The sequence below is a fragment of the Nocardia barduliensis genome (assembly GCF_013315795.1).
In the GTDB taxonomy this organism is placed as follows: domain Bacteria; phylum Actinomycetota; class Actinomycetes; order Mycobacteriales; family Mycobacteriaceae; genus Nocardia; species Nocardia barduliensis.
On record NZ_JABLTE010000007.1, the window covers coordinates 1 to 115343 of the forward strand.

A 115343-nucleotide genomic window follows, 5' to 3' on the forward strand; every position below is an offset into this window, starting at 1 on the left:
CCCTCAGAGGGTGGGCACCCAGCACCCACCTCGGAAGGTAGCGGCTCATCGGCCCACCAGGGCCCGATTCGACTGCGGCGCGGCGTCGCACCCGGACAATCGGTGCTCTGCCGCGCCCCCTCGGAGCTGCGGCACCTGCGCGAGTAGTGGAACCGGAGTCACAGCTGAGCCCCGAGCCCCGCCAAGATGATGCGCAGGCCGGCCCGGAACTCGACCTCGGGATCACTGCCAGCTGCCGCGTGCGCGATCTCGATCAGCTTCGGGAACCGGTTGGGCGGAAGGGCCGCGACCCGATCGGTGATCGCCGCGAGGTCCTCGCCGCGCCCTGCGGACAGTGGACCTGCGAGTTCGGCCTGCGCGAAGCCGGTGACGAAACCGGATACGGTGCGGAACGCCACGAGCAATTCGGTCCCCGACCTGTCCCCACGGGCGAGTGCCTGCAATAGCGCCTCGGCCGGAGCGAGCGTAGTCAGGTCGAGGCTGCGCCTGGTGAGGATCAGGGGGATGGCGTGCGGATGAGATCGCACGGCGCGCCACATGCCTTCCGCGATCGCGATGACCTCGTCGGCCCAGCTGCCGGGCGGGTCGGTGGGCCAGTGCGCTTGTGCCATCACCGCTTCGGTGACCAGTTGCTCGAGTCCGTCCCGTCCATCGACGTAGTTGTAGATCGTCATCGGGCCGGTATCGATCGCCGCCGCGAGGCTGCGCATGGTCAGTCCCGCCAGTCCGTGTTCGTCGACCAGGGCCAATGCGGCGGTCTGTAGTTGTTCCCGCGTGAACTTTCTGGGTGCGGGCATGCTCCTCCTTGATTAAGTACATAGTACGTGTTTAGCTGTAGGCGTTCACGTACAACGTACCTAAAGGACTGTGTCATGACGATCCGCACCAGCTTTCCCTCCGGCCGCGACCGGTGCGCGGCCTGGTTGACCCTGCCCTCCGGGCCCGGCCCGCATCCGGTCGTCGTGCTGGTGCACGGCGGCGGCGCCACCCACGAGATGATGCTCGGCCAGTACGAGAAGTGGTTCTCCGACGCGGGCCTGGCGGTGGTGGCCTTCGACTTCCGTCATCTCGGTGAATCGGAGGGCGAGCCACGCCAATTGGTCAGCCAGCGCCGATATGCCGATGATGTCGACTCGGCGTTGCGGTTCGTCCGCTCGCGCGCCGATCTCGATTCCAGCCGGGTGGCGCTGTGGGGGACGTCGTTCGGCGCGAGCCACGTCCTCGCGGCGGCAGCTCGACACCCCGAACTCACCGCCGCTGTAGTGCAGTGCCCGGTCTTCAGTGGGCGCGCCGTCGTGGCCCGAGCCGGAGTGCGGCATCTGGCCCGATTCACCGTGCCGATCGTCTCCGACCTGCTACGTGCCGTGCTGCGCTTGCCGCGGCGCTACGTACCGCTCGTGGGCAGGCCGGGGGAGCTGGCCTTCGTCAATCAACCCGGAGCCCTTGAAGGCTGGCAGTCGGTCACTCCTCCCGGCTATCGGTTCGACAACCGGATAACGGCCGGCTCCGGACTGGGCATGCTGTTCTACAACGCGGCGGCTCGAGCCGCCCGCGTGCGATGCCCACTGCTGATCTGCGCATGCGACCGCGAGAACCTCATCGATCCAGCGATCGTGACGAAGGTCGCCGCCGCGGTACCCCATGCCGTCGTCGAGCACTACGACGCGGACCACTTCACCGTCTACCACCCGCCGGTGGTCGAGCGGATCGTCGCCGATCAGATCGCTTTCCTCACCGCGCACCTCGCGCCGAATGCGTAAGGGCGACAGCATCCTGGCGCGCCCACGCCATCTCGCCGAATGCGGCCGCGCCTGATCGCAGACTACGAGCGAGTATTGGGGCCAGGCCATCCGATTGTGCGTGACGATCTACTCCGGCTCACCGATCGCTAGCACGCGCCGGGAGGTCGACCCGCCGATCGAGCCACCATTGCGCGGTGAGCAGCGACAGCGTCCATCCGAGCCAGGTGCCGAGGCCTGCGATGGTGTGGGTGAGAAGTGTCTCGTCACCGCGAAAGGTCGTGTCGAGACGGGGGCTCAGCACGAGGTACAGGATCGCTCCCAGTACGCGGTTGACCACGATCGACAGGGTCAGCGCGAAGCTGCGGATCATCCACCGTCGGTGGTCGCCGAATCGGCGGCGCCGGGCCATGCGCCAGCCCGCGATCGTGCAGAGCAGCCACAAGGCGGACAGCATGACATTGCTGACCCGGGCGACCGGCCCGAACGGGCTCGTCGCACCGATCACCAGACCGGTCAGGCCGGCGGGCAGCACCCCCGCGAGGACGTAGACGCGGCCCAAGCGGCGGTGTAGTGCCGGATGGCTCCGGCGAAACCAGGGCCACACCTGGAAGCCGCAGATCAGGATCGCCACCGAGCCGCAGACGACGTGGGCCACCAGCAGCGGATAGTGCAGTGCGAAGCCCGGGTCGGGGACTCGTGACAGCGACCGGTCGAAGGTCAGGTAGGGAGGTAGGGAGAACGCGACGAAGGCGAAGACCAGTACCAGTAGCGGCCCGGTCCACGGGCGCTGCCACCAGGATCTGCGGGGTTCCGTGGGGACGGGGGGAGGCGATTGCCGGGTCGAAACAGTCATGGTGGAACCATCCGGGAAGCCGGGAGAATAACTATTGCGTATAAGCTACGCGTTGCGTATGGCATACGCAATACTGCCTGCGAGGAGAGACTGTGACCGAGGAACTGCCACCGGTGGCTCGGCTGCTGTGGTCGGGACAGCGGCCCACAGGCCGTGGCCCGAGACCGGCCCTGACCCTCGACCGCATCGTCGGCGCGGCCGTGGAGGTGGCCGACGCCGACGGGATCGGGGCGCTGTCGATGCAGCGAGTCGCCAAACACCTGGGCGCGGCGACCATGTCGCTGTACCGGCACGTGCCCAGCAAGGACGATCTGATCTCGCTGATGTTCGACTCGGTGATGGGCGACCCGCCCCCGTTGCGGTCCGACGACTGGCGCGCTGCGCTGGAACGTTGGGCCCGCGCGATCCGGGAGCTGTATCTGCGCCATCCGTGGGTGCTGGCGATCGGCACCGGCAACCGCTTCATGGGACCGAACGAAGCGGGCTGGGGTGAGGCTGCCAGTCGCGCTCTACTGGACGGCGGGTTGCCCGCGGCAGTCGTCACCGAGGCCCTGCTGTCGGTCAGCGCGTTCACCAGTGGAGTGACCCGGCTCGAGATCGATCCCGGTCTCGGCCGTGGCGCCGCCGGTCACGCCGGGCCGACGCTGGATCCCGCCGTGTTCGCCGAATTCGATGGGCCGGAACGCTTTCCGGCGCTGGCTGCGGTAGCGGGCGCGGGCGACAACCGCGGCGCGCCCGGCGGGGTCGGCACGGTGTTCGAGTTCGGACTCGCCGCCCTGCTCGATGGAATCGCCGAGCGATTGGTCGGCGGGCTCGACAAAGGCCGGTGACCCGCATATGCCCGCGGCGTCGCCGAGGCCGTCGCCACCGGAGCTCTTGTCTGCAAACAGCACATCTGGGCCCGCGTGCGGTGCGGTTATGCGGGCAGGTGGCCGTAGCCGAAGATGTTGACGAAGTAGTTGCCCGGGATCAGTTGGTTCATCGCGTGCCACTGTCCGGCCGGATCGCGCTGGTAGTAACTCCGCGGCAGCGAACCGACGTCGTAGCAGACGATATCGGCGGTGCCGAAGGGGCTCCAATAGGTGCTCGCGTCTGGGCGGCCGAGTTCGAGCGGGGTTTTGAACAGGTGGCTGCACGGGGTGACGTTCGGTTCGTAGATCGATGGCGCGGCCGCGGTGGTCGGCGCGAGGCCGACCATGCAGATACCGCCCCACGCCGCACATACCGCTGCGGTCAACGCGCGAGGGACAAGTCGTCCCATTTCGGTTCCCCTCTCCGATCGGCAACAGTGAGCACACGATAGCGGCAGGAATCGAGCGGCGGGGCGTCATGGGCGGGGCCGGGGTGAACGTCGAACCTCAACGCGGTCAAGCCATTCCGCTCGCCCGGCCCAGGGGATAGGGCGGTCGGATACAACCCGGCACAGCTCTGCTTCCGGATCTACAGGATTTCGCCGAGCTAACCGGAGCGCTGAGCGCGTTTGTGTCCGCAGGGACGTAGTCACGTGGTCGAGCGGAGCTCCACGCAACATTCCCCGGGCTTCGGCGCGAGCACCGCCTCGAGGGTTTCTGCCTCGAGTCCGGCGAGTACGCCGGTCAGGTAGGCGTGGTTGAGCCCGCACACGAGTTCGGGTTGGGCGGCGGCGAGCGGATGAAACGGGCAGTTGCGCATGCGCAGGCAATCCGGTGCTGGGCGCGTGGGTTCGAAGCCCTGTTCGGCCAGTAGCGATCGAAGGAGCGTGAGGGCGCGTTCGGCCCCGAGCCGCCCGGGCCGTACCTCCTCCCGCGTGGCGCGGCCGAGGGCCGTGCCACGGTCGGTCGCCACCCGGCGCGCGGCGTCGCGAGCGGTCTCACCAGCGTCGTGGGCCAGCACCGCGTCCATCAGAATCTCGGCCAGGATTTCGTGGCGGCGTTCCGGGATGCTCACCCGCACCTCGGTGTCGGAGGGCTGATAGACCTTCGGCGCGCGGCCGACTTTCCGGAGGCCGCCGACCTGCTGGTAACTCGCCCGCAGCAGTCCGGCGGCGACAAGCTTGTCCAAATGGAACGCCGCGAGTTTCCGGGAGATCCCGACCTGCTCGGCGGCCTCGTCGCGCGTGACCGGACGACCCGCGCGGCGGATGAACCAGTACATCCCCCGCCGCAACTCGTCATCGAGCGCGGCCACGGCACCGATCGCCGATTCGCTGGTCACCCGCTCATGATAACGCCTACAACTTCCGGCACAACTGTGCGCCGATCGGTATGAGGTGCAAGTCTTGACGCACCTCAGCAATAACGCCAATAATTATTAGTGTAATTGGCCACCCCGGGACACCGGCTACCACCTCTGAAACCACTATCCGATTCCCTTCCCGTCAGGAGACACCATGGGCATCGCGGCCTTGATTCTCTGGCTGCTCACCGCTGTGGGCGGCTTCGTTCTGCTCGGCACCTGGATCGCCGAAGGCGGCGCTCGGCAACCGAGCAGCAGTCACTTGCCCGCACCCGTTGTCTTCGGGCACTTCCCGCTCGCCGTGGACGGGAGCTAGTCGTGCTACAGCCCGCGCTCCGAGTCGTCCACGAGCCCGCCGCTCAAGTGGACCTGGCCGCCGCCGAGCACGCCGCCCGGCAATTCCTGACCGCGCTCGGCGTCGGCCTCGCCGACGAACACCTGCATGCCACCCCACGGCGCATGGCCCGCGCCTACGCCGAACTGTTCACCCCCCGCCCGTTCGATCTCACCACTTTCCCCAACGACGAGGGCTACGACGAACTCGTACTGGCTCGCCGCATCCCGGTGCGATCGGTGTGCGAACACCATCTGCTGCCGTTCGTCGGCGTCGCCCACGTCGGGTACCTTCCGGGCGAGCGCATCCTCGGGCTGTCCAAACTCGCCCGCATCGTCGAGCATTTCTCCCACCGCCCCCAAGTGCAGGAACGACTCACCAAGCAAATCGCGGATTGGCTCGCCGAGAACCTGCAACCGATCGGCGTCGGCGTTGTCATCGAAGCCGAACACACGTGCATGACCCTGCGCGGCGTCCAAGCCGCAGGCACGACCACCGTCACGTCGACCTTGCTCGGCACACTGCGCGAAGACGCCCGCTCTCGCCAGGAATTCTTCTCGCTCACCGGCGTCCTGCCATGAGCGATCAGCCGGAGCCGCCGAGTTTCCGCTCTGGCTGACCGGGTGCGGCCGGGCCCGCGGAGGTCTAGACGATCTTGGCGGCGATCAGCAGCTTCCAGATCTCGCCTTGGTCGATGACTTCCACGCCGAGTTTCTCCGCCTTGGTCAGCTTGCTGTCACCGACCCCAGCGCCGGTGATGAGCAGGTCGGTGTTCGCCGAGACCGAGGACGCCGCCGTCGCGCCCGCCTTCTCACACAGGCGTTGGAACGTCGGGCGGGCGACCTTCTCGCCGGAGCGCGGGTCGTTGATCGCGCCGGTGATCACCACCGTCTTGCCTGCCAAGGGCGCGCCGGCCGCGACGACCGGGGGAAGGTCCTCCTCACGCACATCCAGGCTGACGCCCGCGGCGCGCAGTCGCTCCAGTTCCGGACGCAGGCGCGTGAGATGTGCGACGAGGGAGGCGGCGACCTTCGGTCCGATATCTTCCACCGCCACGAGCCGTTCCTCGCCCGCCTCGGCGACCTCCTCCAGGGAGCGGAATCCCGCGCGGGCCAGGCGAGCGGCGGTGCCGTCGGAGGCCATCGGGATCGCCAGGCCGATCAGCGCGCGGCGCAGGCCGACTCGGCGGCTGGCATCGATCGAGTCGATCATCCGGGCGGCCGACACCTCGCCGATGCGGTCGAACTCGAGCAGGCGCTGTTTGGTCAGCGTGTAGAAGTCCGACGGTTGCTCCAAGATGCCCGCCTCGGCCAGGCGTTCGATCCATACCGGTCCGATCGCGTCGATATCCGCTGCCGCGCGCGACGCCCAGTGGATCAGCCTGCGCACCGTCTGTGCGGGGCACGAGACGTTGGTGCAGAACAGCTCTCGGCTGTTGCCCTGCTCGGTCACCGGCTGCTCGCACGAGGGGCACGTGGTGGGCGGCACGATCTCGCGTTCCTCGCCGGTGCGCTTGGAGGCGTCGAGCACGCCCGCCACGAACGGGATCACGTCACCCGCGCGACGCACCAGCACGGTGTCACCGACCTTGATGTCGCGGGCACGGATCACCTCTTGGTTGGCCAGCGTCGCCTTCGTGACCGTCGTACCGCCCACGAACACCGGCTCCAGCCAGGCGACCGGAACGATCTTGCCCGTCTTGCCCACATCCCAGACCACGTCGGTCAGCAACGTGGTCTTCTCCTCGGCGGCGAACTTGAACGCCAGCGCGCCGCGGGGGCAGTTCGACCGAGTCCCGGCCGCGGCGTAGGCATCCCGGTCGGCCAGCCGCAGCACCGCGCCGTCGAGGTCGTAGTCCAGCTCGTTACGGCCCGCCTCGATCGCGGTGATCGCCGCCTGCGCCTGCTCGGCGTCGGCACACAGCCGCATCTCCGCGCCCGCGATCCCCACCGCCCGTAGCCCCTCGGCGAGGTCGGCCGCGGCGCCGCCTGCGGAGGTGTCCAGGTCGAAGCCGAAGAACTGCAGGCGGCGCTCGGAGACCGTGGCCGGGTCCTTCGCCCGCAGCGTCCCCGCCGCGGCATTGCGCGGGTTGATCAGCGGCTTGTCCGGATGGGCGGTGTTGTAGGCGAGGAAAGTCGAACGCAGCATCACCGCCTCGCCACGCACCTCCACCCGCCCCGGGAGGTCGATCCGCTCGGGGACTCCGTCGACCAACGCGCGGACCAGCATGGTCACGTCGTCACCGGTGGTGCCGTCACCCCGGGTCACGGCACGCAACAGCCGCCCGTCCTCGAAGACCAGGGCCAGCGACAGCCCGTCGAGCTTCGGCATCACCACGACCGACTGGCCGGGGAAGCGTTCGAAGAACGCCGCGACCTGCTCCGGCTTGGTCGCCTTCTCCAGCGACAGCATCGGACGCGAGTGCCGAACCGGGGCGTGCAGCACTGCGGGCGCACCGACCTGCTCCAGCGGATTCGGGTCGGGCGCGAGGTCGGGGTGCGCCTCGATCAGCCCACGCAGCTCGTCCTCGATCGCGTCGTACTCGGCGTCCGCGACCAGCGGCGAGCCCTGGTAATAGGCATCGCGCAGCACCACAATGCGGTCCGCGAGCTCTCGGATGTGTTCCCCAGTGTCCACAGCACCCGACGCTACCGACACCCACCGACACCCCCCGCGGGTGGTGTTCGGGTCGAGACACCTTCGCCCCACGGGCGGCAGACCACATGAACGCCAACCGCTGACAACCCCGCCATCGCCCCGACCACCCACCCGACCGACACACCCCGAACCGACCCTGACTAGGCGATTAGCCCCGCCCCACCATCGTGCGGTAATCTCTTCGAGCGCCCGCACAGCGGACGCAACGGGCTGTGGCGCAGTTTGGTAGCGCACTTGACTGGGGGTCAAGTGGTCGCAGGTTCAAATCCTGTCAGCCCGACAGTGAGAACCCCTTCCGACCAGCGTCGGAAGGGGTTCTCTTGTTTATGTGGCCGGGTTGGATTCGAGCGGTTCTCACAGAAATCTCGCGTTTTCAGGCTGTGGAGCCTCGCGCCCACCGCTCGAGCACGTCTCGATTGTCCGGAACGGTCTCCGGGACGTCGATGTAGTGCGCCTTGGCCACCGCGCGGGTGTTGCCGAGCTGGCGGGCGGCGTGTTCGGGGTCGCCGTAGGCGTGGTCGACCGCGGTGGCCGCGCCTTTGCGGAACGTACGCGGGGTCACCCAGGCGAAGTTCTCCCCGCGCGCCGCACGCCAGATGCGGCCGAAGTTGTTGGGGTCGCGCAGCGACCCGTTTCGGGCGGGAAACAGCAGTCCCGTCGGGTTGGGACGGTCGCCGACTTCCAGGTCCTTGATCGCCTCCCGAACCGCCTCGACGGTGTGGGCGGGCAGCAGGATGCGCCGCAACCCGGACTTCGGGGCGGGTTTGCGCACCCATTTGCCCTTCACCTCGACCAGAGTGCCGGTGACGTCGAGGTAGGGCTCGGGCGCGTCGAGATCGATGTCCTCGAGCAGCAGCGCGAAGACAGCTGCGCTATTCGTCACGGTTCTCTTGAAGCGCTGGGGAAGCCGATCAGCGGTGGGTGGCGATGAGGCGACGCAGTGCGGCCTGGGCGGGTGGACCCCATGTCGGTTTGCCGCCAGGGCGGCCGTGGACCCCGGCGTCTGCGATGAAGATGCCGGCGAAGGCGCGCAGCACCGCCCATCCGCGGGCGCGCCGCACAGTCGCCGCGTCCAGGGCCCACTGGTAGGCGTCATGGAAGCGGTCGGTGGCGCCGTCGGGCAGCAGAATCCACGCGGCAGCCAGATCGAAAGCCGGATCGCCGGCGAAGAGGTCGCCGAAGTCGATAACGCCGCAGATCGCGCCATCGGCGGTGAGAACGTTGGCTGGATGCAGATCGCCGTGCAGCCACAGCGCCGGGCCGGTCCAATCGGGCGCGGCGACGGCGTCTTCCCAGACCGCGCGAACGGCATCGGGATCGGCGATCAGTCCCAATCCGGTTGCCGCTGCAAGCTGTTCGGCGAACCTGTCGGAACAGCGGGCCAGCGGGCCTCCGCGGTCACGGCTTTTGGGCGCATGCTCGGGGGCGGGTTGGTGAAGCGCCGTCAGGAAGGCGGCCAGAGTGGGGGCAGCTTGGGCTGCATGGGTGACGGGAGCTCGGTCGGCAGGCTCGCCCGGGACCCAGGTGGTGACGATCCACGGCCGCGGAAACCGTTGGGAGGGCTCGCCGAAGCGCTGCGGAACGGGAACCGGCAGTGGAAGACGCGGGGCGAGGGCGGGCAGCCAGGTGTATTCCTTGCGCAGCAACGCGTCCGCGGATTCCGTCGCCCAGGGCAATCGGACGGCGAGGTCGTCGCCGAGCCGCCACAGCTGGTTGTCCCAGCCACGTGCGCCGAGCCGCACAGGCTGATCGGCCAGGTCGGGATGCTGGTCACGCAGCAGATCCCGCACCAACTCCGCGGTGAGCTCGATCTCGGTGTGCGTCATGCGGCTTTACGCTAGCCGGATAACAGCCGACTGTTCCAACTTGTCGAAGTCGGGCTGCCGCAGATGGAGGGCATGTATTCGACCGCAGCGCTATTCGTCGGTGATTCGCACGGTTGTATCAACAATGCGCTACGCAAGTCGCGTGAAGTCGGTGCCGATCCGGCGGTACTCGGTGGCTGCGCTATTCGTCGGGCTTTGACGTGCCGGAGTCCGGCGTGGTGATCGGCCCGCGGCGATTGGGTTGGGGCGGGCAGTCTGGATCAGCGGTGGATATTGTGTTGTCGAGGGTGATGGTCGAGGTCGAGGATGACGTGGTGGGTGACGTTGCCTTCGATGGTCGCGCTGGGATCGACGCCGTGCTCGTCGAGTGCCTGATCAAGACGCAGTTCCCGCAGTGGGATGGTCTGCCGGTGTCGCCGGTGCCGGTGGACGGCTGGGACAACCGCACCTACCGATTGGGCTCGGAGATGTCGGTGCGGCTGCCGACCGCGGCAGCCTATGCTCCGGCGGTAGAGAAAGAGAGTGTCTGGTTGCCTCGACTGGCGCCGACGCTGCCGATCGCGATACCCACGGTGCTTGCCGTCGGGACTCCCGGGTGTGGGTATGCGTTCTCGTGGTCGGTGCGTGACTGGCTGCCCGGCCACACCGCCGACAGGGCCGCCATCGCAGACATGACCGGATTCGCGACCGATGTCGCTGAGTTCATTCGCGCGCTGCAGCGATGCGATGTCAGCGGTGCCCCGGCGGCAGGCGCGCACAGCTTCTACCGCGGTAGCCACCCAGCGCATTACGACGAGCAGACTCGACGCTGCCTGTGGGCGTTGACTGGACGCGTTGATGTTCGACGGGCCACCGAGATCTGGGACTCCGCTCTAGCGACGAAGTGGAACGAGACCCCGGTGTGGTTCCACGGCGACATCGCTGCTGGCAACCTCCTGACCTCCGGTGGGAAATTGACGGCGGTCATCGACTTCGGGACATGCGGTGTCGGCGACCCCGCATGCGATCTGGTTCTGGCCTGGACGATGCTGTCCGCGGATAGTCGCGCGACGTTCCGTCGGGTCCTCGGCCACGACGAGGACACATGGGCGCGGGCGCGAGGCTGGGCACTGTGGAAGGCATTGCTCACTCTGACCGAGGCCGCCGACGACTCCGAGCGGGAGAAATCCAGTCTGCGGATCCTCGATGAGGTCCTGGCCGACGATCAGTAGCGGGCACCTGTAGTTGCTGCGTCACTGTCTTGCGGTTGGATGGTTCCCTGGTGGAAGTACAGCTTCCATCCGTCGTCACGAATGCGGCTCTACGGTAGCCGGATGGCAGCCGACCGTTCCAACTGGTCGAAGTCGGGCTGCCGTAGATGGAGGGCATGCATTCAACCGCAGCGCTATTCGTCGGTGATTCGCACGGTTGGATCACCAATGAGACCAACTGTCGTGCTAATACGCCGCAGTTCGTGTAACTGGCAGCGTACGGATCATAAGATCACCGTGCATATCCATTGACGCGCCGTGAGCGGAGGAACGATGGGTGCCGAACCACAGCAACAACCGCGGGAGGGGGCGCAGCCTGCTCCATCTCAGGACCTGGACACATCGGCGAGGCCGCCCTCTGACCACGGGCCCGTTTTGAAGCCAATGCAAGGTCAGCGCCGGAGATTGGGTCCCGTAGTGGACGATATGCGCTGATTACAGCACTGATCACTGCCGTGATCCCGACCAAGCCTGGGACGTTGCCGAGCCCGGACGGGTCGCCGCCGCAGCATATCCGTGCATTCGCAGGCGGTGCCTACGGCTACTCGACCTGTCGATGTGAACCGGTGAGATCCTCGTCAGCCGTTCCCGCTCAGGGTTGTGGTCGACGGAGCGGGCGCGGTCCCTGCGGCGGCGAACAAGGCCTCCACCTCCCTGCCCCACTCCGGGTACATCTCGACCTTGCGCTTGTAGATCGCATAAATCTTCTCGGGCAGTTCAGGATTCGATTCGTCGGAGAATCGCACCGCGTACTGCTTGGCCAAACGCGGCAGGATGTACTTGTCGCCCTCTATATGCACCGGATCGTGCATATAACGTTCCAGCGCGTCCAAATCGGGAATCGCCGTCAGATACGCATGGGTGAAGCCCTCCGCCGGGTCTCCGAGGTCCGGCCCGATGGTCGAGAACACCGTCGACTCGACCGACGCGGTGCGTCGCATGGCGGCGAGCGCACGTTCCTGCTCTTGCTCGGAGACGCCGGGCTTGAAGCTGAACCGCAGCAGATTGATGATCATCGCCCCTCCACTATTGCACTGGTTAGTGCATATTAGAACACTCCCCAGTGTATTCGCTAGAGTTGCCTCGTGCCCCCACCGAAGCCGGAGCGCCCGACCGGGCGGATCGACAAGCGGCAGGCGATCCTGGACGCTGCATTCACTGTCTTCTCCAGGGACGGCTATCACCAGGCAGGCGTCGATACCATCGCCGCGCAGGCCCGGGTCGCCAAGCACACGATCTACAACCACTTCGGCGATAAGGAGACCCTTTTCCGCGAGGTGATCGCCAATCTGTCCTCGCAGGCGCTGACCCGCAATCTCTCCGCGATCGAAGTTCTGGACCGGGATGGTGACCTCACCACGCTGCTGACCGAGACCGGGCTCAGGCTCGCCGAGTGCTACTGCGACGAACGCTCCGTGGCGCTGCGACGACTGCTACACGCGACCATGCCGAACATGCCGGACCTGCTCGATATCGTCAAAAACAACGCCTCCGACCGAGTCGATGACGCATTATCCGCGCGACTGGCCAAACTCGCTCTGGCCGGCAAGCTCACTCTCGTCGCAGATCCCGCCATCGCTGCCGAACACCTCGCCGCCCTGCTCACCGCACCACTCGAAGCCCGTACCCGCATGGGGGCACGAAGAGTGTCCGAATCCGAGATGCGCGAGGTCACCCAGAACGCGATCGCGACGTTCCTCCGAGCTTTCGGCTGCAAGACGTAATACAAGGATCGCAGACTCCTCCGATGCCACGTGATCGGCATTTCAGGGCGTTCACGCACGGGTGGCCAGCTTCAGATGATTTCTGCCCGTTGATCTTCTAGTGTCAGCGCGTTGGCAGGTTTCAGTCACTGCGCGGCTGATCCTGCAACGGCAATCAGCTCGGGTAGTGTGCCTGTGTTGGTGTGAATGTTGTTGCAGCGAAGTCGGATTCGCTGCACTCCAGGGTCCGGCGGTCGCTTCACGCGGTCGGAGCCGCGGAACCGGGCTCGGGACTATGTGACCGGGTTGGTGGCGGGGCTGGAGCGCTAGAACGGGGTGGACGCTGGCCGAGCGGCCGGTGAGTTGAGCCCGGACGGTATGCAGCGGTTGTTGCGGTGGGCGGACTGGGACATCGACGTCCGGGGGAAGACGGGCGCGTCGTCAACATCCAGCCTCAATGTCCAGTATCCGAAGAGCGAACGATTCTTGCTGAGCGCTTGCAGCGTTGAGGTCGCGGCCCGAACACGGCACTGGTCGTACGACCTGTCCTGAGTTGGGTACAGATCAGGGGGCGATTCGCCAGAAATCCGGCGGTAGCGCGCTATGGCAGATAGCAGTTGACTGTCTGCCATCGACCGCAAAGCCGCCCTAGCGCGACGGCATCTCCGCGACGGGGCAACGGGAAACTATCTGCAATTGTGCGGGAAGCAGGTCTGAGTGGGCGCGGTGCGGGCACTTCCCTCGGCGGGGTCCGGGGGCTGGCTGGCGGATGCAGGGGCGATGTTCCTGGCGGCGATTCAGAGGGTACGAAAGGTAACGCAGTGCGGGCAACGTTGCCACCAGTTCGGAATCGGGTCCGACCATGGGTATCCGTAGGGGAGCACCCGGTTATCGGTGCCGCATTCGGGGCGACTGCTTCCTGCGGCGACTGCGTGTGCGATGGGCGGCCCGTCATCGACGAACTTCAGATTCGTGTAGTTCCTGAAATCCATGGGCAGCGTCGGGTCCGCGGCTATCAGTCGGATGTTCCCGTCGAACCAGGTTTCGTACTCCACTACCGGATCGTAGTGGTGGGCGCGTCGATATTCGATTGTGCCCTGCGGGCTACTGCTCGCCGGTGCCGGAGCCGAGGTGATCCTGGCGGTGCGCACCCCGGCCAAGGGGGAACAGGCCGAAGCAGAGATTCTGGCCGCGCACCCCGAAGCCCGAGTGGAGGTCCAGCGACTGGACCTGGCGGATCTGTCGTCGGTGCGCGCGTTTGCCGCCGCGTTGGTCGCCGGGGACCGCCCGCTGGATCTACTGGTGAACAACGCCGGAGTGATGAACGTGCCCCAGCGGATGGAGACCGCCGACGGCTTCGAGTTGCAGTTCGGTAGCAACTTCTTGGGCCCGTTCGCTCTCATTGCCGACTTCACGACCGCTCATCAAATGGCCGTGCCGCCTCCGCTCGACAGGCTGCTGATCGCGCAGACCAGCGCAACGAACGGCTCGGTGATACCACCACAGCTCCCTGCGACCGACACGGCCGGTGCGGGCGCCTGCGGTTCGAGCGGCAACGGCGCCGCGGCGGCCGCGCCAGCGCCGGTCAGGGTCGCGGCACCGGCCAGGGCGGCGGCAAATCCACGTACTGCGAACATTCGAACTCCTCGGGTATCGGGTAGACGGCCCGAACCTAATCGGCAAGCCCTCACCACGCATGACCCGAATTGTGTTGTCCTAGAGTCGGAGGGGGCGATCAGAATCGCCGGAAGCGGCCGAGCGCTCCAGCGCTGCTGGAGCGCTCGGTCCGGCCTTCCCAGGTCCCTGCGGTCTCAAGGGAGCGGAAGGGGTGGGGACGGGGGAAAGGTCACCGGGACGGTCGCGGGTGCGCGGTGGAAGGGGTCCGGTAACCAGGTCACTTCGTCAGCGGGAATCGCCAGGCGAATTTCCGGTAGGGCGTCGAGTAGTTGGTCGAGCGCTTCCTGGACGATGACCATGGTCAGCGACTGGGCGGGGCACGCGTGGGGGCCGGCGCCCCAGGCGAGATGCGAACGGTTGCCCTGGCGCTCGCCGGCCGCCGCCGCGGGATCGTTGTTGCACGCCGCCAGACCGATCAGCACCGGCTGGTGCTGCGGCAGCCACACATCGCCGACGACTTGCGGCTGACTCGGATACCGGAAGCAGGAATTCGCTTTCGGTGGGTCGGTGAAAAGCACTTCGTCGATCGCGTCCCGGGTGGACAGCGCTCCGCCGAGCAGTTCGCCGCCGAACCGGTCATCGGTCGCCAGCGACAGCACGCTGACCGCGATCAGATTCCAGGTCGGTTCGGCGCCGGTCGTGTACAACATGGCCATCTGATGGACGAGTTCGGTTTCGCTGAGCCGGGCCGGATGCTGGACCAGCCAAGACGCCGCATCGGTCGCCGGGGCAGCCCGTTTGGCCGATATCACCGCGAGCATGCTCGCTTCGAGCGTTCGCCTGCTCGCTTCCGCCGCGTCCGCGTCGGTGGCGTCGCGCAGGTTCATCATCGCCGCGTACGCGTCTTCGCGGACCTCGTGCGGGAAGCCGAGCACCTCCTCGAGCACACCGACGGTGAGCGGGATCGCGTACTCGGTGAGCAGATCCGCCGAACCGGCCGCGCAGAAACCGTTGATCAACGACACCGCGGTGCGTTCCACCGTGTCGCGCAGTGTGTGCAGATCGATCCGGTCGAGAGTGCCGGTGACGGCGGTCCGGTAGCGGGAATGCTCGTCTCCCGTGGTCCGCGACGCGTCCGGTCGCCAGCGCATCGCCAACGGCACCGGGCACTCCGTCGGCACACTCTGCTCCCACTGGCTCGGATCAGCCGAGAATCGCGCGGGATCGGTGAGAATGTCCAGTGCGGTGCGGTAATCGATGACGAGCGTCGCAGGTACTCCCGGCGCGACCTCCACCGGAACCAGCGGACCGTGCTCGCTGCGCAGTCGCTGGTAGGTGGTGTGCGGGTCGGCCGCGAACTCGTCCGAATACAGCTTCACCGCCGGGCACCGTGGGGATGCTGCGGCGCGGACGGGCGAGACGGTTGTCTCGATTCGTGCGAAAGAGACGAAATCATGAACAGGCTCCTGAACGAAGGCAAGGGGCGACGACAGGATCCGTACGGCTTCGCTGGCGCAGGCGGATCCGGCCGTGCGAGGGATAGCTGGTCCGGCTACCGCGGGAAGGTGCGGAGGGAAGGCCGCTGACGCGCGGAGGGTGCGAATAGTCGGCCTGCTGCGCGGGTCGTGAATCCTGCCGATCCATGTGCCCGGTGCGACCTCGACACGCTGAACTCCCCTGTTACGCCGCCGGCAATTGGCGCCACGGCCGAATCAGGCCCGTCGTACCGACCGGTATGCCAAATCTATTCGACCACAGCATAATTCGACTAACCGTGGGGGAGCATACGCATCGCGGCCGTCGTTCGCAGCGCGAAGATTTGGGCACGCGTCGCCCTCGACGCAACCGACACGTCGGCGCAGACCGGACCGGCCGCGTTCAATAGGAACCGGCACACCTCGGACCCGGGTCGTGGTCCGGTGATCCGCGGCGGGGCCATTCGGTGCCGTGAACTGTGTTGCCACTGATAACCGGTCGACATGTTCGCGGGATTCGGACGCCTAAAGAGTGGCCTTTCGAACTCGGCGCAGCGACTGCCGACCGGCGCCGCCCTTGTTCGGCAGTGGTTTCGGTCGGGCGATCAGGTGGGCGATGTCACATTCGCCGCGGCGAATCGCTGGACGACGTGGCGCCCGACGCCCCGGCTGCCGCCGGTCACCACTACGGTGCGCGTCATCGGAAGTCGCTCGCGGATGCGGACGGCGCCTGCACGATCGTCAACTTCGAACGCTTTCGCAGTGTGAATCCCAGCGACTCGTACAGGCTGATGGCTGTCGTGTTGTGGGCGAGCGCATGCAAAAACGGTATCTCGCCTCGCGCGCGGATGCCCGCGCCGATCGCGCGGACCAGGCGCGTCGCGAAGCCGCGGCCACGGAACTCCCCGTCGGTGCACACGGCGCTGATCTCGGTCCAGCCGGGCGGGTGCAGGCGCTCCCCGGCCATCGCCACCAGACGGCCGTGGACCCGAAGCCCGAGATAGGTGCCCAGTTCGATGGTCCGCGGCGCGTACGGCCCCGGTTCGGTGCGTGCGATCAGATCCAGGATCTCAGGCACGTCCGCCGCGGTGAGAATATTCAGCTCCGGGTCGTCGGCGACGCGCAGCGCGCTGCCGTCCATCTGCACCGAATCCAATTCGTGGAGGATCGTCCAACCGGCCGGTGGCACATGGCCGTCGCCGCGGAGTCCGGTGCTGCCGCCCGGTCCGAGCAGGGTGGCCAGATCGGACCAGTCCCGTTGGCCGAGGACCGGCGGATGTCCGACGAACCCGGCGACCTCCGGGTCGTAGCGGCAGATCCGTCCCACCCAACCGGCGAACCGGCGATGCTCGCCATGCAGCGACGCGCGCACCGGATCATCGAGCGGGTGCGGCGAGGTACCGATGTCGATGGTCGACTCGAGGGTCAACGCCCACTCCTTCACAACAGCGTCCGACGAGAGAACGTTAGCGGAGCACACGACCGGTCGGCATCGGTTGCGCTCACAGCGATCTCGAGACGCGGATCGCCGCACAACGCCATCGACATCGATCGCGTTCGGTAGCGTAGGTCCGTCCGGTGGCGGACCGGACGGGGCGGATAGGAGCGGGCTGGTGCGTGTCCATCATCTGGATGCCGGGGGAACTCGTCCTTTCGGAGGTCGTCTGTTCGATGGCAGGCCGGGCGTATGGCGCAAGGCCGCCGGAGCCTGTCATTGCCTGTTGATCGAGCACTCGACCGGGTTGACCCTGGTCGACACCGGTTACGGCGAGCAGGCCGTGATCCGGCCGGAGGTTTGGGTCGGGCGGCAGCTCATCCGGCAATCGGACCCGGTTCTCGACCAGCCGATCGTCCGGCAGATCGAGGCGCTCGGTTTCTCCCGCGCCGATGTCCGGGACATCGTCGTGACACACCTCGATCTCGATCACGCCGGCGGTCTCGCCGACTTCCCCGAGGCCACGGTGCACGTGTACCGGGCGGAGCTGGATACGGTCGAAGGGCCGTACGGCCGTCGCGAGAAGTTCCGGTATCGATCCGTGCACTTCGAGCACGGACCCAAGTGGTCGGTCTACGACGAGTCCGACAGCCGCGCGGAGCGCTGGTACGGATTCCGGGCGGTCCGTGAATTGCGCGGCCTGCCACCGGAGATCCTCATGGTTCCGCTGATCGGGCACACGCGCGGTCACGTCGGCGTCGCCGTGGACACCGGTGACGGCTGGTTGTTGCACGCCGGTGACGCTTACACCCACCACGGCCAGATGCGCGAGAAGCCCTTGATTCCGCTGGGAGTGCGCGCCTTCCAGCGATACGTGGACACTCACCGGCAGTCGCGGATGGAGAATCAGCAGCGGCTGCGGGAACTCGTCCGCGACAACGGTGACGAGGTGACGGTGTTCTCCGCACACTGCGCCACGGAGTTCGAGCGACTGCGCCGGTGATGGCCGGCCGGTCCTGGTGCGCTACCCGAACCGGCCGGCTGTCGACTACTCGGCGATGCGCGCGGTCAGCGGTCCACCCCGGTCGAGAATCGCTCCTCGTCGGCGCCCTCGGATCGTGCCTGCTGCTCATCGTTTTCCGTATGCCGAATCGGCAGGATGAGCTGGCGTTTGCTCGGCATGGTGTTGATGAGGGTGGTGTCACCGTTGTAGTGGGCGAGGACGCGGTGGTCCATGACCGCGCGCCACAGCGGGGGAATCGCGGCCAGCACGACCATGGTGGCGTAGCCCGCGGGAAGCTGGGGAGCCTGCGCGGAGCTGCGGAGGGTCTGGTAGCGGCGGCCGGGGTTGGCGTGGTGGTCGCTGTGGCGCTGGAGGTGGAACAGGAAGATGTTGGTGACCAGTCGGTCGCTGTTCCAGCTGTCGCGCGGCGAGCAGCGGGCGTAGCGGCCGTCGGGGCGGCGGGCGCGCAGGAGTCCGTAGTGTTCGACGTAATTGACGGTTTCCAGCAGGCCGGCGCCGATGATCGCCTGGATGGCGAGGTAGGGGATGACGACGGGGCCGAAGGCCACGATCATCGTGGTGAACAGCGCCACGCTCATCGCCCAGGCTTGCAGGAGATGGTTGGCCGGGCTGAGCCAGCGTTTGCCGTTGCGGGCCAGCCGCTGGCGTTCCAGGGCGAGGGCGGAGCGGAAGCCGCCCACCACGGTGCGCGGCAGGAACTTCCACAGCGATTCGCCGTAGCGGGCGCTGGCGGGGTCTTCCGGGGTGGCGACGCGGACATGGTGGCCGCGATTGTGCTCGACGTAGAAGTGCCCGTACCCGGACTGCGCGAGCGCGATCTTGGCCAGCCAGCGTTCGAGGCGTTCGGCGCGGTGGCCGAGCTCGTGCGCGGCGTTGATGCCGATGCCGGAGACGAAGCCGAGGGTCACGGCCAAGCCGAGCTTGTCGGCCAGGGTCAGCTCGTGGCTGGCCCACAGATATCCGGCGATGAGCAGGCCGATGAATTGAATCGGCAGGAAGAGAAAGGTGCACCACCGGTAGTAGCGGTCATTGGACAGTGCCTCGTAGTCCTCGTCGCGCGGGTTGCTGCCGTCGTCGCCGATGGCCCAATCCAGCAGCGGGATCACCCCGAGCACGATGATGGGGCCGATCCACCAGAAGACTTCCATGCCGGTGTGCGCCACCAGCTGGGAGGGCAATACCGCGCACCCCGGGGCGATCAAGCCCAGAATCCACAAGTAGCGCTTGGGGTCTCGGGCTCTCGTGTGCTCGAAGATCGTCATAGCCGTCCCGCCGATCCATCAGGGAAACATCCAACCGACAGTTCTGACTGCGGACAACGCATCCACTGTGCACGCCGTTCCAGAATAGCTGGAAGTTCGCTGAAGGGTAGAAAACGGTCCGAATCGGTGGCTGAGCGGGGGGTGTGGGCACTGTGCTCAGGTTCCCGTGGCCGGTCGGCGCCCGGCTTCTCGGGGGAGTTCTCGCGCGCGACGGAGGTCCAGTGCGGCGCTCGGTGACGGGATTCGGCATCGTCCGGGGGCGTCCTCGTGTCGCTGCCGGCGAAGCGCTCGTTTCGGCAACCTGGGATCGGCGTGCGCCATACCGCCGGTCGACGCCGCCGTGCCGGGCGCGGACGGATCCACGCGAGAACTCCGAGCGTCATCGGTGTGCGCACCTGAGCGGCTCAGGCCGGTGGGGATGAGCCAACTCCGACATTCGAACCTTTCTGTACCGAATTCGACGTAGCTGTCCAACGGCGGAACAGGTATGGGGCAAATGTGGTGCAAATCAGCCGCGCGGCGCTGCAGCAGGGAGCATTCGGCTGATCGTGGGGTGGAGCTCGCCTGCCGCGCGGGGGACCCGAAGGTGCCGGGCAGGCCGGTCGGCCGCGGCTCGGTCGTGTGAACCGAGCAGCGGCCGACCGTGGTGCGGGGAAATCACGGCGCTACGGGCCGATGCCGCGCGGCTGCCCAGGGCAGTGCGCCGAGGCTCCGATCGAGATACCGACGGTATCGGAGTTGGTCGCCGTTTCGCAAATCAGGGCAGCGCCGCACAGTTGGACGGAGCGGGCTGGCCCGCGAGCCGCTCGGTCATCCAGTGCTGGGAGGTCGCCAGCGAGGGGAAGAACGCCAGCACGTGGGTGACGCGCAGACCGGTGATGACACTGGGCAACTCGGTATTCGCGTTGAGTTGCACCGGCGCGCCACCGGCACACCAACGGGCGGCCATGTCCCGCACGGGCACGTACGGCGCGCCCTCGTCGTTCTGGCTGGAGGAGACGAGAACGGGCATCCCCGGGGTGAGCGTCCCGACGCGCTGCTCGTCGAACGCGGCCTTCAATGCCGGGGACTGGTCGATCACCGCGGTGAGCGGCTGCCCGCTGACGGTCCACTGGGAGGTGTTCGGGAACTGCTGAGCCAGACCGATCGGCACGGCGCACTTTTCCAAGGATTCCCGCAGAATCGCCTTGCCGGTGTCGTTGAGCTCGGCGTCGAGCACCGCGCGGGTTTCGGGATAGTTGGCGGCGATGCCGTTGAGAATCCACGCGAAGGCCGGGCCCAGTGCGGCCCGTCCGTCGTTGAACCCGATGAAGTATTCGTCGTCCACGACCGGTCCGCCGACATAGGCGCCCTGCACGTTCAACTCAGGGGCGTAGCTCTGTTTCAGTTCGGCCGCGGCCGCCGAGGCCATGCCGCCCTGGGAGTATCCGTACAGGATGACCGGCGAGCCGGGATGCAGGCTGGTGCCCGGCAATTGCAACGCCGCACGCGCGGCGTCCAGCAGCGAGTACGCCTGAGCTTTCCGGTTGAGATAGTCGTGAACCGCGGGTGTTCCCAGACCGTGGTAATCGGTCACCATCACCGCCATGCCGCGGGCCAGGAGCGTATACAGCGCCAGCACGTCGTATTCGACGATCACGTCGAAGGGGGGCTGGTATTGCACGAATTGCGCCAGCAGTTTCGAAGGCGCGCATTGATCGCCTTGTCCCTTGGTTCCGACCGCGTATGCGATCAACGGACGCTCACCGGGGCCGGTCCACGGTTGGGCCGGCTCCAGATATGTTCCCACCACCGCCGCCGGGGCGCCGTGGGTGTCACTGCTGGAGTACATGATGCGCGTCGACGTCGCCGGGATCTGTCCGGGCTGTCCGGGGACCGAAATCGCCAGCCGCGACGCTTCGGTGCGGATGATGGAGCCCGGCGCGCCCGGTGACGCGGGCGGGATGTAGAAATCGTCGCCGGCCACGGCCTCCGCGGTCGGTTCCGTCCACGCGTGTGGGGCGGAGATCGCCCCGCCCCCGACGACGATGAGGGTTCCCGTCAAAGCTGTGGCCAATCTGAGTATTCGGCTCCTCACGATGCGATCCTTCCTGCGATTTGGGATACCCATGGCATCTAGAATCGGATACTGAGAGTATCTGTAAGGGGTAGAGATTGTCCGGGAATAGCGATGAGTGTCGGCGGCTTCGGGGAGCGGGCAGTTCGCGGCCGACCAGAGCGCAGAGTCAGGCGCGCACGCGCACGGTGTTGATCCAGACCGCGAAGCGGCTTTTTCTGGCGGACGGCTATCAGGCGACGACTCTGGACAAGGTCGCGAAAGCCGCCGGTTTCACCAAAGGGGCGGTGTATTCGAACTTCCGCACCAAAGACGACCTGTGTCTGGCCGTGCTCGACGAAATTCACGGTGAGCGAGCGGCCGAGATCGCCGAGATCATCGCCGCGCCGACGGCCGCGCAGCGGCTGAAGCGGATGACGGAATGGGCGCAGCGGGTGGTCGGCGATCCGGACTGGACGCAGTTGGAATTGGAGTTCAGCGTCCATGCTCGGCGCGACGATCACCTGCGCGCCGAACTCGCGACCCGGCTCGACGATATCGTCGGGATGGTCGGCGCCGCCCTGAAGACGACCGACGACCGCGAGGCCCGGATGCCGCAGGCCGAAGCCGCGGTCGCCGTGCTGGCACTCGGCGTGGGGCTGGGCCTGTTCCGGTCGATCGATCCCGGCATCCCGGTCACGGGGATGATCTCGGCGCTGCGCGCGATCGCGGGGTTGTCCCGGGACGGCTGAGCCGGTGGGCGAAGGCCGAATCTCGCGAGATCGGATCACACAGCTGGGGTTGCGGTCGCCGCGTCGGCGGTTAATATAAGACAAAACTTATTCAAGGAGGAAGTCATGCCGCTGCTCACCGATCCGGCCGCGATCGCCGGGCTCGTCACGCGTGAAGTTCGCACCGGTTCCCGCGACGGCACGCCGACCAGGATCGCTGTCGCCCGGCGCAGGTACCCGACCGATCGGGCGGATCTGTGGGACGCGCTCACCGACATCGAGCGGATCCCGCGCTGGTTTCTGCCCATCAGCGGCGATCTGCGGGTGGGCGGCCGCTATCAGACCGAGGGCAACGCAGGCGGTGTCGTGGAACAGTGCGACGCGCCGGAGCTGTTCGCCGTGACGTGGGAGATGGGCCCGCAGGTCTCCTGGCTGACGGTGCGTCTCACGCCCGCCGGAGACGGCACCGAGCTGGAGTTGGCACACGAGGCGCCGGTCGATCCGGAGTTCTGGTCGCAGTACGGACCGGGCGCGGTGGGCGTCGGCTGGGATCTCGCCCTGATGGGCCTGGGGCTGCATTTGTCCAGCGGCGCTCCGGTGGACGCGGCGGAGGCGCTGGCCTTTCCACTCACGCCCGAGGGAGTGGCGTTCATCCGCGCGGCGGCGCTCGACTGGGCCGAGGCCGCAGTCGGTGACGGTGACGACCCGGCGGACGCGAACGCCGCGGCGCTGCGAACCGTCGATTTCTACACGACCGTTCCCGAGGACGGCTCCGAGGGTTGATGGACCGGTCCCCGGCGAAGATCTTCGAGGCACTCGGCGACCCGGTTCGCCGATTCATCCTCGAATTGGTGGCGGTCGACGAGCAGCCCGCGGGTGCGGTGGTCGCCGCCGTGCGACAGCGGACGCCGATCTCGCAGCCCGGCGTCTCCCAGCACCTCAAGGTGCTGCGCGACGCCGGGCTGGTACGTGTGCGTGCCGAGGGCACTCGACGGCTGTACGCCCTCGACCCGGCGGGCGTCGATGCCGCCCGGGCCTGGCTGACCGAATTGGCCGACCGGCTGCACCAGTTCGCTCAACCGCTGGACGCTCTGGCGACGGAGATCGCCCGCGGGAAACGAGCCCGCCGCGGCGCTGCCTCCGGTGGGACCGGCGAGGAGGATTCCGGGCGACGAGCCCAGCACGCGTGACCGCGCGCCGGGTACTCGCTCAGCAGCGGCCGAACACGACGGCCGCGTTGTGTCCGCCGAAACCGTAGGAGTTGTTCAGCGCGTAGGTGATGTTCTGGGTTCGAGCGCTGCCGTGAACGATGTCGAGCTCGATTTCCGGGTCCTGGTTGTCGAGGTTCAGCGTCGGCGGCACCACGCCGTCCCGGACGCTGAGCACGGTGAGCGCGGCTTCTACCGCGCCGACCGCGCCGACCGAGTGCCCCAACGCGGATTTCGGCGCGTAGACCGACGCGTGGTCGCCCACCGCCGCCCGGATGCCCTTGGCTTCCGCGAGGTCGCCGAAGGGGGTTGCCGTCGCGTGGGCATTGACGTGGTCGATCTCGGTGGGGCTCACCCCGGCCGTCTCGATCGCCCGGCGCATGGCTCGAATGTTTCCCGCGCCCTCGGGGTGCGGGAGCACCATGTGGTAACCGTCGGCGGTCAGGCCCGCGCCCATCAAGCGAGCAAGGGGCTTGGCTCCCCGCGCCCGTGCGTGGTCCTCCGACTCCAGGACGAACAGCGCGGCGGCTTCGCCGAAGACGAATCCGTCACGGTCCCGGTCGAACGGACGTGACGCGCGTTCGGGTTCATCGATCCGGGTGCTCAACGCGCGCATCATCGAGAACCCGGCCACCGCGAGCGGATTGATGCGGCCCTCCACACCGCCCGCCACGATGATGTCGGCCTCGCCGAGGATGATCGAACGCCACGCGTGCACCAGCGCCTCGCATCCCGACGCACAGGCCGAGACGGGCGTGATCACGCTGGCTCGCGCGCCGAGTTCCAGCCCGACCACCGCGGCGGCGCCGTTCGGCATGGCCATGGGCACCGCGAAGGGCGACACCTTGCGGTAGCCCGCTTCCCGCATGAGGTCGTTGGACTCGATGATCGTGTCGGCGCCACCGAGGCCGGTGCCGATGCACACGCCGAGGCGATCGAGATCCACTTCCGGCCGTCCCGCCGTATCCCAGATCCGGTTGCCCATGACATAGGCGACCTGCTGGACATAGGACATGCGACGCTTCTGGACGCGGCTGAGTTCGTCGGTGGGATCGAGCTTGAACTGGCCGCCGATGTCGACGGGAACCTGGAAGCGCTCGAAGTCCGGGTCTTGCACCTTGGCGATACCGGTTTCCCCGGCGAGCAGCCCCTTCCAGGTGGCTTCGGTGTCGGCGCCGACAGCTGTCGACATCTCGACCGCCGTCACGACCACGCTCCGGAACCCTCCGTTGCTGGTGGAGAAGTCCGCCAAATCGGACATCAAACCCCTTCTTTCGGCTTGTCGGCTCAGGTGCTCAAGCGAGGCTATGTGCGTGCCGGAAGACCGGGGTAGTAGCCCGAGTGCCTTTCACCGCTACGATCGGGCCATGCAACCGGATGGGGGAGCGCGCCGGGTCGCCGTCGTCATTCCCGATGAAGTAGTCGTTCTGGACGCGGCGATTCCGATCGACGTGTTCGGCTCCGATCTCCACTATCAGCTCGAGGTCTGCGCGGTATCCCCCGCGGTGCCGACCGCGGTTCCGGGGCTGTCCTGTGTGGCGGGGGCCGGGCTGGAAGCTTTGCGGCACGCCGACACGGTGGTGGTACCCGGTTACGCGTCCTACGAGACGCCGCCACCGGAACGGGTGCTGCGAGCACTGCGCGACGCCCACGGGCGAGGCGCGCGAATGCTGTCGATCTGTACCGGCGCGTTCGCTCTCGCCGCCGCGGGACTGCTGTCCAACCGGCCCGCGACGACGCATTGGCGGGCCACCTCGTTGTTGCAGAGCCGCTACCCCGACGTCGAGGTTCATCCCGACCGCCTGTTCGTGGACGACGGTGACGTGATGACCTCCGCGGGCGTCACCAGCGGGATCGACCTGTGCCTGCACGTGGTGCGCAAGGACATCGGCGCGGCGGCCGCGAACGAGCGCGCCCGCGACCTGGTGGCGCCACCGGTTCGCGAAGGCGGTCAGGCTCAGTACACCCGGCAGTTCCCGCCGCAGACCTCCTCCGGTGTGCTGGCCGAGACCCGGGCGTGGATTCTCGAGAACCTCGAACACCGGCATTCGCTCGAAGACCTCGCCAAACGGTCGAATCTCTCGCGGCGCAGCTTTGTGCGGCGATTCCGGGAGGAGACCGGAACCTCCCCGCACGTGTGGATCACCAGTGCGCGCTTGAATCAGGCGCGGGAACTGCTGGAGACGACCGAACTACCGATCGATCAGATCGGCTACCGGGTGGGTCTGGGGAACCCCGCCAACACCCGGGCGGTGTTCAAGCGGCATCTGGGTGTCAGCCCCGGTCAGTACCGGCGCATGTTCGCCGTAGGGAACTGAAGCGACGGACTCAGCCGGGAAGCCGTTGCGCGGGATAGTCGCGCAGTCGCGGATCGGCGTCCCCGACGACCACCGGGTGGCCGACCAGATCGAACATCGCGATGTCGGAATGGTGATCGCCGAATGCCGCGCAGGACGCCAGATCGATGGCAGTGCGCTCGGCATACCGCAGCAAGGCCGCGGACTTGTCGCTCCCGACCATCGTCGCGAGCACGTTCCCGGTGTATTTCCCGGCCGCCGTCTCCATGGTCGTGCACAAGACCGCGGCGGCGCCGACCGCGTCGGCGATCGGCCGCAGCGCCGGGGTGAACGAGCCCGACACCAGGACGATGCGCGTCCCGGTCAGGGACAGCTCGTCCAGCCGCCGCCGCACGGCGGTATTGAAGAAAGCCGGATCCGCGGCGCACGAGGTGAACCAGTCGTGCCCGATGCGTCGCACATCGGCGACGTCGCGGCCGGCCCATTGCCGGTAGAACCACCGATGGGATTCGCCACGGCTCATCCCCGCGGCACGAAGTGCGCGGAATTCTCCGACCACGGTGTCGGCTTCGGGGCCGCGCCCACGTCGTCGCGCGTCGAAGACGAACAGCGACAAGAAGCTCACGCAGCGGACCAACGTTTCGTCGACGTCGACGAATGCCGCTGGGACATCAGGTCGGTCGACCGGGAGCGTCACCGGCGGCGCACCGGCGCGGGCGGAAGCGGGAGTCTGCGCGGCTTACTCATGCGGCGGTGACCCCGGTCTGCACGGTGGGATCGGTGTGCCGTCCGGCCTCTTTCTCCGGTGGCGGGTCGTCGCGGTACGCGTCCGGGGTGGCGCCACAGAGTTTCAGCAAGGGCGCTGTCATCGCGGTGGTGACCAACGCCATCATGACCAGCAGCGAGTACAGCCGCTGTTCGAGGACGCCGATCGTCAGCCCGATGTTCAAGATCACCAGCTCGGTCAGCCCGCGGGTGTTCATCAGCGCCGCGAGGGCCGCGGACTCCGCGCGGTCGGTCCGGCCGAGGCGGGCCGCCAGGTAGGTGCCGCCGAGCTTGCCTGCCAGCGCGGCGAACATGATCGCGGCGAATTCGCCGATCGCGGCGCGATCGAGGGCGCCGAGGTCGACCTGGAGACCGGCCACCACGAAGAACGCGGGCAGGAAGATGCTGCTCAGCAGCTGGGCGCCGCTGTCGACGGCCGCGCGCAGCCGCCGGGGGAACACGACACCGAACAGGAACGCGCCGAAGATCAGGTGCAGTCCCAGCCATTCGGTGGTGGCTCCCAGCAGCAGCGCGCCGGCTACGCCGAGGAAGACCATGTTGCTCGAATTCCGCTCCGATCCGGTGCGGGAGAGGCGGTCGAGGGCTGGACGCACCGCCCACCACAGCAACAGGACCAGCGGAACGCACAGCAGCAGCCGCCAGTGGTGATCCGTGCCGGGCCGGGCGATGGCGACGACCACCGCCAGTCCGCACCAGGCCAGGACGTCGTCCACCGCGGCGCAGGTCATGGCGGTTTGACCGAGCCGGGTGCCCAAGAGTTTGCGGTCGTGCAGGATCCGGGCCAGCACCGGGAACGCCGTGACGGCCAGCGCGCAACCGATGAAGAGCGCGAAGGTCAGCCGGTTGCCGCCGTCGTGCCGGGCCAGCGCCCAGATCGCGATGGCGGAACCGAGCGCGAAGGGGGCGAGATAGGCCGACAGCGCGATCGTGGTGACCGACCGCCTGCGTCCGGCGATCGACCGCAGATCCATCTCGAGACCGGCGGAGAACATGAAGATCATCACGCCGACGTTCGCGAAGGCCGTGAGATACGAACGGATGTCGTGCGGAAAGACCGCCTCGGACAACTGCGCCCCGAGGATCGTCGGACCCGCGAGGATGCCCGCCAGGATCTCGCCGATCACCGCGGGCTGGCCGAGCCGCTCGGCCAGCCACCCCAGCAGACGCGCCGCGCCCACGATCAAAACGAGGTCCAGCAACAGAAAGATCATTTGATGGCTCGGCAACGCCTCGACTCCGTTCGCATTGAGACATCGCGGGATCGGCTTCGATGCTCGCACGGGGTGTCTCCGTAGCGCATCGACCGCGGCGCGGAACCCCCCGAAACATGGACTGCCTGCACCGAGACGATAGCGCACCGGCCCCGCGGATGAGAGTGCAGAGTGATCTACGCCACGCCCGTCCGGGCGGGGGCGTGGGGCTGGCGCAAAGAGGTGCATCTCTGTCGCGAATCGGACTGGCTGGTCGCTCTTTTCGTTGTGAATACTTCGTTCTATGGCTTGTGCCGGTCGGAGGGCCCAGCCGAGGGGAGTCGACGTTGTTCGAAGGTAAGACGGTACTCGTAACCGGAGCGGCAACCATCATCGGAGCCGAAGTAGCCGGTGTCTTCGCCGAATACGGCGCGAATGTCGTACTGGGAGACATAGATACGGACGGGGGGAAGCAGACGGCCGCCGCGATCGGCGACCGAGCCGTCTTCGTGCCCCTCGATGTGCGCAGCGACGCGTCGGTCGGGTCGTTCGTCGCCGCCGCGGCCGACCGGCACGGACGGATCGACGTGCTGGTCAACATCGCCTGCGTCTACGGCGACGACGGGCCCGGCGGGGATGCTCGGGCGCAGTGGCTCGACGTGCTGAACACCAATGTCGTCGGTGCGGCGATGTTGTGCGAGGAGGCGCGCGCCCGGCTACGGGAGACGGCAGGGTCCATTGTCAACTTCGCGTCGCCCAGTGGACGCATCGCTCAGGCCGGGCGAATTCGATATCCGGTCAGCAAGGCGGGAATGCTCCAGCTGACCCGCAGTCTCGCGCTGGAGTACGCCGGTGACGGTATCCGGGTGAACAGTGTCTCGCCGGGCTGGACCTGGTCCCGCGTGATGAACGAGATCACCGAAGGGGACCGGGCCCGCACCGATGCGGTGGCCGCCCGGTTCCACATGCTGGGCAGGGCGGCCGATGCCCGCGAGATCGGCGAGGTGGTCGCCTTCCTCACCTCGCCCAAGGCGAGCTTCGTGACCGGCGCCGAGTGGACCGTGGACGGCGGTTACTCGGCGCTGGGACCCGAGCAGACCACATCGGCGATCGAGTTGCTCATGCGCGAGCGACCGGAACCGCACGCAACTTCTCTTGCTTAGGAATTGGGAAAATGACTGCAGCAACAATTTCGGCGACCTCCTTACTGGCGGCGGTCCGATCGCTGGCACCCGATCTCGCGGCGCGGCGCAGTGAGATCGATGCCGAGCGCAGGCTTCCGGTCGACATCGTCGAGCGGCTCCGCGAAATCGGTGTCTACCGAATGTGTTTCAGCGCCGAGATCGGCGGTCCCGGCTTGACCTCGCTGGAGCAGCTGGAGATCGTCGAGGCGCTGTCCTACGGCGATACGGCGACCGGCTGGTGCGCCATGATCGGCGCCGCCACCGGCATCTACGCCGGCTATCTCGACGAACAGGCCATCGCGGAACTGATGCCGACACAGGACCTGATCACGGCGGGACTGATCTTCCCGGCCGGTCGCGCCGAGCGGGTCACCGATGGTTACCGGTTGACGGGACGATGGAAGTTCGGCAGCGCGATCACTCACGCGGACCTGGTCATCGGCGGCGCTTTCGTGACGGCGAACGGCCGGATGGAGGAGACCGCGGACGGCAAGCCGGTCGTGCGGCTGTTCTACATGCGCCGCGATCAGGTCGCCGTGTTCGACACCTGGGACACCACGGGTCTGCGCGGCAGCGGGAGCAACGATTACGCGGTCGAGGACCTGTTCGTTCCCGAGCACCATTCCTTCGCGTTCGCGGAGCCGAAGAGCTGCACCGGGAAGCTGGCCGAGCCGGAGGCGCTGGCCCGGATCATGCCGGGCGTACCCCTGGGAACGGCCCGCGCGGCGCTGGACTACGTGCGCGGCCTCGCGGACGGAAAAGTCGTGACCGCGACGGGGCAGAAGTGGGCCGACAATTACCGCGCCCAGTATCTGCTCGGTGAGTGCGAGATGGAGTACATCGTCGCGCGGGGAGCTGTCGTCAACACGGTCGAGGAACTGTGGAACGCGTTGGACGGCAACCGTTTCGTCGATCTGCCTGCGGATCTGCGGATCGCGACCGCGCTGGCGAGGACGAATGCCTTCCGCGCCGCGCAGCGAATCCTCTCTCGCCTGTGCGAGCTGGTGGGCACCGATTCGATCTACCGCCCGAATCCGCTCGACATCTGGCTGCGCGACACGAACACGATGGTTCGCCACATCATCGCGCACGACCAGGTGATCCAGTCGACGGGCGCGTTCGTGCTCGGCGGCCGACCGGAGTTCCCGTTCGTCGTAGGGCTGGGCTGATCCGCGATGGAAGTAGACAATCGCAAACGGCTGCCGTCCTTGACCGGCCTGCGCTTCTTCGCCGCCTTCTCGGTCTTCATCTTCCATGTGATGCTGCCCAACTCGCCGATACCTCCCTACAAGCCGGTCAACCTGTTCGCCGACCCGGATATCGCGTACAACGCGGCGGTGGTGGTCGGCAAGGCCGGGTTCCTCGGCGTGTCGTTCTTCTTCATCCTGAGCGGCTTCGTGCTCACCTGGTCGTGGAAGCCGGGGCAGAGCAAATTGCAGTTCATCCGGCGGCGTATGGTCAAGATATTCCCCAATCACCTGACGCTCTGGGTGGCGTCGATGGTGCTCTTCGCGGCGGCGATAACGTCGTGGAAGGCGTGGCTGCCGAATATCTTCCTGATTCATGCCTGGTTCCCGCAAAACTTCATCAACGCGGGCGTCAACACGCCGTCGTGGACATTGTCCTGTGAGCTCCTGTTCTATGTTCTGTTCCCATTCCTGATACCGGCGGTGCTGCGCATCGACGTGAAATATCTGTGGTACGGCGCCGCCGCCATGGTGGCCGGCATGTGCCTGATCGTCCTGCTGACGGTATTCGTCGTTCCGAGCTCCGAGAAATCGGAACTCACGCCCATACCCGTGCTGCAATTGTGGTTCGGTTATCTCTTTCCCCCGTCGCGCCTGTTCGAATTCTTCCTCGGCGTGTTCGTGGCGCGCATCGTGATGGAAGGGCGATGGATACGGATTCCGCTCTGGGCCGCTGTGGCCGGGGTGGGCGTGGGATACCTGGTAGCCATGTACACGCCGTTCTACATCGGTTTCGTGCTGGCGACGGCTGTTCCGTTGGCGTTGCTGATCGGTGCCGCGGCCAAGTCCGACCTGGACGAGAGCTCGCGGTTCCTGTCCAGCAGGCTCGCGGTGTGGCTCGGTGAGATCTCCTTCGCCTTCTACATCTGTCAGGGCGTGACGGTGTTCTACGTGCGCCGCGCGATGGGGGCCGCCACGTTCAGCGCTCCGGTCGCCGTGCTGCTGATCGTCCTCTTGTTCTGCCTCAATATTCTCGCCGCATGGCTTTTGTTCACCTTCGTGGAATCTCCTGCGATGCGTCGTTTCGCTCGGCCGAAACGTCGGCCGGCCGTCGCGGAGCGGGTGGTCAATTAGAGGTCGAACGACGCTCGACGACAGCGTCGATACCTGTTCGGAGGCTCATGGCTGTGCCATGGGCCTCCGAATTCATTTCCTGCCGGTGGGAAATATACTTGGTTGCCTACCGGTCCGGGCGGCGGTATCCTGAGAGGTGTTCTAACCACGGAACCGGGTTATAGACGTGGGGGGTGTTCGATCAATGAACTGCGCGACTCGGATCTGGCTCTGAGCATCGGGGCTCGCCGATCCTGGGTTTCCGCTGGATTCCGGTTCCTACTTTCGTATTTACTCTGACGTTTCTGATCGCAGGCAGCTCACCGACGGCTCGATCCGCGAATGGCGGAAATACGCCGTGCGGTCCAGTTGTGTGCGCTCATTTTGTCGGGTGTCAGGAAGGTAGTAATGAATACGACTGTCGACAATGGGTCCGAGCGCGTCGGCGAGCTCGGCGGAACAGACGCCCAGGCCAGACCCGATGATGACGTCGGGTCGATCGCCACCCGAATCCTCGCCATGGTCTTCGCGCGCCGGCGAAGTGCCGAACCGGGGGCGGTGTGCGACCTCGCTCCCTGCGCGGAGTGCTTCGCACCGCACCTGACCAAGGTGATCCGCTACATCGAGCTCGGCTTGCCGGTGCACTTCATCATCCCGGCCTTCCCGGCGAAGTCGCGCAACCGCCGCAAGACGCTCGGGCATCTGCCGGACATGGCCGAGGTGCTGGCGATCGAGTCCCTGCAAGGGTTCTGCGACCAGATCTCGGCGGTGTACCGTCCGGGCGCCATCGTGACGATCTGTTCCGACGGCCATGTCTTCAGTGACACGCTGGGAATTCCGGATATTCACGTCGACCACTACGGTGACGACCTCCGCCGCGTGATCCGGTCGACCGGCGGCGGCTCCATCGGCCTGTACGGATTGCGTGACGCCATGCCGGAAATGGGGTGGGACGAACGCAGACGGCGCCTGCTCGCCGACTACTCCGACGGCATCGACGTGCTGCGCGAGGCGGTCCGGACCGACCCCGCCGCCCGGCGGATGTTCAACGGGATCCATCGCTTCATGGTCGAGGACAACGCGGTGCTGATGCCCGAGCTGTCCGCCACGCAGCGGCGGAACCGGTCGAAGGAGACGGCCTACGAAGTGGTACAGCGCAGTCAGGCGTGGAGCAGGCTGATGGGGGAGACCTTCCCCGACGCGGTGCGGCTGTCGATCCATCCGCAGACGAATCACTCCGAGAAGATCGGGTTCCACCTCCTGCGCACGCAGGACAGCTGGCTGACCCCGTGGCACGGCGTGGTGCTCGACGACGGATCGACCTACACGCTGGTCAAGCGGATGCAGGCCGAGGAACGGGGCGCTCGCCTGGTCTGGCGCAACAGTCGTCCCAGTCATTTCGTCCTCGGCGGGGCGCCGAGGACCGAATTCCAGCGAGTGTGAGGAAGCGCATGACGAAAAGTTTGAACGAAGCGCTGTTGGAAGGAGAGCAGCTCCGTCCGTTCGGCCGCGTGGTGACCGCCCCGTCGGAGGGCCGGACGCTCGCGGAGGTGCCGATCGAGGAACTGCTCGCGCTGGCCCTCGGCGCGAAGGTGGTGGTACTGCGTGGATTCGGCCTGCTCGGCAAGCCGGAACTGGAGAACTACTGCCGCGCGGCCGGGGAGATCCTGCAGTGGAACTTCGGCTCGATCCTCGATCTGGTGGTGCGGGATACCGCCGAGAACTACCTGTTCGACAGAGGCGATGTCCCCTTCCACTGGGACGGCGCGTTCGCCGAGCAAGTGCCGCGATTCTTCCTGTTCCAGTGCGTCCAGGGCGAGGGCGCAGGCGGGGAGACCGTGTTCTGCGACAGCGTCCAGGTCTATCGGGAAGCGCCCGAAGACCTGAAGCAGCTGTGGGCGCGCACCACGATCACCTACCGGACCGACAAGCTCGCGCATTACGGCGGCCTCGCCGAATGGCCGCTGCTGGGCACCCATCCGACCACCGGCGAGACGACGATCAGATACGCCGAGCCATTGGATCCCGCGCGCTATGCCAATCCGCTGTTCTTGACCGTCGACGGCATTTCGGCCGAGGACGGCGTGCGCGTGCTGGAGGACTTGCGCGAGCGGCTGCACGACGCGCGCTACTGCTACGCCCACGAATGGCGAACCGGCGACATCGTCGTGGCCGAGAACCACTCGCTACTGCACGGCAGGAACGCGTTCACCGAATCGGTGTCCCGGCATCTGCAGCGTATCCAGATCATCTGAGCTACCAGCCATTAGAGAGGAATATCAATGGCTACACCGAACACGAGACCAGCGAGCGAGTACGACGTCGTCATCATGGGCGGTGGTCCCGCGGGGTCCACTCTCGCCGCCATGCTCTGCCGGGAGACCGATCTGCGGGTGGCGGTCTTCGACCGCGAGGTGTTCCCGCGCGAACACATCGGCGAATCCGGCGCGCACCCGCTGGTTCCCGTCCTGCAAGCCAGCGGCGCCCTGGAGAAGGTGCTCGCCAGCGAATGCTGGATCCAGAAATTCGGCGGAATCTATCAGTGGGACACGGATCGGCCGTTCGTGGGCTTCTTCGAGCATTCGGACTACCTGGTCGACGGCGTGTACCGCTGGTCGGTGCACGTGAATCGCGCCGAATTCGACACCGTGCTGCTGGAGCACGCCGAATCCTCTGGGGCGCAGGTCTTCCAGGGCGTCCGGATCGTGGGGTTCCACCCTGGCGAAGCGGATGCCACGATCGTGCTGGAAGACGGAACCGAGATCAAGGCAGGCTATTTCGTCGACGCGTCCGGCCGGGCGAATCAGGTGGCGGCCCGCGGTTCGCAGCGTGACAAGCAATGGCTGTCGGAGTACCGCAATGTGGCCGTCTGGTCGCACTACCGCAACTGCGTGCCCGCGCAGCGGGCGGACGGTGACTGGAACGTGTTTCGCGCCGACGACCTGTCGCCGATCTACGCCGTGGCCTTCGAACACGGGTGGGTGTGGTACATCCCGACGCCTCGCCTGGTCGACGGCGTGCGGGAGAACGTGTGGTCGATCGGTATCGTGACCAATCCGGAGTCGATCGCCCGGGTGGACCTGCGTGATCCGGACATCTTCCTCAAGACGATCAAATCGATTCCGGTGCTGCGGGACCTGGTCGCGGACGCCGAACCGATTCGTGCCGAGATGCTGACGGCCACCAACTACTCTCGCGTCAGCGAATGCTTCGGTTCGTACGCGGATCGGTGGATGGCGGTCGGGGACGCGTCGTACTTCGTGGATCCGCTGTTCTCCTCCGGGATGTCGTTCGCCGTCACCCAGGCCTGGGCGGCCGCGCTGGTCCTGCGCAAGACCTTCGACAAGGACCTGGACGAGCAGGCCAAGCAAGACCTCTGGCGTGACTACGACGTCGAGTGGCGCGGGATGGCCGAGACGTGGGCACTGAGCATCGACCAGTGGTATCACGAGATCTCGCGTTCGCATCCCGAGAGTCCGTACTGGAGCGCTCAGGGGCGGCGAGTCGGGGTCGACAACGCCACCGAGGGGACATTCCAGGCGCTGCTGAACACCGCACTGGTGCCCGACCTGCTGAATATCATGACCAAGGGCACCCGCGACCCGCACGACCTCGCCACGGAAGGGCCGTATCTGCGGGCCTTCACCGCGGCCGACGCGGTCGAGCTGGCAGCGGGCGACGTGGTGGCGCTGTCGCCGGACGCCCGGATTCGCGCGGGTCTGGCCGCGGACATCCCGGGTTTCAAGGGCATGTCGCCGCCGTTCGAGATTCCGCAGGCGGCACGCGAAGGGCTGGCCAGGTACTGGCGCGACCCCATCGCCAACAGCGACGCCGCGCCGTCGCCGCTGGCCGATCCGGTGCCCTGCCACCGGATCTATTCCGCGACCGACCCCGGCATCGAGGTGCGGTGCCTGGAGCGGGACGGGGGCGAAGAACTGTGGGAGACGTTGAACCGCGGTCCCGCGCCCTGGTCGGAGCTGGCGCCACAGCTGTCGGTGCTGCAGGGGCGGGCCTTGAAGCGCTTGATCCGCGCCGGGTTGGTGGTCGTCGGGCCGGAAGCGGATCAGCAGGTCGACTAGGTCGACGACATGAGGTCATTAGCTGTATTGGCCGTCGACGACGTGATCCCGTTCGATCTCTCGGTTCCCATCGAGATCTTCGGCCGGGCCGAGCAGGAGGACGGAACTCCGGCCTACGAAGTCGAGGTTTGCGGCGTGAGCTCCGACGTTCCGTCGAAGTTCTTCGGGATCTCGTGTCTGCGCGACATCGACTATCTCGAGGAGGCGGGAACGATCATCGTGCCGGGATCGATGAGTTATCGGTCCCGGCCATCGGATCGCTTGCGAAGGGCATTGGTGCGTGCCCACGAACGTGGGGCGAGAGTGGCATCGATCTGTCTGGGCGCGTTCACGCTCGCCTCGGTCGGGCTGCTCGACGGGAAACGGGCGACGACACACTGGATGGCCGCCGCCGAGTTGTCGCAGAGCTATCCGCGGGTGCGAGTGGATCCCACCGTGCTGTATGTGGACAGCGGGTGCATCCTGACTTCGGCCGGCGCCGCGGCCGGGCTGGATCTGTGCCTGCACATGGTGCGGCGGGATTACGGGGCCGCGGTGGCGGCGGCTACCGCCCGGCTCTCGGTGATGCCGCTGACTCGCGACGGAGGGCAGGCGCAGTTCATCGCGGAACGCCCGCGCTCCGAAGCGGACAGCAAGTCCATCAATCCCATTCTGGAATGGGCGGACACGATGCTCGGTGAGAAGATCACCGTGCTGGATCTCGCGGAGCGAGCCGGAGTCAGCAAACGCACGCTGATCCGGCGCTTCCACGAGCAGGTCCGGATGACGCCGAACGAGTGGCTCCAGACCGCCCGAGTGCGCAAGGCACAGGAGTTGCTGGAGACGACCATCCTCACGATGGAGTGCATCACCGATCGAACGGGGTTCGCTTCGGTGGCCGCGTTTCGGAAGGTCTTTCGCAAGACCGTGGGGGTAACGCCGCAGGCGTACCGGCGGGCCTTCCGCTGACCGTTCGCGCGGCCGGTCCGCGCTCGGTCGTTCGCATCCGGCGGCCGGGTCTCGCCGTGGATCCGGAATGGGATTCGCGGCGAGAATCCCCGGTCGGCCGGTGACTTCGTGGGGCCCGTTCACAACCGGGCCCCTTCGTCGTCCGGTGGGGTAGGGGGCGACCCGGAGCGGGTGCGCGAGCGCCGCGCTACCCGGGATTTTCGTGATGGCAGTCGTTGGCTCATAGTTGTGCTCGGGTCCCCACGGCGAAGGAGATCATGATGCCCACCGCGAATTTCGGTACGAAGGAAGACCCCGGCTTCGAGCTCGAGCAGAGTCCCGATCTGATCGTGGTGCGCACGCACAGTGGTCGCGGGATCCGGCGGCAGTCGGGGTCGGTGCGCACACCGCTCAGCGGTGAACTCGAGGACGCGGCACTGGTACAGGCGTATCCGGAGGTAGGGGTCGAGGTCTATCGGCTGCCCCCGGGCTCGCGGTCGGTGCAGGAGCGCAAGCCGGTGCTCGACGCCGCGCCGGAGGTGCGGTTCGCCGGACATGTCCTGGTGGACCCGGCCACCGGGGAACCGGTGCTCTATACGGAGAACATCTTCGTGAAGTTCGTCGACAGCGTCGGCCACGAGCATTGCCGCGCCGTCCTGGACGCGGCCGGCCTGACTGTGAAGCAGGCCGTTTCGTACGCGACCAATGCCTACTTCACGGCCGCGCCCGAAGGGACCGGCCAGGCGGTCTTCGACATCGCCGCCTCGCTGCTGGGCCGCGCCGACGTCGAGTATTGCCACCCGGAGTTGATCCGGCGCCGGGCCGGGAAAACGATCTTCCCGCAGCAGTGGCATCTGCGGAAGACCACTATCGGCGGTGTCACCATCGACGCGCACGCGGACGTGGAAGCCGCCCACGCGGTCACCCGCGGCGCCGGTGTGACGATCGCCGTCATCGATGACGGCGTCGACATCGATCATCCCGAGTTCGCCGGTGCGGGAAAGATCGTCGCGCCTCGGGATGTCACGGCGAAGACCAGCGATCCGCGCCCCAAGGACACCTTCGGCACCGGCCCCGACAACGGCGACAACCACGGCACCGCGTGCGCGGGCGTGGCCTGCGCCAACGGCGTCGCCGGAGCATCCGGAGTGGCGCCGGAGGCGGCGTTGATGCCGATCCGGCTCGTCTCCGGGCTCGGCTCGCAGGCCGAGGCGGACGCTTTCCAGTGGGCCGCCGATCACGGCGCCGACGTGATCTCGTGCAGTTGGGGACCCGTCGACGGCAGGTGGTTCCAGCCCGAGGACCCGGTGCACGACCGGGTGGTGGCGCTGCCCGCGAGCACCAGGTTGGCGATCGAGTACGCCGTCACCCGCGGACGCGACGGCAAGGGCTGCGTGGTGCTGTTCGCGGCGGGCAACGGCAACGAATCCGTCGACAACGACGGCTACGCGAGCTTCGGGAAGGTGATCGCGGTCGCGGCCTGCAACGACACCGGCAAGCGCAGTGTCTACAGCGATTTCGGCAAAGCGGTGTGGTGCGCGTTCCCCAGCAGCGATTTCGGGCACCGCCCCTTCGATCATCCCGACCCGCTGACGCCCGGGATCTGGACCGTGGACCGGCGTGGAGCGGCCGGCTACAACCCCGGCACGGCGGCGTCGGGGGACGCGGCGGGCGACTACACCGACGACTTCGGCGGCACCTCCAGCGCGTGCCCCGGCGCCGCCGGGGTGGTGGCGCTGATGCTGTCGGTGCATCCGGAACTCGGCTCGAATGCGGTGAAGGAGCTGCTGAAAGGCGCCTGCGACAAGATCGACCCGCAGGGCGGCGGCTACGGCGCGGACGGGCGCAGCGACAAGTACGGGTACGGCAGGCTGAACGCGCTCGCGGCGGTGCGGGCGGCTCGGCCCGCGGCGGACGAGGCCACAGCCGGTGCGGTGCTCACCGTGGGAGGGGAGTGACGGGGTGACAGCGCACGGCGTTCCGCTGATCGTGGTGGACGCGGCGAACGTCGTCGGTTCACGGCCCGACGGGTGGTGGCGTGATCGCGCCGGCGCTGCTCGGCGCTTGCTCGCCCAGCTGCCGGGACTGCGGGAGCAGCTGGCCGAACCCGCCGAGGTGGTCGTGGTGCTCGAGGGAGCGGCGAGGGCTGCGGTCGACGCGGCGGATCAGCAAGCCGGCGGCGTGCGCGTGGTGCGGGCGGACGGATCGGGCGACGATGCGATCGTCGCTGTGGTGTCCGCGGCTCGCGCGGAGGACGGCAGCCGTCCGATCACCGTGGTGACGGCGGACCGGGGACTCCGCGATCGGGTGGCGACGCTCGGCGCGGGGGTGGTCGGTCCCGGCTGGCTGCTGGACCGCCTGCGCTCCTGAGACTCGGTCAGCGGCGGGAGGTAGGTATCGCCTTGGTTACTCCCGGCGTTTCAACCATCCGTCCAGTCCGTTTTGGGGCAGTCTGAGCGGTATGACCGCCTCCGACGACGTGGGGATGCCGTTGCTCTACCTGGTCGAGATCTCCGAGCCAGGTTACTTCAATCGGCCCTGGTGGAAGATCGCCAGCACCGGCGCGCCGAGTCAGGTCCGCGCCGCGCTCACCGAACTGGCCGTCCGGGTCGAGCGCGACATCCAGCGTGCCGGCGGCGCGGGCCGGTGCTGGTACCGCTACGACGTGCGGTGGTCCGACGGCGCGGTGCTGGAGTGCTTCCAGGGCGCGATCCGATCGGTGTTGATTCCCGGCGAGTTGCGCTGCCTGGCCGTCGCCCTGACCTCGGCGACGACCGTGGAACTGCACTCCGCCGAGCGGCCGCCGTACTGATCGCGCCCGGCGCGCGCCCTGGACGCCCCCGTGCCGCGGACGCTCCCGCGCACCAGACGCCGCAGAGCCCCGATGGCTCCGGGGCCCTGCGGGTGGATCGGCGGCTCAGTCGAGTAGGGCCGGTTCTTTGACAGCGTCCTGCCGCATCGGGTCGACGGCGGGATCGATGTCGATCGTGCGGCGCAGCGGTCGGTTCGGCAGCAGCGCCGCGGCGACCAGAGCGACAACCGTCGCGCCCGCGGCGATGAGGAAGATCCGCCCGGTCGCGTCACCGTAGGAGGCGCGGACGATGGTCGCGATGGGCCCGGGCAGGGCGTTCAGGTCCAGATTGCTGCCGCCCGCGGACTCGGTCCGGATGCCGAGTCTCGCGAATCCCGCCGCGGACAGCTCGCTGACCCGCGTGGCCAGCACCGACCCCAGCACCGAGACCCCGATGGCGCCGCCGAAGGTGCGGAAGAAGGCGACACTGCTCGACGCGGCGCCGATGTTGTGCACGCTCACCGTGTTCTGCACGGCCAGAACGAGGTTCTGCATCATCATGCCGACGCCGAGGCCGACCACGGTGATGTAGGCGCCGACCAGCCACAGGCTCGTCGCGTGGTCGATCGTCGAGAGCATCGCGAAACCGGCCACCAGCAGCCCGGCTCCGGAGACCACGAAACCCTTCCACTTGCCGCGCCGGGTGATCAGCTGCCCGGAGCCCACCGAGGCGATCAGCATGCCCGCGACGAGCGGGATGGTCAGCACGCCCGCCGCGGTCGGCGAGTAGCCGCGCGCGGTCTGGAAGTACTGGCCCAGGAAGGTGGTCGCGCCGAACATGCCGACGCCGACCGCGATGGAGGCGATGATCGCCAGGCCCGTGGTGCGTTCGGTGACGATCGGCAGCGGGATGATCGGCGACTCGGCGCGGGATTCGACCCACACCGTCGCGATCAGCAGCAGTACGCCGGAAGCGACGTAGATCGCCGATTCCCGCGAGATCCAGTCGTAGTAACCGGCTTTCCCGGCGAACGACACCCAGATGAGCAGTACCGACACACCGCCGGTCAGCAGTGCGGCACCGAGCCAGTCGATCGACACCCCGTCCTTGCGGTCGGTGGGCAGCCGCAGCGTCCGCTGCAACAGCGCCAACGCGATCACCGCAAGCGGCACGCACACGAAGAAGCACCAGCGCCAGCCCAGCGGGCTGTCCACGATGACACCGCCGAGGACCGGTCCGCCGGACATGGAGACCGCCATCACGGCGCCCATGTAGCCGGAGTAGCGCCCGCGTTCGCGCGGCGCGACGATGGAGCCGATGATCGCGACGACGAGCGCGGTCAGCCCGCCCATGCCGATGCCCTGCACGACGCGCGCGACCAGCAGCACGGGGACGTTGCCCGCGAATCCGGCGATCACCGAGCCGACGACGAAGATGACGATGGCCGACTGCACCAGCGCCTTCTTGTTGAACAGGTCGGCGAATTTGCCCCAGATCGGCGTGGAGGCCGCGTTGGCCAGCAGCGCCGAGGTGATGACCCAGGCGTAGGCGGTCTGCGATCCCTGGAGATCGCCGATGATGGTGGGCAGCGCGGTGGCGACGATCGTGGTGCTCAGCAGCGCCGTGAACAACGCCGCGAGCAACCCGGTCATCGCTTCCAGGACTTCACGGTGGGTCATCGCGTGCGGGTCGCGTCGCGTCACCGACTCGACTGAACTAGACATCTACTTCCTGACTCTCTGTCGAAACCGGCTGGTGCGCGCCGACCGCGACGCTCTGCGCGTGCGCGGTCAGCGCGTTGCGGAGTTTCTGCACGGCGACGCAGGCCTGCTCGGCGTCGGCTTCACTCCAGTCCGCGAGGACGTTCTGCAGACCCCGCGCTCGCGTCCCCCGCACGCGGTGCAGCAGATCGCGGCCTTCGCCGGTCACCCGGATGAGGGTGGCCCGGCCGTCGCTCGGATCGGCGTGCCTGCTGAGGTAGCCCGCCGCGACGAGCTCGGTGACGTGCCTGCTCAGTGCGCTCGGGCTGATGCACAGATCCACGGCCAGGTCCACCTGCCTGCACGGGCCCTTGGATTCGAGCGTGCCCAGCACCCCGATGCCACCCGGGAGCAGTTGCCCTTCCTCCGGGTGCGCGAGCACGGTGCGGATCGCCCGGCCCATCAGATAGAGCTCTTTGATCAGGCTCTGAGCCGTATCGGGGGAGACTGCCATGCCACTCCAGACGAAATAAGTTGCTTGAGCTACGCAACTATAAAGTAATTGCTTGTGCTAAGCAACTAGTGGCTCCGCACCCGCTCGACGGACGGAAGCTTGTTGACGGCGTGGCAGATCGACAGCTATCGGATCGCGGTGGACGGGCGGCGACCCACCCCAGGGTGGGGACGGACCCACCCCTGGGTTTGCTGGACGCTCCCTGAGGTCCCTGGTCCTGCGGATACGGACGCCGGAGAGTAGTAGCCGACACCGATGCCGAGCCCTACAGAGGAACTACGAGATGCAGCCGAGCTACGTTCACCACGTCAGGCAGCAAATTTTCGAATACGGCGCGACCAGGTCGTTCACCTACCTGCACGAGACCGGACGAGAACTCACCGAAGAGGTCGCCACCTACCTCGACCTCGACCGCGACGCCAGGGCCGTCGCCGCCTGGCTGGCCGATCGTACGGAGTCGACGCGGCCGGTCGTGCTGCTCTACCACGACGGACTGGCCTTCCTGCGAGCGTTCCTCGGTTGCCTGTACGCGGGGGTGATCGCCGTGCCCGCGCCCCTGCCGCACGACGAGCGCAGCGCCCGCCGGGTGGCGGGCATCGTCAAGGATTCCGGCGCCCAGTTGGTGCTCACCACCAGCGACGTCGAGCCGCTCATCGCACACGCGACCGGCGCGGCCGTCGCCGCCACCGACGGTCGGCTGGGTGACCCGGACCAGTGGCGGATGCCCCGCATCGATTCCTCGACGGTCGCCTTCCTCCAGTACACGTCGGGATCGACCGGCGAACCCAAAGGCGTCGTCGTCACGCACGGCAACCTCATGCACAACGAAGCCGCCATCGCCTCGATCGGATTGGACGGCGCGGCCATCGGCGTCAGCTGGATTCCGCACTTCCACGACATGGGCCTGATCGGCATGCTGCTCGGGTCGCTGTACTTCGGGGCGAGCCTGGTGTTCATGGCTCCGACGACCTTTCTCAAACATCCGGTGCGCTGGCTGCGGGCCATCAGCGAGTACGGCGCCACCTTCACCGCCGCCCCGAATTTCGCCTACGATCTGATCGCCCGCCGGGTGACCGACGAACAGCTGGCCGAACTCGATCTGTCCACGCTCGAGATCGCTTTGAGCGGCGCCGAGCCGGTGCGCGAACGGACCATCGCGGCCGTGACGGAGCGTTTCGCGCCGGCGGGCCTGCGGCCTGCGGCCATCCTTCCCGCCTACGGCCTGGCCGAGACGACGCTGCTGGCGAGCGTCGGATCCCGCGCAGCGGTGCCGGTCTACCTCGACGTGGGCGGTACGGCCCGGCTCGTCGGCTGCGGACAGGCGGCCCTCGGTCTACAGGTCCGCATCGTCGACCCGGACACCGGCGAGGAAGCGGCGCCGGGCGTGGTCGGCGAGATCTGGATCGGCGGTGCGAGCGTCGCCGCGGGTTACTGGAACCGCCCCGACGAGTCGCGGGAGACGTTCGGCGCCTACCTCGGCACGGAGGGACCATTCCTGCGGACCGGTGACCTCGGTCTGCTGCACGAGGCCGAGCTGTACGTCACCGGGCGCCGCAAGGATCTCCTGATCGTCAACGGCCGCAACCTCTACCCGCAGGACATCGAGGAACTGGTGCGCGGGCTGCATCCGGCGCTCTCGGCCGCCGGTGCCGCCGTCTCCGTCGACGCGGGCGGCCGGGAACGTCTCGTCGTGCTGCAGGGTGTCAAGACGGCCCGGCAGGGCGCCACCACCCTTGCCGAGCTGACCTCGGCGATCAAGATCGCCGTCGCCCGCGGCTTCGACGTCGCGGCGCCGAATGTCGTCCTCGTGGAGCCCCGCTCCGTGCAGCGCACCACCAGCGGAAAGGTCCAGCGTGCCGCGATGCGGGACGCGCTGCTGGCCCATCGCGTCGAGGGTGTCCTGCACGAGGATCTCGAACCGGCGCTGAGCCGATCCCTGACCGCCTGATCGATCCGCCTACCCGCCCAGGAGCCGAAACATGTTCAGCACCACCGTCGTTCGCCCGACCACGATCCAGGAGTGGCTCATCGAGCGCGTCGCGGACTACACCGAACGCGCGCCTCGGGACGTGGATCCGGTCGTCCCGCTCGCCGAGCTGGGCTTGGACTCCGTCTCCGCGGTGAACCTGTGCGGCGAGATCGAGGACCGCTGGTCGCTCCAGGTCGACCCGGTCCTGGTGTTCGACTACCCCACCATCGCCGACATCGCCGTCTACATCGCCGCCGAGTTCACCCTCGCCGCATGACCGACATCGCCATCGTCGGCCTCGACTGCCGATTCCCGCAAGCACCCGATCCGGCCGCGCTGTGGCGGCTGCTGATCGACGGACGAGACGCGATCTCCGAAGTTCCGGCCAGCCGCTGGAACGCCGCCGATTTCCACGACCCGGCCGGTGCGCCCGGCACGATCAACACCCGCAGCGGAGGCTTCCTCGACGACGCCGACGCGTTCGACGCCGAATTCTTCGGCATCGCCCCACGCGAAGCCGAAACGATGGATCCGCAGCAGCGGTTGCTCCTGCAAGCCACCTGGCGGGCCTTCGAGGACGCCACGCTGGACCCGCGTGCGCAAGCCGGCTCGCGCACCGGCGTCTACGTCGGCGTGATGGCCAACGAATGGGCCAACCTGCAGATGAGCGACTATGCCGCGATCACACCGCAGCACGGCTCCGGCAATGGATACTTCATGACCGCCAACCGGCTGTCCTACCAATTCGACCTGAAAGGACCGAGTGTCGCGGTCGACACGGCTTGCTCGTCGTCACTGGTCGCCGTCCACCTCGCCTGCGGGGCATTGGCTTCCGGGGAATGCGATCAGGCGATCGCCGGTGGCGTCAACCTCGTGCTCACGCCCGCCGTCGGCGTCTTCTACACCCAAGCCGGTCTTTCCGCGCCGGACGCCCGGTGCAAGCCGTTCAGCGGCAACGCCGACGGGATAGTGCGCGGCGAGGGCGTCGCGATGCTCGTGTTGCGGCGGCTGGCCGACGCGGAGGCGGCTGGTCTGCCGATCTACGCGGTGATCAAGGGCAGCGCGGTCAATTCGGACGGGCGCAGCAACGGCATCACGGCGCCGAACCGGTGGGCGCAGCAGCAGGTGATCGGCCAGGCGTGCGAGCGCGCCGGGGTACGGCCCGACGAGGTGGACTTTCTCGAGGCGCACGGCACCGGAACCGTGCTCGGCGACATGATCGAGGTCAACGCGCTCGGGCAGCTGCACGCCCGAAATCGGCGGCAGCCCTGCGGAATCGGTTCGATCAAGAGCAATCTCGGCCACACCGAGGGCGCCGCGGGCGTCGCGGGCCTGATCAAGGTCGCCCTGAGCCTGCGGCACGGCGTCGTCCCGCCGTCGCGCTTCGCCGAGCAGGAGAACCCGCGACTGCGGATGTCCCAGCAGGGTTTGCGCCTGCTCACCGAACCGATGCCGCTGGCGGGCCCCGGCTACGGCGGAGTCAGCAGCTTCGGCATCGGCGGCACGAACGCCCACGTCGTGCTGGGCAGCGCGCCCGTCGCCGAGCCGCCCGCCGCGTCCGGTGGCGGAGTGCTCACGCTGTCGGCGAACGACGCGGAAGGGTTGCGGCGCAACGCCCACCGCCTCGCCGATGCCCTCGCCGCCGCCCCGGGGGACCGATTCGCGCAGCTGTGCTGGACGAGCAACCAGGTCAAGTCGTCCGGTCGTGCCCGGCTCGCCGTCGTGGCGGACGATCGGGACGCCGCGATCGCGCGGCTGCGCGACGGCGCGGAAACCGGGGTCGCGGGACCGATCGGCGTCGGCTGGATGTTCACCGGACAGGGCGCGCAGTTCGCCGGAATGGCCCGCGCGCTGGACGCGGCGAGCCCGTTGTTCCGGGACGCGCTGGCAGTGGTCGACCAGGCCATGACGGCCCAGCTCGGTCGCTCGGTGCGCGCGCTGATGCTCGACGAGCACACCGCGATCGACCGCACCGGATTCGCGCAACCGTCGATCTTCGCGATGGAGTACGCGCTGGCCAAGTCGCTCGCCGACGCCGGGGTCCGCCCCGCCTGGGTGATCGGGCACAGCATCGGCGAATTCGCGGCCGCCGCTGTGGCCGGGGTGTTCGATCTGGACGACGCGTGCCGTCTCGTCGTCGCGCGCGGACGTCTGATGCAGCGGTTGCCGGAGGGCGGAGCGATGCTCGCCGTGCAGGCGGACCCGGCCGATGTCGCCGGGCTGCTCGACCGGCCGGAAGTCGCGCTCGCCGCCGTCAACGGCCCCGGCGAGATCGTGCTGTCCGGCGCGGCGCCGTCGATCGGCCGCATCCGGGATGCGCTGGCGAGTCGTGGGGTGCGGACCAAGGCGCTGAACGTTTCGCACGCATTCCACAGCCCGCTGATGGAACCGATGCTCGAGCAGTTCCGGGCCGTCGCCCGCGAATGCGCCTACCGCCGACCCGCTGTACCGCTCTACTCCACTGTGCACGGGCGGCTGCTCGACGAAGACGAGGCGACGGACGCGGAGTACTGGACCGAACACGTTCGGGCCACCGTGCGTTTCGGCGACGCTGTCCGGTCCGCGCTCGCCACCGAGCCCAGCCACGTTGTCGAGATCGGGCCACGCCGTGTGCTGACCGCGCTCGTCGGCCGGGTCCGCCCCGATCTGGCCGCGCGCTGCCTGACACCGAGCCCGGGCCCCGGCGCGACGGGCGGCGAACTCACCGACACCATCGCCGCGCTGTACCGCGACGGACTCGACCCCGACTGGGACCGGCTCTACGAACCCGCGCAGCGCGTCCGCCGCAGGCTGCCCGGATACGAGTTCTCCACCGACCACCGGTTCTGGGTCGAACCGTGCACCACCCGAACGCCTTCCGCGCGAACCGAGGAAACCACCATGGACCAGTTGATCGCACTCTTCCGTGAGCAGAACGCCGTGCTTGCCGGTCTCGTCGGCGCCTCGCCCAGCGGCCACGTCCCGCAGACCGCGGGCGGCACATCGGTCGCACCGCAGGATCTCCTCGCGCGGCGCGAAGTGGGGCGGGCGGCCGAACCGATGGCCCCCGCGGCGGTCGCCGGTGTGATCCGCGCGGAAGCGGCGCGAGTGAGCGGATTCCCGGTCGATCGACTCCGCGACGCCCAAACCTTGGGCGACGGACTGGGTTTCGACTCGCTCATGCTGACCGACCTGATCGCCGCGCTCATTCGCAAGCTGCCGGGACTCACCGTCGACCCGGGCCGGATCATGCCCGCGACGACGCTCGGCGACGTCATCGCGTACGTCACCACCCAGCTCGGCGGGTCCGTGCCCGACGAGATCGCCCCCCACTCGGCGATCGGATCCGGCGCGCTCGGCCGCGAAATGGTCGAGCCGGAATATCGCATCTCCGAGTTCGCGGAGGTGAAGGCGATCGCCGACCGGCTCTCCGGCGTCGAGACGCTCGGGGTGTCCAATCCCTACTTCTTGATCAACGACGGCATCACGCGCGACACCTCCCTCATCGAGGGCGCCTCGGTGGTGAACTTCTCCAGCTTCAACTACCTGGGCCTGTCCGGCCATCCCGCCGTCATCGCCGCGGTGCAGGACGCGGTGGCGCGCTACGGCAGCTCGTGCTCGGCCAGCCGGATCCTCTCCGGCGAGAAGCCGGTGCATCGCGAACTCGAGACCGAACTCGCGGCCCTGCTCGGCACCGAGGACGCCATCGCACTCGTCGGCGGCCACTCCACGAACGTCACGATCATCGGGCACCTGGTCGGGCCGGAGGACCTCGTGATCCACGACAGCCTCGCGCACGACAGCATCATGCAGGGCTGCAAATTGTCCGGCGCGACCCGCCGCCCGTTCCCGCACAATGACCACGCCGCCCTCGATGAACTGCTCACCGAGATCCGTCATCAGTACCGGCGGGTGCTGATCCTGATCGAGGGCGTGTACAGCCAGGACGGCGACATCCCCGATCTGCCCGCCATCATCGCGGTGAAGAAGAAGCACAAGGCGCTGTTGATGATCGATGAGGCGCACAGCGTCGGCGTGCTCGGCGCGGGCGGCGGCGGCATCGGCGAACACTTCGGCGTCGATCGCGGCGACGTCGAGTTGTGGTCGGGCACGGTGTCGAAGGCGCTCGCCGGTTGCGGCGGGTACGTCGCGGGCAGCGCGGAGCTGATCCGATTCCTGAAGTACACGACTCCCGGATTCGTCTACAGCGTCGGCATGACGCCGATGAACGCGGCCGCGTCGGCGGCGGCGATCCGGCAGTTGCGGTCCGACGGCGAACTGCTCGAGCGCCTGCGCCACAACTCCCGGCTGTTCTTGCGGTTGGCCGGGGAGGCGGGCATCGACACCGGCGACAGCCACGACACGCCGATCATCCCGTGCATCGTGGGCGACTCGCTGAAGGCGTTGAAACTATCGAACGCGCTGCTGCGCCGCGGCATCAACGTCAACCCGATCCTCTACCCGGCGGTGCCGGAAGACCTCGCGCGCCTGCGGTTCTTCGTCACCGCCTGCCATACCGAAGACCAGATCCGCGACACCGTGAAGATCCTCGCGGAGGAACTCGCCCAGCTCGCCGAGAGTTGAGCCGGTCGGTCGGCTGCCGACGCCTGCGTATTCCATTGGGATGCGCAGGCGTCCGGCGTATGCGGTGACGTCCATCGATCGGGATATGGCGGATCGTCGCCGAACGGCCCCGTCCACCGCTGTGCGCGAGCGGAGTGCGCGCTGAGTGCCTTGGGCTCGGACGCGCCGGGGTCGCTGTAGCATCGGTCCGGGACGCCATCGCTCCGGTTCGGGCCGTTTGCGGTACCGCTGGGCGGGTCGGGCGATGAGGGCGGGTCACGGCGGGCCATTGGTGGGTCAGTGCCCTGCACGGGGCGTGTTCGACCGGAGTTTCCGACAGGCGCGTGGGTGCTGCGCCGGGTGAGGGTTCGAGCGGTGATCGGGCTCGTTTCGCGTGCGACTTTCGGCGATTTGCTCGAAAGCGCACCACGCCCGAGCCGATCGATGCCGGCTACCGCGGCGGACAAGGCCGGAAGCCTTCTCGCCGTCGACCGCAGCGACCGCATCGGAGGTGTGGGCAGCCATGATTCGCTCGATCGTGCGAACCGCGATAGCTCTGACGGCCGCCTCCGGCTTGTGGTTCGCGGGTACCGCGGCGCCCGCGGGCGCGTCGGCGCCGTTGGACGTGGCGGTGACCGGCGGGCAGATCTCCGGCCGCGCCGTCGACGGAATCGTCGAATACCTGGGCATCCCGTTCGCCGCACCCACCGGTGGCGACGCGCGATTCGGGCCGCCGCGTCCCGTGCCGCCGTGGCCCGGCGTGCGGCCCGCCCGTGACCACGGGCCGCAATGTCCGCAGAACGGGTATCTGCCTGGTCTGCCGACGACCGGACCCACCAGCGAGGACTGCCTGACCATCGACGTGTACGCGCCCGGCCGCGCCCGCGACCGCCCGCTGCCAGTGATGGTGTTCTTCCACGGCGGTGGCTACGTCACCGGATCCAACAGTCAATACGCCGCGCCCACCCGGATGGTCGCCGACGGTGACGTCATCGTGGCCGTGCCCAATTACCGGCTGGGACCGTTCGGCTTCCTGTCGCTGCCCGAGCTGGCGGCCGAGTCCGGCGGCGCCACCGGAACGGTCGGCATCCAGGATCAGCAAGCCGCGCTGCGGTGGGTCCGGGACAACGCGCACGTCTTCGGCGGCGATCCGGGCAACGTCACGATCTTCGGGGAGTCGGCAGGCGGTGGCAGCGTCTGCACACATTTCGCCGCGCCCGGCTCCGACGGCCTGTATGCCAAAGCGATCATCGAAAGCGGCTCCTGCGCACAATCACCCCTGGTTCCCGGCACTCGGGACAATGCTTTCGCGCGCTCGCAGCGCTATGCCGAGAGCCTCGGATGCGCCGATCCCGCAACACGATTGAGCTGCCTTCGGGTGCTGCCGGTCGCGAAGCTCCTGGATTCGCCGTCCGTCCAATTCGACGGGCCGATGCCGGTCTGGGTGCCGAGTATCGACGGCGTCGTCGTCACCCGGACGCTCGACGCCGCACTGGCGGGCGACACCCGCAGGACACCGATCATCGTCGGAAGCAACAGCGCGGAGGGGGCGCTGTTCGTCGCCGAATCCGACTACGCGCGCGGCCATCCCCCCGACGCGGCGAGCTATGAGCGTTACGTCCGCCAATCGTTCGGCGGCTTCGCCGATCGAGTACTCGCCGCATACCCGCTCGATCGGTATCCGTCCCCGGCCGCCGCCCAGACGGCGGTGATCACCGACGGTCTGTTCGCCTGTCCGGCGCTGTTCACCGGTCGCGCCGCGCGTGACACCGGGCACCCCCTGTGGCAGTACGAGTTCGACCAAGCGCCGTTCGGGGCGGACAATCCGGTCCTGCCGGGCGCCTTCCACTCCGCCGAGCTTCCCTATCTGTTCACCAGCCTCATGCGCGTCCCGATTCCGTGGACCGGCGCATCCGCGACATTCGCCGCGCAAATGCAGCGGTGGTGGACCACTTTCGCGCACACCGGCGATCCGAACGCCCCCGGCTCGCCGCAATGGTGGGCCTGGCCGGAATCGACCGGGCATAACTCCGACGGCCCCGCACTGGTCATGCGGGCGACCGGGAGCTTCATGACCGACGACTTCGCCGTCCGGCACCACTGCGCGTTCTGGTCCGAGCGCGAGCGCTGAACCCGCCACGGAAGGCCGGGCGAACACATTCCGTGCGGAACCCGGCTGGCGACAGTCGAATTCGGGCAGATCGCGATCGCCGGTGCGTGCGGAGCGGTGTTGCTGGGCTCGACGCTCTGGGCTAAGGTCTTCGTCATGACTGCCGGGTCGGCGACGCGCCGCACACAGAACGGTTACCCGGCCGCGCGGTGATCATCCGGCGGGCCAGGGGCCCGCCCACCTTCTCCACGAAATCCCAGATTCTCGGGACATCGGAAGGAGGTGATTATATGTCCCACGCGGAAACGCCCCACGCGAGTGGATGGCCGGGCTTCGTGGCCGCACACGCTCAGGGTGCGGTGCTCGAGGCCACCGTCGTAGAGATCGTGCCATTCGGCGCGTTCCTGGAGGTCGCTCCCGGCGTGCACGGGTTGCTGCACAAGACCGAATGGTCCGCCGAGCCGCAGGTCGGCGCCACGCTGACGGTGCGCATCCTCGATATCGACACCGAGAAGCAGCGAGTGGCTTTGGCGCACGCTGAATAACGCTCTGTGCGGGTGTGCCGGGGCAGACTCCACCTGCCCCGGCACATCGTCAAGCCTATCCGTCCCCGCGCCGGCGCTCACCTCTGCGCTGAGCCAGCGGCGAAAGGCGCAGTAGCGCGTCAACGCTCGGTTATCCGGGGAAAGTCGGCGCGCGATCACCCGGGGACGGGTGGACGCCGAACTGGTCAACTGACCGGTCTCGGACGGAGTTCCAGAATGATTGCTGAACGTTTGCTGTGCGATAACCCGGGTAGCACTGCCACGTCGCCCCCTCAGTCCTGGAAGGTCCGATGCCGTGGTTGTCGAACCTGTCGATATCCGAACCGCCGCTCGCGAACGCGGCGGGCTGGTCCCTGTCGCGGCGGGATGCCGGAACCGGTGCACCACTCGCGAGCCGGAGCCGACCGCGGTGAGAACTCATCCGGGGGCCGCGTGATCGGCTACTACATCCACCACCGCGGCTCCGGGCATCTGCTTCGAGCGCAATGCGTTCGCGCGCACATCGCCGCGCCCGTCGTCGCATTGTCGTCGCTGTCGCTGGCCGAGCACGGGGCTTTCGACGACACGGTGCACCTGCGTGCCGATGACCGCGCCGCGATCATCGACGATCCCACCGCGAACGGGACTTTGCACTGGGCCCCACGTCATGATCGCGGCCTCGCGGATCGGATGGCGGCGGTCGCCGCCTGGATCGCCCGCGCGCGACCGGACGCCATGGTGGTCGACGTGTCCGTGGAGATCGCACTGCTGGCCCGGTTGCACGGCGTGCCCGTCGTGACGATGGTGCTGCCGGGCACCCGTACGGATCCGGCGCACCAACTGGTCCACCGGGTCGCCGACCGGTTGATCGCGGCGTGGCCGCGTGGACTCTACGACCCGTTGTGGCTGCACCCGTACGCGGACAAGACCCACTTCGTCGGCGGTATCACCCGCTTCGCCGGGCGCGCGCCCATCCGGACGGAACGGCGGGACGAGCGCCCGGTGGTCCTGGTACTCGGCGGAGCGGGCGGCGCCGGGTCCACCGCGGCGATGGTCCGTGCCTGCGCCGCGCGCCACGGCCGATACCGGTGGCGCACTCTCGGTTCGGGTGACTGGGTGGACGACCCGTGGCCGCAGCTGTGCGAAGCCGACGTGATCGTCTCGCATGCCGGTCAGGGCGCGGTCGCCGACATCGCCGCCGCGGGCAAACCGGCCATCCTGATCCCGGCGGACCGCCCTTTCGGCGAACAGCGGGCGACCGCGCGCGCACTGGCCGCCGCGGGCATGGCGCTCACGCTCGATCGCAGGCCGGACCTCGAGGACTGGCCCGGCCTGCTCGCGCGAGCCCGTGAGCTGGATACGGATCGCTGGCAGTGGTGGCACACCCGGGGTGCGGCGGCCCGTGCCGCAGCGGCCATCAGCGAGATGGACGCGGACGACCTCTGCCCGGCGTCGTGACAACCGTTCCCGCGGCGTGGCCGGTTCGCGCGATTCGCGGCAGCGGAAAAGCGCCCGCCGCCGTCGTTCGCGACGCTCGGCGAGGGGGCCGAGCATCCTTCGGCGCCGGCCGGGAACCCGCTGCGGCGGTAATAGGATGAGGGAGACGGCCAGCGGTCGGATGTCGCTGCGATCCGCCGGATCCACGGTGAAGAACTGCAGGTAGGAGCATACTGACGCGATGGACGAATCGGGCGACCGAATCGTGGACACGGCCGAGGGAGCGGTAGCCCGAGTGGTCGGCGCGGGGACACCCCAGACCACGGGAAGCTTCCGTTTCTGGTTCGCCGATCAGCGGTGGGAGTGGTCGGACGAAGTCGCCGCCATGCACGGCTACGCGCCCGACACGGTGCGGCCGACGACGGAGTTGCTGCTCGCGCACAAGCACCCCGAGGACCGGGATCATGTCGCCGAGGCGATCGAGAAGTCGGTCCGCAACGCCGAACCGTTCTGCAGTCGTCATCGCATCATCGACACCGCCGGAGTCCCGCACCACGTCATCGTGCTGGGCGACACGATGACCGACAACAGCGGCACGGTCGTCGGCACCGCGGGCTACTACATCGACCTGACGGCCACCATCGCCGAGGAACGCCAGGACCTGCTCGACGGCACGCTGCCCAAACTCTTCGAGGCGCGCGCGGTGATCGAGCAGGCCAAAGGCGTGCTGATGCGGATCTACCGGATCAACGCCGACCAGGCATTCCATGTCCTGCAATGGCGTTCGCAGGAGACCAATGTGAAGCTGCGCGACCTGGCCGCCCAGCTCATCGCCGAAATCGACCGTTTGCCACCGGCTCCGCCCGCGGTGCAGACCGCGTTCGACCACATGCTGCTGACGCTGCACGAGCGCGCCGCGAAGTCGTGCGGGGAGCGCGTCCCCGGCCCGGGTTCGAGCTAGCGGTGCAGCAGCGCGCCGACCCCGTCGTGCAGGGCCGCGACGGCGTCGGCCAGGGTGATCTGAACTCCGAGCGCCAAGGCGGCCACCGGCAGCGCTTCGTCGGCGCGGCGCATCTCACCGGCCGAGCTGTGCGCGGCCGGTCCGAGCAGCGGGTTCGGGGCGGTCCCTGCCAAGACCAAGCGGTCGCCGAGGGCGGCGCGGTCGAGCAGTAGACGTTCCACGGTGGCGGCGCGCAACGCGGTCGTTGTCGCGGCCAGTCCGGCCACCGCCAGCCCGTCCGGCCGCCCGATCTCGGCGGCGAAGCGGTCCAGTACCGCGCGGCGGCGCCGCGCGACCACGCGGTGCAGGATTTCGCGAACCTCCGCGTCCAGCGCCTTCGGATCCGAACCCGGCGTCAGCGTGCCGGACTCTGCCTCGACGACATCCCGGCCTCGGGCGTCGAATTCCGCCCGCAGCTCCGCACGAGCCCTGGCCTCTCCGGCGAGCACGACGACTTCCGCGTGCACGGTGTCGGCGAGCCGGTCGAGTTCCTGCGCGAATTCGCGGACGTTCCGTCGCGTGGTGTCCGCGGTCCGCTGCCGGATCGTCCGATGCGACCAGTCGTCGCGCTGGGTATCGGGCATCAGGGGGCCCGCGCTGCGGAGGGACTCCTCCGCTTCGTCACCGTGCCTGTCGAGCGAATAGAGCTCCGAGCCCACCCGGTCAACCAGCGCCACGACATGCGGAATCTGCTCGCCCTGTAGCTCGATCAGCGGCAGCAGGTACGGCAGCGGCGAGACCCGGACGGTCTCGGTCTCCGGCGGCCTCGGCAGGCGTTCGTCGGCGAGCACCTCGGTCTCATCGGCGATCAGCATCCGGCCGCACCGCCCGTGCGGCGGTGGGTGCAATTCGATCGCCTGGGCCAGCAGTCGCCGGATACGTGGCCTGGCCCCGCTGCGCTCGAGTTCGGCGTCGATCGAGCGCCAGTGCAACTCGCATTGTCGTGCCGCGTCCTCGGTGTCGTACGAACTGTCGAAGCAGACCGATGCGAAGGGGCCGTGCTTGCGGATGATCCGCCGGAGGTCTGGCATCGCGATCACCCGGTATCCCCGGCCGCGGCTGCCCGCGCCGACGATCCGCGGCGAACATCGGGCGCCGACCCGGTGGTGGGCTTCGGCGCCCGGGTGACTTCGTCGTGCGTGCCGACAGCTTCGGTTCGGCGAACCATGGTGAGCGGGTACCCGAGTGTCTCGAGCCGAATCATTCCGAGCGGATCTGTCGGCGCGGCCCTCGCGTCGCGCGTCGCTCATGCGCAACCGCAGCACCGTACCGGTTGCGTGCGAGGGATTTTCGAAAGTTTCCGAGAGGCTGCTGATCGGCTGGGACCGCACCCAGGCGTACCCGCGGCCGGCGCAGGCCGAGTCGCGATCACCTCGGCGGCGGTACGGCCGACAGGTCGCGACTTCGCCGCCACGAGCCGCCCGGCACGCCGGAGCCGTCCTTTTTCGGTTTCATGTAATAAAGTCGGGTGATCCGGGATTACCACAGCTCAGTGGCCGCGAATATGACCAAGCGACCGCTTGGTGACCACATTGTGAACCGAAAAGATCGGTTTGTTACAGGTGAGCTGTGGTAAGTGTTGGATGTATCGGATCGACAGCGCGGTCATCCGATCAAAATGGGGCGAGGAACCCGCGCTGCTCGATGTTCAGCCGATTCGAAGCGCTCTGTCGTGAACTACCGGCGCCGCTCGAACACGAGGGCTCTCCGCAAGCATGTGCACGACTACGTGCACCAGCGCAGAGGAATGTCATCGTGATCGAGAAGCCCGAAGCGCCCGTCGTGGACGACGAAGAAAGAGATCGGATCGTCTGGCCCGACCCCAGCCCGTTGAGTGGCTGGTGGGCCGAAGTCATGGCCCATCGCCGGACTACCCGGCAGCCCACCACCACCGCGAATCCGCGGCACAACTGACCGGCCGTCCGCGGTCCCACCGACTTACCGCGACGTGCGGAACGCGGGCGTCGGACGTCGTCCTGCGATCGACGTCCGACGCTCACATTCCGCGCGTAATTCGCGCCTCCTGCTGTTCACAGGCGGTTGTCCGAATGTTCTCTTCGCGGCATGAAAGTTCGCCGTGCCGCGCGCGAATGTGCCGTCCGGACAGCAACTTCATTCGAGTTCCGCCCACAAGTCCAAATGTGACGCGACCCCGAACTGCCGTGCTGCCGGTGAATTCGCGGGGCCGCTCCGCATGCCGACTCTACGATGCGCCTGCGCGTTCGCGGCGCGACCGGTTGTCGGTCCGCGACCAACGGCCTTGGTGCCGTGCGAGTTCGGAGTCTGCTTCAATGGGTGGTCATATTCGGCGGAGGACACGGGGGCGTCATGTCCGGCACCAGCGCTGTCTCCTTTCGGGGAGTCGATGTGCTCGAAGAACTGCTGCGCTGGCTGGTACTGCGGCCGCGGCGGGGGGAGCAGATGCTCCCGATGGTGGGTCTGTGCGGTGATCCGACCAATGCCCGGGCCTGCCTGGACATGTTCGACGCGGCGCTCGGCGGGGTGGTGCACGTGTCCGTGGACGTGGACGCTCTGGATCCCTTGCCCGATGGCAGCTCGCTGGTCGAGGACAATACGCCGGGCCTGACCGCACTGCGCCAACTGCTCTACAACCTGTGCAAAGGATTGTCGGCCGACCGCTACGGGCGATTGCGCCCGTTGCCTTTCCGGCGCTACCGGCTGGCCGAATGGTTGATGGCGCGCAAGCTCACCTCGGACAACGAACTCGACGAACTGGCGTCGCTGTTGCGCAAGGATTTCGGCCGGTGGGGCGAGGAGCTGCTCGGGGAAGCGCAGGCCACGGTGGGCCTGCTCCAGCGAATCCTGCTGGGGCTGTTGCGTATCGCGCTGCCCCCTGCGGTGTTCCGGGCGCGCACCGGCGGCCGGATTCCCGGCGTGGGCCGCGAGTTCCGGTGGTTCATGCGCCAGCAGTACCTGGCACCGGAACAGTCCAGCCAGTTCGTCGGATTCGCACACCGCCTGACCGAGGGCGCGCGCCGCCACGAGCACGCCGAGCATCTGGCCAAGCTGCTGGTACACGCCTTCCTCGAAGATCTCCGGGTGGCCTACCGGCGTCGCTGGTGGCGCATCGACGCGGCACGGCGCACCACCTATCCGGTCGTGATCCTGCGCGCGCTCGACGGCGACGCCGGTCCCCGGCTGCTGGATCTGATCAACGACGTCCGCAACGAGACCGGCAAGGACGATCCGCTGCTGGTGGTGACCGGCACCCGCATGCCGCCGGACGACGTCACCGCACGACCGGCGTACCGGGTGCGGCGGCTCTACGACACGTGGGTGGAAGACTTGCCCGTCGCGCGGCAGCGTCAGCGGCCCCGCGCCTGGCAGCTGTGGTTCTCGGTACCCGCGACGGGTCCGCACGACGATGATCCGGACCCGTTCCGCCGCATCCTGCCGCCCACGCCGCCGTGGTGGGCCCGGCGGGCGGTGTCGGCCGGTGCGGTGTTCCTCGTGGTCGCGCTGGGGGTGGCCGCGACCGGCTTCGCGGTATGGCGACCATGGGTTGCGGGCGATCCCGCATGCGCCGCGGGCGCGGAGGTCGCGTGGGTGCGCGTCATCCCCGGTCCGGACGGCAACTGCATCGGGTTCAGCGCCTATGACCCGGAAGATCCCGCTACCGGCGGCAACGGCTTCCTCTTCGCGAGCGACGAGCCGGGCAGTCGCCGCCTGGTGGAGGTGCAGCGGCGGGTGTACAAGCAGAATCTGCTCGCCGAACAGCTGGCCCGCGAGCAACCGGCGCGGCCGCTGTTCACCCTGGTCTATTTCGGCCAGCTCACCGGCGTTCCCGGCGACTACCCGGCGCAGAGCGAGGACATCGAGGGCTTGGCGCTGGCGCAGTACAACGCGCTCGAATCGGTGGCGCTGTCCGATGCCGTCACACCCGACACGGTCCCGCTGATCCGGTTGCTGCTCGCCAACACCGGTCCGGCCAACTTGCAGGGCCCGGAGGTCATCGATCTGCTGCGGCCGCTCATCCACGCCGAACCGGGCATCGTCGGGGCGATCGGACTCGACCAGAGCCGCACCGCGACGCTGAGCATGATCGACTCGCTGACCGGGCTGGGCATCCCGATGGTGGCGCCCAGCCTGTCGGCCGACGAGATGGTGCGCTCGTCCCCGCTGTACTTCCAGATCGCCCCGTCGAACTACGCCATCGCCGAGATGGTCAAGCAGTACTTGAACTCCCTCCCCGGGCTGGCCGGGCGGGGCGTACGGATCTATTACCGCCACGACCCGACTGATCTCTACACCGAGAACATGGCCGCGGACCTGCACGACGTCCTCGGCCGAGACGGACGGGGGATCTGGAAGGGCTCCTGGGACGAGCGCGCTGCCTTCACCGGGCCGGACAACACCGACGCCTGCGACGAGGTGCTGTTCTTCGCCGGCCGGGACTCGGAGTTCCCCGACTTCCTGCAAAGCCTCAACAAAGCGTGCGGCGACCAGCGGGTGACGCTGATCGCGGACGATTCGGTCAACCGGTTCATGGCCAGCGTGGACCGGCGCAGGGCGGCCAACAGCGCGCGCCCGCTGGTCTACGTGGCCAAAGCGAGCCTGGTGACCTGCCGCAACAAAGGGCAGGGCTTCCGCAGCCGGGTCGAGTTCTACAACCTCGCCACCACCGTCGATCCGGACATCCCCAGCTGGAACGCTTGTGCCGAAGCGGACAAACCGCTGGGCGAGCGCGTCCAGTTGCATCCGCTGGGGGAGCGGGTCGCGCTGACCTACGACGCGGTCGGATTGTTCGTGCGCGCAGTGCAGGCGCTGGCCCCGGCCGTCTCCGGCGTCTGGACCGAGCCGATCCCGATCAGCGCCGCGGCGGTGTGGGCGGCACTGCGTGATCTGCCCCGCCAGCCGGTGATCGAGTCCAGCAGCGGCGTGCTGGACTTCTCGGTCAGTCAGGGCGCCCACGCGGGCCGGGTGGCGCACGACAAATGGGTGGGCATGCTCAGTGTCGAGCAGATCTGGGATCCCTCGACCAACGCCGAACCCGTGATGGTCTACGGCTGCGGCCGCGCCACCGCCGCCGACACGGCGCAGTGCCGTCCCTACCCGCTGGGCCGTTGAGCGGAGTCGACGGCGCCGGTCTCGCGCGTCGTGCTCAGCGGCTCGGCCAGTTCTTCCAGTGACCGGCCTTCGGCCCGTACGCCGTAGGCCAGTTCGATCAAACCGGCCGCGAACATGGCGATCGCGCCGATGGTGAACGCCAAGGCGGTCTTTCCGAGGTCGCCGTCGGAGGACAGTTCGGCGAACACCAGCGGTCCCGCGACACCGCCCGCGACGGTCCCGATCGCATAGAAGAAGGCGATGGCCATGGCGCGGGTCTCCATCGGGAAGATCTCGCTGACGGTCAAGTAGGCCGCGCTGGCGCCGCACGAGGCCACGAACAGCACGGCGGTCCAGCAGGCGGTGAGGGTCGTCGCGGTCAGGTGGCCGCCCGCGAAAAGCCATGCCGTGGCGAGCAACAGCACCGCCGAACCGAGGTAGCTGCCCGCGATCATCGGCTTGCGCCCGATCGTGTCGAACAGCTTGCCGAGCAGGAGCGGGCCGAGGAAGTTGCCGAAACACAGCACCGCGAAGTAGTAGCCGACCCGATCGTCGGCGATGCCGAAGGATTTGGACAGGATGAGCGCGTAGTTGAACGTGATGGCGTTGTAGAGGAATGCCTGTCCGATGAACAGCGACAACCCGAGCACGCCGCGCCGTGGATAGCGCCGCACCATCACTGCCGCGATCTCGCGGAAGGAGATGCTGCGCCGCTGCCGAATCCGGATCCGCTGATCGGAGACGTCCGCGAGCGGGGCGCCCGTGTCGGCCCGGACGCGCGCTTCGATCGCGGTGACGCTGCGCTCCGCGTCGTCCTCGTGTCCGTGGATGAACTGCCAGCGCGGACTCTCCGGGACGTTCTTGCGCACCAGCAGGATGACCAGGCCGAAGACGGCGCCGAGCGCGAAGGTCAAGCGCCAGCCCACGTTCGGCGCGAACAGGTCGGTGTCGAGCGCGACGATCGACAGCAGCGCGCCGCCGACGGCGCCGAGCCAGTAGGTGCCGTTGATGACGATGTCGATGCGGCCGCGGTACTTCTTCGGAATCAGTTCGTCGATGGCGGAATTGATCGCCGCGTACTCGCCGCCGATACCGAAACCGGTGAGGAACCGGAACAGGACGAACCACCACATCGAGAACGACAGCGCCGTCATCGCGGTCGCGAAGAGGTACACCGCGAGGGTGATCAAGAACAGTTTCTTCCGGCCGAATCTGTCGGTCAGCCAACCGAAGAAGAGCGCGCCGGAGCCCGCGCCCGCGACGTACATGGCCGCGGCGACGCCGGAAACCTGTGCCGCCGTGATGTCCAGGCCGCTGCCCGGTTCCGACAGCCGGGCGGCCACGCTGCCGACCACGGTGACTTCGAGGCCGTCGAGGATCCAGACGGATCCGAGTCCGATCACGATCATCCAATGCCATCGCGACCAGGGCAGACGGTCCAGCCTGGCCGGGATGTCGGTCGATATGGTCCGCACGGATCACCCCTTCGGAAGACTGCCGGTCGGATACCCCGAGCCGCCGCGGCCAACCGGGCCGGTGGGCTAGGCTCGGACGCGAATGAAACGTGTTCTAGAAAGTGGCCCGCCGATGAAGACGATCTATGCGCTGTGGGGCGTGCGCGAGTTGCGCACCGCGGATCTCGCATCGCGACTGACGGGAACCGCCGCGGTGCAGGCGAACATATCGGACACGGCGGTCGAGACGGCGATGTTGCGCATCACGACGTTCGACGCGCCGGTGCAGGCCGTCGTCAGCGTCTGGTGGGACAGGACGCCGCGGCCGGACGTGGCCGAGCGGGCGCTGAGCGCCGTGGCCGAGCGGGTGGCCGGCTGGCACGTCGAGGAGGCGACTCCCATTCCGCCGCCGGTCACCGCCGTGCTCGAGCGTGCCCCGGGCCTGTCGAACATCGCTTTCCTGCGCAAACCCGACGAGCTGTCGCACGCCGAGTGGCTGGACCGCTGGCGCACCCACCACACCGCGATCGCCATCGAGACCCAGGCGACGTTCGGCTATGTGCAGAATCTGGTGACCGGGCCCGCCACGGCCGGTGCGCCGGACATCGCGGGCATCGTCGAGGAGCTGTTCCCGATCGAAGCGCTCAGCGACCCGCACGCCTTCTACGGCAGCGCCGGCGACGGCGCGGAACTGGCGCGCCGGGTCGAGCGACTGATGACCAGCGTCGCCACTTTCGGTGGCGACCGGAACCTGGATGTGGTGCCCACCAGCAGATATCGGCTGCGCTGAAAATGCTGAGGATTCAGCGGGAGGGGGAGCGTCCCGCCGACTCGCGCAGCGCGGAGCGTGCCGCGCGCACCACGGGGTGGTTCCCGGTGCCGCGCCGATAGGCGAGGTGGGTTCGCCGACGCATCGGCAGCGGACCGAGTGTGACGCCGGCGGGGCATTCCCGGGTCCCGAATTCGGGAACCAAGGCGACGCCCTGCTCCGCGGCGACGAGCGCGAGAACCGTGCCGAAGTCGTCGGCGTGGTGGCGGATCCGGGGCGTGAATCCGGCGGCCTCGCAGGCGCGTACCGTCATCGTGTGGCACAGCGTGCCGGGAGTGCTTGCGATCCAGGGGCTTTCACGGTGTGCCGCGAGCGGGTCGGCGGCGCGGGCGGCGAGATAGACGATCTCCTCGAACAGCGGCTCGCTGTGCAACGCGGGATCGGCGGGGACCGGCACGTAGTCGTACTCCTGGATCAGCGCGACATCCAGCGCCTCGGCGCGCAGCGCGTCGGGCGCCAGCGCCGGATCGAGTTCGGTCACCCGCAATTCCAGCCGGGGATGCGCGCTGCTCAGCGCGACGAGCGCGGGGGAGAGGATGGTCCGCACCGCGGTGGGAAAGGCCCCGATCCGCAGCGTGCCGGTCAACTCGGCGCGGGTGGTGGCCAGCTCCGCGGTGGCCTGCTCGAGCACCGCGAGTATGCGCTCGGTGTGCTGCACCAGGGCCATGGCCGCCGGGGTGAGCGTGACCCGGCGGCCGGTTCGAGTCAGCAGCGGCACGCCCGCCTCGCGTTCCAGGGCGGCGAGCTGCTGCGAGACCGCCGAGGGCGTGTACGCGAGGGCCTGCGCGACCGCGGCGATGGTTTCGCGATACGACAGTTCCCGCAGCAGCCGCAGTTTGCGGACATCGAGCATAAGTTGATCTTAAGGTCAGCGATAGAAACATGAACTGGATCTGATGATTCGGAGCGGTCAGGCTGGTCGTCATGACGCTCGCAGGTCTCTTCGTCCCCCTGGTCACCCCGTTCGCGGCCGACGGCGCACTCGCCGCCGACGCGCTCGAGCGGCTCGCCCGCGAGGTACTCGACGACGGCGCGACCGGCCTCGTCGCACTGGGCACCACCGGGGAGCCCGCGACCCTGACGGACGCGGAGCGGGCGCGGGTCGTCGCGGTCTGCGCGCGCGTCTGCCGGGAACGCGAAGCGCCGTTGATCGTCGGCGTGGGATCGAACGCCACGGCGGCTTCCGTGGCGGCCCTGGCCGATCTCGACCCGAGCTGCACCGCGGCGCTCACCGTGGTCCCGTACTACACACGCCCCTCCGAGGCGGGTGTGCTCGCGCACTTCCGCGAACTCGCCGCAGCGGCACCGGTGCCGCTGATCGTGTATCACGTCCCCTATCGGACCGGCCGCTCCCTCGGCGCCGACACGCTGCTCGCGCTGGCGGACCTGCCCAACGTCATCGGGTTGAAGCACGCGGTCGGCGCCATAGATGACGCCACCATCGAACTGATGAGCGCGCGGCCGGCCGACTTCGCCGTGCTGGCCGGTGACGACCGGTTCGCCGCGCCGCTGCTGGCCCTCGGCGCGTCCGGCGCGATCGCGGCCTCGGCTGCGGTGCGCACCTCGTCATACGCGGCGCTGGTCGCCGCATGGCGTGACGGTCCGATCGGTGCGGCGCGGTCACTCGCACATCGGCTCGCGCCGCTGTCGGCGGCACTGTTCGCCGAACCCAATCCCACGGTGATCAAAGCGGTCCTCGCCGTGCAGGGCCGCATACCGAGCGCCGCGGTGCGGTTGCCCTTGCTACCGGCGAGTGATGCCGCGACCCGGGCCGCGCTCACGGCGCTCGCGCAATTCCCGGCACCAGGAACCGCCGACCACTGGTGCTCCGGCCAGGAAGGTGCCACGCTTAAGCGGTGACACAACCTCCGGATACCCAGGCGGCTGGGCCCGACCCGACGGCCGACAAACTGGACGCGGCAGTCTTCAAGGTCGCGGGCGTGGTCGTGCTCGGCGCGATCATGTCGATTCTCGACATCACCGTCGTCAGCGTCGCGATCCCGACCTTCCAGCACGAATTCGGCACGAGCTACGCCATCGCGGCGTGGACGATGACCGGGTACACCCTCGCGCTGGCCACCGTGATCCCGCTGACCGGGTGGGCGGCCGACCGCTTCGGCACCAAGCGGTTGTACATCATGGCCCTCATCTTCTTCGTGCTCGGCTCGCTGCTGTGCAGCACGGCGTGGAACATCGAGTCGCTGATCGCGTTCCGCGTGATCCAGGGCCTCGGCGGCGGCATGCTGATGCCGCTGGGTATGACGATCATGACCCACGCCGCCGGTCCGCAGCGGGTGGGCCGGGTGATGGCGGTGCTCGGCGTGCCGATGCTGCTCGGTCCGATCGGCGGCCCGATCCTGGGTGGCTGGCTGATCGAGAACTTCAGCTGGCACTGGATCTTCCTGATCAATCTGCCGATCGGCGTGATCGCCTTGGCGCTCGCGGTGGTCGTGCTGCCCGGCGACAAGCCGGAGCCGTCGGAGTCGTTCGACTTCATCGGCATGCTGCTGGCCTCGCCCGGCCTGGCACTGTTCCTGTTCGGCGTCTCGTCCATCCCGGAGGAGGAGACGGTGATCGCGGGGAAGGTGCTGATCCCGGCCGCCGTCGGCACGGTACTGATGGTGGCGTTCGTGTTCCACGCGCTGCGCACCGAGCACCCGCTGATCGACCTGCACCTGTTCCGCAACCGCGCGCTCACCTTCGCGGTGCTCACCATGGTGCTGTTCGCCGTCGCGTTCTTCGGAGCGGGTCTGCTGCTGCCGACCTACCTGCAACAGGTGCGGGGCGAGTCGGCGCTGCAAGCCGGTCTGCTGATCGCGCCGCAGGGTATCGGCGCGATGCTGAGCATGCCGATCGCGGGCCGTTTCGTGGACAAGATCGGCCCCGGCAAGATCGTGCTCATCGGTATCGCGCTGATCTCGATCGGCACGGCCTACTTCGTCCAGCTCGACGCGGACAGCTCCTACCTCCCCATGATCGGCGCCCTGGTCGTGATGGGCCTTGGCATGGGCTGCACCATGATGCCGATCATGACCGCCGCGATCCAGACCCTGACCCACCAGCAGGTGGCTCGCGGGTCGACGCTCATGAACATCGTCAACCAGACCGCGGGCTCGATCGGCACGGCGACGATGTCGGTGGTGCTGACCAACCTGCTGAACAACGAGCCGCTGGCCCGCCCCGCGATCGCGGCCAACTTCGATCCCCGCATCGCCGAGCAGCTTCCGCCGGGAGCCGTCGAAACCGGTCTGCAGCAGGCCGCGCAAGCCTTCAGCCACACCTACGTGGTAGCGCTGGTGCTGATCGTGCTGACCTTGGTCCCGGCGTTCTTCCTGCCGCGCACGAAGCCGAAGAACCCGGAGGTCGCCGACGCGGCCACGGTGCTACACGCGTAGCCGCCATGTCCCGAGATCACCTGTCCACCAGGTGATCTCGGGGACACTGCCGGACGGGTGGGCCGGTCGGCTCCTGATCGCCCTGACCCGCCGCGAACCGCACGACGCCCGGCAAGCGGCCGGTAGCGGCCCGCGTTTCGGCTAGCTGGGCGTGGGCGGATTCGGCCCCGCCCGGTTTCGGAGGCCGTCGAACACGATCCGGGAGGCGCGCCGCCACGACGGCGAGCCGGTGGTCTCCCCGAGCAGCGACAGCGCCCACACCAAAGCGACGACGTCCTCGTCGGTCGCGTCGGCGCGCAGCGCGCCTGCTTCCCTGGCGCGCGCGAGCACCGCGGACAGGTGCGACATGCCGCGGTGGCATGCCCGCGCCAGCTGCTCCGCGGCGGGATGGTCCCCGGTGAACGCCTCGAGCAGCCCGCGATCGGCGGTCAGCCTGCCGAGCAGGTCTTCCACGAAGCCGGTGAACGCGGTCCAGGCGTCCGGCTCCGCGGCCGCGCGGGTGGCGATCTCGTCCACCGCCGCCAGCCGCGACGGGAGGAGAGCGTCGATGAGCGTGTCCCGGGTCGGGAAATGGTTGTACAGCGTCCCGATGCTGACACCCGCGCGCCGCGCGATCTCCTCCAAGGAACCCTCGAGCCCCTGCTCGGTGAACACCTCGGCCGCCGACCGCAACAACTTCTCGCGGTTACGGGCGGCGTCCCGGCGCAGGGGTTTGGTCACCAGGCCATTCTACAAAACCTGAGGTGCGCCTCGAATTAGTGCTACGGTGGAAATCGAGGGGGGCCTCATATTGAAGGAGAGCGCATGTCACCTCGTGGAACAGCCCTGATCGTCGGCGTCGGCCCCGGTCTCGGGATGTCGATGGCCCGGAGATTCGGCCGGGAAGGGTTTCGCGTCGCGCTGATCTCGCGCAGCACGGCGCGGCACGCCGCGTACCTGGCGGACCTGGCGCGGCACGGCATCGAGGCCACCGCCCATGTCGCCGACGTGGCCGACCGGCCGCGGCTCACCGCGGTTCTCGGCGACATCCGCGAGCAGGGCCCGATCGGCATGGTCTACTACGGGCCGGGTCCGACCGTGCAGCCGGTGCCGATCACCGACATCGATTCCGCGATGGCGCGATCCGCGTTCGACTGGGTGTGGCCCGCGGTCGACGTGGTGGGTGAGGTCCTGCCCGGCATGCTCGAGCGCGGAGACGGCGCATTGCTTTTCGCGGGTGGCCTGTCCAGCGTCCGGCCCATGCCGATGCTCGGCCATCTCGCTCTCGCGGCCGCCGCGCTGCGCAACTACGCGCTCACCCTCAACGCGGCGCTGGGCGGGCGCGACCTCTACGCGGGCACCCTCACCATCGGCGGCCTCGTCGAGCGCGGCGACATCCACGCCATGGTCACCGCCGACCCCGCGCGCTTCGGCAGCGCGGAAGGCCACACGCTGGACCCGGATGACCTCGCCGAGACCGCTTGGGACATGTACCGCACCCGCGACCGGGCCGAAGAGATCTTCGACGCCCTCGGCGGGTGATCGCCGGAATCAGCCGTAGAGAGCGATGAAGCGGTCGAGGGAGCGTTCGATATCGCCCTTGACCGCACGGGCGACACCGGAGCCGATCGGGCCGAACAGCGGCGCGCCGCCGAGTTCGATATCGACGGTGACCTCCGAGCCCGAGCCCTTCGGGGCGACCAGCAGCTGCAAACCCAGCTTGGTGCCGCCCTTGCCCGCGCCGGTCAGTTGCAGGCGACGCGGCGGTTCGGCGGCGCGCACCGTCCAGGTGACCCGGTTGCGCAGGCCCTTCACCGAGGCGATGCCGACCAGTCGGGTGCCGACGGTCAGTTCGGCGGGCACCTCACCGCGCCACGCCTCGTGCATGGTCAGCCACTTGTCGAGTTCGGCGAGGTTGGAGGTGTGCGTCCAGGCCTCCTCGGGCGAGATCGGGACATCGACCGAGACCTTCAGCTTTGCCATGGGCGCATGGTATCCGGTACCGGTGGTCCGCCCCGTGGTGAGGGCGACGAGCGCTCGACGCCGAGGGGCGGAACTCCACGTCGTCGAATCCGAGCCTCGGTCAATACTTTTGTCGCCGCGTCGGTGAGCGGTCATTCCGCTGGGCGGCCCCGGCCGTGGCGGGTGCGGCGCCGTCAACGGCCGTAACCTGTCCCTGTCGGCGCCTGGCCCGGCGTGCGGGCTTGTATACAGGGCAAATGGTGTGCGGGTTGCATAGCAGCCCAACATTATTGCGTAGCTATGTCGCGATCCCCGGCGCACATCATCCCAGTTCCGGGAAACCGGAAAGTGTCGGTGGGATCGGCAGAGACTTCGTTGAAATGCTGCTAATGTGCGTTTGGTCGGGTTCTGGTTACCGTTCGGACACGATCCGAGCGGTCGGCGATTGACATGTAATCGCCTGTCCTGCGGGCACTGTGCGGTAGGCACTCTTGGAGTGCCGGTGTCGTCGCGGGGTTTCCGGTACTCCGACGCGGACCCCACCGACCGGTCCGTTCATGGTCGGCAGGCGAGGGAAGGCGAGCGAAGCAGGATGGCAGTGGGCCGATTCCTCGAGACCAGTCAACGACGAAAGAACTGATGAATCAAGATATCGCCGTGGTGCTTTCATGGATCCTCGCCGCCGCTTTGGTGATCGCCGTAGCGGGGGCGTTGTACGCAGTGCAGTATGCCAGGGCTCAGCGGGCCAAGCTCGAAGCTCTGACCAGGGAACAGCGCGCGACAGAGGACACGCTCGAGCGGTTCGCCGCCACCACGTTACCCGCGGTGGCCGAATCGATCCGCCGGTTCGAGTCGCAGGTTCCCCCGGTCGAGGTACAGGCCGGCATGGAGAATTCACGGCTCGCGCAGATCCTGCGGTGGATCTCCGAGCGGTACGCCGACGATCTGAGCCTGATGCGCTCGGAGACCAGGGACCTGACCAACAACGAGGCCCAGCAGGCGATCAAGGCCGCCGAGGAGGCCGCGCGCAACGAGGTGTCCTCCGCCTCGCGCCAGGCGACCAGCGCCGCGGTCCGCTCGTTCGGCACCTCCGTGGTCAGCCTCGGCGCGGACGTCAGCCAGGTGGTGAGCGCCGCGCTGCGCGAGCATCGTGACGACGCGGTGTACGAAACCCTCACCCGCATCGACCACACCGTCCAGCAGATGATCCGTCAGGCGCAGTCCTACGTGATCGTCTGCGGTGGCCTGCCCGGCCGTCGCTGGCCCGCGCAGACCCTGACCGACGTGGTCGGCGGCGCCATCGGCCGCGTCCGGGAATACCTGCGGGTGCGGCCCAACCAGCTCGACCGCGTCGTGATCAGCCGCGCGGTGGAACCGCTCGTGCACACGCTGGCGACCCTGCTGGACAACGCGTTGCGGTACTCCCCGCCGACTTCCTATGTGGACGTCAACTTCCAAGAGGGTCATCACGGCGTCACCGTCATCATCGATGACGCGGGCGTGCGGATGAACGCCGAGCAGATGGAGGAGGCCCGGCAGGTGCTCGCGCACGAGCGGCCGGTCGACATCCACCAGCTCGGTCCCTCGCCGAAGGTCGGCTTCCCGGGTATCGCCGCGCTGGCCCGCCGCTACGGTTTCACCGTTTACATCGACGGCCCGAACGTCTACGGCGGCATGCGCGCGATGGTCTACATCCCGGAGTCGCTGCTGGTCACCCCGCAGAACGTCCAGGAGGTCGCGCCCGTGGCCGAGGCAAAACCGGAGCCGGTCGCGGTTCCCGCGCAGGACGCGCCGAGCGAGCAGCCCGGCGAGGACGAGCTGTCGCTGACGGTGAGCGAGATCACCAGCGGCGGGTTACCCAAGCGGCGACGCCGAACGGTCGCGCTCGCGCCGGTCGGGCCGCGCACCGAACCGGGCCTCGCTCGCCCCGAGGTCGCCGCAGCTTGGCATACCGGTTCCAAGAGCGGCCGCGCTGCCGCATCCGATGACACGGAAGGGATGACATCCTGATGGCCACACCCGTGACCGACAGCAGCAACAAACTGGGCTGGCTACTCGAAGATCTCAGCATCACGGGTGTGCGGTTCGCGGTGTTGCTGTCCGACGACGGCCTGCGGATCGCGCACTCCGCGGGGATCGCCCGCGACGAGGCGGAACGCTTCTCCGCGGCGGCCTCCGGCCTGCGCTCGCTCGGCAAGGCGCTGGGCGAATTCTGTGGCGACTCCGCCAATGGCGTGCGGCAGAACATCACCGAGTACGACCAGGGGATGATCCTGATCACCGCGGCGGGGGAGGGCGCGTTACTCGGTGTGGCGACCACCAACGACATCGACGTGGGGTTGGTCGCGCACCGGATGAACGAGCTGGCCGGCCGGGTCGGTCGTGAGCTGGGCAGCCAGCCGCGCAGGCGCGTAGACGGCAGCGAAATGCCATGATCGAACGCGGCGAGCGAGTCAAAGGTACCGCGCCGCTGGGCATTACGGAGCCGAGCTGGCGCGAGGTGCCGTCATGAGCAAGCCGCGGCGCGACCCGGACCTGGTCCGGGCCTACGTGCGCACCGGGGGGCGTACGCGTCCCACTCGTGAGCTGGACCTGGTCACTTTGGTCCTGACCGCCAAAGATCCACTTCCCGGCGCGTCGCCCGATGCGCGCCGGGTCATGGCCCTGTGCAGCCGTCGAGGTGCGCTGTCGATCGCCGAGATCGCGGCGTACCTCGACCTGCCGCCGTCCGTCGTCAAGATCGTCACGTCCGATCTGATGGACGGCGGGCACCTGGTCACTCCCACCCCGGCCGAGTCCCTGCCGGAGATCGCTCTGCTGGAGGAGGTACTCAATGGGCTCCGTGCTCTCGCCGTCTGATCGCGCTGTCGACTACGTGCCGGAGACCGTGACCCGCTCGGTGAAACTGCTGGTGGCCGGCAACTTCGGTGTCGGCAAGACCACTTTCGTGAGCAGCGTCTCGGAGATCAAGCCGCTGCGCACCGAGGAGACCATCACCGAAGCCAGCGTCGGCGTCGACGACATGGCCGGGTTGCCCGGCAAGTCGCAGACCACGGTCGCGATGGACTTCGGCCGCATCACGCTCAGTCCCAAACTGGCGCTCTACCTGTTCGGCACGCCGGGCCAGCAGCGTTTCGTCCCCCTGTGGGAAGAGCTGGCCCGGGGTGCGCTCGGCGCGCTGGTGCTGGTCGACACCCGCCGCATCGAGAAGTCCGACGAGGTCCTGTCGGTGCTCGAGGAACGCGGCGTGCCGTATTCGGTGGCGGTCAACCAGTTCGAAGGCGCGCGGCCCTATCCGCTCGAGGAGGTGCGCGATGCCCTCGATCTGGAACCCGGCACACCACTGACGTCACTGGACGCGCGCGACCGAGGCACCTGCCTGCGTTCGCTGATCACGCTAGTCGAATTCTTGTTCCACCGTTTGGAGTCTCGCATTTGACCACGCCCCAGAGCTCGACCTACCCCGAGAACCTATCCAGCGGCGCCTGCCCGGTCGCACACGGATCGCCGATCGATACCGACGGTCCCCGGATTCCGCTCTACACAGAGGAATTCGCGGCCGATCCACACGGGATCTATCGGAATATGCGCAGGCGCCACGGTTCACTGGTCCCGATCGAACTGTCGCCTGGAGTCCCGGCCACGCTGGTGATCGGTTACCAGGAGGCCGTGCGGATCCTCAACGATCCGGAGCATTTCCCGGCCGATCCGCGCATCTGGCAGAAGAACATCCCCGCCGACTCGCCCATCCGCCCGATGATGGAGTGGTACCCGAACGCGCTGCGCAACAGCGGCGCCGCGCATGCCCGCTATCGGGGCGCCTATACCGCGAGCATCGACGCCATCGACCTGCACGAGGTGCACTCGATGGTCGAGCGCATCGCCATCCCGCTGATCAACGGCTTCTGCGCGGAGGGATCCGCCGATCTGGTGACGCAGTACGCGTTCCCGCTCGTCTTCGAGGTGCTCAACCGGATCGTCGGCTGTTCCACCGAACTCGGTCAGCGGGTCGCCACCGGCATGGCCATGCTCTTCGACACCGTCGAGGCGGCCAGGGGCATGGAGATGCTCTCCGCTGCCCTGATGGAGCTGATCGAGCAGCGCCGCGCGGAGCCGGGCGAGGACGTCACGTCCCGATTGGCGCATCACAAGGCCGGTCTCAACGACGAGGAGATGCTGTCCAACCTGATCAGCCTCTACGGCGCCGGGATCGAGCCGCAGCAGAACCTGATCACCAACACGCTGCTGCTGATGCTCACCGACGACCGTTTCGGCGGTGAGGTTCTCGGCGGCAGCCTGTCGACGCGCGACGCGCTGGACGAGGTGTTGTTCAACGACCCCCCGATGGCGAACTTCTGCATCACCTACCCGCGCCAGCCCATCCTGATCGACAACACCTGGTTGCCCGCGCACCAGCCGGTGCTGGTCAGCCTCGCCGCCTGCAACAACGACCCGGCGATCCGCGGAGGTGACCGCACGGGCAACCGCTCGCATCTGGCGTGGGCCGTCGGGCCGCACGCCTGTCCGGCGAAGTCCGTGGCGTCGGTGGTCGTCCAAGAAGCCATCGATCAGCTCCTCGACGCGCTCCCCGAGATGCGACTGGCTATCCCCGCGGACGAAGTGGTCTGGCGGCCCGGCCCATTCCACCGGGCGTTGGCGGCCTTGCCGGTCGTCTTCCCCAAGTCCCCTCCGTTGAACATGGTGTAAGGAGAAGCGTTCGATGTCGCAAGAGCCGTTAGTCTTGGATCTGACCGGTTCCGATATCCAAGGCGAGGCCGCGCGGCTGCGCGAGCGTGGGCCGGTGGCCCTGGTGGAGCTGCCCGGCGGGGTGCCCGCGTGGTCGATCACCGATGCCGTCGTGCTCAAGAGCCTGCTGGCCGATCCCCGGGTGTCCAAGGACCCCCGGCAGCACTGGGCGGCGTTCATGAACGGCGAGATCACCCAGGAGTGGCCGCTGCACCCTTGGGTGGCGGTCGACAATATGTTCACCGCCTACGGCGCCGAGCATCGGCGGCTGCGCAAGCTGGTCGCTCCCGCGTTCACCCATCGCCGCACGGTGGCGCTTCGACCGCGCATCGAAGCGATCACCGCCGACCTGCTCGACCGGCTCGCGGCGACCCCGCGGGGCACCGCCGTCGACCTGCGGGAGGGCTACGCCTATCCGGTGCCGATCCAGGTCATCACCGAGCTGATGGGTGTGCCCGAGCACTTGGGCCCCGGCGTGCGGAAATGTGTCGACGGATTCTTCGACACCTCGTTCGGGCCGCAGGAGGCGCAGGCCAACTACCTGGAAATGTACCGGCTCATCAGCGAACTCGTGGCCTACCGGCGGGACACGCCCGGCGACGACATCACGAGCGTGCTGATCGCCAGCCGGGACGAGGAGGACGGCTCGCAGCTGACCGAGAAGGAACTCGTCGACACCCTGATGCTGGTGATCAACGCCGGGCACGAGACGACGGTGAACCTGCTCGATCAGGCCATCTTCGCGTTGCTCACCCGCCAGGACCAGCGTGCCGACGTGCTGGAGGGCCGGCTGGCCTGGTCGGACGTGGTGGAGGAGTCGTTGCGCTTCGAGGCGCCGGTGGCGCACCTGCCGCTGCGCTACGCCGTCGAAGACATCGACATCGCCGGAGTCCGCATCCCCAAGGGGGAGGCGATCCTCGCCTCCTACGTGGCGGCCAACCGTGATCCGAAAGTGCACGGCCCGACCGCGGACGAGTTCGACGTGCGCCGGTCGGTCAAGGATCACCTGGCCTTCGGTTACGGAGCGCATCACTGCCTGGGCGCGCCGCTGGCCCGGTTGGAGGCCGAGATCGCCCTTCCGGCCATCTTCCGTCGCTTCCCCGGCATGCGTCTCGCGGTCGACCCGTCCGAGCTGAGCCCCGTGCTCAGCTTCATCTCCAACGGCCACTCCGAGCTGCCGGTGTTCCTGGAGGCGGCGGAGTAACCCCGCTCGACATCCTGATCACACCGTCGGCACCGAGGCTCGGTCCTCTCCGTATCCGTACTCGGCAACCCGCGTATCCCTCGGGGTACGCGGGCAGAGGTGTTTCGCCAGGCGGGAAGACGCGGACCCCACCCCATCGCGCTCACTTCGCGCACGAGATATGCTCTGCCCCAGCGAAATTCGGCGTAAGGTCGAATTCGCTACGCCCGCACGGCAATTCGGCTTCCGAGATTCGGGGCGCTGTCGTGTGCCCGCCCCTGCTCGTCGAACGTTCCGACTTTGGAGTCACGTTTTGACCCACCCACAGTCCTCGGCATCGTCCTCCTTCAGCGGCTGCCCGGTCCAGCACGGTTCACCGGTCGGCGCCGACGGCCCACGGGTCGCGCTGTCCTCGGAGGATTTCGCGGCGGATCCACATCGTGTCTATCGGGAGATGCGCCGCCGATACGGTTCCCTCGTTCCGGTGGAACTGTCCCCCGGTGTGCCCGCGACGCTCGTGATCGGATATCACACCGCGCTGCGCATCCTGAACGATCCCGACCACTTCCCGGCGGATTCGCGGACGTGGCAGCAGACCGTGCCCAGTGACTGCCCGGTGCTTCCCCTGCTCGAGTGGCGTCCGGCCGCGATCCGCAATTCCGGCCTGGAGCACGCCAGGTACCGGCAGGCCACGGTCGCGGGCATCGAGGAGATCGACCAGTTCGCCCTGCGCGACACGGTGGAGCGGATCGCCGTTCCGCTGATCAACGGCTTCTGCGGGGACGGCTCGGCGGATCTGATCGCGCAATACGCGTTCCCGCTGGCGTTCGCGGTGATCAACGCCATGCTCGGGTGCCCGCCGGACATCGGGCAGCGGGCGGCGATGGGGCTCGCGGCGATGTTCGAAGGCGTGGATGCCGAGCAGGGCAACGCGATGTTCAACGACGCGATGGCCGACCTGGTGGCGCTCAAACGGTCCCAGCCCGGCGACGACATCGTCTCCCGCATCCTGCGCCACCCCGTCGATTTCGACGACACGGAGATGGTGCAGCAGGTGCTGATGCTGTACGGCGCGGGCATCGAGCCGCAGCAGAACCTGATCATCAACACCCTGCGGCTGATGCTCACCGACCAGCGCTTCGCGGGCGGCATCATCGGCGGCAGCCTGTCGACCAGGGACGCGCTGGACGAGGTGTTGTTCACCGACCCGCCGCTGTCGAATTACTGTGTCACCTTCCCCCGTCAGCCGATCCTCATCGACGGCGTCTGGCTACCCGCGCACCAGCCGGTGGTCATCAGCATGGCCGGATGCAACGACGACCCGGCGATCAACACGGGGCAGTACACCGACAACCGGGCCCATCTCGCGTGGAGCGTCGGGCCGCACACCTGTCCGGCCCGATCCGTGGCCTACCTGATCGCCCAGGATGCCATCGACCAGCTGCTCGACGCGTTGCCCGAGATGCGGCTCGCCGTCCCTGCCGAGGAGCTGACCTGGCGGCCGGGTCCGTTCCATCGGTCGCTGACCGCCCTGCCGGTCCTCTTCCCGGCATCCCCGCCCCTGCCGGTCTTCTCGAACCAGCCGGAGGCGAGTTCGGCGTCGTAGCCGGGCTCCCTCCGGCGAGTGCCGTCGCCGCATGCCGATCCCGAAGGAGGTTGCCGCACAGAGGTCCTCGCGCACACAGCTGATGAGGGTGTGCGCGGGCCTGTCACCGAATCACACGCTGCACGTCGGCCTACGTCGTCGCCGGGCGCACGCGCCGGGTGATCGCGTTCGTCGAATGTTCGTTTCTCTGGAGTTCGTCTTGACCACGCCACACTTCCCACCGTCCGCCGCCGTGAGCGGGTGCCCCGTGCCGCACGGGTCACCGATCGACACCGGCGGTCCTCGCTACCCGTTGTATTCCCAGGAATACGCGGAGGATCCGCACGGGGCCTACCGTGAGATGCGCCGCAAGTACGGTCCGCTCGTACCGGTCGAGCTGTCGCCGAACGTGCCCGCCACCTTGGTGATCGGCTACCACACCGCGCTGCGCATCCTGAACGACCCGGATCATTTCCCGGCCGATCCCCGCACCTGGCAGAAGGACATTCCGGGTGAGTGCCCGATCCTGCCGATGCTGGAATGGCGTCCGAACGCGCTGCGCAGCTCCGGCCTGGAACACCTGCGCTACCGGCAGGCGAACGTCGCGAGCATCACCGGGGTCGATCTGCACGCGCTGCACGGCACCATCGAGCAGGTCGCGATCCCGCTGATCAACGCCTTCTGTCAGGACGGAGCGGCGGATCTGATCAGTCAGTACGCGTTCCCGCTCAGTTTCGCGGTGCTCAACGCCATGATCGGCTGCCCAGCGGATATCGGTCAGCAGGTCGCGACCGGCATGGCCGCCATCTTCGAGGGCGTGAACGCGGACAAGGGCAACGCGATGCTCACCGACGCGCTGTTCGAACTGGTGCAGATGAAGCGCAAGGAGCCCGGCGACGACATCACCTCACGGCTGTTGAACCACGTGGCGGGCCTGGACGACGTCGAGATGATCCACCAGCTGGTCACGCTCTACGGCGCGGGCATCGAACCGATGCAGAACCTGATCGTCAACACGCTGCTGCTGATGCTCACCGACGAACGCTTCGCGGGAGACTTCCTCGGCGGGAGCCTGTCGACCCGCGACGCACTCGACGAGGTGTTGTTCGACGACCCGCCGATGGCGAACTACTGCGTCAGCTATCCGAGGCAGCCGATCCTCATCGATGACGTGTGGCTGCCGGCACATCAACCGGTAGTGATCAGCATGGCGGGCTGCAACAACGATCCCGCGATCGGGGTCGGTCAACGCACCGACAGCCGCGCCCATCTGGCATGGAGCGTGGGGCCGCACGCCTGCCCCGCGCGATCGGCCGCGTACTTGGTGGTCCAGGACGCCATCGATCAGATCCTGGACGCGCTGCCCGAGCTGCGGTTGGCCGTGGAGCCCGGCCAATTGAACTGGCGGCCGGGCCCGTTCCACCGCGCGCTGGTTTCCCTGCCGGTCGTCTTTCCGAAATCCCCTCCGTTGACCGTCTTCTAAGGAGTCCCCGATGGACACCCAGCCCCTAGTCCTCGACCCGACGGGCGCCGACATCCAGGGTGAGTCCGCTCGAATCCGTGCGCGCGGGCCGCTGGCCCGAGTCGAGCTGCCCGGCGGCGTACCGGCGTGGTCGGTCACCGACGCCGACGTGCTCAAGCGGTTACTTGCCGATCCCCGGGTCTCGAAGGACGCCAAGCAGCACTGGCCCGCGTTCGTCAACGGCGAGATACCCCAGGACTGGCCGTTGTTCCTGTGGGTCGCCGTGAACAACATGTTCACCGCGTACGGCGCCGACCACCGCAGGTTGCGCAAACTGGTCGCGCCGGCGTTCACCCACCGCCGCACCCAGGCGATGCGCCCGATGATCGAGCAGATCACCGCCGACCTGCTCGCCGCGCTCGCGGCGACACCGCGGGGGGAGGCGGTGGACCTCAGGGAGGGTTTCGCCTATCCGCTGCCGATCCAGGTCATCAGCGCGCTGATGGGCGTTCCGGAATCCTTGCACGCCGGGCTGCGCAAGTGTGTCGACGGCATCTTCGACACGTCGCTCGGACCCGAGGAGTCGCAGGCGAATTACCTGGAGATGTACCGGATCCTCGGTGAGCTGGTCGCCCATCGGCGCGAGACTCCCGGCGACGACATGACCAGCCTGCTCATCTCGCACCGCGACGAGGAGGACGGTTCGCAGCTCACCGAGCAGGAGTTGATCGATACGCTGTTGCTCGTGATCAGCGCCGGGCACGAGACCACGGTGAATCTGCTGGACCAAGCCGTCTTCGCGCTGCTGACCCATCCGCGACAGCGCGCCGAGGTCTCCGAGGGACGCGCGACCTGGACCGATCTGATCGAGGAGGCGTTGCGCTTCGAGGCGCCGGTGGCGCACCTGCCGCTGCGCTTCGCCGCCGACGACATCGAGATCGACGGCCTGCGCATCGCCAAGGGCGAGCCGATCCTCGCCTCCTACGCCGCGGCCAACCGCGATCCGAAGCTGCACGGCGCCAGCGCCGACGAGTTCGACGTGCGGCGAGCGAGCAAGGAACACCTGGCTTTCGGGTACGGGGCGCATCACTGCCTCGGCGCGCCGCTGGCCCGGCTGGAAGCGGAGATCGCCCTGCCCGCTCTCTTCCGGCGCTTCCCGAACATGCGCCTGGCGGCCGATCCCGCCGAACTCGGTACCGTGTCCAGCTTCATCTCCAACGGGCACGCCAGGCTCCCCGTGTATCTGGAACCGGCGGACTAGGGGCTGGCCGCGCCCCCGGTGCGGCCGGGGGCGCGCGGTGCGCTCGCAATGTGGCGACCGCCACTATGCATTTTCAGTGTCGGCGCGGAAGTCATTGTGGTGGACTATCATCCACGGGATGTGGATCGGAATGGGCTGATCTACACGGCCGTCGCACGGGTGCCCACCCCTGCCGTCGTCGGCGTCTCAGACGACCTGCCGCCGCGGTTGTAGGGTGAGCGCTGCTCGTCCCGGCATGTTTGCGCGCCGATCGCGCGGGCATCCGGGAAAGACGTCGCATCACGCTGGGAGGACCGATGGCTACCGAAGACCGGACCGCAGTGTTCGACGCGGTGGTCGCGGCGGCGGACTATCCCGTCCTGCTGGTCACCGTGCAGGCGGAGGGACGGCGCGCCGGATGTCTGGTCGGCTTCGCGACGCAGGTCAGCATCGAGCCGCGCCGATTCCTGATCGGCCTGTCCAAGAAGAACCACACCTACCGGGTCGCGCAGCGCGCCGACCGGCTCGCCGTGCATGTGCTGAGCAGCGAACAGCTCTCGCTGGCCCGGCTTTTCGGCGGGGAGACCGGCGACGACATCGACAAGTTCGTGCACTGCGACTGGCACGCGGGCCCCGGGGGCATTCCGGTGCTCAGCACGGTGCCCAGCTGGTTCAGCGCCCGCATCCGCGAGCGGTACGACTTCGGCGATCACGTCGGGTTGCTGCTCGAGCCCGAGGACGCCGCCGTGCGGCGGCATCCCGCGGAGACACTGCACTATCACTCGGTGGCGGATCTGGTTGCGGGGCACGCCGTCTGAGGAGGTTACCCGCGCGATGCCTGCGCGGGAGCTACTTTCGTGCGTTCGCAAGATCGAAACGCGCGGCGAAGGCGGACAACTCGTCGCGGGCGCGCTCCGGGTCGCCCGTGCTCGCGCTCACCACGACACGCGTGACACCCTGTTCGGCCAATCCTTCGACCCGCTCCACCGGCATGTCGATCGATCCCCAGCGGGTGTAGTCGAACCCCTCGGTGCTCCGGCCTGCCGCACCGGCCGCGGCGTGGGCGATCTCCAGTTGCGTGGCGCGTTCGGCCGGACCGAGCATCCCGCCCGGGAAGTAGCCGTCGCCGCGGGACCCGGCGCGGCGCGCGGCCGCCCGGCTCGAACCGCCGACATGGATCGGCAACGGTTCGGCTCGAAATGGTTTCGGATAACTGCACAGATTCTCGAATCCGAAGAACTCCCCGTCGAAGCTCACTCCGTCGGCGTCGCCGGACCACAGCAGTCGCAGCACGTCGATGGCCTCGTCGGCGCGGCGGCCGCGGGTGGCGAAATCGACGCCGACGGCGTGCGCCTCACCGGGCAGGGTGCCCAAACCGACGGTGAGCAGGCGCATCCGGCCCTTGGACAGCACATCGATCGTCGCAAGGCGTTTGGCCAGCACCACCGGATGGTGATAGGGCAGCAGCAGGACCGCGGTGCCGAGCAGGATTCGTTCGGTCGCGGCGGCCACGAAGCTCAGCGCGTCGAGCGGGTCGGCGAACGGGACCGACGGCGTGATCTCCATCGGCCCGACCGCGGCGCCCGGGTACAACGCGATGTGCTCGGGCAGGTAGATCGCCTCGAATCCGCAGCGTTCCGCGTGCTGGGCGTAGCCGATCAGCCGTTCCGGGTCGACGCCGAAGAACGGGGTGCTGTAGCTGACCGCGAATTTCACCGCAGCTCCTCGATCCGGTCGAACTCGCAGGCCGCCGCGAGGCGGTCGCTCAGATGACGACGGACCTGCTCCAGCCGTTCCAGGTACGAATCGACCTCGGCCAGCTTGCGCCGCAACGTGGAGACCGAGTCGGGGCAGACGTCCCCGGAGCCGTTGCCCGCCCGCAGGCAGGCGACGAACGGGCGGATGTCGTCGAGGTCGAAGCCCGCGTCGAGCAGTTCGCGGATCTGCGCCACGATCAGCACTTCCGCCTCGTCGTACGACCGGTACCCGTTGGCTCCCCGGCGCGGCCGCACCAGGCCGTGTTCCTCGTAGTACCGCAGGGCGCGGGTGCTGGTGCCGGCCCGCTGCGCCACTTCGCTGATGCGCATCCGTCCTCCTTGGCGTCACCGCAACGCTAAACCTTCTCGTCGATGTCAAGGCAAGCCGTCGCGGGCACTGCGTACTCTCGGAACGCATCCATCCGGCGGTCGCACCCGCCGATTCGCTCCGACCAGAAAGCATTTCGTGACGAACGCGCATTTCTTTCTTCCGGTCCGCGACAGCGAGCGGGAGTTGCTCGACCGGGTAGCCGACCTGGCGGCCGGATTCGCCGCCGTGGCGGCCGAGTACGACGAGCGCGCCGAACTCGCCGTCGAGCATCTGGACGCGCTGCACGGCGCGGGGGTGAACCAGGCGGTCCTACCGGAATCGGTCGGCGGCGCGGGCCTGAGCTACCTGGGTCTCGGGCGTCTGGTCCGCGTCCTCGCCAAGGCCGACCCGTCCACCGCGACGATCTGGACGATGCACGCCGGTGCTGGTGTCGCGCTCGCGGAACTCACCACCGAGACGTCGGGCTCGTTCTTCGCGGACGAATTCCGCGCGGGCAGGCGTTTCGCGAACGCGCTGTCCGAACCGGCCAGCGGTAACCGCTTCCTGCAGCCGCAGCAGATCGCCGCGCCGGTCGAGGGCGGGTGGTCGCTCAGCGGCGCGAAGCGGTTCGTGTCCGGTAGCGAGATCGCCGACTACCTGCTGGTCAACGCGCTCGTGGCGGGGGAGCCCGCGTTCTTCGGCGTGGTACCCGACGACACGGTGTCGATCATCCCGATCTGGGACACCCTCGGCCTGCGGGCGACGCGCAGTCAGCTGCTGGCGTTCGACGACACCGTGCTGCTTGCCGAGTACCGCGGTCGCGCGCCGCGGCCGGGCGATTTCGCGGTGATCCCGGCCGGTCTGCCCGCGATCTCGCTCGGGATCGCCGACGCGGCGCTGGACGCGCTGGTGGAGCACGCACGGGCCAGGGAGATCCTGGGCAAGCCCTTGGCGCACCAGCAGTGGGTGCAGTACGAGGTGGCGGACGCCCAGACCAGGCTCGCGGCGGCGCACACGCTCTACGAGCAGGCGTTGTGGCAAGCCGACAACGGGATCGCGTCGTTCTTCGACAACCTCTCCCGGGCGAAGTATCTCGCGAACAAGGTGGCGGTCGATGTGGCGCAGCTCGGTGTCCGGATCGGCGGCGGCTCGGGGTATCTCAAGCGGTCGCCGATCCAGCGTCATCTGCGCGATGCCCAGGCCGGTCAGCTCATGGCGTATTCGACCGAGGTGATCGCGGGTGTGATCGGCCGGGGAGTGCTGGGCGTGCCGGAGGATGCGTGAAGCGCGGGCGGGTCGGTCGAGAGTCGGCGCCGCCGAGTATTCGGACATAGCGTGCGATCCGGTCAGCACGTGTTCACCCATTGCGGCTACACTCCGCGCCTTGTGAGTACAGCCGCGGTATCCGGACCCCGAAAAGAACGTTACATCTGGGGCGCGGCGACCGTCATCGGAGTCATCGCCGGATATGTGTCGGTGTTGCTGGCCGACGCGAGGCACTACTACACCGACGACACCGAGGCGCAGTACGCCCCGATGTGGGTGATGCTCGGGGAGTTGTTGCGCGACGGCCGGTTCCCGGCGCTGGTCCCGCACGAATGGATGGCGGGCAACTACACGCTGGAAGAGGCGGGGCTGTTCAACCCGCCGCAGTTGCTCGTCTATCTCCTGGCGCCGTCGATGGATGATCTCTCCGTCTACGCGACGGCGGTGAAGCTCGTCTTCTCGATCATCGCCGCGCTCGGCGTGTTCCGCATCTGCCTGGCCTATGGCGCTCGTCCCCGGTGGGCGGCGGTCGCGGGTATCGCGTTCCCGCTCAGCGGCTGGTTCCTGTTCTTCGACCAGGCCAGCTGGTTCACACCGCACGTGGCGACCGCCTGGATGGTGCACGCTTGGGCGTCGGCGGTGCAGTACGCCCGCGGCCGGAGCGGGCCGCTGCCGGTCTTCGTCTTCCTGTACCTGACCCTCACGGTGCAATATGCCTTCCCCGCCGTGGAATCGGCGCTGATCATCGTCGCGGTCGCGGCCGGTGAGGTCGTGTATCAGCGCCGGTGGGCGCCGACGGTACGGCTGTGCCTCGCGGCGGGGTGCGCGGCGCTCACCGCGGCGATCGCGAACCTGTCCGGCATCCTGTCTTCCCAGGTGACCTGGCGCGGCAGTGTGCAGATCCACAACGACCCGTTCCTGACGGTGCCGTGGTCGGAGTCGCTGAACGCGAGCCTGCCGAGCACCACCCCCGCGTTCACCGCCTGGTGGGGCCACGTCCAGCCGTTGCCGATGGTCTACATCGCCTGGTTCCTCATCCCGGCGCTCGCGTTCATCGACTGGCGTGCCGCGCGCACCGCCGTGCGGGACTTCAGCGGACTGATCTTCTTCGCGGTGGCGGTGCTGATGTGGACGGCCGGGCCCGGGGCGATCGGTCCGCTGCGCTGGCCCGCGCGGGTGCTGCCGATGCTCGCGATCGTGCTGCTCGTGCTGGTCTGCGTCGCGCTGAGCCGCTACGGCGTGTTCGCCGCCTCGCGCCGCCGTGCCACGGCCGCCGCCGTGCTGATCGGGCTGTTGTTCGTACGGTCGGTCTCGGCCGCCCCCGAGCTGGTGTTGCGGCATGTGGTGGGAGCGCTGGCGGTGGGCGCGCTCGGCGCCGCCGCCGTTTGGCTGGCCCGCCACCGGGGCGCCGCCGCCGCGTGCGCGATGGCCGTCGTGGCCATGTTCCCCATCGCCTATACGCAGGTGGCCGTGGCGCCGATGACGCCGATGTCCTACGACTTCCCGGAGCGGCGCTCGGCGATGCGCGCGGCCTTCCCCGATTTCGACGGCCTCACCCTGCAATTGGCCGACCGCGCCGCCGTGCGCCCCGAGGACCGGAACATCGCGGGCGCGTACGGCTCGCTGGCCATCGGCAACTACGCGAAGGCGCTCGGCCTCGACTACGTCAACGCCTATACGCCGATCGGGCACGCCGCGTTCGCCGGCATGCTGTGCATGGCGTGGGACGGCAGTACCTGCCCCGACGCGTTCCGCCGCGCCTTCGCGACCGAACCCGTCACCGGCGCGCGGATCGTCGACCTGATGAAGGTCGACCGGGTGGTCCTGCACCGCACGCAATACCCGGACGCCCGCGACCATCCCGCGCCGGCGGGCTGGCGGTGGGCGGACTATCCGGGACACGAGCGCCACATCTGGGTGCTGGAACGCGCCGACGGGCCCGTGTCCGCCCGCGACGGGGCGATCGCGCACACGGCGGGAGTGACCGCCGAATCGAGGAGTTCGCTGGACGACATCACGACCCGCGCCGTGGTCAGCTCGACCAGTGGCGGGCGCGTCGTGTTCGCCCGGCTCGCCTGGCCTGGGCACCGGGTGACGCTGAACGGCCGCGAGCTGGCGACCGGCACGATCGGCGGCGTCTTCCTCGCCGTGGACATCCCGGCGGGCACCGACAACGCGGACTTGCTCGTGGACTGGCGCCCACCCGGCAGCGAGATCGGGATCGTGACCAGCGCGGCCGGACTCATCGGACTCGGCCTGTTGCAGTGGGCCCATCACCGGACGCGGCGGCGCTCGACCGACGAACCGTCCGAGGCTTCCGAACCGTCCGAGGCTTCCGAGGATCCGCAGATCGCGGTGACCCAACCGGAGTTGGCGACCGTCCAGGCGTGAATCAGCGCGTGCGCGGCTCCGGCGCGGGGTGGTGCTCGAGCAGGAACGCCGACATCGCCTCGGCGACCGCGGCGGGCTGGTCGAGCATGGAAAGGACGTAGGCGTCGTCTATTTCGACCAGCCTGGCCTTAGGAATGAGTTCGGCGAGCCGTTGCCCGTGCTCGCGCGGCATCACCTTGCCCGCCGACGACCACAGGATCAGCGCGTCACCTCGGAACTCGCGCAGCGCTTCGGTGTTCGCGATCAGTTCCGGCTTGCGGAAGCCCGACTTGGTGTAGGCGAGCAGGTCCCGCCGGATCCGGGCATCCCGCAGCCCCGGCTCGGTCCAGCCGCGCACCAGTGCGTCGGACAGCGGGCGCCGGGCCATCCAGCCGAACAGCAGCGGCGAGCGGCGCAACCACCGAACGCGTAACTGCCGCAGCGCCAGCAAGATCCCGCCGGGGAGGTAGGTGGCGACGGTGGCCATCTTGCCAGGCAGGCCGGGCGGGAAATTGTCGAACGCCTCGCACGGCAGCACGATCAGCCTGCCGACGCGTTCATCGAGCCCGTAGGCGGTGAGGAACAGCGCGCCGCCCCAATCGCTGTGCACCAGTGTCACCTCGCGCAGGTCCAGTGCGGCGAGGAGATCCGCGACCAGCTGATTCAGGCCGCGCATGCTCAGGTCGACGCCGGGGCGCAGCGGTATGGGATGAGCGCCGAGCGGCAGGTCCGGCAGCACGTACCGGAAGCCGGCGGGAAGGGCGTCGAGTACCTCGTCCCACTGCGTGTGGTTCATCAACAAGCCGTGCAGCAGGACGACCGGGGGGCCTTCGCCCCGCTCGACATAGTGCACCCGGCCCACGGGCAGTTCGACTACAGGCATGTCCGCCTCCATTCGAGCGATCGCTCTAGAGTGTTTGCTCTAGTCTGGAATGGTGACCGAGAGAATGTCAACCAGTACCCGGGAACGTCTCGTCACCGCGACGGCCGAGTTGATGCGCACGCAGGGCTACGCGGGGACGAGCGTGAAGCAGATCACCGTCGCGGCCTGTGCCCCGATGGGCTCGCTCTACCACCACTTTCCCGAAGGCAAGCCACAGATCGCCGCCGCGGCGCTGCGCACATCCGGAGCCGCCTACATCCAGCTGCTGCCCCTGCTGCTCGATCCGCACGACGACCTGCGCGAAGCGGTCCCCGCCGCGTTCGCGGCCGCCGCCGAACAGATCGAACAGACCGGCTGGCTCAACATGTGCCCGGTGGGTACCGTCGCGGGCGAGGTCGCCGACAGCGAACCCGCGCTGCGCGAAGTCGCCGCCGAGGTCATCGCCGCCTGGATCGATGAGGGCACCGGCTATTTCGTTCGCCGCGGCCTGCCCGCCCCGCAGGCCCGCGAACTCATCCTCGCCGTCCTCACCGCCCTCGAGGGCGCTTTCGTGCTCAGCCGCACCCTCCGCTCGACCGAACCTTTGCTCGCGGCAGGCCGGTCGCTGCGGGCCCGCATCGAGGAAGTGCTGGCCGGAGTGCGCGGATAGCGGTCACTCGGCGAGTGAACGGCCGCTGGACCGGAGTGCCTCACGCAGGACGCGCACGGCCTTCGGGCCGACGCCGTGCATCGCGAGCAGTTGCGCCTCGGTCGATTCGGCGACCCGCGCGAGAGTGGTGATGCCGACGGCCGCCAGCGCCCGCCGCGCGGGATTCCCGATGGCCGTGGGCAAGTCGCCCACTGCGACGTCCGCGGTTTCCGCCGCGATCATCGGTGCCGCGAGCCGTTTCGGTGCGCGCGAAAGCCAGGCGCGCCGCACCCAGTGGTTCAGCTGCTGCCCGTTGATATCGGAGAGCGGGACAACGACGCCGATCGACGTCGTGCCGCGCGTCAGCCGCTCGGCACTGGGATGCGCCGCGAGTACCTCCTGCGCGTCCGCGCCGGACAGGTACAGCCGCACCCGTCCGTCCTCGTCCGACGCCGCGAAACGCCTGTCCCGCACGGCGAACACGACGACACCGGGGCGGGTTCGCTGTTCGACGGCCTCGGGCAGCGAGAGCGCGGTCTTGCGTAGCTGGGTGCGGGTGGTCATGGGCTCACTCTGGCACGTTCCCGGCCTGGCGGACCCCGCACCTACTCGATCGCGTGCCGGATGGTGCTCGGCCGGTTCGGAATCGGCGCTGTCCGACCCGGTGCCGGGCGGCATCATTCGGCTCCGGCCGCTTCGCGGTTCGGCCGAGCACCGAGCACTACGATCGAGCCAGCGGGATTTCCAGGTGCACGGTTTGGAACCCGGGGCCGGGCAGGCGCGCGTCGTGGACGACTGTGCCGAAGGTGAGCCAGAACTCCAGTGCGCCGGGGGTCCTGGCGTCGGTGTGCAGATACAGCCGGTCGAAATCGGGTGTGACGGATACGTAGTCGATCGCCGCGCGGACCAGCCGTGTGGCCAGGCCACGCCGGTGGTGCTCGGGGCGGACGTACACCCGGAACAGCTGTGCGGTGCCCTGGTCTGGGAACTGTTCGGCCAGCCAGGCGGGATGCGGTGGGTGACGCGGGCCTTGGGCGCGAATCGCCGTGGTGGCGACGATCCGGCCTTCGTGCTCGGCTACCCAGAGGCGGTTGAGCGGGTTACGCAGGTACACCGTCTCCGGGTCGATCACATCGTGGTGGTGCTCGGGCAGATAACCGATGCCGAACACCTCGTAGAAGGTGTCCAGCATGACGCTGCGGGCGCCGGGGAGATCCTCGGGACCTGCCACGCGCAGCCGATAGCCGGTGGCGGCCGGCGCGCTCATCGCCGCGCTCCGAGTTCGCGGTCCAGCACTTCGAGACCTTCGACGGCGACCGGTCCCGGCCCGGTATAGCCGAACGGGACCGCGATGATCCGGTTCCCGCGAACGGCGCGCAGCCCGGCCAGTTCGGGTCGCGCACGCAGGGCCTCGCGCGCGGATTCCGGGGTCTGGGCGCCTTGGGTGAGCAGGATGATCACCTCGGGATCGCGCTGGATCAGGGTTTCGGTGTTCACCTCGAAATTGCGCTTGGCGACGTCGCCGAATACGTTGTCCAGCCCGAGCACGCGCATCTGCGCCGCCACGGTGCTCGTGCTGCCGTAGGCGCTGAGCTTCGCGCCGTCGCGCGAGATGATCAGCGCCGCGGCAGCCGTGCCCGCCCGGTCGGCACGGTGTCGATCGGCCACCGCCGCTACGCGCTGCCGCAAGGCGCTGACCTCGGTGTTCGCCGCCGCGGACGTGCCGAACAACCGGCCGTACAGTTCGATGTCGGCGAAGATGTCGTCGTAGCTGCCCGCGGCATCGCGGCAGTAGCCGCGGCTCACCAGCAGCGGAATGCGCACGCGCGCCAGATCATCGGGCGTGACCGCGGCGCCCTCGAAACTGACCACCAGGTCGGGCGTGCGATTGATGATCTCTTCGCGGGCGAGTTCGCCGGTGGGAGCGGTGACTTCGATGTCCTTCAACGCGTCGGCGTACTGGCCGGGAAACGGCGCGGTCTCGAAGGTACGGGTGACGATGCGGTCGGCGGCGCCCGCGGCCGCGATGAGTGGGCCCGCGACGGAGCCGACGGTGACGACGCGCCGGGGCGCGCGGGTGAAGGTGACGTCGCGGCCACAACTGGAGATCGTCATCGGGAATCCCTCCGACGCTTCCACGGTGGCGGGGGCAGGGCTGCCGCAGCCGGTGAGCAGCGCGGCGGTGAGCAGCGCGACAGGTAACGGCGCGAGCCGGGTGGCTCGGGGCGGACGGTTGGACACGGTGATCGAATTCCTCTCCGGGAACTGGTTCTCAGGCGGGTGACTGCCGGAAACGGCGGATCAGGACCAGCAGCAGCGGTGCGCCGACGACGGCGGTGACGATCCCGAGCGGCAGCTCGCGAGGCGCGAAGACGACGCGGGCCGCGATGTCGGCGACGACGAGGAACAGCGCGCCGAGCACCGCGGACAGCGGGATCAGCCTGCGGTGCGTCCCGCCGCCGCACAGGCGGGCGACATGCGGCACGATCAGACCGACGAACCCGATCGCGCCCGCCACCGCGACGACCGCGCCGATGGCGAGCGCGACCACGCCCAGCGTGAGCATCCGGAGGCGGACCGGGGACATGCCGAGCGCGCGGGCGGTGTCGTCACCCGCGGCGAGCACGTCCAGGCGCGGGGCCAGCAGCAGCAGCGCGCCGGTCGCGGTCGCGGTGACCAGCGCCGTGGTGCCCACCGACGACCAGCCCGCCGAACTCAGCGAGCCGAGCAGCCAGAACAGCACCGTGCGCGCGCCTTCCTGGTTGTCCGAGGCGAAGATCAGGAAGCTGGTCGCCGCGGAGAACAGGTAACCGATGGTGACCCCGCCCAGCAGCAGTCGCAGCGACGTCATCTGCCCGTTGATCCTCGCGATGGCGAACAGCAGCACCGTCGCGGCCAGCGCACCGGCGAACGCGCTGGCCGCCAGCGCGGCCGCGGTGCCCGCCGTGACGCCGAACAGCAGCGACATCGCCGCGCCGGTCGAGGCGCCGGAGGTGACGCCGAGGATGTGCGGGTCGGCGAGCACGTTGCGGACCAAGGTCTGCAGTACCGCGCCCGTGACGGCGAGCGCGGCGCCGACCATGGCGCCGAGCAGCACGCGCGGGACGCGCACCAGCCAGACGATGGAATCGTGGGCCGGTGTCCAGTCCGCCGCAACGGGCACCCCGAAGGCGTGGTGGCCGACGATGCGCGCGACGGTGCCGGGCGGCACCCACACCGGGCCCAGCCCGGTCGCCACGATCAGCAGCACAACCAGTGCGGCGCCGAGCCCGCCGAGCCACAACACGGTGGTCGCGCGGTGCCGGTCGTGGTCGAGATCGTCGGCGTCTTCGATGCGGGGCCGGGTCGTGGTCATCGGACGGTCGCCTTTCCGGAGTCGAGCGCCTCGGCGGGGGAGACCGCGTCGCGGGGACCGAACAGCAGTTGGATCGCGCCGAACGCGGCCGACATGTGGACCGCGACCTTGTAGACGGGTTCGAGCACGCCGGGAGTGAGCACTTCCTCCACCGGTCCCGCGGCGGCGACCCGGCCTCCGTGCAGCAGCACCAGACGGTCGCAGTAGCGGGCGGCCAGGTTCAGATCGTGCAGCACCACGAGGGTCGTGGTGGTCGTGAGATCCCTGATCAGCCCGAGCAATTCGTGCTGGTAGCCGATGTCGAGATGATTGGTGGGTTCGTCGAGCAGCAGATGGTCGGCCTGCTGCGCCAGCGCCCGCGCGATGAGCACTCGCTGGCGCTCCCCGCCGGAGAGGGCGGTATAGGGGCGATCGGCGAGGTGCCGGGCGCCGACGCGATCGAGCGCGGCCGCGGCGGCGATGCGGTCGGCCCGCGAGTATCCGTGCAGCGCACCGGCCCAGGGAGCGCGGCCGAGCAGCACCGTCTCGGCGACGGTGATCGGTGTCTCGGCGGGCGACTCCTGGGCGACGACGGCCAGCCGCGCTGCGAGCGCCCGGCCCCGCAGCGCGTGCACCGGAGTGTCATCGATGGCCACAACACCCGACCGCGGCCGCAGCGCGCGGTAGAGCAGGCGCAGCAGCGTGGACTTTCCCGAGCCGTTGGGGCCGATCAAGCCGACTGTGGTGCCGGGATCGGCGACCAGTCCGACTCCGTCGAGCACGACCTGACCGCCATAGGAGAAGCCCACGTCATCCACCGTGATCAACGGTTCACCACCTCCGCGGCGCGCCGTGGCGGCGCGGTCCAGTCCGGCGGGGCGGGCCGCCACGTCTGGTGGACGGTGACCGCTGTGGCGAAACCGGCGCAGACGCGCTGCGCGGCGGCGATATTCGCGGCAAGAGCGGGGTCGGCCTCGTCCAGCAGGATGCCGGTCGTGGTGCCGCTGTGCGCGACCACCACCCCGGCCGCGCCCAGACTCCTGGCGGCGCTGATGGTCGCGTCCAGATGCGGCCGCGACCGCAGCACGGTGCTCAACTCCGCGCTGCGGGTAGCCACCGCGCCGATCGCGGTCACGTCGCGGCGCGCGACCGCGCCGGTGAGTTCGGCGAGCAACGAGCTGTATTCGCGTTTGGCGGCGGTGGTGAACGTCGGACGGTGCCGGTTGAAGGCGACGGTGTCGACGCGGCCGCCTTCGTCTCCGGTCACGATGGTCAGCGGCGGCAGCGCGCCGAGCAGCGCCAGCAGCCGGACCTCCCGGTGGTAGAAGGCGACCGCGCCGGGATACATCACTCCGTCGGAGGGTTCGATGCACCGCAGTTCGGTCTCGATCTCGGCGGCGCCGATCTCCCGGCCTTCGGCGTCGGCCACGGCGCGGGCGGTGGCGACCAGGTCGGCGGTGGAGCTGGCCAGACCCTTGCCCTCGGGCAGGTCGCCGAGCAGGGTGAGCACACCGCCGCGCAGCACCGTCGAGCGCGCGAGCAGCGCGCGGGCCAGGGTGGCGGACTTGGTCTTGTGCGCGGGAATCACGGTGACGCCGTGGCGGTGTGGGTCGGGCTCGAAGACCGCGACCGCGCCGCGCGCGATGGGCAGGGTGACCAGGAAGTCGTGATCGTGCTCCGCGGTGACGCCTTGCAGCAGTTCGCCGCAACTGCCGAACGCGCTGCCGACGCCGAGCCGGGGTGGGGCGGTCACCGCGGACCCGCGCCGGTGCGGCGGGCGACCACGTGCAACCGGTCGCCGTCGAGCCGCTCGGAGAGCACGCCATCGGCGGGCCAGCCCGGTGTGGTCAACGGCCCCGGCGCGTCGAACAGCGCGAGCACCTCGAACCCGGCACCGGTCAGCAGGTGGCGTAGCTCCTGCGGGAACAGCAATCGCCACGCGGTGTGCTGGGTGACCGGCTCGGCACACCCGGGCCAGGTCCAGATCCGCTGTCTGCGTAACAATTGCGCGGGCAGGTCCACGGTGAGCGAGGTGCGTGAGGTGTAGGTCATGCCTTCCCAGTCGACCTGCCGGACGAGTTCCTCGTCGAGCAGTTCGCGCCTGCCGCGATCGGTGAGCAGGAAGGCGCCGTTGCGCATCTCGAGGATCAGCAGACCGCCGGGGCGCAGGCACGCGGCGAAACGGTCGAACGCCGCTACCACGTCGGCCGTGTCGTGCAGGTGCAGCAGGGTGCTGCCCAAGCAGGTGAGCACGTCCACCGGCGCGCCGGTCCGCAAGGTGCGGGCATCACCGACGCCGAAATCGATTGCCGGGTAGCGAGTGCGGGCGTATTCGACCATGCGTGGTGAGATGTCCACTCCCCGCACCCGGTACCCGAGTGCGGCCAGGCGGGCCGCGTCGCGGCCGGTGCCGGAACCGACGTCGAGCAGGTCGTCGAGCGCACCGGCGCCGTAGCGGGCCACCAGATCGGCGACGAAGCGCGCGTTGCGTTCGCCAGTGTCGGGAAAGGTGCGCTCGTAGAGCGCGGGGTTGTCGGTCAGCAGGTTCTCGCTGAGCAGGACCGGGCCCTGATCGTGAACAGTCATCGGGCGGAATCGCCTTTCGCCGTGCGACTCGACGTCGCGGTGATCGGTCGGGGATGCGCTGTGGTGGCCTCGGGCAGGCAGCCGCGCCCGCGCAGCAGCAGCACCGCGACGGCGGAGAGAAGACCGGTGGCCGCGCAGAGCAGGGCGGGCGGCCAGGTCAGCGGTCCGCCCGCGTGGTCGACAGCTGTGCCGACAAGGCTGGTGGAGACCACGGTGAACACGCCGGAGGCCAGATAGAAGGCGCCGAAGTAGGTGCCGGTCAGGTCAGGTCCGCCGAAGCGGGGGATCGCCTCGTTCACGAAAGGCTGCACGGCCATCACACCGAGCGCGAGCACCACCGCGGCGGCCACGACCGGCGCGACTCGGACCGCGACCGCGACCGGACCGTCGCCGTGCGGCGACCGGAGAACGTCCGCGGCGGGCGGGATGAGGAATGCCGCGCCCAGCAGGGCCATGCCCAGTGCCATCGCCGACCCTCGATCGGCGCGCCGGGCGAGCACCCTGGTGATCGGAACTTGCAGCGCCACCACCGCTATCGTCTCGACGACGAACAGCGCCGCCACCGCCGCCGGGCCCGCGGACGGACCGGCGAGCTGCTGCACCTGCAGCGTGAACAGGAAATAGATCTGACTCTGCAGCGCGAACATGCCCATGAGCGCCAGCGCGAAGGCCCAGAACCGGCGATCTGCGAACATCCGCGCGAAATCCGCGCGCAGCCCGGTGTCCCGGGGCGGCGCGGGCCGGGATGGCAGCAGGATCAGCTGAGCGACGGTCAATCCGGCGAACACGCAGGCCGCGGCCACCGCGGTCAATCGGAATCCGACGCCGACCAGCAAGGTGCCGATCACCGGCCCGACCGCCGAGCCGGTATTGCCGAAGACGTTGAACAGGGCGAACGCCTCGGCCGCCCGGTCGCCGCTGTCGCGGGCGATATAGGCGCGCACCGCCGGGTTGAACAGCGCGCCCGCGAAACCGGTGAGCACCGACGCGAGCAGGACCACCGGCAGCGAGCCGCCGACGGCGAACAAGGCGAATCCCGCCGCTCGGATGCCCGCGCCGACGATGATCACCCCCCGCGCGCCGAGCCGATCGGCGGCCGACCCGCCGACCAGGAACAAGCCTTGCTGACTGAGATTGCGCACACCGAGCACCACACCGACCACCGCCGCCGACAGCGCCAGATCCGTGCGCAGATACTCGGCCAGGAACGGCACCAGCATGAAGAACCCGATGTTGCCGACCAGTTGGTTCACCAGCAGCAGGCGCACCGAGAGCGGGAACGTGCCGAACGCCCCGAGCCCGCTCATGCGGCCGCCCGCCCGCGCCGCACCCCGAGACCGGGCCCCGCCGGTCGCCGCAGCGTGCCGTCCGCGCCGCCCAAGCCCGTCCACGGGTCGTGCGCCAACAGCAGATGCCCATCCAGGTCGACCCAGCGCGCGACTCCGGCCAACTGGGCGGCGGGGGCGATGCCGAGCGAGCTGGAGGCCTGGCAGCCGAGCAGCACCGGCAGCGCGCGTGCCTTCGCCCAGTCGAGCATCGTGCGCGCCGCGTCGAGCCCACCGCACTCGGCGAGTTTGATGTTGATGCCGCCGATGCCTTCGGGCAACCGGTCCAGATCGGCGATCGAGCCCGCGTCCTCGTCGGCGAGCACCGGCATCGGCACCTCCTTCGCCACCGCGGCGAGCCGGTCGGGATCGCCCGGGGCCACCGGTTGTTCGACGGCGGAGATGTCCTGATCGGCGAGGGCACCGAGCACGGCGACGGCGGTGCGGACGTCCCAGGCTCCGTTGGGGTCGAGCAGGAGTTCCACGCTCGGCGCCGCCGAGCGGATCGCCCGGACCCGCGCGATGTCCTCGGCCGGTTCCGCCGCGCCCGCTTTCACCTTCAGCACGGTGAATCCGGCGCGCACCATCCGGTGTGCGGTGGCCTCGGCTTCCGAGGGACTCATCAGGCCGATCGTGTACGCGGTGGGCGCCGAGTCCCACGGCGGCAGATCGAGGTAGGCGCACAACGAGACGCCCGCGCGGCGGGCGAGCACATCGTGCACCGCGCTGTCGAGTGCCGCGACCACCGGTAGCGGGAACTCCGCGCGCAGGCGCGGCAGCAGCGCGCGAACCTGCTCGGGCCCGGGGCAGCCCGCGATCCGGTCGGTGATTGCGCGCAGAGCTGTCTCGATCGCGGCGAGGTCGAGGCCGAGGCGGGGACTGCCGACCACTTCGCCGTGCCCGGCGTGCCCGTCGGCGGCCACCGTGATCCACACGGCGGCGCGCGCCGACATGGATCCGCGCGAAATACGAAGGGGGCGAGCCAGTTCCAGGGTGGTGGACGTCCAGGTGGTTCTCACCCGCCGACCCCTTTGCCCAGCGGGTCACGCACCACGCGGCAGCGCGCCCAGCCGCGTACCTCTTGCGCGTCGGGTGCGGCGAGTTCCAGCGGTTCGGTGGCGACCGGTCCCAGCAAGCCGTTGCGGCGGCACCATTCGTCGTCGTAGATGCTGCGCAGGTAGCGGTGTGGACCATCGGGGAAGACGGTGAGTACGCGGGAACCGGGCGCACGCCGCGTGAGCCACGCGGCCACCAGCGCGGCCGCCCCGGTGCTCCAACCGCCCGCCACCCCCACCTCGGCGGCCAGCCGCCGACAGGAGGCCACGGCTTCGGACGGGCCTACCCAGTGCACCTCGTCGAAGTCGCCGTAGGCCACGTTGCGCGGAAGGATGCTGCTGCCAAGGCCGCGCATCAGTCGCGGGCGGGCCGGCTGACCGAAGATGCGCGAGCCGACCGCGTCGACACCGATCACCCGTAGCTGCGGCCAGTGTGCGCGCAACGCCCGGGTCAGGCCCGCGCAATGGCCGCCGGAGCCGATGCCCGCGACCAGCACGTCCGCGTGTCCGACCTGCTCGAGCAGTTCCTGTGCCATGCCCGCGTAGCCGGCGGCGTTATCGGGGTTGTCGTACTGGTCCGGCCAATACGCGCCCGGGGTACGCGCGAGCAGCTCGGCCAGCCGGTCGAGCCGGGCCCGCTGCCAGCCGCCTTCCGGGTGAGGGGTGCGGACCACTTCGAGGCGGATGCCGAAGGCGGTGAACAACGCGCGCATCTCCGGCTCCAGCTCGTCATCGACCACGAGCACGATGGGATGTCCGAGCGCCTTGCCCGCGAGGGCGAGGCCGAGCCCCAAAGTGCCGCTGGTGGATTCGATCACCGTCGCGCCAGGGGCGAGTTCGCCGCGGGCGCGGGCAGCGGTGAGCATGGATACCGCCGCTCGCGCTTTCATGCCCGCGATGCTCGCGGCCTCCACCTTCGCCAGGTAACTGCCCGCTTCGACCGGAATCGGCACGACAGGGGTGCCGCCGACCAGCTGTAGTAGCGCGGGTTGGGGGGCGGAGCTGATCATCGGGTGCACGAGGTTCCCCCGTCTCGGTAGCGGAACAGGGTGCTGGGGCCGCCGTCGAGGGAGAAGAAGGGATACGGTTCGGCCGAGACCGCCGTGACGCCGCGGCCAAGGAACCAAGGCAGCACCGCGCTGCCGGTCTGGGCGAACAGCACCAGGGGAATCGCCTTGGCGTTCGCTTCGGCCAGCAGCCCGTCGAATGTCCCATTGCCCAGCGTCATTCCGGTGACCAGCAGCGCGTCGTAATCCGGCGGCACGTCGGCGACGCTTCGGTACACGGGCTCGTCCCATTCGGTTCGCCCGCCGATCAGGTCACACGGCAGGTAGCCGACGCCACGGGCGCGCAGGGCCGCGAGCAGGGAACCGACCACGCCGACCACCAGCACGCGCCGCACGCCCGAGGGGAGCAGATCCACCACCGTTTCGGCACGCTGACGGGACTTCTCGAGCGAGCTGCTCCCGGACACCCGGACCGGTTCGGCGACCACACCGCCCGCGGCGGGATGCGGGTGCAGATGCATCAGGTACGCGTCGAGGGCGGCGATCCGGACCGCTCGCAGCGGGTCGGCGAGCAGGTGCGCGACCGTGGCGCCGACGCAGGCGTCGAGCGCGTCGGCGCGGCCGGTGGCGTCGTCGGGCTCGAGCCCGCACGAGCCGACCGCCGCACCGACGCGGATGCTCAGCACCTCGTTGCGGTAGCCACCGCGACGGCCGGCGTGCCGCGTGCCGTAGCTGGTACGGAACGCGGTGGACACCGCCAGGCCGGCCGGGTCGGCGCCGAGGCGGGCGGCCAGCGCCCAGCCGGTGAGTTCGTCGACCGACCGGGGGCGCGGCAGCAGGGCGAGATCGGCGGTGGTCATGGCGCCACCTGCGCGATATCGACCACCAGTTTGTCGACCCGGTCGCACGCCAGATCCCCTGCGGCGCCGGGTCGCTCGTCCACCACCATGACATGGCCGAGGTAGGTGTTGTTATCGGTCGCGACCCGGACCCGGGTGCCCGGCTCGGCCAGGGTGTGTTCCACCACGCACGGGTCGTCGGCCCAAGCCTCGGCGCCGGATATCGCCGTCAGCACACCCGCGCGGTCGGCCACCGCGAACGCGATGGCGGCGCTGCCCGTGCCGGTCGGGCGCGGAGTCAGATCGGGCGTACCTCCCGCGGCCACCTCGGCATGGACGGCCGCGAGGTCGATGCCGGTCACCCGGCGTACCAGCTCGGTGATCCGATTGCCCGCGGGACGCGGATTCACCTCGATCAGCCGCGGGCCGTCGCCGGTGAGTTTGACCTCGGTGTGCGCGACGGTGTCGTCGAGACCGAGCGCCGCGATCGCGGCACAGGCCACCGTGCTCACGGCCGCCTGCTCGTCGCCGGTCAGCACGGCCGGGAACATGTGCCCCGCCTCGATGAACGCGGGAGCACCGGTCAGGCGCTTGTCCGTCACGCCGACCACGGTGGTGTGCCCGCGCACGGTGACCGTCTCGACGCTGTATTCCGCTCCGTCCAGACACTCCTCGAGGAGGATCTGCGGTGCGCGTACCTGCCCGCGCGCGTTCACCGGGAAACCGGTGATCCGCTCGACTGCCGCCCGCAACTGCTGCTCGTCCTCGACACGACGGACGTACATACCACCGCACAGGTCTACCGGTTTGACGACCAGCGGGTACCCGATTTCTATTGCCGCGCCGACCAATTCGTCCCACTCCTCGGCCACGGCGAAGGCCGGTCCCGGCACCGCGACGGCCCGGCAGAGCGCACGGGTGCGGTGCTTGTGGCAGGCCGCGGCGACGGCCGCCCGGTCGGGACCGGGCAAGCCCAGTTCCGCGGCGATCGCCGCGACGGTGGGCAAGTAGTAGTCGCACGAGGACAGCACCCCGTCGAAGGACAGCACCTCGTGCAACCTGCGCACGTACGGCACGAGGGCCGCTTCGTCGTTGGTCTCGGCGGTCACGATGTTGGCCGCACCCAGCAACGGGTGGGCGCCCTGCTTGCCACGCAGGTAGTGGCTCAGATCCCGGGTGAGGAAGCTGAATGTATGTCCCCCGGCGTGAATTCCGGCCGGAAGCAGCGTGCTCATCGAGCCGACCCAGCTCTCCACCATCAGCAGATGTCCCACGAACCCTCCAAGTTTCGAGCGGCACATAATGATAACCGTTATCGTTATCACTGCAAGGGGAAGGTCGGCTGTTCGCGCCAATGTTCCTGTGCCGCAACGTGTCCGACGCAAAAGTTGTCGATAATGACAATCATTATCAATAATGGTCACGGTCGTGCATCCGGCACGACGCAGATCGATGAGGAAACCGCCATGCTGATGAGGACCCTTGCCGTGCCCGCGCTGATGTTGGCCGCCGTGACCGCCGTGCCGGGCGCCGCCTACGCCGACCAGGGTGCAGACCGGCCCATCTCGTTCACCGCGCACGCCACCGACACGTCCTCGATCATCGAGATCGACTCCGGCGCATTGGTGGTCGAGGACCGGACGCTGAAGGTCCGAACCCGCGACGGCGTCACCGTCGCCGGGACGCCGCTGACGTTCACCGTCGACGAGTTCGAGTTTCCGATCATCGCCGACATCTCCGGCCGCACCGCGACGCTGACGCCGGTGCTGTCGATGGACCGCGCGGTGTACAAGCCGGTCGCCCTACCCTACGAGGACAAGGCGCCCTGGAAGACCGAGTACGACCGGGAACAAGCCGCTTGGTCCCGCATGACCAGCACGATCAGCATGGGCGCGACCATCGGCACCCTGGTCGGCGGCCTCGGCGGCGCGGCGGTCGGCTGCGTGCTCGGCGGCATCGCGGGCGCGACCATCGCCGCGGGCACCATCGCGGGCCTGTTCGGTCCGTTCATCCCGGCCGCGGCCGTCGGGTGCCTCGTCGGCGTCGCCGCGGTCGGCGCGCTGGGCACCGTGGCGGGCCAGATACTGGTCACCGCCCCGGTGGCGATCGGCGCCGCGATCCAGTACTTCACCACGATCAACGCGCCCTACCCGGCGAAGTAGCGCTTCCGTGCCCATCCGCTCGTGCCGCTCGGAACGAGCGGATGGGCTGGGAACCGGGTCCGAACGGCTCCGGTGTGCCCGGAAAGGGCTCGTGCTCAATGCTTGCCGAGTGCCTCGCTGCGGATCAGTTGGAGCAGGCCGGGGTTGTCCGACGTCGTGACGACGCTGACGGTCTCGCGTATGTGGCCGCCGTCCTCGGCGAGTCGCAGCAGGCAGGCGGCCAGGTCCGCGCGGGAGGTGAACCGGCCTTCGGCGCGGCCCTCGACCACGGTGTAATCGGTGACGGTGGAGGAAGTGTAGAGCCCGCTGGGGCGCACTATCGTCCAGTCGAGTTCGGTCGTGCTGAGCAGTGATTCCATCGCACGCATGTCGTCGTACAAGGTTCTGCCCATCACTCGGGTGAGGTACGGCTGCAAGACCCGGTTGAACAGGAAGCCCGCGTCCGCGTACGGCCGGGGGTCCACGGCACTCGACGACACGACCGCGAGACGACGTATGCCGTACCGGCGCATCGCGGCCACGATATTGGCCGTGCCGACCGAGTACGTCGTGATCAGGTGCTTGCTGTAGGGGACACCCAAGGTGGACAACACCGCGTCGCCGCCCGCGACCGCCGCCTCGACCGAAGGAAGGGAGAAGACGTCACCCTCGAGCGTGGTCAATCGATCGTGCGTCAGAGGAAATTCCGCCGGCCTGCGGGTGACAGCGACCACGTCGTGGCCTGCGGTCAGAGCGTGTGAGGTGAGCAGGCGACCGGTGGGGCCGTTCGCTCCGAAGATCGTGAGACGCATGGAAATTCCTTCGGGTTCGTCGATGTGGGGTGGGGCCGAGAATGTCGACACCGTGCCGGGCGGCCGCGGTGCCGAGCAGCGCGAAGTCGGGCGGCCCGGTCGGCGCCGGAGACGAGGTCGTTTCGGCCGGGGACCAGGTAGATGACGACTCCTTCTTGATCCAGATATTACGAAATTCATATTACATAGTTCGAGATTCGTTTCATATGACTTTCGTAACACTTGGTGTGCGCCGCTCCGGAGCGTCATGACCGGCTGTGTTCGCTCGCGTTGATCCGGGGGCCGAGATCTTCGGGACCACGGCACGACTGGATGATCGGCCCGGCGGCGTGCGTCCGGGAAGCGCGGGTATCGGACGACGTATGATATGAAACTCATACAAATGGCGGAGGGAATCACAACGTGAGCGCTGCGACCGGCAAAGCGGCCGAGCGGCAGCATCGCAGGCTGTCCGCCGCGGTCAAGGACGCGCTGCGCGAGCTGAACGGTCAACTCGCCGTGCTGAACCGCCGCTTCGGCGGCAAGGTGGAACTCCGGGATGCCGACTGGACCTGCCTGGATCTGATTAATCGGCACGGCCCGCTGACCCCGAGCGCACTGGCCCGCCGCGCCGCGCTGCATCCGGCCACGCTGACCGGCATCCTGGACAGATTGGAGCGCGGCGGCTGGATCGCGCGCGAGCGGGACCCAGCCGCGGGCGACCGGCGCGCGGTCACCATAGTCCCGCTGCGCGAGCGTAACCAGGAGCTCTACAGGTTGTTCGCCGGAATGAACGGACGTATGGACGACCTCTGCGCCGGTTACAGCGACGCCGAACTCGAGCTCATCGCGGAATTCTTACGCCGCGCCGCCGCCGCGGGCCACGAGTCGGCCGAAGAACTAGCCGACTCCTAGCTCACGGCCGCCCACGCCGGAGGCGAACTCGCGCCATCGCAGAGGTCCGCCCGCGTCGGGAGCCAGCGGCGGGGTGTCTTCTCCCGCGCCCGCCCGCATACCGGCGAGCAGTTCCCGGAGGGCGTCGACAGCGGTGAACTGCGGTGTCCAACCCAGTTCGGCTCGCGCGCGGCCGGTGTCCAAGATGGGCAGGCGCATCACCGCGTCGAAGAGGTCCGGTGCCGCGGGCAATGCGCGCGCGTGCCATCCCATGGCGAGCGCGGCGCGGACGAGCGCGGGCGGCACGGACACCACGCGAGCCTCGAACAGCTCGGCCAACCGGGCGCCGTCGATCACCGGTTCCGCGGCGATGTTGAACGGCCCGCGGGCGTCGGTCGTGATCGCGAGGGTGTAGGCGCGGCCGATGTCGGCGCTGTGCACCGCCTGGAAGCGCAGGCCACGCGGAATCGGCAGGATCGGCGGGAACCCCGGGCGGATCAGGCGGTTCGGTAGCAGCGGACCGGCGAACAGACGCCGCTGCTGGCTGGCGGTCTCCCGGCGGAAGATGAATCCCGGGCGCATGCGAACCACCCGGCGGTCCGGGTGCTCGGCCTCGAATCGGTCGAAAAGCCGTTCCACGTAGGCTTTCTCACGCGTGTACGCGGCGGGCGGCCAGCCATCGGTCGGCCAGCTCTCCGGCACCGGCTCGTCGTCGTGGCACGGGGAGTAGGCGCCGACCGACGAGGCGTAGATCAGAGCGGGAACCTGGGTCGCGGACACGGCGCGCAGCACCCGTTCGGTGCCGCCGACATTCGCGCGCCAAGTGGCCAAGGGCTGATGGGTGGGCTGGAACAGCCAGGCCAAGTGCACCACGACGTCCGCCCCGTGGAAGTGGGACTCCAGATCGTCGGTCCGCACGTCCGCGCGCACCCATTCGACGCCGTCGGAAGGTTTGCCCGGCACGCGCCGTGCGATCCCCACGATCGAGTCGACCCCCGGTTCGGCCGACAGCGTCTCCAGCACGCTCGTTCCCACGTTTCCGGTGGCACCGACCACAACGACGCGCATATCCGCTCCTTGGCTCGGCGGAGGGCGGCCCATGGGGCGCACCCTCCGCCGGGAATCGCCGGGAAATGTCAGATGCCGGACTTGGCGAGGCGCTGGGACAGCAGCTCTTTCCCGAGCCGGCCGCCCTTTCGGCTGTCGGCCTGCGCCTTGCGGAAGAACTCCACCAGCTCGCTGTCGCCATCGCGTTCCGCGTCCTGGATGAACGTATCCAGCCGCAACGCGTTCTCCAGGGAGGCCTCGACGAACCAGATCAGGTTGTAGTCCTTGTCCCTGGTGCCGGTGATGCCGCCGGTTTCCTGCTGCTCGGCCATCTCCACTCCTCTCGCTGTTGGTCCTCGACCGGCGCACGGGGCTCAGTCGCGCCCGAGCGCGTGCGCCAGCTCCTGCTTCGTCATCTTCGAGCGGCCTTCGACATTGCGTTTCTTGGCCTCGTTGTACAGCTGGTCGCGGGTCGGCCCCTGCGCGCCGCTGTGCGAACGCTGCCCGCCGCGCTGCTGCGGAGACTTGTCGTTCGTCGAGGTCTTGCTCGCGGTCTTGGACTGTCCGGACTGCGCGCGGTTCTTGTTGACCGTGCGAGCGGCGATCTCCTTCGCGCGCCCGGTGCTCGCGCCGCGGGACTTCGCCGAATCCTTGACGTGCTCGTACTGGCGTTCCTGCTTGTCCGTCCAAGCTTTTGGCATGTCATCACCTCCTGTGATTTCGTCTTACCCCGCAAACCCCCGGGCAATCCGGCTCCGGTCGCCTGATGCCATGCGGCACGCTCCGAGCCGAATGCCCGACGCGGTGGCGGGCAGTAGCTGCGCTACGGCGCGCTGGTCAGCAATTGCTGGGGGCGGGCTCGCCACGAACCCGGCCTTCGAGCCAGGTCGCCACGGCGGGGGCGCCTATGGCGGCCGCGGACAGGTGGTCGAACGCCTGCACGTGCACTACCTGCAACGGCACGCCGGCTCCGCACCAGCGGCGTGCGGTGTTGTCGATGGCTTGGATCGGGATCAGTGGATCGCTCGGCGAATGCCATTCGAAGATCGGGGTGGCGGGAGCGCCGTCGTAGAGCTCCACACTGTTCTCCTCCACCACCTCCCAAGCGCCGGGCATGTCGAAGACCGAGGTGCTGTCCACGAAGTCGCGCGCGCTGCCGCCCGCGCCGATCGCGAGGATGTCGTTGGTGCAGCTGTTGGCCATGGCGTCCCGCAGCGCGCGGCCGCGCTCGTTGAGATTCGCGCTGATCGGCACCCGGTCCGGGTACTCCCGTTCCAGGCCGATCGCCGCCGCCATGGCCAAGCCGAAGGCGGGGTGCGGGTTGAGTCCCAGACCTTCCGCCATCGCCACCAGGTTCATCGGGGCGCCGCCGATGGCCGCGCCCGCCAGTCGCACGTCCGGCGCGTAGGACGGCTGTAGCGCGGCCGCCCATGCCGTGGCGAGACCGCCGCCGGAGTAGCCGGCCAATGTCACCGGGCTGTGCTCGACGGCGAGGTCGGGCAGTTGTTTCGCGGCCCGGATGCCGTCCAGCGTGATCTGGCCGCCCAAACGCGCGGCCCCGAGCGCGAACTGCGGTCCGAGATGGTCGGGCAGCGCCAGGCTCCAGCCTCGCTGCAGCAGCACGTTCAACATCGGCGTCGTCGTCGACAGGTTGAAATCGTTCTCGTAGAGCAGGTGCGATACCGCGCAGCCGGTGCCGAGCGAATTGATGAAGTGCTGATAGGACAGCAGCGGCATGCCGGGGCGGTGGAAGGCGGGGGTGACGATCGTGGTGGTCGCCGCGATCGGCGCGCCCCGCGAGTTGGTGGAACGGAACTCGACCAGCCTGACGGTGGCGCCGGGGAAGGAGGCCAGCGGCGGCAAGGGCCGCACGTCGAGTACGTCACCCGGTCGGTGTGCCGCCAGATCGGCCGGGGCGGCGTAGAACGGGTCCGGATCGGGCAGTGGGTATATCGGTTCCGCGGTTGCCGTCGTCGCCAGCAGCAGCGTGAGTGCCATACCGCCGAGCGCACCGAGGACACGGGCGGCACCGAGACGCCTGCTGCCCGGGACACGAAGAAATGGACGAGTCACGAGCTTGACCTCCAGGGGTAGTTCGCCGCATTCGTCGATCAATCGGCGGAAGCCGTATGTACCGTCAGCAAACTACCAGCGACATTCGGAAGTGAGACCGGAATGCACCAAATTCCCCAATTCATGCGCGGTAGAAGCGCGAATCCCTTTGCTTCCATTCGAGGTATGGTGAGGAAACGGCAATCTTGTAGCCATCTTCGCTCCGGCTCGAAGTGGGAGCCGCGTCGACGGCTTGCATCCGGTCCGTGGCCGTCGGGGACCACGGACGATTCGACGGCCCCCGTCCGTCTGGCGGCCGCACCGTCCGTAGTCGAGAGGCGGCGGACGCCGAGGGGTTGCGGCTCGGGGCGCGCCCGGCTTGGCTGGACTACATACACGCTGGACTGGATACCCAGCGCGGTCAGGACGAAGGAAGGAGCGGTCATGTCCAAGAGAGCAGCACACAAGGTCCACGCATCCGGCTCCGAGTCGCGAGAGCCGGTCCGGTCCGTGCCGGACACCGAGACCGTACCGCCGACCGGGACGGACGGCGCGACGACCACCAAGCGCGCCGGAGTGCCCGTCCCGATTCCGACGCTCGGTGTGCGGATGGCGCACGTCCCGCTTCCGCCCGGACCGCGCACCGTGGCAGGCGGTGTCGCGTCGGCGACCGCGGCGGTGCGCAATCGAGTACCGGATCGGGAGTCGTTGCTCTACTTCGGCGGACTCGGGGCGGCCGCGGTCACCGGGATGGTGTCGTGGCCGGTGGCCGGGGCGATCGGCGTCGGCGTCTGGGTGGCGGAGCATGCCCGTCGTGAGCCGGACACCGTGAAGCCGGGCTGACGACCGGCCGCAGGGCGCCCGGCCACGATCGCGACCTTCGCGTCGTTCGGCTCGGCGTGGCCGGAACGTGACCCCTGAGCTGGACTATGTGCTGAGGTAGGTGAACGGGACGCCGTCGCTGGTACCGCCCGAGGCCGTGACCGTGACGTTGACGACGCCCGTCCCGGCCGGCACGGTGACCCGGATCAGCGTGTCGGAGATGACGGTGAACGGTGGCGTCGCCGTGCCGAAACGGACCGTGGTCGCGCCGGTGAATCCGGTGCCGTTCAGCACGGCCGTGGTGCCGCCGGACGCGGGCGCTTGGTCGGGGTGGATCGCGGCGATCGCCGGTGCGGCGAGATAGGTGTAAACGATCCCGTTACTGGTGCCGCCGGGCGTGCTGACGGTGACCGCGACCGGTCCGGCGGTCCGGCTGGGAGCGACGGCGGCGATCTGAGTATCGGAGAGCACGGTGAAGGAGGCTGCGGGAGTCGTGCCGAAGCGGACGGCGGAGGCTCCGGTGAACCCCGTCCCGGTGAGGACGACGGTGTTGCCGCCCGCGGCCGGTCCCGAGTTCGGGGCGACCGAGCCGAGGGTGGGCGCGGCGACATAGGTGTAGGAGACACCGTTGCTGGTGCCGCCGGCGGTGCTGACCGTGACCGCGCGCGGCCCCCCGGTCCCGGCAGGCGCGACGGCGCTGATCGAGGAATCCGAGAGCACGCTGAAGGAAACCGCGGCATTCGCACCGAAGCGCACGCTCGTGGCGCCGGTGAGTCGGGTGCCCGTCAGCAGGACGGTGTTGCCACCGGTGGTCGGACCGGAGGTGGGGACGACCGAGGCGAGGGCGGGGGCGGCGACGTAGGTGTAGACCACGCTGTTGCTCGTGCCGCCGCTGGTGGTGACGGTGAGCGCGACCGGCCCGGCGCTCCCGGGCGGCGCCACAGCGGTGATCTGGGTGTCGGAGACCACGCTGTAGGTGGCTGCCGGGGTCGCGCCGAAGCGGACGGCGGTCGCGTCGGTGAACCCGGTGCCGACGAGGGTGACGGTGTTGCCGCCGGTGGTCGGACCGGAGGTCGGAACCATCGAGGCGAGCGCCGGTGCGGGCACGTAGGTGTAGAACACCCCGTCGCTCCTACCGCCGGGCGTGGCGACGGTGACGGTGACGGTCCCGGCGAGCCCGGCGGGCGCCACGGCCGTGATCTGTGAATCATCGACCACGACAAAGGAAGTCGCCGTGTTCGCACCGAAGCTCACCGCGGTCGCGTCGGTGAATCCCGTGCCGGTGAGGACGACGGTGTTGCCGCCGGGAGCCGGGCCGGCCTCGGGGGCCACCGAAACGAGGGTCGGCTCGGGGACGTAGGCATAGCCGATCGAATTGCTCGTGCCACCCGCCGTGCTGACGGTGACGCCGACCGGCCCGGCTCCCGGAGGGGCGGTGGCGCTGATCTCGCTGTCGGAGATGACCGTGAACGTCGCGGATACGCCACCGAAACGCACCGCGGTCGTAGCCGTGAGGCCGGTACCGGTGAGCGTGACGGCGTTGTCGCCGGTTTCGGGTCCGGAGTCGGGAACGACGGAGGCGAGGGCGGGTGCTGGGACATAGGTGTAGCCGACACTGTCGCTGGTGCCGCCTCGGGTGGTGAGGGTGACCGCGGCGTTGCCGGTCCCGGCGGGAACGACGGCGGTGACCTCGGTATCCGACACCACCGTGAACGAGGCGGCGGGTGTGGCGCCGAAGCGGACAGCGGTGGCGCCGGTGAGGCCGGTGCCGGTGAGGGTGACGGTGTTGCCGCCGGTCTCCGGTCCGGCGTCGGGGACGATCGCGGCGATCACCGGTGCCGGGACGTAGGTGTAGAGGACGCCGTCGCTGGGGCCACCGGCGGTGGTGACCGTGACCGCGGTCGTGCCGGTACCCGCCGGAGCCGTCGCGGTGATCCGCGTGTCGGAGTCCACCGTGAACGAACTCGCCGTGGCGGCACCGAAATTCACCGCGGTGGTGCCGGTGAATCCGGTGCCGGTGAGGGTGACGGTGTTGCCGCCGGTCTCCGGTCCGGAATCGGGGACCGTCGTGACCAGGGTGGGCGCCGGGACGTAGGTGTAGCCGACGCCGTTGCTCGCGCCGCCGGCGGTGGTGACGGTGACGCTCACCGAACCGATCCCGGCGGGCGCGACCGCCGTGATCCGGGAATCGGAGACCACGACGAAGGAAACCGCGGCGTCGCCGCCGAAGGTGACCTCGGTCGCGCCGGTGAATCCGGTGCCGGTGAGGGTGACGGTGTTGCCGCCGGTCTCCGGCCCGGAGCCGGGGTCCACCGCGGCGAGTGCCGGTGCCGGGACGAAGGTATAGAGGACGCCGTTGCTGGTGCCTCCGATGGCGGTGAGGGTGACCGTTGCGCTGCCGGTTCCGGCGGGGGAGACCGCGACCAGTTCGGTATCCGAGACCACGGTGAACGAGGTGGCGGGTGTGGCGCCGAAGCGGACGGCGGTGGTTCCGGTGAATCCGGTGCCGGTGAGGGTGACTGTCGCGCCGCCGGTTTCCGGTCCGGCGTCGGGGACGATCGCGGCGATCGCCGGTGCCGGGACGTTGGCGAAGAGGACGTCGTTGCTGACACCGCCGATGGTGGTGACGGTGACCGTGGCAGGGCCGGTACCGGCCGGGGCGACGGCGCTGATCTCGGTATCCGACACCGCCGTGAACGAGATCGCTGGGATGGAACCGAAATTCACCGCGTTCGTGCCGGTGAATCCGGTGCCGGTGAGGGTGACTGTCGCGCCGCCGGTTTCCGGTCCGGCGTCGGGGACGATCGCGGCGATCGCCGGTGCCGGGACGTAGGTGTAGAGGACGCCGTTGCTGGTGCCGCCTCCGGTGGTGACGGTGACGTTCACCGAGCCGATCCCGGCGGGTACGACCGCCGTGAGCTCGGTATCCGAGACCACGGTGAACGAGATCGCCGGAGTGGGACCGAAATCCACCGCCGTCGTGGTGGTGAATCCGGTGCCGGTGAGGGTGACGGTGTTGCCGCCGGTCTCCGGTCCGGAGCCGGGGGTCACCGCGGCGAGTGCCGGTGCCGGGACGAAGGTGTAGGAGATGCCGTTGCTGGTGCCTCCGATGGCGGTGAGGGTGACCGTAGTGCTGCCGGTTCCGGCGGGGGCGACCGCGGTGAGCTCGGTATCCGAGACCACGGTGAACGAGGCGGCGGGTGTGGCGCCGAAGCGGACGGTGGTGGTTCCGGTGAATCCGCTGCCGTTGAGAGTGACGGTGTTGCCGCCGCTCACCGGTCCCGCGCCGGGGACGACGGCGGCGATGGTCGGCGCCGGAAGGTAGGTGTAGACGCCGTCGTTGCTGACGCCACCCGCGGTGGTGAGGGTGACCGCGGCCGTGCCGGTACCGGCCGGGGCGATCGCGACGACCTCGGTATTCGAGACCACGGTGAACGAGATCGCCGGAGTGGGGCCGAAGTTCACCGCGGTCGTGGTGGTGAATCCGGTGCCGGTGAGGGTGACGGTGTTGCCGCCGGTCTCCGGCCCGGAACCCGGGACCACCGCGGCGAGGTTCGGCACCGGTACGTAGCCGTAGGCCACGCCGTTGCTGACGCCGCCCGTGGTGGTGACGGTGACCGCGGCGGTACCGGTGCCCGCGGGTGCGACCGCCCTGATCTCGGTGGCCGACACGATGGTGAAGGTCACCGCCGCGTTCGCACCGAAGCGCACCGCGGTGGCGCCGGTGAGGTTCGTGCCGGTCAAAACGACGGTGTTGGCGCCGATCTCGGGGCCTGCGCCGGGAACCACCGCGGCGAGAGCCGGTGCCGGGACATAGGTGTAGGAACGACTGTTGCTGGTGCCCCCCGAGGTCGTGACGGAAACGTTCACCGTGCCGGTTCCGGCGGGCGCGACGGCGTTGATCTGCGTGCTCGACACCACAGTGAAGGAACTCGCCGCTGTCCCGCCGAAATCGACCGCGGTGGCCCCGGTGAACTCGGTGCCCGTGAGGGTGACCGTGTTGCCGCCGGAGGCGGGGCCCTGGCTCGGGTCGACCGAGGTGAGGCTCGGCGTCCCGAGATAGGTGTACGAGACCGCGTTGCCGGTGGCGACCGCGTTGGTGACTGTCACCGGCGCCACGCCGGTCCCGGCCGGAACGACAGCCGTGATCTGGCTGTCCGAGTCCACGGTGAAGGACGTCGCCGGGGTGGCGCCGAAATTCACCGCGACCGTCCCGGTGAAGTTGTCGCCTTGGAGTACGACCGTGTTGCCGCCGGCTCGCGGGCCCCAGGCGGGTACCACCGCGACGACGGCGGGGGCTTCGCCGTAGGTGTAGAGGACCCCGTTACTGGTGCCGGTGGGTGTGACGACGGTGACCGGCACCGTTCCGGTCCCGGCGGGGACCACGGCGCTGATCTGGGTATCGGACAGGACGCTGAACGAGCCCGCGGCGACCGCACCGAAGCGCACCGAGGTGGCGCCGCTGAGGTTGGCGCCGGTGAGGATCACGGTGTTGCCGCCGCCGACCGGACCCGTGTTCGGGACGACCGACGCGAGGGCCGGGACGAGGAGGTAGGTGTAGGAGACACCGTTGCTGGTGCCGCCGGGGGTCCTGGCGGTGACCGAGACCGTGCCGGTGCCTGCGGGGGCGACGGCGGTGATCTGGGTGTTCGACACCACGGTGAACGAGCTCGCCGGTGTGCCGCCGAAGGTGACCGCGGTGGTTCCGGTGAGATTGGCGCCGGTGAGGGTGACGGTGTTGCCGCCGGTAGCCGGTCCCGAGCCGGGGACCGCCGTGGCGAGGGTCGGTGCCGCGAGGAAGGTGTAGGAGACGCCGTTGCTGGTCCCGCCCGGGCTGGTGACGGTCACCGCGGCAGTTCCGGTGCGCGCGGGGGCGACCGCCGTGATCTCGGTGTTCGACACGACAGTGAACGAGGTGGCGGGTGTGGTGCCGAAGCGGACCGCGGTGGCTCGGGTGAAATTGGTGCCGGTGAGGGTCACGGTGTTGCCGCCACTCGTCGGCCCGAAGCGGGGTGTGACGTTGGTCAGTGTCGGGACGGGGGTGTAGCCGTAGGCGACGAAGTTGCTGGTGCCGCCGGGGGTGGTGACGGTGATCGCGGCGTTGCCGGTGCGTGCGGGTGCGACGGCGGTGATCTGGGTGTCGGAGACGACGGTGAAGGAGGTGGCGGGGGTGGTGCCGAAGCGGACGGCGACGGTTCGGGTGAGGTTGGTGCCGGTGAGTGTGACTGTGTTGCCGCCGGTTTCCGGTCCGAAGCGCGGGGCGACGTTGGTCAGTGTCGGGACCGGGGTGTAGCCGTAGGCGACGAAGTTGCTGAGCCCACCCGGGGTGCTCACCGACACCGCGGCGATGCCGGTGCGCGCGGGCGCGACAGCGGTGATCTCGGTGTCGGAGACCACGGTGAACGAGGTGGCGGGCGTGGTGCCGAACCGGACGACAGTGGCTCCGGTGAATCCGGTCCCGGTGAGTGTGACGGTGTTGCCGCCGGTTTCCGGTCCGAAGCGCGGAGCCACACCGGCGAGCGTCGGTGCCGGGATGTAGGCGTAGGTCACCGGGGCGCTGGTGCCACCGGCCGTGGTCACGGTGGCGTTCACCGAGCCGGACCCGGCGGGCACGACCGCGGTGATCCGGGAATCGGACACCACCGTGAACGAAACCGCCGCGTTCGCGCCGAAGTGCACCGCGGACGCATCGGTGAACCCCGTGCCGGTGAATTCGACTGTGTTGCCGCCGATTTCGGGACCCGAGGCCGGTGCGACCGTGGTGAGCGACGGTGTCGGGAGGTAGGCGTAGCGGACGCCGTCGCTGGTGCCGCCCGGGGTGCCGACGGTGACGTCGACCGCGCCGGTCCCCGCCGGGACGATCGCGCTGATCTCGGTGCTCGACACCACGGTGAACGAGATCGCCGGCGTGCCACCGAAGTCGACCTCCGTGGCCCCGGTGAAGTCGGTGCCCGAGAGGACGACGGTGTTGCCGCCGGTCTCCGGCCCGGAGCCGGGGTCGACGGCGGCGAGGACGGGGGCGGGGACGAAGCTGTAGATGGCGCCGTTGCTCTCGCCTCCGGCAGAGGTCACGGTGACCGCGGCGGTGCCGGAGAGCGCGGGTGCGACAGCGGTGATCTCGGTATCCGACACCACCGTGAACGAGGTCGCCGGGGTGGTACCGAAATGCACGGCGGTGGCGTCGGTGAATCCCGTACCGGCCAGGGGAACGGCGTTGCCGCCGGTCTCCGGTCCCGAGTCGGGGGTCAGCGGGGCCAGCGCAGGCGCGGGGACGTAGGTGTAGGTCACCGGATCGCTGGTGCCGCCCGCTGTGGTGACAGTGGCGTCCACCGAGCCGGACCCGGCGGGCACGATCGCCGTGATCCGCGAATCGGAGACCACGGTGAACGAAACCGCCGGTGACCCGTCGAAGGTGACCGCGGTCGCGCCGGTGAATCCGGTGCCGGTGAACTCGACCGTGTTGCCACCGGTCTCCGGCCCCGAGTCCGGTGCCACCGCGGCGAGAGTCGGCGCCGGTACGTAGGTGTAACCCACCGGGTTGCTGGTTCCACCGGTGGTGGTCACGGCTATTGCGGCCGCACCGGTGCCTGCCGGGGCGATCGCGGTGATCTGGGTGTCGGAGACGACCGTGAACGATGTCGCGGATGTGGCGTCGAAGGTGACGGTGGTGGTGCCGGTGAGGTTCGTGCCGGTGAGGGTGACGGTGCTGCCGCCGGTCTCGGGTCCGGAGTCCGGTGTCACGGAGGCGAGTGCCGGTGCGGGGATGTAGGTGTAGCCAAGGGGGTTGCTGGTGCCGCCGACCGTGGTGACGATGATGTCCGCTGTGCCGGTGCCTGCCGGGGCGATCGCGGTGATCTGGGTGTCGGAGACGACCGTGAACGATGTCGCGGATGTGCCGTCGAAGGTGACGGTGGTGGTGCCGGTGAGGTTCGTGCCGGTGAGTGTGACGGTGTTGCCGCCGGTCTCGGGTCCGGAGTTCGGTGTCACCGACGCGAGTGCCGGTGCCGGGAGGTAGGTATAGCCCACCGGGCTGGTGGTGCCACCGGCGGTAGTGACGGTGACACCGACGGGGCCGGTCCCGGCGGGCGCCTCGGCGGTGATCTGGGTGTCGGAGACGACCGTGAACGTGATCGCGCTGTTCGCGCCGAAGCGCACGGCGGTGGCGCCGGTGAGATCGGCGCCGGTCAGGACGACGCTGTTGCCGCCCGTCTCCGGGCCGGAACCGGGAACGATCGAGGCGAGCGCGGGCGCCGGAACGTAGCTGTAGGCCACCGCGTTGCTGGTGCCACCCGTGGTGGTGACGGTGACATCGACGGTCCCGGTACCCGCGGGCGCCGTGGCACTGAGCCGGGTATCCGACTCCACCACGAAGGCGATCGCCGGGGTGGCACCGAACACGACGGCGGTCGTGCCGGTGAGGTCGGTGCCGGTGAGGATCACGGTGTTGCCACCGATCTCGGGACCGGCGCTCGGCGCCGCCGACACGAGAGCCGGTGTGGCGACGAAGGTGTAAACGAGCGCGTTGCTGTCGCCACCCGTGGCCGTGACCGTGACGACAACCGGCCCCGGGCTCCCGGCGGGCGCCACGGCGGTGATCCGGGTGTCGGAGACGACGGTGAAGGAGGGCGCGGGTGTCCCGTCGAAGAGCACGGTGGTGGTGCCCGCGAGGTTCGTGCCGGTCAGGGTGACGGTGTTGCCGCCGGACTCCGGACCGTCGCCGGGGACGATCGTAGTGAGGGTGGGCGCCCCGACGAAGGTGTAGTCCACCGTGTTGCTGGTGCCGCCGGGAGTGGTGACGGCGACATCGACGGTCCCGGTGCCGGTGGGCGCCACAGCGCTGATCCGGGTATCCGACTCCACAACGAAGGCGATCGCCGGGGTGGCGCCGAACACGACGGCGGTCGTGCCGGTGAGGTCGGTGCCGGTGAGAATTACGGTGTTGCCGCCTGTTTCGGGACCGGCGCCCGGTGTCACCGAGGCGAGTGCCGGTGTGGTGACGTAGGTGTAGGTGACTGGGTTGCTGGTGCCGCCTGTGGTGGTGACGGTGACGTCGGCTGTGCCGGTGCCCGCAGGGACGACGGCGGTGATCCGGGTGTCGGAGACCACTGTGAAAGAGGCCGCTGGTGTGTTGCCGAAGCGGACGGCGTTGGTGCCGGTGAACCCGGTGCCCGCCAGGACGACGGTGTTGCCTCCGGCCCGGGGACCGGAGTTCGGTGCCACCGAGGCGAGTGCGGGTGCCGGGACATAGGTGTAGGTCACCGGATTGCTGGTGCCCTTCGGGGTGGTGACGGTGACGGCGACCGTACCGGTTCCGGCCGGTGCTACCGCGGTGATCCGAGTGCCGGAGACGACGGTGAACGAACTCGCCGCGCTCGCGCCGAAGGTGACCGCCGTTGCTCCGCCGAACCCGGTGCCGGTGAGGACGACGGTGTTGCCGCCCGCGGCCGGGCCGGAGTCGGGGCTGACCGAGATCACCGACGGCGCACCGGGATAGGTGTAGGTCATCCCGTTGCTGGTGCCCCCCGCGGTGGTGACGGTCACCTGCACCGCACCCACTCCCGGCGGAGCGATCGCGGTGATCCGCGTCGGGGAATCGAGGGTGAACGTGGTCGCGGTCGTGCCGAATCGCACCGTGGTGGGCCCGGTGAATCCGGTGCCGGTGATCACCACGACGTTGCCGCCGGATGCCGGTCCCGAAGGCGGTGCGAGCGATGTGATGGTGGGGCGGGGCGGGAGATAGGTGTAGGGCAGCGGGTTGCTCGTGCCGACCGGTGATGTGACGGTCACCGGAGCTATGCCGGTCCCGGGCGGAACCGTTGCGGTGATCTGGGTATCGGACACGATCGTGAACGAGGTCGTCGCGGTACCGCCGAAATTCACCCCCGTCGCGCCGGAGAGCCCGGAACCGTTGATGGTGACCGTGGTGCCGGACGGCCCTTGGGTGGGACTTATCGCGGTCAGGGAGGGAACCGCCACATAGGTGTAGGGCAGTGCGTTGCTGGTGCCGCTCAACGGCGCGGCGACGGTGACTTGCACGGTCCCGGTGCCTGCGGGGGCGACAGCGGTGATCCGGGTACCGGAGTCGATGGTGAATGTGGTTGCGACCGTGCCGAATCGCACGATCAACGGCCCGGCGCCACTGAACCCGGTGCCGGTGATCACCACACTGTTGCCTCCGGACATCGGCCCCGAAGCCGGTGCGAGCGACGTGATAGTCGGCATGGCGCTGCCCTCCCACAGAGGCGTGAGCTGAAAGATGGTGCGACGCCGACGTTGTCGTAACCCGGCTTCTCCAGTAATCCTCGAGCTACCGTGGCTTGGCAATGCGAACTCGATCCGTTTTTGTCCGTTTTCGCGGCGTCGCCGTCACCCGGTCCGGAGCCGACGACCGTTTCCGCTGGACGGCTCTCCGGCCGTGGATCGAGGAGCTCGGACTCAGAGCCGAGGGTCGGGCATCAGGCGGGTGATCGAGAGATCCCGGTGGGCTATCCCGGGGCCGTGCTCGTGGATCGGGCGCAGCGCGTCGACCACGTTCACACCCGTCAGGTGGTCTGCCGGATGTAGTCCGTCGGTGAACCGGAACTGGACGGTTGCCGTGGCTTTCGCGGTCGCGGTAGTCATGATGAGCTGGTAGCGCAAGGGCACTCGGTCGGCAGTGTCGCTCGTCCAGATGGAGCGGTAGCTCAGCTCGGGGCCGAGATTCCTTTCGACAACCACCTTTTCGACGGTCCCGGTGTCGCCGGTGATCACCTCGACCGAGCTGTCCGGGCTTGCGGAGGTACCGGTCGCGTGGGGAAACAGGGCGTCGCGCAGGACGCGGAGTCCGGCCACGTAGTACCCGTCGACGGCGGCAGCGGCGGCCGCCGCGGTGTCGGTCTGCGTGGTCCCGATGCCGATGTCGCCGATCGTGGTCCAGGGGTACACCGCCGTACCGGGAAGGCCGAGTTCCTCGACGAGTTCCATGCGGCGGATGTCGCGGGTGACCTCGGACGCGGGCCGGAACCGGGTAGAGGTGCCGTTCGACTCGGACCTCCTCCGGGCCGACCCCGTACAACGCGTGAGCGACGTTGCCGAGCACGGCGTCGAAGTAGAAGTGCTGCATCAGGCCGATCGCGTGATCGGAGTCCACAGCGGCCGGCGGCATGCCGAATCCGAGGCTGGTCAGTCCGCCCCACATCCCGTCGGGGGCGGAGGAGAGGTCGCCGACTTCCAGGAACCGCACCTCACGGATCTCGTCGAGCAATCCGGCCAGCCGCAGCACCACCTGTTCGACCATCAATCCCGGGTGCAGCCCGGTTCCGTGCAGGGAGACGCCGCCTGCCAGGCAGGCCGCCTGCAACCGGCTGCCCAGTTGGCGCCGCGGGATCACGCGGTCGACCACGAGACCCGCCAGCCGTTCCAGGCCGGGGCGTAGCGGTCGCGCGGCTGGCGAGTCCACGACGCGCATACCCCATCGCAGCGCCGCCAGCCCGTTGCGCAGCTGTGCGCCGAAGGCGTCGCCGGTGACTTTCATGCCGGACACCGTGCGCAGGACTGCCAGGGGTGACCGCGACGCGGACAACCAGGTCGGCATCGAGGGATTGTGGTAGGAGGCGGCCGAGACGACGTTCTTGCCCGATTCGAGCAGGTCGATGACGTCGTCGGCGCCATGCACCAGTGCCGGGGTGGTGGGCGCGTGGATGACGCAATCGGCGTCCAGGGCGAGGATCTCCGCTTTGGAGGTCGTCGCCGCGCGGCCCACCGGTGGCAAACCCACCAGTTCGCCGATGTCCTTGCCGTGCTTGTGCGGGCTGAACACTTTCACTCCGACGACGTCGAAGTCCGGCGACTCGAGGGCCGTGCGCAAGGCGCGCCCGCCCATGTCGCCGGGCCCCAGATGACGAGGCGATATGGATCTGGCACGACGGTTTCCGGCCCGCCACCGACGCGGACTGCCGACTCGGCTGAGGCGGTTCTATCAGCCGATCGAATTCCGATATGCAATCCGGTCGGGTCGGCTGGCGTTCATCGGGTGCTGATCGAATAGCGGGGCAACGTTCACCAGGGAGGAAAAGCCATGACCAGCATCGACACTCACGCCAACGGGACCGTGGCGTCCCGTGTCACCGAACTGACCACGGTTTTCGAGCGGGGGCTTCGCGAGAACCTCGGCGTCGGCGCGTCTCTGGGCATTCGACTGGAGACGGCGGGCGACGGCTACACCCGGTACTACCTCGACCCGAACCCGGCCACCATCAACGCCATGTTCACCGTGCACGGCGGGGTGCTGGCCACCTTGATGGACACGGCGATGGGCAGCGCGGTCTTCACGAAACTCGGCGACGGCGTGGCCTACACGACGCTCGAGCTGAAGCTGAACTTCATCCGGTCGGTGACGCTGGACGGCTCGCGGCTGACCTGCGAGGCCAACGCGGTGCACGTCGGACGGCGCACCGCGACGGCGGAGGGCCGGATCACCGACGCGGGCGGCAAGCTGATCGCGCACGGTTCGACCACGATCCTGGTGTTGCAGCCCGAGAACTGAGTGCCGCGAACGGCCCTGTCCCCGAGATCTCTGGGAGACAGGGCCGTTCGGTTTTCGAGGTCACGCCAGCAGGCGGCACTCGTCGATAAAGCGCACCAGTTCGTCCAGGCGATCGCTGCGGGCGTCCACCGCGCGGTCGATCACCTTCACCAAGTGCTCGTAGGCCTCGGTGTGGTCGTAGGCGGCGACGTCGGCGATCTTCAGCGCCCACCGCCAGTAGCCGCGCATGGTGTCGGCCAGTGGCATGCGGAAGGTGGCGATCACCTCGCGGATCGGCTCCACGGTGGCGTCGCCCTGCACCCGCAGGTAGCGGCCGACCACGTCGGCCATGAAACTGAAATGCCGCGCCTCGTCGCGCGACAGCCGCGCCAGCACCACACCGAGCACCGGGTCGGCCACCACCTCGCGCAGGTGCTGGTAGTACATCTGCGTCGCCTTCTCCTGCACCAGCGCGTAGGCGAAGAACTGCACGGGGTGCCGATACGGCAGGTCGAACGGTTTCTGCCCTTCGATCGCCAGCTCGGTGCGCAGCGCGCCGCGTTCGGCGATGCCGGACGCCTCCTGGTAGCGGGTCAGCGCGCGGGCGTGCGTGTCCTCCTCCAGTGCCCAGCGCACGGTGAAGTGGTAGAGCTCCCGGTTGTGGATGAACGCGTCCAAGTCCACGGTGTCGTCCACCGGGAAGTAGCGGTGGTAGACGTCGAAATAGCCGGGCAGGTGGTCCTCGATGAGGGTGACGAACTGGACCGCCGACCGCTGGCCCTCGGTGAGGCGGCCCGCGTCGGCGCGGGACCAGTCGACAGCCGTCTCCACGTCCCAGGCCCGCGTGGCGGGTGACGCCGCGAGGAACCCGTCCACCGCCGCGACGACTTCGTCCACGGGAATCAGCGCCGATTCGATGTTCATCTTTCGCTCCTCCCGCTCAGCGGGCGTTCCGGCAGGTCAGCGCGTAATGCTTGGTGGTGTAACCCCATCCGGCGTTCGCGATCTCCAGGTAGTGCCGCAATTGCGCGGCCAAACCGGGCCCGTGCGAGTCGATGCGCTCGGCGGCGGCGTCCACGTTGGCGATCCAATCGTCGATGGTGCGGCGGTAGTGCTCGGTGAGGTCGTCCACCGCGATGATGGAGAATCCCGCGTCCTCGGCCGCGGTCACCAGGTCCGAGAGCGGACGCAGGTCGCCCCATCCGAAGATGTCCTCGCGCACGAACTCGGTGCCGTCCTTGGCGTCGAACGCCGTGCGCGCGGACGCGTTGCGGAAGCAGCTCTCCGATACGTACAGCGTGCCGCCGCGACGCAGCACCGCGCGGGCCCGGCGGAAGATCGCGCCGAGATCGGGCATGTGCACGATCGAGCCGAGCAGCGTCACCGCGTCGAAACCGCGCGGCGGCAGTTCCAGCCGCTCGAAATGACCCACCCGGGTGTGCACCCGATCCGCGACGCCGCGAGCGCGCGCCTGCTCGGCGATGTACTCGTGCTGGCGCGGCGCCGGGCTGACACCCGTGGTGTGGCAGCCGTATTCCGCCGCCATGAACAGGATCAGCGAGCCCCACCCGCAGCCGACGTCCAGCAGGCGTTCGCCGCCGGTGATCCCGAGCCGGTCCGCCACGAACCGCAGCTTGCGCCGCTGCGCCTGCTCGAGGGTGTCGGCGTCGGACTCGTAGAGCGCCGAGCTGTACTTGCGCAGCGGGTCGAGGAACTGGCCGAAGATGTCCGGGTCGAGGTCGTAGTGCTGGTTGGTGTCGGCGGTGACCGGCTGGTCGGTGACGGTCACGCCGCCGCCTCGCGCAGTGCCTTGCCGACCACCGTGACGACGTCGTTCAACGAGGACAGGCCGAACACGTCCTGGTCCTCGAGTTCGATGTCGTAGGCGCGTTCGATCTTGGCGACCATGCGCAGCACGCGCACCGAGTCGACGCCGGCCATGCCGCGCAGATCCAGGTCGGGGCGCAGTTCGGCCGCCGGGATGCCGGTCTCGGCGGTGGCGATGTCGGTGACCGTGCGCAGGATGTCGTCGGCGGTGTGGGTGGTGGTCATGATCGGACTCCGTTCGGTGCGAGGGCGGTGCCGGTGGACAGGGCGTGGGAGAGCGCGGCGACCTCGTCGTCGCCGAGGGCGAGCTGGTGGCGCACGTCGTCGAGCGCGAACGGCTGGTAGGCCGCGGTGGAGCTGGCGCACACGAGGCCGTCGGCGTCGCGGATCTCCGCGGACGCCCGGATCGGCCGATCCTGCTCGACACCTGAAAGTGTTGCGACACAGTGATATTCGCGGCCGACGAGCAGGGGAGTGAGGAATCGGGTGCGCTGCGTGACGGTGAACGCCGGGTGGTGGCGGGCCAGGACGATGAGGTTGCCCATCACCTCGTCGCAGATCACGCCGATCAAACCCCCGTGCACGACGCCGGGATAGGACTCGAACTCCCGCCCGAGCCGGAAACGAGCCTGCAAGCCGTCCGGATGCGGGGTGAAACGCAGGCGCAGACCGGTCTCGTTGTGTGGCGAGCAGCCGAAGCAGCGGTAGTCCGGGATCACCGACCAGGGGACCCGCACGGTGTCCACCCCACCGTGCACGGTGTGCTCTCCCGGCGGGCCGAGGGCGCTGTCGTGGTTCATGGCGCTAGGCGATCGCGTCGGCCAGGGCCCGGCGAACCTTGGCGTTGCTGGACAGATCCAGTCCGGTCATGTTGCCGAAGGTGCGACGAACCTTGTCGTGCAGCACGTCCAGCTCACCCTCGGCGGCGACCTGCTCGAGGAACAGCTCGAATCCGGTGTCGATGGTCTCGTGCTCGCCGAGTTCGCTGATCCCGGCCTTGAACGTGCTGACCGGGTGCTTGATCTTGGCCTCGGAGCTGTACACGTAGAGGGTCTCCAGCACCGAGGGCAGCTCCTCGGGACGCCGCCGCAGCCGCTCGGTGGCGTAGTGGATGAACTCGCGCGCGTGGCCCGCCTCGTCGCGGCTGGCGTTGAGCAGCAACCCCTTCAGCACGGGTTCGGCCACCCAGTTCGCCACCGCCCGGTAGATGTGGTTGACGGTGAGCTCGGAGATGATGTTGGTGGCCAGGGTGGCCGACGGGGTGGTGCCCGGCGCGTACGGCTCGC

General features: G+C 68.8%; 102 protein-coding genes, 1 tRNA gene and 2 pseudogenes (1 of these 105 running past the window's edge). 55 read left to right on the plus strand and 50 right to left on the minus strand.

Going from position 1 to position 115343, the window contains the following annotated elements:
- Positions 1–158: 158 nt before the first annotated feature.
- On the minus strand, positions 159–797 hold the full coding sequence (locus HOV91_RS04950; protein WP_174184249.1) for a TetR/AcrR family transcriptional regulator: 639 nt from the start codon (positions 795–797) through the stop codon (positions 159–161).
- Positions 798–872: 75 nt separating this feature from the next.
- On the opposite strand from HOV91_RS04950, the gene HOV91_RS04955 reads away from it, so the two are divergent.
- Positions 873–1760: an alpha/beta hydrolase gene (locus tag HOV91_RS04955; protein WP_174184250.1), complete on the plus strand. Its 888-nt coding sequence runs from the start codon at positions 873–875 to the stop codon at positions 1758–1760.
- A gap of 118 nt (positions 1761–1878) precedes the next feature.
- Here HOV91_RS04955 and HOV91_RS04960 read toward each other — a convergent pair whose 3' ends face one another.
- Entirely contained in the window at positions 1879–2595 is a 717-nt protein-coding gene (locus HOV91_RS04960) for a DUF2306 domain-containing protein (RefSeq protein ID WP_174184251.1), read from the minus strand.
- 92 nt (positions 2596–2687) lie between these two features.
- On the opposite strand from HOV91_RS04960, the gene HOV91_RS04965 reads away from it, so the two are divergent.
- Complete coding sequence (locus HOV91_RS04965; protein ID WP_174184252.1) at positions 2688–3425, plus strand: TetR/AcrR family transcriptional regulator; 738 nt, start codon at positions 2688–2690, stop codon at positions 3423–3425.
- Positions 3426–3511: 86 nt separating this feature from the next.
- On the opposite strand, the gene HOV91_RS04970 is transcribed toward HOV91_RS04965, so the two are convergent.
- Complete coding sequence (locus HOV91_RS04970) at positions 3512–3856, minus strand: hypothetical protein (RefSeq protein ID WP_174184253.1); 345 nt, start codon at positions 3854–3856, stop codon at positions 3512–3514.
- A gap of 239 nt (positions 3857–4095) precedes the next feature.
- Positions 4096–4788, minus strand: coding sequence for a helix-turn-helix transcriptional regulator (locus tag HOV91_RS04975; RefSeq protein WP_174184254.1), 693 nt, complete (start codon positions 4786–4788; stop codon positions 4096–4098).
- Positions 4789–4963: 175 nt separating this feature from the next.
- On the opposite strand from HOV91_RS04975, the gene HOV91_RS04980 reads away from it, so the two are divergent.
- Both HOV91_RS04980 and folE read left to right on the plus strand, forming a co-directional pair.
- Positions 4964–5125, plus strand: coding sequence for a hypothetical protein (locus HOV91_RS04980; RefSeq protein ID WP_174184255.1), 162 nt, complete (start codon positions 4964–4966; stop codon positions 5123–5125).
- Between the two features lie 2 nt (positions 5126–5127).
- Positions 5128–5724, plus strand: a complete 597-nt coding sequence (gene folE / locus HOV91_RS04985; protein WP_174184256.1) for a GTP cyclohydrolase I FolE — start codon at positions 5128–5130, stop codon at positions 5722–5724.
- 64 nt (positions 5725–5788) lie between these two features.
- Here the strand turns inward: folE and ligA are convergent, their stop codons facing one another.
- Positions 5789–7780: an NAD-dependent DNA ligase LigA gene (gene ligA, locus HOV91_RS04990; RefSeq protein WP_174184257.1), complete on the minus strand. Its 1992-nt coding sequence runs from the start codon at positions 7778–7780 to the stop codon at positions 5789–5791.
- A gap of 227 nt (positions 7781–8007) precedes the next feature.
- Here ligA and HOV91_RS04995 point away from each other — a divergent pair.
- Positions 8008–8081: transfer RNA gene (locus HOV91_RS04995), tRNA-Pro, on the plus strand.
- Between the two features lie 93 nt (positions 8082–8174).
- Here the strand turns inward: HOV91_RS04995 and HOV91_RS05000 are convergent.
- On the minus strand, positions 8175–8684 hold the full coding sequence (locus tag HOV91_RS05000; RefSeq protein WP_174184258.1) for a site-specific integrase: 510 nt from the start codon (positions 8682–8684) through the stop codon (positions 8175–8177).
- A 28-nt stretch (positions 8685–8712) separates the two neighbouring features.
- Positions 8713–9627, minus strand: a complete 915-nt coding sequence (locus HOV91_RS05005) for an aminoglycoside phosphotransferase family protein (RefSeq protein WP_174184259.1) — start codon at positions 9625–9627, stop codon at positions 8713–8715.
- 215 nt (positions 9628–9842) lie between these two features.
- Between HOV91_RS05005 and HOV91_RS05010 the strand changes: the two genes are divergently transcribed.
- Positions 9843–10838, plus strand: coding sequence for an aminoglycoside phosphotransferase family protein (locus HOV91_RS05010; protein ID WP_312884471.1), 996 nt, complete (start codon positions 9843–9845; stop codon positions 10836–10838).
- A gap of 617 nt (positions 10839–11455) precedes the next feature.
- Here the strand turns inward: HOV91_RS05010 and HOV91_RS05015 are convergent.
- Positions 11456–11893: a Dabb family protein gene (locus tag HOV91_RS05015; protein ID WP_174184260.1), complete on the minus strand. Its 438-nt coding sequence runs from the start codon at positions 11891–11893 to the stop codon at positions 11456–11458.
- Between the two features lie 69 nt (positions 11894–11962).
- Here HOV91_RS05015 and HOV91_RS05020 point away from each other — a divergent pair, with 69 nt between their 5' ends.
- Complete coding sequence (locus HOV91_RS05020) at positions 11963–12601, plus strand: TetR/AcrR family transcriptional regulator (RefSeq protein ID WP_174184261.1); 639 nt, start codon at positions 11963–11965, stop codon at positions 12599–12601.
- 182 nt (positions 12602–12783) lie between these two features.
- Positions 12784–12997, plus strand: a pseudogene (locus tag HOV91_RS39715) (IS701 family transposase); the annotation flags it as partial.
- 380 nt (positions 12998–13377) lie between these two features.
- On the opposite strand, the gene HOV91_RS05025 reads toward HOV91_RS39715, so the two are convergent.
- Positions 13378–13635: a hypothetical protein gene (locus HOV91_RS05025; protein WP_174184262.1), complete on the minus strand. Its 258-nt coding sequence runs from the start codon at positions 13633–13635 to the stop codon at positions 13378–13380.
- 37 nt (positions 13636–13672) lie between these two features.
- Between HOV91_RS05025 and HOV91_RS05030 the strand changes: the two are divergent.
- A pseudogene (locus tag HOV91_RS05030) lies at positions 13673–14113 on the plus strand (SDR family NAD(P)-dependent oxidoreductase); the annotation flags it as partial.
- A 278-nt stretch (positions 14114–14391) separates the two neighbouring features.
- Here HOV91_RS05030 and HOV91_RS05040 read toward each other — a convergent pair.
- Both HOV91_RS05040 and HOV91_RS05045 read right to left on the minus strand, forming a co-directional pair.
- On the minus strand, positions 14392–15576 hold the full coding sequence (locus tag HOV91_RS05040) for a cytochrome P450 family protein (protein WP_174184264.1): 1185 nt from the start codon (positions 15574–15576) through the stop codon (positions 14392–14394).
- 793 nt (positions 15577–16369) lie between these two features.
- Positions 16370–17101 (minus strand): GNAT family N-acetyltransferase, encoded by a 732-nt coding sequence (locus tag HOV91_RS05045; RefSeq protein ID WP_174184265.1) that lies wholly within the window; start codon positions 17099–17101, stop codon positions 16370–16372.
- 184 nt (positions 17102–17285) lie between these two features.
- On the opposite strand from HOV91_RS05045, the gene HOV91_RS05050 reads away from it, so the two are divergent.
- Positions 17286–18110, plus strand: a complete 825-nt coding sequence (locus tag HOV91_RS05050) for an MBL fold metallo-hydrolase (protein ID WP_174184266.1) — start codon at positions 17286–17288, stop codon at positions 18108–18110.
- A gap of 65 nt (positions 18111–18175) precedes the next feature.
- On the opposite strand, the gene HOV91_RS05055 is transcribed toward HOV91_RS05050, so the two are convergent.
- Together HOV91_RS05055 and HOV91_RS05060 are read right to left on the minus strand one after the other, a co-directional pair.
- Positions 18176–19393: an alkane 1-monooxygenase gene (locus HOV91_RS05055; RefSeq protein ID WP_174184267.1), complete on the minus strand. Its 1218-nt coding sequence runs from the start codon at positions 19391–19393 to the stop codon at positions 18176–18178.
- 757 nt (positions 19394–20150) lie between these two features.
- Positions 20151–21449 (minus strand): lipase family protein, encoded by a 1299-nt coding sequence (locus HOV91_RS05060; protein ID WP_174184268.1) that lies wholly within the window; start codon positions 21447–21449, stop codon positions 20151–20153.
- A gap of 188 nt (positions 21450–21637) precedes the next feature.
- Between HOV91_RS05060 and HOV91_RS05065 the strand changes: the two genes are divergently transcribed.
- From HOV91_RS05065 to HOV91_RS05075, 3 genes are all read left to right on the plus strand, one after another.
- On the plus strand, positions 21638–22180 hold the full coding sequence (locus HOV91_RS05065; RefSeq protein WP_312884472.1) for a TetR/AcrR family transcriptional regulator: 543 nt from the start codon (positions 21638–21640) through the stop codon (positions 22178–22180).
- A gap of 105 nt (positions 22181–22285) precedes the next feature.
- The gene (locus HOV91_RS05070) at positions 22286–22942 is read left to right on the plus strand and encodes an SRPBCC family protein (protein WP_174184270.1); all 657 of its coding nucleotides are present in this window, start codon (positions 22286–22288) and stop codon (positions 22940–22942) included.
- Entirely contained in the window at positions 22942–23349 is a 408-nt protein-coding gene (locus HOV91_RS05075; protein ID WP_174184271.1) for an ArsR/SmtB family transcription factor, read from the plus strand. Before HOV91_RS05070 ends, HOV91_RS05075 begins: the two co-directional genes overlap by 1 nt.
- Positions 23350–23368: 19 nt before the next feature.
- Here HOV91_RS05075 and HOV91_RS05080 read toward each other — a convergent pair whose 3' ends face one another.
- Positions 23369–24628 (minus strand): KasA/KasB family beta-ketoacyl-ACP synthase, encoded by a 1260-nt coding sequence (locus tag HOV91_RS05080; RefSeq protein ID WP_174184272.1) that lies wholly within the window; start codon positions 24626–24628, stop codon positions 23369–23371.
- A 106-nt stretch (positions 24629–24734) separates the two neighbouring features.
- On the opposite strand from HOV91_RS05080, the gene HOV91_RS05085 reads away from it, so the two are divergent.
- Complete coding sequence (locus HOV91_RS05085) at positions 24735–25685, plus strand: GlxA family transcriptional regulator (protein WP_174184273.1); 951 nt, start codon at positions 24735–24737, stop codon at positions 25683–25685.
- A gap of 10 nt (positions 25686–25695) precedes the next feature.
- Here HOV91_RS05085 and HOV91_RS05090 read toward each other — a convergent pair whose 3' ends face one another.
- Both HOV91_RS05090 and HOV91_RS05095 read right to left on the minus strand, forming a co-directional pair.
- Positions 25696–26361: an HAD family hydrolase gene (locus HOV91_RS05090; protein ID WP_312884473.1), complete on the minus strand. Its 666-nt coding sequence runs from the start codon at positions 26359–26361 to the stop codon at positions 25696–25698.
- A 46-nt stretch (positions 26362–26407) separates the two neighbouring features.
- Entirely contained in the window at positions 26408–27661 is a 1254-nt protein-coding gene (locus HOV91_RS05095) for a cation:proton antiporter (RefSeq protein ID WP_174184275.1), read from the minus strand.
- A 326-nt stretch (positions 27662–27987) separates the two neighbouring features.
- Here HOV91_RS05095 and HOV91_RS05100 point away from each other — a divergent pair, with 326 nt between their 5' ends.
- The 10 genes from HOV91_RS05100 to HOV91_RS05145 all read left to right on the plus strand — a co-directional run bounded on the left by HOV91_RS05100 (position 27988) and on the right by HOV91_RS05145 (position 38942).
- Entirely contained in the window at positions 27988–28803 is an 816-nt protein-coding gene (locus HOV91_RS05100) for an SDR family oxidoreductase (protein WP_246349845.1), read from the plus strand.
- A gap of 11 nt (positions 28804–28814) precedes the next feature.
- Positions 28815–29993 carry an acyl-CoA dehydrogenase family protein gene (locus HOV91_RS05105; RefSeq protein WP_174184277.1) on the plus strand — a complete coding sequence of 393 codons (1179 nt, stop codon included), beginning with the start codon at positions 28815–28817 and terminating at the stop codon, positions 29991–29993.
- A gap of 6 nt (positions 29994–29999) precedes the next feature.
- Positions 30000–31145, plus strand: coding sequence for an acyltransferase family protein (locus HOV91_RS05110; protein WP_174184278.1), 1146 nt, complete (start codon positions 30000–30002; stop codon positions 31143–31145).
- Positions 31146–31532: 387 nt separating this feature from the next.
- Entirely contained in the window at positions 31533–32567 is a 1035-nt protein-coding gene (locus HOV91_RS05115) for an L-tyrosine/L-tryptophan isonitrile synthase family protein (RefSeq protein ID WP_174184279.1), read from the plus strand.
- Positions 32568–32575: 8 nt separating this feature from the next.
- The gene (locus HOV91_RS05120; RefSeq protein WP_174184280.1) at positions 32576–33379 is read left to right on the plus strand and encodes a TauD/TfdA dioxygenase family protein; all 804 of its coding nucleotides are present in this window, start codon (positions 32576–32578) and stop codon (positions 33377–33379) included.
- Positions 33380–33406: 27 nt separating this feature from the next.
- Positions 33407–35203, plus strand: a complete 1797-nt coding sequence (locus HOV91_RS05125; protein WP_174184281.1) for an NAD(P)/FAD-dependent oxidoreductase — start codon at positions 33407–33409, stop codon at positions 35201–35203.
- A gap of 9 nt (positions 35204–35212) precedes the next feature.
- Positions 35213–36151, plus strand: a complete 939-nt coding sequence (locus HOV91_RS05130) for a GlxA family transcriptional regulator (protein WP_174184282.1) — start codon at positions 35213–35215, stop codon at positions 36149–36151.
- A 257-nt stretch (positions 36152–36408) separates the two neighbouring features.
- Positions 36409–38088 carry a S8 family peptidase gene (locus HOV91_RS05135; RefSeq protein WP_217439594.1) on the plus strand — a complete coding sequence of 560 codons (1680 nt, stop codon included), beginning with the start codon at positions 36409–36411 and terminating at the stop codon, positions 38086–38088.
- Positions 38089–38092: 4 nt separating this feature from the next.
- On the plus strand, positions 38093–38500 hold the full coding sequence (locus HOV91_RS05140) for a hypothetical protein (protein WP_174184283.1): 408 nt from the start codon (positions 38093–38095) through the stop codon (positions 38498–38500).
- Positions 38501–38591: 91 nt separating this feature from the next.
- Positions 38592–38942, plus strand: a complete 351-nt coding sequence (locus HOV91_RS05145) for a hypothetical protein (protein ID WP_174184284.1) — start codon at positions 38592–38594, stop codon at positions 38940–38942.
- 105 nt (positions 38943–39047) lie between these two features.
- Here the strand turns inward: HOV91_RS05145 and HOV91_RS05150 are convergent, their stop codons facing one another.
- Positions 39048–40646, minus strand: a complete 1599-nt coding sequence (locus HOV91_RS05150) for an MDR family MFS transporter (protein WP_312884474.1) — start codon at positions 40644–40646, stop codon at positions 39048–39050.
- Positions 40639–41136: a MarR family winged helix-turn-helix transcriptional regulator gene (locus HOV91_RS05155; RefSeq protein WP_174184285.1), complete on the minus strand. Its 498-nt coding sequence runs from the start codon at positions 41134–41136 to the stop codon at positions 40639–40641. Before HOV91_RS05155 ends, HOV91_RS05150 begins: the two co-directional genes overlap by 8 nt.
- Positions 41137–41419: 283 nt before the next feature.
- On the opposite strand from HOV91_RS05155, the gene HOV91_RS05160 reads away from it, so the two are divergent.
- The 7 genes from HOV91_RS05160 to HOV91_RS05190 all read left to right on the plus strand — a co-directional run bounded on the left by HOV91_RS05160 (position 41420) and on the right by HOV91_RS05190 (position 52679).
- Positions 41420–43084 (plus strand): fatty acyl-AMP ligase, encoded by a 1665-nt coding sequence (locus HOV91_RS05160; RefSeq protein WP_174184286.1) that lies wholly within the window; start codon positions 41420–41422, stop codon positions 43082–43084.
- A gap of 31 nt (positions 43085–43115) precedes the next feature.
- On the plus strand, positions 43116–43382 hold the full coding sequence (locus tag HOV91_RS05165) for an acyl carrier protein (RefSeq protein WP_174184287.1): 267 nt from the start codon (positions 43116–43118) through the stop codon (positions 43380–43382).
- On the plus strand, positions 43379–47668 hold the full coding sequence (locus HOV91_RS05170) for a type I polyketide synthase (RefSeq protein WP_174184288.1): 4290 nt from the start codon (positions 43379–43381) through the stop codon (positions 47666–47668). The genes HOV91_RS05165 and HOV91_RS05170 overlap by 4 nt, the downstream gene beginning before the upstream one ends.
- Before the next feature lie 502 nt (positions 47669–48170).
- Positions 48171–49778 carry a carboxylesterase/lipase family protein gene (locus tag HOV91_RS05175; protein WP_174184289.1) on the plus strand — a complete coding sequence of 536 codons (1608 nt, stop codon included), beginning with the start codon at positions 48171–48173 and terminating at the stop codon, positions 49776–49778.
- A 269-nt stretch (positions 49779–50047) separates the two neighbouring features.
- Complete coding sequence (locus HOV91_RS05180; RefSeq protein WP_174184290.1) at positions 50048–50302, plus strand: S1 RNA-binding domain-containing protein; 255 nt, start codon at positions 50048–50050, stop codon at positions 50300–50302.
- A gap of 432 nt (positions 50303–50734) precedes the next feature.
- On the plus strand, positions 50735–51739 hold the full coding sequence (locus HOV91_RS05185) for a glycosyltransferase (protein WP_174184364.1): 1005 nt from the start codon (positions 50735–50737) through the stop codon (positions 51737–51739).
- Between the two features lie 220 nt (positions 51740–51959).
- On the plus strand, positions 51960–52679 hold the full coding sequence (locus HOV91_RS05190; protein WP_174184291.1) for a PAS and ANTAR domain-containing protein: 720 nt from the start codon (positions 51960–51962) through the stop codon (positions 52677–52679).
- Here HOV91_RS05190 and HOV91_RS05195 read toward each other — a convergent pair.
- Positions 52676–53749, minus strand: coding sequence for a baeRF2 domain-containing protein (locus HOV91_RS05195; protein WP_174184292.1), 1074 nt, complete (start codon positions 53747–53749; stop codon positions 52676–52678). The genes HOV91_RS05190 and HOV91_RS05195 overlap by 4 nt on opposite strands.
- Positions 53750–54473: 724 nt before the next feature.
- On the opposite strand from HOV91_RS05195, the gene HOV91_RS05200 reads away from it, so the two are divergent.
- Both HOV91_RS05200 and HOV91_RS05205 read left to right on the plus strand, forming a co-directional pair.
- Positions 54474–54632, plus strand: a complete 159-nt coding sequence (locus tag HOV91_RS05200) for a hypothetical protein (RefSeq protein WP_174184293.1) — start codon at positions 54474–54476, stop codon at positions 54630–54632.
- A 414-nt stretch (positions 54633–55046) separates the two neighbouring features.
- Positions 55047–57806, plus strand: a complete 2760-nt coding sequence (locus tag HOV91_RS05205; RefSeq protein WP_174184294.1) for a hypothetical protein — start codon at positions 55047–55049, stop codon at positions 57804–57806.
- Here HOV91_RS05205 and HOV91_RS05210 read toward each other — a convergent pair.
- Positions 57788–59260 (minus strand): MFS transporter, encoded by a 1473-nt coding sequence (locus tag HOV91_RS05210; RefSeq protein ID WP_312884475.1) that lies wholly within the window; start codon positions 59258–59260, stop codon positions 57788–57790. The genes HOV91_RS05205 and HOV91_RS05210 overlap by 19 nt on opposite strands.
- 112 nt (positions 59261–59372) lie before the next feature.
- Here HOV91_RS05210 and HOV91_RS05215 point away from each other — a divergent pair, with 112 nt between their 5' ends.
- Positions 59373–60029, plus strand: coding sequence for an EthD domain-containing protein (locus HOV91_RS05215; protein WP_174184295.1), 657 nt, complete (start codon positions 59373–59375; stop codon positions 60027–60029).
- Between the two features lie 13 nt (positions 60030–60042).
- On the opposite strand, the gene HOV91_RS05220 is transcribed toward HOV91_RS05215, so the two are convergent.
- Positions 60043–60921 carry a LysR family transcriptional regulator gene (locus HOV91_RS05220; protein ID WP_174184296.1) on the minus strand — a complete coding sequence of 293 codons (879 nt, stop codon included), beginning with the start codon at positions 60919–60921 and terminating at the stop codon, positions 60043–60045.
- Between the two features lie 71 nt (positions 60922–60992).
- On the opposite strand from HOV91_RS05220, the gene dapA reads away from it, so the two are divergent.
- Together dapA and HOV91_RS05230 are read left to right on the plus strand one after the other, a co-directional pair.
- Complete coding sequence (gene dapA / locus HOV91_RS05225) at positions 60993–61928, plus strand: 4-hydroxy-tetrahydrodipicolinate synthase (protein WP_174184297.1); 936 nt, start codon at positions 60993–60995, stop codon at positions 61926–61928.
- Entirely contained in the window at positions 61925–63463 is a 1539-nt protein-coding gene (locus tag HOV91_RS05230; protein ID WP_174184298.1) for a DHA2 family efflux MFS transporter permease subunit, read from the plus strand. Before dapA ends, HOV91_RS05230 begins: the two co-directional genes overlap by 4 nt.
- Before the next feature lie 141 nt (positions 63464–63604).
- On the opposite strand, the gene HOV91_RS05235 is transcribed toward HOV91_RS05230, so the two are convergent.
- A complete protein-coding gene (locus HOV91_RS05235; protein WP_174184299.1) occupies positions 63605–64183 on the minus strand; it encodes a TetR/AcrR family transcriptional regulator in 579 nt (192 codons plus the stop codon).
- A gap of 84 nt (positions 64184–64267) precedes the next feature.
- On the opposite strand from HOV91_RS05235, the gene HOV91_RS05240 reads away from it, so the two are divergent.
- Complete coding sequence (locus HOV91_RS05240; protein ID WP_174184300.1) at positions 64268–64984, plus strand: SDR family NAD(P)-dependent oxidoreductase; 717 nt, start codon at positions 64268–64270, stop codon at positions 64982–64984.
- A 9-nt stretch (positions 64985–64993) separates the two neighbouring features.
- Here HOV91_RS05240 and HOV91_RS05245 read toward each other — a convergent pair whose 3' ends face one another.
- Positions 64994–65425 carry a type II toxin-antitoxin system Rv0910 family toxin gene (locus HOV91_RS05245; RefSeq protein ID WP_174184301.1) on the minus strand — a complete coding sequence of 144 codons (432 nt, stop codon included), beginning with the start codon at positions 65423–65425 and terminating at the stop codon, positions 64994–64996.
- Between the two features lie 636 nt (positions 65426–66061).
- Between HOV91_RS05245 and HOV91_RS05250 the strand changes: the two genes are divergently transcribed.
- The 10 genes from HOV91_RS05250 to HOV91_RS05295 all read left to right on the plus strand — a co-directional run bounded on the left by HOV91_RS05250 (position 66062) and on the right by HOV91_RS05295 (position 76438).
- Positions 66062–67414, plus strand: coding sequence for an ATP-binding protein (locus tag HOV91_RS05250; protein WP_312884476.1), 1353 nt, complete (start codon positions 66062–66064; stop codon positions 67412–67414).
- Positions 67414–67839: a roadblock/LC7 domain-containing protein gene (locus HOV91_RS05255; protein ID WP_174184303.1), complete on the plus strand. Its 426-nt coding sequence runs from the start codon at positions 67414–67416 to the stop codon at positions 67837–67839. The genes HOV91_RS05250 and HOV91_RS05255 overlap by 1 nt, the downstream gene beginning before the upstream one ends.
- Before the next feature lie 73 nt (positions 67840–67912).
- Entirely contained in the window at positions 67913–68263 is a 351-nt protein-coding gene (locus HOV91_RS05260) for a DUF742 domain-containing protein (protein ID WP_159926752.1), read from the plus strand.
- Positions 68238–68843 (plus strand): GTP-binding protein, encoded by a 606-nt coding sequence (locus HOV91_RS05265; RefSeq protein WP_174184304.1) that lies wholly within the window; start codon positions 68238–68240, stop codon positions 68841–68843. Before HOV91_RS05260 ends, HOV91_RS05265 begins: the two co-directional genes overlap by 26 nt.
- The gene (locus HOV91_RS05270) at positions 68840–70111 is read left to right on the plus strand and encodes a cytochrome P450 (protein WP_174184305.1); all 1272 of its coding nucleotides are present in this window, start codon (positions 68840–68842) and stop codon (positions 70109–70111) included. The genes HOV91_RS05265 and HOV91_RS05270 overlap by 4 nt, the downstream gene beginning before the upstream one ends.
- A 13-nt stretch (positions 70112–70124) precedes the next feature.
- Positions 70125–71354, plus strand: a complete 1230-nt coding sequence (locus HOV91_RS05275) for a cytochrome P450 family protein (RefSeq protein WP_174184306.1) — start codon at positions 70125–70127, stop codon at positions 71352–71354.
- Between the two features lie 292 nt (positions 71355–71646).
- Positions 71647–72939 carry a cytochrome P450 gene (locus tag HOV91_RS05280; protein WP_174184307.1) on the plus strand — a complete coding sequence of 431 codons (1293 nt, stop codon included), beginning with the start codon at positions 71647–71649 and terminating at the stop codon, positions 72937–72939.
- A gap of 175 nt (positions 72940–73114) precedes the next feature.
- Positions 73115–74401, plus strand: a complete 1287-nt coding sequence (locus HOV91_RS05285; RefSeq protein ID WP_174184308.1) for a cytochrome P450 — start codon at positions 73115–73117, stop codon at positions 74399–74401.
- Between the two features lie 10 nt (positions 74402–74411).
- The gene (locus HOV91_RS05290) at positions 74412–75641 is read left to right on the plus strand and encodes a cytochrome P450 family protein (RefSeq protein WP_174184309.1); all 1230 of its coding nucleotides are present in this window, start codon (positions 74412–74414) and stop codon (positions 75639–75641) included.
- Between the two features lie 296 nt (positions 75642–75937).
- Entirely contained in the window at positions 75938–76438 is a 501-nt protein-coding gene (locus HOV91_RS05295) for a flavin reductase family protein (protein WP_174184310.1), read from the plus strand.
- 31 nt (positions 76439–76469) lie between these two features.
- Here HOV91_RS05295 and HOV91_RS05300 read toward each other — a convergent pair whose 3' ends face one another.
- Positions 76470–77336 carry a TIGR03619 family F420-dependent LLM class oxidoreductase gene (locus HOV91_RS05300; RefSeq protein WP_174184311.1) on the minus strand — a complete coding sequence of 289 codons (867 nt, stop codon included), beginning with the start codon at positions 77334–77336 and terminating at the stop codon, positions 76470–76472.
- Positions 77333–77707, minus strand: a complete 375-nt coding sequence (locus HOV91_RS05305) for a MerR family transcriptional regulator (protein ID WP_174184312.1) — start codon at positions 77705–77707, stop codon at positions 77333–77335. Before HOV91_RS05305 ends, HOV91_RS05300 begins: the two co-directional genes overlap by 4 nt.
- Before the next feature lie 136 nt (positions 77708–77843).
- Between HOV91_RS05305 and HOV91_RS05310 the strand changes: the two genes are divergently transcribed.
- Positions 77844–78971 (plus strand): acyl-CoA dehydrogenase family protein, encoded by a 1128-nt coding sequence (locus HOV91_RS05310; RefSeq protein ID WP_174184313.1) that lies wholly within the window; start codon positions 77844–77846, stop codon positions 78969–78971.
- A gap of 102 nt (positions 78972–79073) precedes the next feature.
- The gene (locus HOV91_RS05315; RefSeq protein ID WP_312884477.1) at positions 79074–81344 is read left to right on the plus strand and encodes a hypothetical protein; all 2271 of its coding nucleotides are present in this window, start codon (positions 79074–79076) and stop codon (positions 81342–81344) included.
- A gap of 1 nt (position 81345) precedes the next feature.
- Here the strand turns inward: HOV91_RS05315 and HOV91_RS05320 are convergent, their stop codons facing one another.
- Positions 81346–82206, minus strand: coding sequence for an alpha/beta fold hydrolase (locus HOV91_RS05320; protein ID WP_174184314.1), 861 nt, complete (start codon positions 82204–82206; stop codon positions 81346–81348).
- Between the two features lie 64 nt (positions 82207–82270).
- On the opposite strand from HOV91_RS05320, the gene HOV91_RS05325 reads away from it, so the two are divergent.
- Entirely contained in the window at positions 82271–82855 is a 585-nt protein-coding gene (locus tag HOV91_RS05325) for a TetR/AcrR family transcriptional regulator (protein WP_246349846.1), read from the plus strand.
- 3 nt (positions 82856–82858) lie between these two features.
- Here the strand turns inward: HOV91_RS05325 and HOV91_RS39720 are convergent, their stop codons facing one another.
- From HOV91_RS39720 to HOV91_RS05385, 12 genes are all read right to left on the minus strand, one after another.
- Positions 82859–83398, minus strand: coding sequence for a helix-hairpin-helix domain-containing protein (locus tag HOV91_RS39720; protein WP_174184316.1), 540 nt, complete (start codon positions 83396–83398; stop codon positions 82859–82861).
- Positions 83399–83555: 157 nt separating this feature from the next.
- Entirely contained in the window at positions 83556–84101 is a 546-nt protein-coding gene (locus HOV91_RS05335) for a GNAT family N-acetyltransferase (RefSeq protein ID WP_174184317.1), read from the minus strand.
- Positions 84098–85075, minus strand: a complete 978-nt coding sequence (locus HOV91_RS05340; protein WP_174184318.1) for an ABC transporter substrate-binding protein — start codon at positions 85073–85075, stop codon at positions 84098–84100. The genes HOV91_RS05335 and HOV91_RS05340 overlap by 4 nt, the downstream gene beginning before the upstream one ends.
- A 31-nt stretch (positions 85076–85106) precedes the next feature.
- Positions 85107–86189 carry a FecCD family ABC transporter permease gene (locus HOV91_RS05345; protein WP_174184319.1) on the minus strand — a complete coding sequence of 361 codons (1083 nt, stop codon included), beginning with the start codon at positions 86187–86189 and terminating at the stop codon, positions 85107–85109.
- Positions 86186–86995: an ABC transporter ATP-binding protein gene (locus HOV91_RS05350; protein ID WP_174184320.1), complete on the minus strand. Its 810-nt coding sequence runs from the start codon at positions 86993–86995 to the stop codon at positions 86186–86188. The genes HOV91_RS05345 and HOV91_RS05350 overlap by 4 nt, the downstream gene beginning before the upstream one ends.
- A complete protein-coding gene (locus HOV91_RS39725) occupies positions 86992–87921 on the minus strand; it encodes a GHMP family kinase ATP-binding protein (RefSeq protein WP_174184321.1) in 930 nt (309 codons plus the stop codon). Before HOV91_RS39725 ends, HOV91_RS05350 begins: the two co-directional genes overlap by 4 nt.
- On the minus strand, positions 87918–88754 hold the full coding sequence (locus HOV91_RS05360; protein ID WP_174184322.1) for a class I SAM-dependent DNA methyltransferase: 837 nt from the start codon (positions 88752–88754) through the stop codon (positions 87918–87920). Before HOV91_RS05360 ends, HOV91_RS39725 begins: the two co-directional genes overlap by 4 nt.
- Positions 88751–90061, minus strand: a complete 1311-nt coding sequence (locus HOV91_RS05365) for an MFS transporter (RefSeq protein WP_174184323.1) — start codon at positions 90059–90061, stop codon at positions 88751–88753. Before HOV91_RS05365 ends, HOV91_RS05360 begins: the two co-directional genes overlap by 4 nt.
- Complete coding sequence (locus HOV91_RS05370) at positions 90058–91098, minus strand: mandelate racemase/muconate lactonizing enzyme family protein (RefSeq protein ID WP_174184324.1); 1041 nt, start codon at positions 91096–91098, stop codon at positions 90058–90060. The genes HOV91_RS05365 and HOV91_RS05370 overlap by 4 nt, the downstream gene beginning before the upstream one ends.
- Positions 91095–92144: a PLP-dependent cysteine synthase family protein gene (locus HOV91_RS05375; RefSeq protein ID WP_174184325.1), complete on the minus strand. Its 1050-nt coding sequence runs from the start codon at positions 92142–92144 to the stop codon at positions 91095–91097. Before HOV91_RS05375 ends, HOV91_RS05370 begins: the two co-directional genes overlap by 4 nt.
- Positions 92141–93001, minus strand: a complete 861-nt coding sequence (locus HOV91_RS05380) for a hypothetical protein (RefSeq protein ID WP_174184326.1) — start codon at positions 92999–93001, stop codon at positions 92141–92143. The genes HOV91_RS05375 and HOV91_RS05380 overlap by 4 nt, the downstream gene beginning before the upstream one ends.
- Positions 92998–94254, minus strand: coding sequence for an ATP-grasp domain-containing protein (locus HOV91_RS05385; RefSeq protein WP_174184327.1), 1257 nt, complete (start codon positions 94252–94254; stop codon positions 92998–93000). The genes HOV91_RS05380 and HOV91_RS05385 overlap by 4 nt, the downstream gene beginning before the upstream one ends.
- A 192-nt stretch (positions 94255–94446) precedes the next feature.
- Here HOV91_RS05385 and HOV91_RS05390 point away from each other — a divergent pair, with 192 nt between their 5' ends.
- On the plus strand, positions 94447–95142 hold the full coding sequence (locus tag HOV91_RS05390; RefSeq protein WP_174184328.1) for a DUF8020 domain-containing protein: 696 nt from the start codon (positions 94447–94449) through the stop codon (positions 95140–95142).
- Positions 95143–95237: 95 nt separating this feature from the next.
- Here HOV91_RS05390 and HOV91_RS05395 read toward each other — a convergent pair whose 3' ends face one another.
- Positions 95238–95933: an NAD(P)-dependent oxidoreductase gene (locus HOV91_RS05395; RefSeq protein ID WP_174184329.1), complete on the minus strand. Its 696-nt coding sequence runs from the start codon at positions 95931–95933 to the stop codon at positions 95238–95240.
- A 402-nt stretch (positions 95934–96335) separates the two neighbouring features.
- On the opposite strand from HOV91_RS05395, the gene HOV91_RS05400 reads away from it, so the two are divergent.
- Positions 96336–96827: a MarR family transcriptional regulator gene (locus tag HOV91_RS05400; protein ID WP_174184330.1), complete on the plus strand. Its 492-nt coding sequence runs from the start codon at positions 96336–96338 to the stop codon at positions 96825–96827.
- Here HOV91_RS05400 and HOV91_RS05405 read toward each other — a convergent pair.
- From HOV91_RS05405 to HOV91_RS05420, 4 genes are all read right to left on the minus strand, one after another.
- On the minus strand, positions 96813–97874 hold the full coding sequence (locus HOV91_RS05405; protein WP_174184331.1) for an NAD-dependent epimerase/dehydratase family protein: 1062 nt from the start codon (positions 97872–97874) through the stop codon (positions 96813–96815). The genes HOV91_RS05400 and HOV91_RS05405 overlap by 15 nt on opposite strands.
- 68 nt (positions 97875–97942) lie before the next feature.
- Positions 97943–98185 (minus strand): hypothetical protein, encoded by a 243-nt coding sequence (locus tag HOV91_RS05410; protein WP_174184332.1) that lies wholly within the window; start codon positions 98183–98185, stop codon positions 97943–97945.
- 42 nt (positions 98186–98227) lie between these two features.
- Positions 98228–98554 (minus strand): plasmid stabilization protein, encoded by a 327-nt coding sequence (locus HOV91_RS05415; protein WP_174184333.1) that lies wholly within the window; start codon positions 98552–98554, stop codon positions 98228–98230.
- 136 nt (positions 98555–98690) lie between these two features.
- A complete protein-coding gene (locus HOV91_RS05420) occupies positions 98691–99851 on the minus strand; it encodes a lipase family protein (protein WP_174184334.1) in 1161 nt (386 codons plus the stop codon).
- 498 nt (positions 99852–100349) lie between these two features.
- On the opposite strand from HOV91_RS05420, the gene HOV91_RS05425 reads away from it, so the two are divergent.
- Positions 100350–100748, plus strand: coding sequence for a hypothetical protein (locus HOV91_RS05425; RefSeq protein ID WP_174184335.1), 399 nt, complete (start codon positions 100350–100352; stop codon positions 100746–100748).
- Between the two features lie 84 nt (positions 100749–100832).
- Here HOV91_RS05425 and HOV91_RS39420 read toward each other — a convergent pair whose 3' ends face one another.
- Both HOV91_RS39420 and HOV91_RS05465 read right to left on the minus strand, forming a co-directional pair.
- Positions 100833–109949 carry an IPT/TIG domain-containing protein gene (locus HOV91_RS39420; protein ID WP_217439606.1) on the minus strand — a complete coding sequence of 3039 codons (9117 nt, stop codon included), beginning with the start codon at positions 109947–109949 and terminating at the stop codon, positions 100833–100835.
- Positions 109950–110162: 213 nt separating this feature from the next.
- Positions 110163–110690 carry a hypothetical protein gene (locus tag HOV91_RS05465; RefSeq protein WP_174184336.1) on the minus strand — a complete coding sequence of 176 codons (528 nt, stop codon included), beginning with the start codon at positions 110688–110690 and terminating at the stop codon, positions 110163–110165.
- Positions 110691–110706: 16 nt separating this feature from the next.
- On the opposite strand from HOV91_RS05465, the gene HOV91_RS05470 reads away from it, so the two are divergent.
- Positions 110707–111141 (plus strand): hypothetical protein, encoded by a 435-nt coding sequence (locus HOV91_RS05470; protein WP_174184337.1) that lies wholly within the window; start codon positions 110707–110709, stop codon positions 111139–111141.
- Positions 111142–111783: 642 nt separating this feature from the next.
- Positions 111784–112251 (plus strand): PaaI family thioesterase, encoded by a 468-nt coding sequence (locus HOV91_RS05475; protein ID WP_174184338.1) that lies wholly within the window; start codon positions 111784–111786, stop codon positions 112249–112251.
- 60 nt (positions 112252–112311) lie between these two features.
- Here HOV91_RS05475 and HOV91_RS05480 read toward each other — a convergent pair whose 3' ends face one another.
- The 5 genes in view from HOV91_RS05480 to HOV91_RS05500 are tightly spaced (at most 16 nt apart) and all read right to left on the minus strand, a layout consistent with a single transcriptional unit that may run on beyond the window.
- Positions 112312–113154 carry an acyl-ACP desaturase gene (locus tag HOV91_RS05480; RefSeq protein ID WP_174184339.1) on the minus strand — a complete coding sequence of 281 codons (843 nt, stop codon included), beginning with the start codon at positions 113152–113154 and terminating at the stop codon, positions 112312–112314.
- Between the two features lie 16 nt (positions 113155–113170).
- Complete coding sequence (locus tag HOV91_RS05485) at positions 113171–114019, minus strand: class I SAM-dependent methyltransferase (protein WP_174184340.1); 849 nt, start codon at positions 114017–114019, stop codon at positions 113171–113173.
- The gene (locus tag HOV91_RS05490; protein ID WP_174184341.1) at positions 114016–114282 is read right to left on the minus strand and encodes an acyl carrier protein; all 267 of its coding nucleotides are present in this window, start codon (positions 114280–114282) and stop codon (positions 114016–114018) included. Before HOV91_RS05490 ends, HOV91_RS05485 begins: the two co-directional genes overlap by 4 nt.
- A complete protein-coding gene (locus HOV91_RS05495) occupies positions 114279–114857 on the minus strand; it encodes a PaaI family thioesterase (RefSeq protein WP_174184342.1) in 579 nt (192 codons plus the stop codon). Before HOV91_RS05495 ends, HOV91_RS05490 begins: the two co-directional genes overlap by 4 nt.
- A gap of 4 nt (positions 114858–114861) precedes the next feature.
- Positions 114862–115343, minus strand: the 3' portion of a protein-coding gene (locus tag HOV91_RS05500) for a ferritin-like domain-containing protein (RefSeq protein WP_174184343.1). It continues 307 nt past the right edge of the window; the window shows 482 of its 789 coding nt (coding positions 308–789); its start codon lies off the right edge, out of view; its stop codon occupies positions 114862–114864.

Excerpts from the sequence above, each read along its gene's own strand:
- HOV91_RS04950 (WP_174184249.1), bottom strand. The coding sequence starts at position 797 with ATGCCCGCACCCAGAAAGTTCACGCGGGAACAACTACAGACCGCCGCA.
- HOV91_RS04955 (WP_174184250.1), top strand. The coding sequence starts at position 873 with ATGACGATCCGCACCAGCTTTCCCTCCGGCCGCGACCGGTGCGCGGCC.
- HOV91_RS04960 (WP_174184251.1), bottom strand. The coding sequence starts at position 2,595 with ATGACTGTTTCGACCCGGCAATCGCCTCCCCCCGTCCCCACGGAACCC.
- HOV91_RS04970 (WP_174184253.1), bottom strand. The coding sequence starts at position 3,856 with ATGGGACGACTTGTCCCTCGCGCGTTGACCGCAGCGGTATGTGCGGCG.
- HOV91_RS04980 (WP_174184255.1), top strand. The coding sequence starts at position 4,964 with ATGGGCATCGCGGCCTTGATTCTCTGGCTGCTCACCGCTGTGGGCGGC.
- HOV91_RS05005 (WP_174184259.1), bottom strand. The coding sequence starts at position 9,627 with ATGACGCACACCGAGATCGAGCTCACCGCGGAGTTGGTGCGGGATCTG.
- HOV91_RS05015 (WP_174184260.1), bottom strand. The coding sequence starts at position 11,893 with ATGATCATCAATCTGCTGCGGTTCAGCTTCAAGCCCGGCGTCTCCGAG.
- HOV91_RS05055 (WP_174184267.1), bottom strand. The coding sequence starts at position 19,393 with ATGACGATCTTCGAGCACACGAGAGCCCGAGACCCCAAGCGCTACTTG.
- HOV91_RS05070 (WP_174184270.1), top strand. The coding sequence starts at position 22,286 with ATGCCGCTGCTCACCGATCCGGCCGCGATCGCCGGGCTCGTCACGCGT.
- HOV91_RS05075 (WP_174184271.1), top strand. The coding sequence starts at position 22,942 with ATGGACCGGTCCCCGGCGAAGATCTTCGAGGCACTCGGCGACCCGGTT.
- HOV91_RS05080 (WP_174184272.1), bottom strand. The coding sequence starts at position 24,628 with ATGTCCGATTTGGCGGACTTCTCCACCAGCAACGGAGGGTTCCGGAGC.
- HOV91_RS05085 (WP_174184273.1), top strand. The coding sequence starts at position 24,735 with ATGCAACCGGATGGGGGAGCGCGCCGGGTCGCCGTCGTCATTCCCGAT.
- HOV91_RS05095 (WP_174184275.1), bottom strand. The coding sequence starts at position 27,661 with ATGATCTTTCTGTTGCTGGACCTCGTTTTGATCGTGGGCGCGGCGCGT.
- HOV91_RS05105 (WP_174184277.1), top strand. The coding sequence starts at position 28,815 with ATGACTGCAGCAACAATTTCGGCGACCTCCTTACTGGCGGCGGTCCGA.
- HOV91_RS05110 (WP_174184278.1), top strand. The coding sequence starts at position 30,000 with ATGGAAGTAGACAATCGCAAACGGCTGCCGTCCTTGACCGGCCTGCGC.
- HOV91_RS05115 (WP_174184279.1), top strand. The coding sequence starts at position 31,533 with ATGAATACGACTGTCGACAATGGGTCCGAGCGCGTCGGCGAGCTCGGC.
- HOV91_RS05120 (WP_174184280.1), top strand. The coding sequence starts at position 32,576 with ATGACGAAAAGTTTGAACGAAGCGCTGTTGGAAGGAGAGCAGCTCCGT.
- HOV91_RS05125 (WP_174184281.1), top strand. The coding sequence starts at position 33,407 with ATGGCTACACCGAACACGAGACCAGCGAGCGAGTACGACGTCGTCATC.
- HOV91_RS05130 (WP_174184282.1), top strand. The coding sequence starts at position 35,213 with ATGAGGTCATTAGCTGTATTGGCCGTCGACGACGTGATCCCGTTCGAT.
- HOV91_RS05135 (WP_217439594.1), top strand. The coding sequence starts at position 36,409 with ATGATGCCCACCGCGAATTTCGGTACGAAGGAAGACCCCGGCTTCGAG.
- HOV91_RS05145 (WP_174184284.1), top strand. The coding sequence starts at position 38,592 with ATGACCGCCTCCGACGACGTGGGGATGCCGTTGCTCTACCTGGTCGAG.
- HOV91_RS05150 (WP_312884474.1), bottom strand. The coding sequence starts at position 40,646 with ATGTCTAGTTCAGTCGAGTCGGTGACGCGACGCGACCCGCACGCGATG.
- HOV91_RS05155 (WP_174184285.1), bottom strand. The coding sequence starts at position 41,136 with ATGGCAGTCTCCCCCGATACGGCTCAGAGCCTGATCAAAGAGCTCTAT.
- HOV91_RS05160 (WP_174184286.1), top strand. The coding sequence starts at position 41,420 with ATGCAGCCGAGCTACGTTCACCACGTCAGGCAGCAAATTTTCGAATAC.
- HOV91_RS05165 (WP_174184287.1), top strand. The coding sequence starts at position 43,116 with ATGTTCAGCACCACCGTCGTTCGCCCGACCACGATCCAGGAGTGGCTC.
- HOV91_RS05170 (WP_174184288.1), top strand. The coding sequence starts at position 43,379 with ATGACCGACATCGCCATCGTCGGCCTCGACTGCCGATTCCCGCAAGCA.
- HOV91_RS05175 (WP_174184289.1), top strand. The coding sequence starts at position 48,171 with ATGATTCGCTCGATCGTGCGAACCGCGATAGCTCTGACGGCCGCCTCC.
- HOV91_RS05180 (WP_174184290.1), top strand. The coding sequence starts at position 50,048 with ATGTCCCACGCGGAAACGCCCCACGCGAGTGGATGGCCGGGCTTCGTG.
- HOV91_RS05190 (WP_174184291.1), top strand. The coding sequence starts at position 51,960 with ATGGACGAATCGGGCGACCGAATCGTGGACACGGCCGAGGGAGCGGTA.
- HOV91_RS05195 (WP_174184292.1), bottom strand. The coding sequence starts at position 53,749 with ATGCCAGACCTCCGGCGGATCATCCGCAAGCACGGCCCCTTCGCATCG.
- HOV91_RS05205 (WP_174184294.1), top strand. The coding sequence starts at position 55,047 with ATGTCCGGCACCAGCGCTGTCTCCTTTCGGGGAGTCGATGTGCTCGAA.
- HOV91_RS05215 (WP_174184295.1), top strand. The coding sequence starts at position 59,373 with ATGAAGACGATCTATGCGCTGTGGGGCGTGCGCGAGTTGCGCACCGCG.
- HOV91_RS05220 (WP_174184296.1), bottom strand. The coding sequence starts at position 60,921 with ATGCTCGATGTCCGCAAACTGCGGCTGCTGCGGGAACTGTCGTATCGC.
- dapA (WP_174184297.1), top strand. The coding sequence starts at position 60,993 with ATGACGCTCGCAGGTCTCTTCGTCCCCCTGGTCACCCCGTTCGCGGCC.
- HOV91_RS05240 (WP_174184300.1), top strand. The coding sequence starts at position 64,268 with ATGTCACCTCGTGGAACAGCCCTGATCGTCGGCGTCGGCCCCGGTCTC.
- HOV91_RS05245 (WP_174184301.1), bottom strand. The coding sequence starts at position 65,425 with ATGGCAAAGCTGAAGGTCTCGGTCGATGTCCCGATCTCGCCCGAGGAG.
- HOV91_RS05255 (WP_174184303.1), top strand. The coding sequence starts at position 67,414 with ATGGCCACACCCGTGACCGACAGCAGCAACAAACTGGGCTGGCTACTC.
- HOV91_RS05260 (WP_159926752.1), top strand. The coding sequence starts at position 67,913 with ATGAGCAAGCCGCGGCGCGACCCGGACCTGGTCCGGGCCTACGTGCGC.
- HOV91_RS05265 (WP_174184304.1), top strand. The coding sequence starts at position 68,238 with ATGGGCTCCGTGCTCTCGCCGTCTGATCGCGCTGTCGACTACGTGCCG.
- HOV91_RS05275 (WP_174184306.1), top strand. The coding sequence starts at position 70,125 with ATGTCGCAAGAGCCGTTAGTCTTGGATCTGACCGGTTCCGATATCCAA.
- HOV91_RS05285 (WP_174184308.1), top strand. The coding sequence starts at position 73,115 with ATGTTCGTTTCTCTGGAGTTCGTCTTGACCACGCCACACTTCCCACCG.
- HOV91_RS05290 (WP_174184309.1), top strand. The coding sequence starts at position 74,412 with ATGGACACCCAGCCCCTAGTCCTCGACCCGACGGGCGCCGACATCCAG.
- HOV91_RS05295 (WP_174184310.1), top strand. The coding sequence starts at position 75,938 with ATGGCTACCGAAGACCGGACCGCAGTGTTCGACGCGGTGGTCGCGGCG.
- HOV91_RS05305 (WP_174184312.1), bottom strand. The coding sequence starts at position 77,707 with ATGCGCATCAGCGAAGTGGCGCAGCGGGCCGGCACCAGCACCCGCGCC.
- HOV91_RS05320 (WP_174184314.1), bottom strand. The coding sequence starts at position 82,206 with ATGCCTGTAGTCGAACTGCCCGTGGGCCGGGTGCACTATGTCGAGCGG.
- HOV91_RS05325 (WP_246349846.1), top strand. The coding sequence starts at position 82,271 with ATGTCAACCAGTACCCGGGAACGTCTCGTCACCGCGACGGCCGAGTTG.
- HOV91_RS39720 (WP_174184316.1), bottom strand. The coding sequence starts at position 83,398 with ATGACCACCCGCACCCAGCTACGCAAGACCGCGCTCTCGCTGCCCGAG.
- HOV91_RS05335 (WP_174184317.1), bottom strand. The coding sequence starts at position 84,101 with ATGAGCGCGCCGGCCGCCACCGGCTATCGGCTGCGCGTGGCAGGTCCC.
- HOV91_RS05345 (WP_174184319.1), bottom strand. The coding sequence starts at position 86,189 with ATGACCACGACCCGGCCCCGCATCGAAGACGCCGACGATCTCGACCAC.
- HOV91_RS05360 (WP_174184322.1), bottom strand. The coding sequence starts at position 88,754 with ATGACTGTTCACGATCAGGGCCCGGTCCTGCTCAGCGAGAACCTGCTG.
- HOV91_RS05365 (WP_174184323.1), bottom strand. The coding sequence starts at position 90,061 with ATGAGCGGGCTCGGGGCGTTCGGCACGTTCCCGCTCTCGGTGCGCCTG.
- HOV91_RS05375 (WP_174184325.1), bottom strand. The coding sequence starts at position 92,144 with ATGATCAGCTCCGCCCCCCAACCCGCGCTACTACAGCTGGTCGGCGGC.
- HOV91_RS05380 (WP_174184326.1), bottom strand. The coding sequence starts at position 93,001 with ATGACCACCGCCGATCTCGCCCTGCTGCCGCGCCCCCGGTCGGTCGAC.
- HOV91_RS05390 (WP_174184328.1), top strand. The coding sequence starts at position 94,447 with ATGCTGATGAGGACCCTTGCCGTGCCCGCGCTGATGTTGGCCGCCGTG.
- HOV91_RS05395 (WP_174184329.1), bottom strand. The coding sequence starts at position 95,933 with ATGCGTCTCACGATCTTCGGAGCGAACGGCCCCACCGGTCGCCTGCTC.
- HOV91_RS05405 (WP_174184331.1), bottom strand. The coding sequence starts at position 97,874 with ATGCGCGTCGTTGTGGTCGGTGCCACCGGAAACGTGGGAACGAGCGTG.
- HOV91_RS05410 (WP_174184332.1), bottom strand. The coding sequence starts at position 98,185 with ATGGCCGAGCAGCAGGAAACCGGCGGCATCACCGGCACCAGGGACAAG.
- HOV91_RS05415 (WP_174184333.1), bottom strand. The coding sequence starts at position 98,554 with ATGCCAAAAGCTTGGACGGACAAGCAGGAACGCCAGTACGAGCACGTC.
- HOV91_RS05420 (WP_174184334.1), bottom strand. The coding sequence starts at position 99,851 with ATGGCACTCACGCTGCTGCTGGCGACGACGGCAACCGCGGAACCGATA.
- HOV91_RS05425 (WP_174184335.1), top strand. The coding sequence starts at position 100,350 with ATGTCCAAGAGAGCAGCACACAAGGTCCACGCATCCGGCTCCGAGTCG.
- HOV91_RS39420 (WP_217439606.1), bottom strand. The coding sequence starts at position 109,949 with ATGCCGACTATCACGTCGCTCGCACCGGCTTCGGGGCCGATGTCCGGA.
- HOV91_RS05465 (WP_174184336.1), bottom strand. The coding sequence starts at position 110,690 with ATGGAACTCGTCGAGGAACTCGGCCTTCCCGGTACGGCGGTGTACCCC.
- HOV91_RS05475 (WP_174184338.1), top strand. The coding sequence starts at position 111,784 with ATGACCAGCATCGACACTCACGCCAACGGGACCGTGGCGTCCCGTGTC.
- HOV91_RS05480 (WP_174184339.1), bottom strand. The coding sequence starts at position 113,154 with ATGAACATCGAATCGGCGCTGATTCCCGTGGACGAAGTCGTCGCGGCG.
- HOV91_RS05490 (WP_174184341.1), bottom strand. The coding sequence starts at position 114,282 with ATGACCACCACCCACACCGCCGACGACATCCTGCGCACGGTCACCGAC.
- HOV91_RS05495 (WP_174184342.1), bottom strand. The coding sequence starts at position 114,857 with ATGAACCACGACAGCGCCCTCGGCCCGCCGGGAGAGCACACCGTGCAC.